Source organism: Dyadobacter frigoris, from assembly GCF_005280585.1.
GTDB classification, from domain to species: Bacteria; Bacteroidota; Bacteroidia; order Cytophagales; family Spirosomataceae; genus Dyadobacter; species Dyadobacter frigoris.
In genome coordinates, this window is record NZ_SZVO01000006.1 from 115,343 (window position 1) to 230,685 (window position 115,343).

General features: G+C 39.5%; 105 protein-coding genes (2 of these 105 running past the window's edge). 54 read left to right on the top strand and 51 right to left on the bottom strand.

Going from position 1 to position 115,343, the window contains the following annotated elements:
- A protein-coding gene (locus FDK13_RS14010) for a DUF5916 domain-containing protein (protein ID WP_137340631.1) crosses the window boundary here: on the top strand, nt 1-1,723 show its 3' portion. Its footprint begins 452 nt before the window's first position; only the last 1,723 of its 2,175 coding nucleotides appear in the window; its start codon lies beyond the left edge, outside the window; the stop codon is at nt 1,721-1,723.
- Nucleotides 1,724-1,802: 79 nt separating this feature from the next.
- Here the strand turns inward: FDK13_RS14010 and FDK13_RS14015 are convergent, their stop codons facing one another.
- The 5 genes from FDK13_RS14015 to FDK13_RS14035 form a co-directional block, all read right to left on the bottom strand.
- Nucleotides 1,803-2,024 carry a hypothetical protein gene (locus FDK13_RS14015; protein WP_137340632.1) on the bottom strand — a complete coding sequence of 74 codons (222 nt, stop codon included), beginning with the start codon at nt 2,022-2,024 and terminating at the stop codon, nt 1,803-1,805.
- Between the two features lie 26 nt (nt 2,025-2,050).
- On the bottom strand, nt 2,051-2,743 hold the full coding sequence (locus FDK13_RS14020) for an RpnC/YadD family protein (protein WP_137340633.1): 693 nt from the start codon (nt 2,741-2,743) through the stop codon (nt 2,051-2,053).
- 87 nt (nt 2,744-2,830) lie between these two features.
- Complete coding sequence (locus tag FDK13_RS14025) at nt 2,831-4,261, bottom strand: leucine-rich repeat domain-containing protein (RefSeq protein ID WP_170982800.1); 1,431 nt, start codon at nt 4,259-4,261, stop codon at nt 2,831-2,833.
- Between the two features lie 45 nt (nt 4,262-4,306).
- Entirely contained in the window at nt 4,307-5,671 is a 1,365-nt protein-coding gene (locus tag FDK13_RS14030; RefSeq protein WP_137340635.1) for a leucine-rich repeat domain-containing protein, read from the bottom strand.
- A 163-nt stretch (nt 5,672-5,834) separates the two neighbouring features.
- Nucleotides 5,835-6,809 (bottom strand): polyprenyl synthetase family protein, encoded by a 975-nt coding sequence (locus FDK13_RS14035; protein ID WP_137340636.1) that lies wholly within the window; start codon nt 6,807-6,809, stop codon nt 5,835-5,837.
- Nucleotides 6,810-7,125: 316 nt separating this feature from the next.
- Here FDK13_RS14035 and FDK13_RS14040 point away from each other — a divergent pair, with 316 nt between their 5' ends.
- Together FDK13_RS14040 and FDK13_RS14045 are read left to right on the top strand one after the other, a co-directional pair.
- Nucleotides 7,126-8,037: a patatin-like phospholipase family protein gene (locus FDK13_RS14040; protein WP_137340637.1), complete on the top strand. Its 912-nt coding sequence runs from the start codon at nt 7,126-7,128 to the stop codon at nt 8,035-8,037.
- Nucleotides 8,038-8,064: 27 nt separating this feature from the next.
- Nucleotides 8,065-8,964: a glycerophosphodiester phosphodiesterase family protein gene (locus FDK13_RS14045; protein WP_137340638.1), complete on the top strand. Its 900-nt coding sequence runs from the start codon at nt 8,065-8,067 to the stop codon at nt 8,962-8,964.
- A 91-nt stretch (nt 8,965-9,055) separates the two neighbouring features.
- Here FDK13_RS14045 and FDK13_RS14050 read toward each other — a convergent pair whose 3' ends face one another.
- Nucleotides 9,056-12,442, bottom strand: a complete 3,387-nt coding sequence (locus tag FDK13_RS14050) for a TonB-dependent receptor (protein WP_137340639.1) — start codon at nt 12,440-12,442, stop codon at nt 9,056-9,058.
- 737 nt (nt 12,443-13,179) lie between these two features.
- On the opposite strand from FDK13_RS14050, the gene FDK13_RS14055 reads away from it, so the two are divergent.
- Nucleotides 13,180-13,950 carry an alpha/beta fold hydrolase gene (locus tag FDK13_RS14055; protein WP_137340640.1) on the top strand — a complete coding sequence of 257 codons (771 nt, stop codon included), beginning with the start codon at nt 13,180-13,182 and terminating at the stop codon, nt 13,948-13,950.
- Here FDK13_RS14055 and FDK13_RS14060 read toward each other — a convergent pair whose 3' ends face one another.
- Genes FDK13_RS14060 through FDK13_RS14070 form a run of 3 tightly spaced genes read right to left on the bottom strand, consistent with a single transcriptional unit; the run spans nt 13,951 to nt 15,248 of the window.
- Nucleotides 13,951-14,343 carry a hypothetical protein gene (locus tag FDK13_RS14060; RefSeq protein ID WP_137340641.1) on the bottom strand — a complete coding sequence of 131 codons (393 nt, stop codon included), beginning with the start codon at nt 14,341-14,343 and terminating at the stop codon, nt 13,951-13,953.
- 43 nt (nt 14,344-14,386) lie between these two features.
- Nucleotides 14,387-14,812, bottom strand: a complete 426-nt coding sequence (locus FDK13_RS14065; RefSeq protein WP_137340642.1) for a hypothetical protein — start codon at nt 14,810-14,812, stop codon at nt 14,387-14,389.
- A gap of 4 nt (nt 14,813-14,816) precedes the next feature.
- Complete coding sequence (locus FDK13_RS14070) at nt 14,817-15,248, bottom strand: hypothetical protein (protein WP_137340643.1); 432 nt, start codon at nt 15,246-15,248, stop codon at nt 14,817-14,819.
- 66 nt (nt 15,249-15,314) lie between these two features.
- On the opposite strand from FDK13_RS14070, the gene FDK13_RS14075 reads away from it, so the two are divergent.
- The 7 genes from FDK13_RS14075 to FDK13_RS14105 all read left to right on the top strand — a co-directional run bounded on the left by FDK13_RS14075 (nt 15,315) and on the right by FDK13_RS14105 (nt 21,009).
- On the top strand, nt 15,315-16,019 hold the full coding sequence (locus tag FDK13_RS14075) for an SAM-dependent methyltransferase (RefSeq protein WP_137340644.1): 705 nt from the start codon (nt 15,315-15,317) through the stop codon (nt 16,017-16,019).
- A 143-nt stretch (nt 16,020-16,162) separates the two neighbouring features.
- Entirely contained in the window at nt 16,163-16,882 is a 720-nt protein-coding gene (locus FDK13_RS14080; RefSeq protein WP_137340645.1) for a hypothetical protein, read from the top strand.
- Between the two features lie 59 nt (nt 16,883-16,941).
- Nucleotides 16,942-17,637, top strand: a complete 696-nt coding sequence (locus FDK13_RS14085; RefSeq protein WP_137340646.1) for a hypothetical protein — start codon at nt 16,942-16,944, stop codon at nt 17,635-17,637.
- A 31-nt stretch (nt 17,638-17,668) separates the two neighbouring features.
- Nucleotides 17,669-18,367, top strand: a complete 699-nt coding sequence (locus FDK13_RS14090) for a hypothetical protein (RefSeq protein ID WP_137340647.1) — start codon at nt 17,669-17,671, stop codon at nt 18,365-18,367.
- 72 nt (nt 18,368-18,439) lie between these two features.
- Nucleotides 18,440-19,078, top strand: coding sequence for an MBL fold metallo-hydrolase (locus FDK13_RS14095; RefSeq protein WP_137340648.1), 639 nt, complete (start codon nt 18,440-18,442; stop codon nt 19,076-19,078).
- 95 nt (nt 19,079-19,173) lie between these two features.
- On the top strand, nt 19,174-19,875 hold the full coding sequence (gene pssA, locus FDK13_RS14100; protein WP_137340649.1) for a CDP-diacylglycerol--serine O-phosphatidyltransferase: 702 nt from the start codon (nt 19,174-19,176) through the stop codon (nt 19,873-19,875).
- 132 nt (nt 19,876-20,007) lie between these two features.
- Nucleotides 20,008-21,009 (top strand): 3-oxoacyl-ACP synthase III family protein, encoded by a 1,002-nt coding sequence (locus FDK13_RS14105; RefSeq protein WP_137340650.1) that lies wholly within the window; start codon nt 20,008-20,010, stop codon nt 21,007-21,009.
- A gap of 108 nt (nt 21,010-21,117) precedes the next feature.
- On the opposite strand, the gene FDK13_RS14110 is transcribed toward FDK13_RS14105, so the two are convergent.
- Nucleotides 21,118-21,477, bottom strand: coding sequence for a CoA-binding protein (locus FDK13_RS14110; RefSeq protein WP_137340651.1), 360 nt, complete (start codon nt 21,475-21,477; stop codon nt 21,118-21,120).
- 133 nt (nt 21,478-21,610) lie between these two features.
- Between FDK13_RS14110 and FDK13_RS14115 the strand changes: the two genes are divergently transcribed.
- Complete coding sequence (locus FDK13_RS14115) at nt 21,611-22,189, top strand: NUMOD4 domain-containing protein (RefSeq protein WP_137340652.1); 579 nt, start codon at nt 21,611-21,613, stop codon at nt 22,187-22,189.
- A 24-nt stretch (nt 22,190-22,213) separates the two neighbouring features.
- On the opposite strand, the gene FDK13_RS14120 is transcribed toward FDK13_RS14115, so the two are convergent.
- On the bottom strand, nt 22,214-22,510 hold the full coding sequence (locus FDK13_RS14120) for a HesB/IscA family protein (RefSeq protein WP_137340653.1): 297 nt from the start codon (nt 22,508-22,510) through the stop codon (nt 22,214-22,216).
- Between the two features lie 254 nt (nt 22,511-22,764).
- Here FDK13_RS14120 and FDK13_RS14125 point away from each other — a divergent pair, with 254 nt between their 5' ends.
- Both FDK13_RS14125 and FDK13_RS14130 read left to right on the top strand, forming a co-directional pair.
- On the top strand, nt 22,765-23,283 hold the full coding sequence (locus FDK13_RS14125) for a DUF7935 family protein (protein ID WP_137340654.1): 519 nt from the start codon (nt 22,765-22,767) through the stop codon (nt 23,281-23,283).
- A gap of 74 nt (nt 23,284-23,357) precedes the next feature.
- Complete coding sequence (locus FDK13_RS14130; RefSeq protein WP_137340655.1) at nt 23,358-25,766, top strand: endonuclease MutS2; 2,409 nt, start codon at nt 23,358-23,360, stop codon at nt 25,764-25,766.
- A gap of 128 nt (nt 25,767-25,894) precedes the next feature.
- Here the strand turns inward: FDK13_RS14130 and FDK13_RS14135 are convergent, their stop codons facing one another.
- Nucleotides 25,895-27,139, bottom strand: a complete 1,245-nt coding sequence (locus FDK13_RS14135; RefSeq protein WP_137340656.1) for an MFS transporter — start codon at nt 27,137-27,139, stop codon at nt 25,895-25,897.
- 257 nt (nt 27,140-27,396) lie between these two features.
- Between FDK13_RS14135 and FDK13_RS14140 the strand changes: the two genes are divergently transcribed.
- The 5 genes from FDK13_RS14140 (at nt 27,397) to FDK13_RS14160 (ending at nt 35,215) form a co-directional block, all read left to right on the top strand.
- A complete protein-coding gene (locus FDK13_RS14140; RefSeq protein WP_137340888.1) occupies nt 27,397-28,527 on the top strand; it encodes a Gfo/Idh/MocA family protein in 1,131 nt (376 codons plus the stop codon).
- A 111-nt stretch (nt 28,528-28,638) separates the two neighbouring features.
- Nucleotides 28,639-29,784: a Gfo/Idh/MocA family protein gene (locus FDK13_RS14145; protein ID WP_137340657.1), complete on the top strand. Its 1,146-nt coding sequence runs from the start codon at nt 28,639-28,641 to the stop codon at nt 29,782-29,784.
- Between the two features lie 178 nt (nt 29,785-29,962).
- Nucleotides 29,963-30,331 (top strand): four helix bundle protein, encoded by a 369-nt coding sequence (locus FDK13_RS14150; RefSeq protein WP_137340658.1) that lies wholly within the window; start codon nt 29,963-29,965, stop codon nt 30,329-30,331.
- A gap of 263 nt (nt 30,332-30,594) precedes the next feature.
- On the top strand, nt 30,595-31,647 hold the full coding sequence (locus FDK13_RS14155; protein ID WP_137340659.1) for a sugar phosphate isomerase/epimerase family protein: 1,053 nt from the start codon (nt 30,595-30,597) through the stop codon (nt 31,645-31,647).
- A 190-nt stretch (nt 31,648-31,837) separates the two neighbouring features.
- On the top strand, nt 31,838-35,215 hold the full coding sequence (locus FDK13_RS14160) for a ThuA domain-containing protein (protein ID WP_229216052.1): 3,378 nt from the start codon (nt 31,838-31,840) through the stop codon (nt 35,213-35,215).
- A gap of 1,152 nt (nt 35,216-36,367) precedes the next feature.
- On the opposite strand, the gene FDK13_RS14165 is transcribed toward FDK13_RS14160, so the two are convergent.
- The 4 genes from FDK13_RS14165 to FDK13_RS14180 all read right to left on the bottom strand — a co-directional run bounded on the left by FDK13_RS14165 (nt 36,368) and on the right by FDK13_RS14180 (nt 39,303).
- Nucleotides 36,368-37,186: a TIGR02757 family protein gene (locus tag FDK13_RS14165; protein WP_137340661.1), complete on the bottom strand. Its 819-nt coding sequence runs from the start codon at nt 37,184-37,186 to the stop codon at nt 36,368-36,370.
- Nucleotides 37,173-37,385 carry a hypothetical protein gene (locus tag FDK13_RS14170; protein WP_137340662.1) on the bottom strand — a complete coding sequence of 71 codons (213 nt, stop codon included), beginning with the start codon at nt 37,383-37,385 and terminating at the stop codon, nt 37,173-37,175. The genes FDK13_RS14165 and FDK13_RS14170 overlap by 14 nt, the downstream gene beginning before the upstream one ends.
- 94 nt (nt 37,386-37,479) lie before the next feature.
- Nucleotides 37,480-38,469 (bottom strand): LysM peptidoglycan-binding domain-containing protein, encoded by a 990-nt coding sequence (locus FDK13_RS14175; RefSeq protein ID WP_137340663.1) that lies wholly within the window; start codon nt 38,467-38,469, stop codon nt 37,480-37,482.
- Nucleotides 38,470-39,303 carry a DUF4905 domain-containing protein gene (locus FDK13_RS14180; protein WP_137340664.1) on the bottom strand — a complete coding sequence of 278 codons (834 nt, stop codon included), beginning with the start codon at nt 39,301-39,303 and terminating at the stop codon, nt 38,470-38,472.
- 15 nt (nt 39,304-39,318) lie between these two features.
- On the opposite strand from FDK13_RS14180, the gene kdsB reads away from it, so the two are divergent.
- The gene (gene kdsB, locus FDK13_RS14185) at nt 39,319-40,059 is read left to right on the top strand and encodes a 3-deoxy-manno-octulosonate cytidylyltransferase (protein WP_137340665.1); all 741 of its coding nucleotides are present in this window, start codon (nt 39,319-39,321) and stop codon (nt 40,057-40,059) included.
- A gap of 158 nt (nt 40,060-40,217) precedes the next feature.
- Entirely contained in the window at nt 40,218-41,783 is a 1,566-nt protein-coding gene (gene porX / locus FDK13_RS14190) for a T9SS response regulator signal transducer PorX (protein ID WP_137340666.1), read from the top strand.
- A 73-nt stretch (nt 41,784-41,856) separates the two neighbouring features.
- On the opposite strand, the gene FDK13_RS14195 is transcribed toward porX, so the two are convergent.
- Together FDK13_RS14195 and fsa are read right to left on the bottom strand one after the other, a co-directional pair.
- Entirely contained in the window at nt 41,857-42,534 is a 678-nt protein-coding gene (locus FDK13_RS14195) for a cell division ATP-binding protein FtsE (protein WP_137340667.1), read from the bottom strand.
- An 83-nt stretch (nt 42,535-42,617) separates the two neighbouring features.
- Entirely contained in the window at nt 42,618-43,274 is a 657-nt protein-coding gene (gene fsa / locus FDK13_RS14200) for a fructose-6-phosphate aldolase (RefSeq protein WP_137340668.1), read from the bottom strand.
- Nucleotides 43,275-43,555: 281 nt separating this feature from the next.
- Between fsa and FDK13_RS14205 the strand changes: the two genes are divergently transcribed.
- Both FDK13_RS14205 and FDK13_RS14210 read left to right on the top strand, forming a co-directional pair.
- Nucleotides 43,556-44,257, top strand: coding sequence for a tetratricopeptide repeat protein (locus FDK13_RS14205; protein ID WP_137340669.1), 702 nt, complete (start codon nt 43,556-43,558; stop codon nt 44,255-44,257).
- Between the two features lie 83 nt (nt 44,258-44,340).
- On the top strand, nt 44,341-44,688 hold the full coding sequence (locus FDK13_RS14210) for a transmembrane 220 family protein (RefSeq protein ID WP_137340670.1): 348 nt from the start codon (nt 44,341-44,343) through the stop codon (nt 44,686-44,688).
- On the opposite strand, the gene FDK13_RS14215 is transcribed toward FDK13_RS14210, so the two are convergent.
- Nucleotides 44,685-45,455: a biotin--[acetyl-CoA-carboxylase] ligase gene (locus tag FDK13_RS14215; RefSeq protein WP_137340671.1), complete on the bottom strand. Its 771-nt coding sequence runs from the start codon at nt 45,453-45,455 to the stop codon at nt 44,685-44,687. The two genes, FDK13_RS14210 and FDK13_RS14215, sit on opposite strands and share 4 nt — an antisense overlap.
- Before the next feature lie 47 nt (nt 45,456-45,502).
- On the opposite strand from FDK13_RS14215, the gene rsfS reads away from it, so the two are divergent.
- From rsfS to FDK13_RS14230, 3 genes are all read left to right on the top strand, one after another.
- On the top strand, nt 45,503-45,886 hold the full coding sequence (rsfS, locus tag FDK13_RS14220; protein WP_137340672.1) for a ribosome silencing factor: 384 nt from the start codon (nt 45,503-45,505) through the stop codon (nt 45,884-45,886).
- 72 nt (nt 45,887-45,958) lie between these two features.
- Nucleotides 45,959-48,016 (top strand): ATP-dependent zinc metalloprotease FtsH, encoded by a 2,058-nt coding sequence (gene ftsH / locus FDK13_RS14225; RefSeq protein ID WP_137340673.1) that lies wholly within the window; start codon nt 45,959-45,961, stop codon nt 48,014-48,016.
- Nucleotides 48,017-48,124: 108 nt separating this feature from the next.
- Complete coding sequence (locus FDK13_RS14230) at nt 48,125-49,069, top strand: aldose 1-epimerase (RefSeq protein WP_137340674.1); 945 nt, start codon at nt 48,125-48,127, stop codon at nt 49,067-49,069.
- Here the strand turns inward: FDK13_RS14230 and FDK13_RS14235 are convergent.
- From FDK13_RS14235 to FDK13_RS14260, 6 genes are all read right to left on the bottom strand, one after another.
- The gene (locus FDK13_RS14235) at nt 49,050-50,201 is read right to left on the bottom strand and encodes a nucleotidyltransferase domain-containing protein (RefSeq protein ID WP_137340675.1); all 1,152 of its coding nucleotides are present in this window, start codon (nt 50,199-50,201) and stop codon (nt 49,050-49,052) included. The two genes, FDK13_RS14230 and FDK13_RS14235, sit on opposite strands and share 20 nt — an antisense overlap.
- Nucleotides 50,191-51,117: a phosphoenolpyruvate carboxykinase (ATP) gene (locus FDK13_RS14240; RefSeq protein ID WP_137340676.1), complete on the bottom strand. Its 927-nt coding sequence runs from the start codon at nt 51,115-51,117 to the stop codon at nt 50,191-50,193. Before FDK13_RS14240 ends, FDK13_RS14235 begins: the two co-directional genes overlap by 11 nt.
- Before the next feature lie 15 nt (nt 51,118-51,132).
- A complete protein-coding gene (locus tag FDK13_RS14245; RefSeq protein ID WP_137340677.1) occupies nt 51,133-51,573 on the bottom strand; it encodes a lasso peptide biosynthesis B2 protein in 441 nt (146 codons plus the stop codon).
- Nucleotides 51,574-51,576: 3 nt separating this feature from the next.
- Nucleotides 51,577-51,843, bottom strand: a complete 267-nt coding sequence (locus FDK13_RS14250; RefSeq protein ID WP_137340678.1) for a PqqD family peptide modification chaperone — start codon at nt 51,841-51,843, stop codon at nt 51,577-51,579.
- 64 nt (nt 51,844-51,907) lie between these two features.
- Entirely contained in the window at nt 51,908-53,446 is a 1,539-nt protein-coding gene (amaB, locus tag FDK13_RS14255) for an L-piperidine-6-carboxylate dehydrogenase (RefSeq protein WP_137340679.1), read from the bottom strand.
- A gap of 60 nt (nt 53,447-53,506) precedes the next feature.
- On the bottom strand, nt 53,507-54,559 hold the full coding sequence (locus FDK13_RS14260) for a saccharopine dehydrogenase family protein (RefSeq protein ID WP_137340680.1): 1,053 nt from the start codon (nt 54,557-54,559) through the stop codon (nt 53,507-53,509).
- 191 nt (nt 54,560-54,750) lie between these two features.
- On the opposite strand from FDK13_RS14260, the gene FDK13_RS14265 reads away from it, so the two are divergent.
- Both FDK13_RS14265 and FDK13_RS14270 read left to right on the top strand, forming a co-directional pair.
- On the top strand, nt 54,751-55,983 hold the full coding sequence (locus tag FDK13_RS14265; RefSeq protein WP_170982801.1) for a BaiN/RdsA family NAD(P)/FAD-dependent oxidoreductase: 1,233 nt from the start codon (nt 54,751-54,753) through the stop codon (nt 55,981-55,983).
- A gap of 61 nt (nt 55,984-56,044) precedes the next feature.
- Nucleotides 56,045-56,884 (top strand): polysaccharide deacetylase family protein, encoded by an 840-nt coding sequence (locus FDK13_RS14270; RefSeq protein WP_170982802.1) that lies wholly within the window; start codon nt 56,045-56,047, stop codon nt 56,882-56,884.
- A 3-nt stretch (nt 56,885-56,887) separates the two neighbouring features.
- On the opposite strand, the gene uvrC is transcribed toward FDK13_RS14270, so the two are convergent.
- From uvrC to porW, 5 genes are all read right to left on the bottom strand, one after another.
- Complete coding sequence (gene uvrC / locus FDK13_RS14275; protein WP_137340682.1) at nt 56,888-58,696, bottom strand: excinuclease ABC subunit UvrC; 1,809 nt, start codon at nt 58,694-58,696, stop codon at nt 56,888-56,890.
- 60 nt (nt 58,697-58,756) lie between these two features.
- Nucleotides 58,757-59,896, bottom strand: coding sequence for a glycerate kinase (locus FDK13_RS14280; RefSeq protein ID WP_137340683.1), 1,140 nt, complete (start codon nt 59,894-59,896; stop codon nt 58,757-58,759).
- A 99-nt stretch (nt 59,897-59,995) separates the two neighbouring features.
- A complete protein-coding gene (locus FDK13_RS14285; protein WP_137340684.1) occupies nt 59,996-62,272 on the bottom strand; it encodes a penicillin-binding protein 1A in 2,277 nt (758 codons plus the stop codon).
- 27 nt (nt 62,273-62,299) lie between these two features.
- Nucleotides 62,300-64,597 carry a transglycosylase domain-containing protein gene (locus FDK13_RS14290; protein ID WP_137340685.1) on the bottom strand — a complete coding sequence of 766 codons (2,298 nt, stop codon included), beginning with the start codon at nt 64,595-64,597 and terminating at the stop codon, nt 62,300-62,302.
- 73 nt (nt 64,598-64,670) lie between these two features.
- Entirely contained in the window at nt 64,671-66,893 is a 2,223-nt protein-coding gene (gene porW / locus FDK13_RS14295) for a type IX secretion system periplasmic lipoprotein PorW/SprE (protein WP_229216038.1), read from the bottom strand.
- Nucleotides 66,894-66,974: 81 nt separating this feature from the next.
- Between porW and FDK13_RS14300 the strand changes: the two genes are divergently transcribed.
- The 5 genes from FDK13_RS14300 to atpH all read left to right on the top strand — a co-directional run bounded on the left by FDK13_RS14300 (nt 66,975) and on the right by atpH (nt 70,412).
- Nucleotides 66,975-67,295 carry an AtpZ/AtpI family protein gene (locus FDK13_RS14300; protein WP_229216039.1) on the top strand — a complete coding sequence of 107 codons (321 nt, stop codon included), beginning with the start codon at nt 66,975-66,977 and terminating at the stop codon, nt 67,293-67,295.
- Nucleotides 67,296-67,737: 442 nt separating this feature from the next.
- On the top strand, nt 67,738-68,832 hold the full coding sequence (gene atpB / locus FDK13_RS14310) for a F0F1 ATP synthase subunit A (RefSeq protein WP_137340687.1): 1,095 nt from the start codon (nt 67,738-67,740) through the stop codon (nt 68,830-68,832).
- 46 nt (nt 68,833-68,878) lie between these two features.
- Nucleotides 68,879-69,142: an ATP synthase F0 subunit C gene (gene atpE, locus FDK13_RS14315; protein ID WP_090335138.1), complete on the top strand. Its 264-nt coding sequence runs from the start codon at nt 68,879-68,881 to the stop codon at nt 69,140-69,142.
- Nucleotides 69,143-69,328: 186 nt separating this feature from the next.
- Nucleotides 69,329-69,823: a F0F1 ATP synthase subunit B gene (gene atpF, locus FDK13_RS14320; protein ID WP_229216040.1), complete on the top strand. Its 495-nt coding sequence runs from the start codon at nt 69,329-69,331 to the stop codon at nt 69,821-69,823.
- 52 nt (nt 69,824-69,875) lie between these two features.
- Nucleotides 69,876-70,412, top strand: coding sequence for an ATP synthase F1 subunit delta (atpH, locus tag FDK13_RS14325; RefSeq protein WP_137340688.1), 537 nt, complete (start codon nt 69,876-69,878; stop codon nt 70,410-70,412).
- 82 nt (nt 70,413-70,494) lie between these two features.
- On the opposite strand, the gene FDK13_RS14330 is transcribed toward atpH, so the two are convergent.
- From FDK13_RS14330 to FDK13_RS14380, 11 genes are all read right to left on the bottom strand, one after another.
- Nucleotides 70,495-71,385 (bottom strand): sugar phosphate isomerase/epimerase family protein, encoded by an 891-nt coding sequence (locus FDK13_RS14330; protein ID WP_137340689.1) that lies wholly within the window; start codon nt 71,383-71,385, stop codon nt 70,495-70,497.
- A gap of 36 nt (nt 71,386-71,421) precedes the next feature.
- Nucleotides 71,422-73,101 (bottom strand): carboxylesterase family protein, encoded by a 1,680-nt coding sequence (locus FDK13_RS14335; protein ID WP_137340690.1) that lies wholly within the window; start codon nt 73,099-73,101, stop codon nt 71,422-71,424.
- A 157-nt stretch (nt 73,102-73,258) separates the two neighbouring features.
- On the bottom strand, nt 73,259-74,500 hold the full coding sequence (locus FDK13_RS14340) for an OmpA family protein (protein WP_137340691.1): 1,242 nt from the start codon (nt 74,498-74,500) through the stop codon (nt 73,259-73,261).
- 307 nt (nt 74,501-74,807) lie between these two features.
- Nucleotides 74,808-77,351: an ATP-dependent Clp protease ATP-binding subunit gene (locus FDK13_RS14345; protein ID WP_137340692.1), complete on the bottom strand. Its 2,544-nt coding sequence runs from the start codon at nt 77,349-77,351 to the stop codon at nt 74,808-74,810.
- 69 nt (nt 77,352-77,420) lie between these two features.
- Nucleotides 77,421-78,080: a WbqC family protein gene (locus tag FDK13_RS14350; protein WP_229216041.1), complete on the bottom strand. Its 660-nt coding sequence runs from the start codon at nt 78,078-78,080 to the stop codon at nt 77,421-77,423.
- A gap of 101 nt (nt 78,081-78,181) precedes the next feature.
- Nucleotides 78,182-78,808 (bottom strand): L-threonylcarbamoyladenylate synthase, encoded by a 627-nt coding sequence (locus tag FDK13_RS14355; protein WP_137340694.1) that lies wholly within the window; start codon nt 78,806-78,808, stop codon nt 78,182-78,184.
- Between the two features lie 30 nt (nt 78,809-78,838).
- Nucleotides 78,839-79,834, bottom strand: coding sequence for a glycosyltransferase (locus FDK13_RS14360; RefSeq protein ID WP_137340695.1), 996 nt, complete (start codon nt 79,832-79,834; stop codon nt 78,839-78,841).
- A 120-nt stretch (nt 79,835-79,954) separates the two neighbouring features.
- Nucleotides 79,955-80,878 (bottom strand): YihY/virulence factor BrkB family protein, encoded by a 924-nt coding sequence (locus FDK13_RS14365; protein ID WP_137340696.1) that lies wholly within the window; start codon nt 80,876-80,878, stop codon nt 79,955-79,957.
- A 14-nt stretch (nt 80,879-80,892) separates the two neighbouring features.
- The gene (locus FDK13_RS14370; RefSeq protein ID WP_137340697.1) at nt 80,893-81,309 is read right to left on the bottom strand and encodes an acyl-CoA thioesterase; all 417 of its coding nucleotides are present in this window, start codon (nt 81,307-81,309) and stop codon (nt 80,893-80,895) included.
- A gap of 55 nt (nt 81,310-81,364) precedes the next feature.
- The gene (mltG, locus tag FDK13_RS14375; RefSeq protein WP_137340698.1) at nt 81,365-82,402 is read right to left on the bottom strand and encodes an endolytic transglycosylase MltG; all 1,038 of its coding nucleotides are present in this window, start codon (nt 82,400-82,402) and stop codon (nt 81,365-81,367) included.
- A 74-nt stretch (nt 82,403-82,476) separates the two neighbouring features.
- A complete protein-coding gene (locus FDK13_RS14380; protein ID WP_137340699.1) occupies nt 82,477-83,559 on the bottom strand; it encodes an Ldh family oxidoreductase in 1,083 nt (360 codons plus the stop codon).
- A gap of 271 nt (nt 83,560-83,830) precedes the next feature.
- Between FDK13_RS14380 and FDK13_RS14385 the strand changes: the two genes are divergently transcribed.
- The 6 genes from FDK13_RS14385 (at nt 83,831) to FDK13_RS14410 (ending at nt 90,499) form a co-directional block, all read left to right on the top strand.
- Nucleotides 83,831-84,457, top strand: coding sequence for a DUF502 domain-containing protein (locus FDK13_RS14385; RefSeq protein WP_137340700.1), 627 nt, complete (start codon nt 83,831-83,833; stop codon nt 84,455-84,457).
- An 86-nt stretch (nt 84,458-84,543) separates the two neighbouring features.
- The gene (locus FDK13_RS14390) at nt 84,544-85,158 is read left to right on the top strand and encodes a hypothetical protein (RefSeq protein ID WP_137340701.1); all 615 of its coding nucleotides are present in this window, start codon (nt 84,544-84,546) and stop codon (nt 85,156-85,158) included.
- 68 nt (nt 85,159-85,226) lie between these two features.
- A complete protein-coding gene (locus FDK13_RS14395; protein WP_137340702.1) occupies nt 85,227-86,471 on the top strand; it encodes a 3-phosphoshikimate 1-carboxyvinyltransferase in 1,245 nt (414 codons plus the stop codon).
- A gap of 74 nt (nt 86,472-86,545) precedes the next feature.
- Nucleotides 86,546-88,138: an FMN-binding glutamate synthase family protein gene (locus FDK13_RS14400; protein ID WP_137340703.1), complete on the top strand. Its 1,593-nt coding sequence runs from the start codon at nt 86,546-86,548 to the stop codon at nt 88,136-88,138.
- Between the two features lie 74 nt (nt 88,139-88,212).
- A complete protein-coding gene (locus tag FDK13_RS14405) occupies nt 88,213-89,886 on the top strand; it encodes a S8 family peptidase (protein ID WP_137340704.1) in 1,674 nt (557 codons plus the stop codon).
- A gap of 40 nt (nt 89,887-89,926) precedes the next feature.
- Complete coding sequence (locus FDK13_RS14410; protein WP_137340705.1) at nt 89,927-90,499, top strand: hypothetical protein; 573 nt, start codon at nt 89,927-89,929, stop codon at nt 90,497-90,499.
- A 9-nt stretch (nt 90,500-90,508) separates the two neighbouring features.
- Here FDK13_RS14410 and FDK13_RS14415 read toward each other — a convergent pair whose 3' ends face one another.
- Nucleotides 90,509-91,048 carry an NUDIX hydrolase gene (locus FDK13_RS14415; protein WP_137340706.1) on the bottom strand — a complete coding sequence of 180 codons (540 nt, stop codon included), beginning with the start codon at nt 91,046-91,048 and terminating at the stop codon, nt 90,509-90,511.
- A 76-nt stretch (nt 91,049-91,124) separates the two neighbouring features.
- On the opposite strand from FDK13_RS14415, the gene FDK13_RS14420 reads away from it, so the two are divergent.
- Complete coding sequence (locus tag FDK13_RS14420; RefSeq protein WP_137340707.1) at nt 91,125-92,024, top strand: DUF2911 domain-containing protein; 900 nt, start codon at nt 91,125-91,127, stop codon at nt 92,022-92,024.
- A 73-nt stretch (nt 92,025-92,097) separates the two neighbouring features.
- Here the strand turns inward: FDK13_RS14420 and FDK13_RS14425 are convergent, their stop codons facing one another.
- The 3 genes from FDK13_RS14425 to FDK13_RS14435 form a co-directional block, all read right to left on the bottom strand.
- Entirely contained in the window at nt 92,098-92,706 is a 609-nt protein-coding gene (locus tag FDK13_RS14425; protein WP_137340708.1) for a trimeric intracellular cation channel family protein, read from the bottom strand.
- Nucleotides 92,707-92,837: 131 nt separating this feature from the next.
- Nucleotides 92,838-93,659: a thymidylate synthase gene (locus tag FDK13_RS14430; protein ID WP_137340709.1), complete on the bottom strand. Its 822-nt coding sequence runs from the start codon at nt 93,657-93,659 to the stop codon at nt 92,838-92,840.
- A 36-nt stretch (nt 93,660-93,695) separates the two neighbouring features.
- A complete protein-coding gene (locus FDK13_RS14435) occupies nt 93,696-94,136 on the bottom strand; it encodes an OsmC family protein (protein WP_137340710.1) in 441 nt (146 codons plus the stop codon).
- Nucleotides 94,137-94,489: 353 nt separating this feature from the next.
- Between FDK13_RS14435 and FDK13_RS14440 the strand changes: the two genes are divergently transcribed.
- The 6 genes from FDK13_RS14440 (at nt 94,490) to FDK13_RS14465 (ending at nt 98,417) form a co-directional block, all read left to right on the top strand.
- Nucleotides 94,490-94,726: a 4a-hydroxytetrahydrobiopterin dehydratase gene (locus tag FDK13_RS14440; RefSeq protein ID WP_137340711.1), complete on the top strand. Its 237-nt coding sequence runs from the start codon at nt 94,490-94,492 to the stop codon at nt 94,724-94,726.
- 214 nt (nt 94,727-94,940) lie between these two features.
- On the top strand, nt 94,941-95,648 hold the full coding sequence (rsmI, locus tag FDK13_RS14445; protein WP_137340712.1) for a 16S rRNA (cytidine(1402)-2'-O)-methyltransferase: 708 nt from the start codon (nt 94,941-94,943) through the stop codon (nt 95,646-95,648).
- 1 nt (nt 95,649) lies between these two features.
- Nucleotides 95,650-96,876 (top strand): lipoprotein N-acyltransferase Lnb domain-containing protein, encoded by a 1,227-nt coding sequence (locus tag FDK13_RS14450; RefSeq protein ID WP_229216042.1) that lies wholly within the window; start codon nt 95,650-95,652, stop codon nt 96,874-96,876.
- A gap of 6 nt (nt 96,877-96,882) precedes the next feature.
- A complete protein-coding gene (locus tag FDK13_RS14455) occupies nt 96,883-97,677 on the top strand; it encodes an inositol monophosphatase family protein (RefSeq protein WP_137340713.1) in 795 nt (264 codons plus the stop codon).
- A 48-nt stretch (nt 97,678-97,725) separates the two neighbouring features.
- The gene (locus FDK13_RS14460) at nt 97,726-98,262 is read left to right on the top strand and encodes a YfiT family bacillithiol transferase (RefSeq protein WP_137340714.1); all 537 of its coding nucleotides are present in this window, start codon (nt 97,726-97,728) and stop codon (nt 98,260-98,262) included.
- Between the two features lie 17 nt (nt 98,263-98,279).
- A complete protein-coding gene (locus FDK13_RS14465) occupies nt 98,280-98,417 on the top strand; it encodes a FeoB-associated Cys-rich membrane protein (protein ID WP_137340715.1) in 138 nt (45 codons plus the stop codon).
- A 55-nt stretch (nt 98,418-98,472) separates the two neighbouring features.
- Here the strand turns inward: FDK13_RS14465 and acs are convergent, their stop codons facing one another.
- Complete coding sequence (gene acs, locus FDK13_RS14470) at nt 98,473-100,362, bottom strand: acetate--CoA ligase (RefSeq protein WP_137340716.1); 1,890 nt, start codon at nt 100,360-100,362, stop codon at nt 98,473-98,475.
- A gap of 247 nt (nt 100,363-100,609) precedes the next feature.
- Between acs and FDK13_RS14475 the strand changes: the two genes are divergently transcribed.
- Together FDK13_RS14475 and FDK13_RS14480 are read left to right on the top strand one after the other, a co-directional pair.
- Nucleotides 100,610-101,827 (top strand): THUMP-like domain-containing protein, encoded by a 1,218-nt coding sequence (locus tag FDK13_RS14475; protein WP_137340717.1) that lies wholly within the window; start codon nt 100,610-100,612, stop codon nt 101,825-101,827.
- Between the two features lie 36 nt (nt 101,828-101,863).
- Nucleotides 101,864-102,502, top strand: a complete 639-nt coding sequence (locus tag FDK13_RS14480; protein WP_137340718.1) for a hypothetical protein — start codon at nt 101,864-101,866, stop codon at nt 102,500-102,502.
- A gap of 49 nt (nt 102,503-102,551) precedes the next feature.
- On the opposite strand, the gene FDK13_RS14485 is transcribed toward FDK13_RS14480, so the two are convergent.
- The 3 genes from FDK13_RS14485 to FDK13_RS14495 all read right to left on the bottom strand — a co-directional run bounded on the left by FDK13_RS14485 (nt 102,552) and on the right by FDK13_RS14495 (nt 105,149).
- Nucleotides 102,552-103,232: a helix-turn-helix domain-containing protein gene (locus FDK13_RS14485; RefSeq protein WP_137340719.1), complete on the bottom strand. Its 681-nt coding sequence runs from the start codon at nt 103,230-103,232 to the stop codon at nt 102,552-102,554.
- 135 nt (nt 103,233-103,367) lie between these two features.
- Nucleotides 103,368-103,721, bottom strand: coding sequence for an ArsC family reductase (locus tag FDK13_RS14490; RefSeq protein ID WP_137340720.1), 354 nt, complete (start codon nt 103,719-103,721; stop codon nt 103,368-103,370).
- Nucleotides 103,722-103,751: 30 nt separating this feature from the next.
- Nucleotides 103,752-105,149, bottom strand: coding sequence for a dicarboxylate/amino acid:cation symporter (locus tag FDK13_RS14495; RefSeq protein ID WP_137340721.1), 1,398 nt, complete (start codon nt 105,147-105,149; stop codon nt 103,752-103,754).
- Between the two features lie 206 nt (nt 105,150-105,355).
- Here FDK13_RS14495 and FDK13_RS14500 point away from each other — a divergent pair, with 206 nt between their 5' ends.
- From FDK13_RS14500 to FDK13_RS14525, 6 genes are all read left to right on the top strand, one after another.
- Complete coding sequence (locus FDK13_RS14500) at nt 105,356-105,793, top strand: hypothetical protein (RefSeq protein WP_137340722.1); 438 nt, start codon at nt 105,356-105,358, stop codon at nt 105,791-105,793.
- 207 nt (nt 105,794-106,000) lie between these two features.
- A complete protein-coding gene (locus FDK13_RS14505) occupies nt 106,001-106,915 on the top strand; it encodes an ABC transporter ATP-binding protein (RefSeq protein ID WP_137340723.1) in 915 nt (304 codons plus the stop codon).
- Nucleotides 106,916-106,964: 49 nt separating this feature from the next.
- A complete protein-coding gene (locus FDK13_RS14510) occupies nt 106,965-108,293 on the top strand; it encodes an ABC transporter permease (protein ID WP_137340724.1) in 1,329 nt (442 codons plus the stop codon).
- 244 nt (nt 108,294-108,537) lie between these two features.
- Nucleotides 108,538-111,516: a glycosyltransferase family 117 protein gene (locus FDK13_RS14515; RefSeq protein WP_137340725.1), complete on the top strand. Its 2,979-nt coding sequence runs from the start codon at nt 108,538-108,540 to the stop codon at nt 111,514-111,516.
- Between the two features lie 168 nt (nt 111,517-111,684).
- Complete coding sequence (locus FDK13_RS14520) at nt 111,685-112,278, top strand: Crp/Fnr family transcriptional regulator (RefSeq protein WP_137340726.1); 594 nt, start codon at nt 111,685-111,687, stop codon at nt 112,276-112,278.
- Nucleotides 112,279-112,441: 163 nt separating this feature from the next.
- Nucleotides 112,442-112,840 carry a hypothetical protein gene (locus FDK13_RS14525; protein ID WP_137340727.1) on the top strand — a complete coding sequence of 133 codons (399 nt, stop codon included), beginning with the start codon at nt 112,442-112,444 and terminating at the stop codon, nt 112,838-112,840.
- A 25-nt stretch (nt 112,841-112,865) separates the two neighbouring features.
- Here FDK13_RS14525 and FDK13_RS14530 read toward each other — a convergent pair whose 3' ends face one another.
- Both FDK13_RS14530 and dnaJ read right to left on the bottom strand, forming a co-directional pair.
- The gene (locus FDK13_RS14530) at nt 112,866-114,059 is read right to left on the bottom strand and encodes an endonuclease/exonuclease/phosphatase family protein (protein ID WP_137340728.1); all 1,194 of its coding nucleotides are present in this window, start codon (nt 114,057-114,059) and stop codon (nt 112,866-112,868) included.
- A 145-nt stretch (nt 114,060-114,204) separates the two neighbouring features.
- On the bottom strand, nt 114,205-115,343 hold the 3' portion of the coding sequence (gene dnaJ, locus FDK13_RS14535; RefSeq protein WP_137340729.1) for a molecular chaperone DnaJ. 34 nt of this gene lie beyond the right edge of the window; the window shows 1,139 of its 1,173 coding nt (coding positions 35-1,173); its start codon lies beyond the right edge, outside the window — the gene reads right to left on this strand; it ends in the stop codon at nt 114,205-114,207.

The window sequence follows — 115,343 nt, forward strand, 5'->3', positions numbered from 1 at the left end:
TGATTTGAGCTGGGACAATCGTTGGGTTAGTCATGTAAAAAATGACGACGACAAATGGGTTTGGGAAGCGGCCATTCCGTTTAAAAGTATCCGGTACAAATCCGGAATTTCCCGTTGGGGAATTAATTTCAGCCGCCAGGATCTGACAATTTCGGAAAAATCGGCCTGGGCACCTGTGCCAAAACAATTTCCATCGGCTTCACTGGCTTACACCGGTGTACTTATATGGGATCAGCCGCCGCCAAATCCGGGAGCTAACATTTCAATTATTCCTTTTTCTGCTACGCGTTTAACACGGGATTTCCAAAACGATAAGCCAAATAAATACAAAACCAGTATTGGCGGTGATGTTAAAATTGGCCTTACCCCTTCGCTGAATCTGGATTTAACGGTCAATCCGGATTTTTCGCAGGTCGATGTGGACGTGCAGCAAACCAATTTAAACCGTTTTGAATTATTTTTTCCTGAACGAAGGCAGTTTTTCCTGGAAAACGCTGATTTATTCGCAAACTTCGGGTACGCTACCATTCGGCCTTTTTTCTCCCGGAGGATAGGTTTAGGTGTTCCAATCCAGTTTGGAGCACGGATGAGCGGGAAAATAAATAAGAAATGGCGTGTTGGCGTTCTGGATGTTCAAACCGGTGCCCAAGATACAATTCCAAGAAATAATTACGCTGTAGTCGCGTTGCAAAGACAGGTTTTTGCCAGATCCAATGTTCGTTTTATTTATATTAACCGGGATGCTGTCAATTATTCTCACGAAAGAAATGCTTCCACAAACCGGTATAACAGAAATATTGGTGCTGAGTATAACCTCGCCAGTGTAAACAATTTATGGACTGGAAAAGTGATGTTTTTAAAATCCTTCACGCCCGGAAAATCAGGTGATGATTTTGTTCATGCAGCTGATTTAAAATTCAGCAAAGCCAATTTTTTCTGGCAATGGCAGCATGAATATGTCGGAAAAAATTACAACGCAGAAGTTGGTTATGTTCCGAATGCGATCCGTAATGGTTATTACAAAATCAGCCCGACGATGGGATATTTGTTTTTCATCAAAAACCCAAAAATTATCAGCCACGGGCCAAAGGTTGTAACCAATATTTACTGGGACAAACAAATGTCGCTCAGCGATAAAGAACTGACGTTTTCTTATAATGTCAATTTTATCACAAGAGCTACCATGTCAGCTTATGTAACAAACAATTACACGCGATTACTAAGGCCATACGATCCGACTAATTTAGGGAAAGAGCAGCTTGCAACAGGCACCGAACATAAATGGACATCGGCAGGTTTTGAAATTGTGTCAGGTCCGCAGAGTCATTTCACTTATACTTTTGCAGGGATTTTCGGTGGATATTATGATAACGGTCATCGTACAAATTTGCGTACGGAACTTGGATACAGAATTCAACCCTATGTTGCGATTACTATGACAGGAAACTATAATGACATCCATTTGCCGGCACCGTGGAACCGTACACAGCTTTGGCTGGTTGGTCCGCGGGTGGATGTTACTTTCCGTAACAATTTATTCTTTACAACCTTCATGCAATACAACAATCAGGCGGATAACATCAACCTGAATGCACGTTTGCAATGGCGATATAAACCTGCTTCTGATTTATATATCGTTTATACGGACAATTATTTACCGGAAAATTTCATGGTAAAAAACCGGGCAATTGTTTTGAAGTTTACCTATTGGTGGAATTTGTAAAGACATTAGCAACAAAAAAGTCTGAAAAGTAGCTAGAAACTATTTTTCAGACTTTTTGCTGCTTAGAATTATCTATTTATTATTTTTGATCTTCCTGTACTTTCCTTACAAAATCTTCGGAAACATCAGCAAAGTTTGCAATTTCTAAAATTGAAAATTTACCGGATTCTAACATTCTGGTAACCACCTCAAAGCTTTTTTTCTCTTCACCTTTTTCAAGACCTTTCTCAATTCCTTGTTCAAAGCCTATTTCAATCCCCTCCTCCCTCGTCAGCATTTTTATAGTTTCTATAATTCCCATGGTGCTTACATTTCCGGTTAACTGACTTATTTCTCTTTATCAAAGTTAATGTTAAATTCAGGATTTTCAATATGGATAAATGTCTTCAAAAAATAGAGAAAACGTCTGATCTTTTCATTACTGTACTTTTTGCTTTGGATCAAAGCACGTGCTATATTAAGCCTGTGTTCTGCTAATTCCCATTCAGGGATTTTGTCTGCAAGCAGTGCTTTTTGCGCGGCTAACACAATTAATGCAAACGGATTATCCATAGCAAGTAATTGCTCTTCCGAATGATCCATGATGTGATAATTGTTATACTTATACTGAATTTCAGTCCCCAGAAATTTATAATTAAACGCATTAACCGGCAAATTTTTCCCTGCACCTGTAAATACAGCCAGTGCAGTAATCGGCACATCATAGCGGTCATAAATGCGGTAGAAATATTGAAACATGCGTTTTGAAAATTCCTGGTCATTTTGCGCCTGTATTTCAATATGAATCAGCATCCATTCTTCTGAACCATCCGTTCCATATATTTTGACAAGCATATCAACAAAACGACTTCCTCCATGCTTTTCCAGATCAGGAAAAAGTTCGAGAAGCTCTTTGTCCATAAATTCAAATCCCTTTTCGATATCAAAAAGAGAATCCGCCTCCGTAAAAAAGAACCGAAGTAAATCGGAAAATGCCTCCTCAAAGGCGCTTTTTAAGAGAATGTCATTTTTTCGTCTCAAAATTTATAAATCTGAATTTCACGTTTTGAGACGTAGAATTGCAGCAAATGTTACAATAGCTTATCTTAATAATTAAATTACTAGCTGTCAATAGTATACCAATGTATTATTTGTTTTCATTTTGTTTATCCATAAAATGTAAGAACTTTCCGGACTTTGTTTTATAAATGCGTTTCCATTAAAAAAGACACTTTTCAAGTTTTTATTACCTGCAATTTCTTTGGGAAAGACTGTAAGCTGGTTAAAGGAAATATCCAACTCCTCTAAATCCGGTAACCTGTAAATGAAAGCTGGTGGTTTCTCCAATTTATTATAGCCAAGATCCAGTTTTTTCAAATTTTTCATTTTTTCCATTACTGATGGTAAAGAAACCAATTCGTTATGATGTGCATAAAATGTTCGTAATCTGTGCAGTTTCGTAATTTGGGGATCAATAAACTTCAAACGATTGTGCGCAATTGCCAATGTTTGAAGTCTTTTCAGCTTTGTTAAAACCACAGGCATTTCCTTAAATTCATTGTAATAAAGATCTATAATTTTCAGACGACGAAGTTTTTTCAGACCTAGGGGAAGTTCTGTTAACCCATTATTGTACAAATTCAAATCTTCCAGATGCCTCAGCCTGCGAAAACTTTTTGTTTTAAGAGCCAAGATATTTCCTCCCAACCACAAACTTTCGAGCTTTTTGCAAAGGTGAACAGACAATGGGATGTCACTAATTGCATTTTTTTGCAGATTTAAAATTCTCAGCGATTTATTTTTATCTATACTAATATTCTTCTGATCAAGCTGATTTGAAGAAAGATCTATTTTGAAAAGTTTTGGTAACCGGTTCATTTGCAAATGAACGACAGATATTTCATTCCCCTGCAAATCCAGCTCTTCAAGATTTCGAAAACGATATATCTGATCAGGAATAACTTTTAAATCAAGTCCGCTCAGGTTAATACGTTTAACATTTAAGGAATCCGAAACATTTAGTAATTCTTCAACCGAAGTTATAGAGCTGTCTCTTTTTGAAATAATTCGTCCGAAATTTTCGGATTTAATTCTGATATAGAAGGATACCGAAATAATACAATCATTAACATTTTCAAGCTTAAAGTTATTCCGGATTAACTCTGCGGGTAATTTATCCTGCAAAACCTGATCTATATTTTTGAAAAAGAAAGGTTTAATATCAAAAAAAACATGAGAAATTTCTCCTTCTTTATTAAAACAAACCTTGGAATTGATCATAAGGTCAGGAGCGAATTTTAAATCCAACACATTCCTAACCGATTGGATCAGCATTTTCCTGATATAATCTGTTTGCTGGCCAGATAACTTTATCTCCTTTCGGGATATCAAACGAACATCTTCCAAAATTTTTACATTTTCAGGAATAGGAACATATTGTCTTTCATCACCCGTTTTTGAAACCGTAAGATCCAGTGATTTTTCCAGTGGAAGAACAATAGGCTGTGAAAAAGAATCATCGATACAACATGCTAGTAATAGAATCGCAAGTATCTTCATAATCATATATTTTCAAAGCTGAACTGACGAATTATATTCACTTACCTAATAAAAAACTTCCACATTATTCCCCTTTAAAGTCCTCAATGGACCTGCATATTTTTTCTCCACATCGCCGCCGGCAAAAGGATTTCCTCGGAGATACACTTTATCAAGTTTCTTAAATTGTACTAGTGCAGACGGGAATTCCGGAAGATTATTTCCTGATATATCAAGCTCATGCAAACTATCCAAAGCCGTGATTTCAACCGGGAAATTATAAAACCAGTTATAACCCAAATCCAGAATATTCAGTTTTTTCATTTTTGCAAAACTTTCGGGCAGCTTGCTTAATTTGTTATGATGCGCATAGAGCGTATGAACATTTGCCAGCTTGTCCATATCCTTTGGCAATTCTTTTAGCTGATTGTTACTAACCGCCAATTGTGTCAGATTTTTTAGTCTGGTTATAGTCGCCGGTAATATTTCAAGTTGATTGTAATATAAATCCAGCACTTCGAGGCTTTTCATTTTCTTTATTCCTTTTGGCAAAATTGCCAATTCAGACTTATAAAAATTCAAATCCTGAACTCTTTTCAGTTTTCGGAAACTGCGGTTTGACAAGTTGGTAAGTTTATTTCCTCCTAGTCCAAGAGAGGATAAATTTTTGCAGGCTCTTGCAGCAGCAGGAATATTTGTAAATTTATTTTCTTTGAGATTCAGCAGTTCCAGCGACTTATTCTTTGTCAAAACAAGATTATCATTTGTCAGATAATTCCTGTCCAGATGTAGTCGTTTTAGTTTTGGCAATCTTTTAAAATCGATCTTTATCTTTTTCAATTCGTTTCCATTCAGATATAATTCTTCTGTATTTGGAAAACGGTAAATGACATCCGGTACAGATTTCAATTCCAGCTGGTTAAAAAATATTCTTTTGATTTTTAATGTATCCTTAAAAGCTATTGCATTTTCAATATTCACAACAGAGCTATCTGTTTGCCTTACTTGCCGCTTGACAATTTGTTTACCAAACTTCATCAACATAATTGAACGGAACGGCTTTTGCAGTTTTTCTGCTGACTTCCATTCAGATACATTTTGCAAAAAAGACTTTTTCAAAACCTGATTTAGTGAATCAATATGATAACCCTTGGCTTCCGCATCAAAAATTATATAATCCACACCCCCATTCTGATTCACTAAAATTTGTGTAATCACCGATATTCCCGGATTCACATCCTTTGATATAACAGTATCTAATGATTTTTGAACGAAATCTACCGCATCATCAGAACTTCGTTCTTCATAAGTAATCGGTAACAGATCCACATGAAATTTGGCATTTTGAGCATCTTCAGTTGTCCAGATATGTGTTTGTGCTGTGACAAATTGAGTACAAATCGTCAGGACAAGAGATATTAAGATTTTCATAGCAGCTATAATTAAATTGAATATACAATTATAACTAAAAACAGTTTAATATAACTAATAAATTAGTCGAAAAGATTTTGGCATAAAAAAACCCTGTAAACAAGCTTAATGTTTTACAGGGTTTTTACTTATTTATTAGACGGATAATTCAGTGGAAAACAGATTACTTACTTCGTTCGATAGTATATTGTACCAGGTTTTCCAAAGCCGTGCGATGCGCAGAATCCGGGAATTCGTTTAGTAAAGTCTGAGCCTCTGCTACGTATCGCTGCATAACTTCTTCCGCATATTTTAATCCGCCAGACTCTTTTACAAAAGAAATGACCTCCAGTACTTTATTTGGTTTGTGACTTTCGTTCCGAATGATATTAATCATTTTACGTTTTTCCAGCCAGGGTGCCTTGTTGAGTGCGTAGATTAATGGAAGCGTCATTTTCTTTTCCTTGATATCAATTCCGAGCGGTTTACCAATTTCGTCTTCACCATAATCAAAAAGGTCATCTTTGATCTGAAAAGCAATTCCTACTTTTTCACCAAAAGCATGCATCCGTTCGATCACCTCGGCGCCAGCTCCAACAGAACAGGCCCCTACCGCGCAACATGAAGCAATCAGAGAAGCCGTTTTCTGCCGTATAATTTCATAATACACCGTTTCGTTAATATCAAGTCGTCGCGCTTTTTCGATCTGAAGCAATTCTCCTTCACTGATTTCACGCATGGCGGTTGAGACAATTTTCAACAATTCGAATTCATTATGCTCAACCGAAAGTAATAAACCGCGGGAAAGCAAATAGTCCCCAACCAAAACGGCAATTTTATTTTTCCATAAAGCATTGACGGAGAAAAAACCGCGACGGTAATTTGAATCGTCCACAACATCGTCATGAACGAGCGTGGCGGTATGTAAAAGTTCGATGAATGAGGCGCCCCGGTATGTTGATTCTGAAATCGGGCCGCAAACGCCGGCGGACAGAAATACAAACATAGGCCTGAGCTGTTTCCCTTTACGGCGCACGATGTAATTCATAATCTGGTCGAGCAGCATTACATCACTTTTCATAAACTGGCGAAATTTATGCTCAAAAGCCTTCATTTCATCCGCAATAGGAGCTTGAATATCCTTTATTGAAAGGGTCATATTAATTATAGGAAGTCTTAACTTACCTCCAAATGTTGAAAGGCTATACAGCGCAGTTTAGTTCAAAAATCAGCGCTTTATCTGCTGCTGTACTTTAATCCTCAAATTTGGAATAAAATCTTCTCTTTATACCTATTTTAGAATGAAAATGTTTAAAATTGGAAATATGAATATAGAAAATCAACGAATACAGTAGAACTACGCAGAAAAACCGTTATGTGAACACGGCCAGTGTAAGTCCGAAATAAAAGCGAAAAACTAAACATTTCTATAAAATAGCTGAAAGCCGATAGCTGACAGCCGAAAGCAAATAAATATGAAGGCACTCGTGCTTGGAGGTGGATCAATGAAAGGAGCTTTTCAGGTTGGCGCCATTCAATCTGTACTTGAAAATGGTTTTGAACCCGATATGGTTTATGGAATTTCTGTTGGGGCACTCAATACAACTTTTCTTGCCAATGAAACGGGACGTCAGCATGAAGAAGAAAACGGCAAATTGAACTGGCCGCTGGCAGGCAGAAAACTGCTTGAATTCTGGGTAAAGAATATTACGCAGCCTCAGGATATTTCAACCCTTCGTTCACGCGTTATGTTAGGTATGAACACGCTCATGAGCCGGTTTGATGGCTTGGTTGACCCTGCGCCCCTGCATTTGCTGATCAGGAAAAATGTGAAGGACAAGTTTTTAAAAAACAGTCCGACAATGATAAAAGTCGGTGCTGTGAATGTACAGAGCGGCGAGATCAAGTATGTGACACCACAAGAACCACATTTCCTTGATTATGTACGCGCCAGTTCGTCTATTCCTATGCTTATGCCTGCGATTGCTATCGGGAAACAAATGTATCTGGACGGCGGTTTAAGAGAAGTGGCGCCAATCCGGCAGGCCATAGCCGACGGAGCAACGGAAATCGTAGTGATTGCCTGTCATTCCCCGCATTTGTATCAGCCGGAAGGTATGAATCCGAGGAACCTGATTATGCTTGTGGAAAGAGTCCGGGATATCACTGTGAACGAATATGCCAACAGTAACATTATATGGGCAGAATCGTATGTTGACCGGTCCATTTTGCGCGGCGTACCCATGAAAATGACGGTGATCCGCCCGGTATCTCCGCTGGTACTGGACATGCAGCATTTTACATCCGAAGATATTTCGAGACTGATTATTGAAGGTTATCGAATTGGTATTGAAACTCTTAACAAAGTTTCAGAAGTAAAACAATAAAAGAAAATCTGTTAAAAAACTCAGCTAATGTTAGCAAAACGTTTGAAAGACCCTTACCCAATCCTCTTGCTGTTACTTTTAACATCTTGTGTCCCTTCACGCCAATTCGCATCGGTTACCGATAACTGCAATTTCAGCAAATCAGGAAGTTTAAGTGCTCATCTTAAACCTTCAAACCGTTTTGTGCCGCTGATCATGGCGCATCAGGGAGGAACGGAAGATGGTTATCCCGGAAATTGTATTGCAACTTTTGAAAATACCTATCAGAATGTTCCTTGTGTGATGCTTGAATTTGATATCCGGATGACTGCCGATAGTCAGCTGGTTTTGTCGCACGATAATGAACTGGAAAAGCGTACGAATGGAAATGGATTGCTTAATCAGCAGCAATGGAAAGATGTGAAGCAGCTTCGGTTAAAAGATGATAAAGGATTACTGACCAAAAATAAAATTCCTTCTTTCAAAGAAGTGCTGGATTGGAGTAAAGACAAAAATCTGATTCTGATCGTTGATAAAAAACCTGAAACGGATCTTGTAAAAACGATCCGTATGCTGAAAGAAAATAATGCTTTGCAAAAATCAGTCGTGATTTGTTATTCCCTTGAAGAAGCGAAAACAGTTTATGCTATGGAGCCAACACTGATGATCGCGGTTGGATTTAACAGCTGGGAACATATTACCAATGTTGAAAAATCAGGATTGCCTTTGGAAAACCTTGTAGCCCTAACGCCAAAAGAACTTCAGGCTGAATCATTTTACATGAAAGTCCATTCCATGAAGATCATCACTTCACTTGGAACCAATGGAAACATTGATACGCTGAACACTGAAATTTCTGCTCCGATGTATAACAAGATCTGGGAAAGTGGTGCGGATATTATCTGTACCGATCAGCCGATATTTGTGCACTCTTTGTTTCAGAAATAATGGTTTAGGTTGATCATAAAAGAAAACGGCTCAGTCAAAAATTTGACTGAGCCGTTTTCTTTTATGATTTGTCAGAACAAATCAGACCAGATTAGTTAAAGATATAACGAAGACCGATCTGAGCCTGCCAAACGCTGCTAACAGATAAGTTCGGAGTGAACGAATCTTTAAGCAATACATTTTGTCCGTTGATAACCTGCGTAGCGATTTTGTAAACCGGCTTTCCATCTGCTCCAACACTTGAAAGTGCAAGAGGGTTAAAGCTTGTAGCCTGGTTTCCAAGTCCCCATTTGTCATGAAGCAAGTTTCCTACGTTAAGGATATCACCACGAAGCTGGATAACATTTCTTTTCTTCTTTTTACCAACCGCAACATAGAATTCCTGAACAACTGTGAAGTCAAAACGAGACAACCATGGATAAGCACCACCGTTACGTTCTGCATATTTTCCACGACGGCTTTTCAGGTAGTCATTACCATTGATGAAAGCGTCAAAAGCTGCTTGCTGTTGCTCAGCAGAATAAGTAGTTACAACAACATTAGGAGCGATACCATTAGAAACCGCAAGAGGAGCAAAACTCAGTTCTGATGCAGTTTTAGGTACAAAGATCAAATCATTTGAAGTCTGTCCATCACCATTCAAATCCTGGTTAAGCGTGTAAGAAATTTTGGCACCACTTGTAGAAACCGCAGCCAATGTAAACATGGTCGATCCTCCGAAAGTACCGCCATAATTAATTTTGTAGTTTATCACTCCTACAATACGATGACGCAAATCGTTATCTGAATATGTCAACGGCAAGTAGTTCTGACCAGTTGTCGTTGGAACGTTTGCTTGTACTGTACTTCCTACGAATGCGATATCTTTCGCTTGTCCGTAAGTGTAAGAAACAAATCCGCCAAAACCTTTTGTATTTGGTTTTTCCAACTTAAATGTTGCGATGTAAGAATTTCCCTTTTTAGTGTTTTTTAACACAAATACATTAGAAACAGCAGGATTAATGAAACGAGCAACAGCCACCGTATTTGCAGCACCTGTTCCAGTACTTGCTACGCCTGATGCAGGAAAACGAGGACGACCATCATCACCAACGAAAGTACGATCCGGAGCTTTTAGGTTAGCATCAATATAACGCAGACCATTAATCGTTTTGTTGTAAATAAATTCAACAGTTCCAATTAATCCCAAAGGTAATCTTTGGTCAATGGCAATATTTGACTTCCAGATTTGTGGGTATTTTAGATTTTGATCCGAAGCATTAACGGCATAAGGAAGCAGTTTTGAAATGTCAGGATCTACCGTCGATGGCAGGTAACGAGTCGGATCTGTTGTAAATGCGTAATCTTTGGTATTCGTTACGTTGATCACACCAGTATTCACACCATTGTTACCCAACTGATTCGAAATCAACACTTCCGGAATACGAGATACAAAAATACCTGATCCGCCGCGAAGCTGTGTCGTTTTATCACCTTTTACATCCCAGTTAAAACCGATACGTGGAGAGATCAATAAACGTGTTTTAGGGAAAGTTCCGGTAGTTACTTTGTAATCTGATCCGTTTTCATCCTTAAAAGTTAACCCGGCAACAACAGTATTATTAAAATCTTTTGCTGTTGAATTATCATAAGCAAAAACATCACCACGGATACCAGCGGTAATTTTCAAATTAGGAGTAGCCTGGAATTCATCCTGAACATAAGCACTGTAAAGATTTCTATTCAGAGTTTGAAGAGGCTCACCACCACCCGGTATGCGGGAATAACGCAAGTTATAACGTGCAACAGTGACTGGGGAAGTATTAGAAGTAGGATTGGCAATAGATGCCAAAGCAGCAGTTTTGAAATCAGCAATCGAATTATAAACATAAACTCCGTTCGAAGAAGGGAAGAAAACGTTGTTTGAAGTAAAATGTTCAAATACTAAACCTGCTGTGAAAGTATGCCTTCCGGCATAATAACTGAAATTGTTCGTTACATTGAAGGTCGAATAATTCAGTTTGTTGTCAGGTGTAAAAGGATCAAAACCGATGGTAGTATAAGTACTTCCGTCTTTCAGGATATCAATTGTCGGGAAAAGAGCGGTTTTATATGTTCTGTCTTCAATTTGCTTGTTGTAAGTTACAATAAGATCATTGGCAAATTTACCTCCAAAGTTTGAAGTCAATTCAGCTGCAACCGAACGTGTGTTATCTGCGATCAAATAACCTGTATTTTGTGATGACATAGCCAATGCACTATTGGTACGGTTACCATTACCAGCTGTATTGCTGCTATTACTACTGCTGATAACCTGATCCGACTGAGAATCATGCTGAGAGTAACGTACTGATAATTTATGTTTGTCATTAATGTTGTAATCAAGACGGATAAGTCCTTTTGTACTCTTGATTTTGTTGTTAAATCCGTCCAGCGCGCCCATGTCATAATTGAATTTTTCTTTCATAAATGAACTCAAATCTTCAAGATCCGAAGCAAGAACACGTGAAACGTTCGTTCCTGATTGTCCGCGGTTCAATGAATATGTCAACGCAGGAGTGCTGCTTGTAAATCTTTCAGCATTGATAAAGAAAAACAATTTATTCTTGATCAACGGACCACCCAAACGGAAACCCCAGGTTTTTTCGCTAAGATTTGGTTTTGGTTTAATTTCCTGATCACCGTTACCTTTTTTAGCAACCATGTCACTTCCACGGAAAAGGTGATAAGCAGAACCTGACAATTCGTTTGTTCCTGAACGCGTAACAGCATTGATACCCGCACCCGTAAAACCAGATTGACGAACGTCAAAAGGCGCAACGTTTACCTGAACCTGATCAAGAGCATCCAGAGAAACAGCACTTGTACCTGTACGTCCACCCGCCTGCGCAGAAGAACCTAAACCAAAACCATTGTTGAATACCGATCCGTCAATCGTAATGTTGTTAAAACGAGCATCCTGACCGGCAAATGATTGTCCGTTACCGTAAGGATTGTATTTCGTGATATCATTGATGGAACGACCGATTGTTGGCGTAGAGTTAATTGCGTTACGGTCAAAAGAAGTAGAAGCACCGTTACGGTCAGAGCTGAAAATGTCACTGCGGCCAGTTGTAATCACAACTTCCTGTAATGAAGTTCCTTCGTCAGCCAGTTTGAAGCTCACATCAGCACTTGAACCAAGGTCAGCAGAAACGTTTTCTGTAACCTGATCTTTAAAACCTACAAAGGTAACTGTTACCGTGTAAGGACCTCCTACACGAACACCCGGAAGTGTGTAAAAACCTTTTTCATTTGTGATGGTACCATAACGGCTTCCTGAAGGCGTATGTACGGCCACAACAGTAGCACCAGGAAGTTCTGCCCCTTTGCTGTCTGTAACTCTACCGGTGATGGTTGAGGATGTAACCTGAGCGTGCACTTGTCCGCTCATAAATGATAATGCAAAAACGAACAGCGCGCAACACGCTGATCTGAAAAGTAGACTTTTCCAGTTCATAAATTTTTGGGGATTTGAGTAATTGAGTTAGTAGGGTCATTCAATTTATGAATGATAATTTTCTGTAAAATAAAAGTTTTTTTTGCTCTTAAACAATTACCCGTTTCCTACTAAAATACTATACTACACTTTGCAACTCATTGATTTATTGGAATAATACAGATTTAAAAATCAATAATTCAATATTTACATTCCAATGTTTTATTAATGTTAAATGTGCTCCAAAGCCTGTATTTTATCGAAAAATTTCATTATACTTTAAAAATTACAGGCGCAGTTCAAATTGCATTTACTCAGCTATTTGATCATACTTTGAAATTATTTCAACAAAGGGCAGGTTAACACCATAAGAAAGTCATTAAAACTTGTTTTTTATTTAATGAAAAAATTTAAAAATAATGATTGTGTTCAGGCTCTGAACTTTGAAATTTTACATTCCAAAATCGAAATAGCCTAAATTGTAAGCGATTATCAAAATCATCCAATAATACTATAAACGTTTAATTAAAACACTAATAAACAGATAGTTAAATAAACAAAGCTAGAAATTAGCCTATTCCAATATTAAGAATTTGTTAAGTTTCATTCAAAATGTCTTTTTTATCTAAAAGAAATCGTCACAATCTTTGTTCAAATATTTTAAAAAATAAAATAAACACGAAATAAGTATCCGAAGGATACTTTTAGAAGAGGTTTCCATACCTTTTCAGATTTCAAACGCATGAATTTTTAACAAAATGAATTTAAATTTCAAAAAAATAGGTGAAACAGGCCCAGCCCTGATCATACTCCACGGTGTTTTCGGTTTTCTGGATAACTGGCTTACCATTGGAAAGACAATTTCTGAACAGGGTTTTGTGGTATATCTTGTCGATCAAAGGCATCACGGCCGGTCGCCGCATGAAGGCTCACTTGACTTCCCGACACTGGCAGAAGATCTTAAAGAATTCCTGGAACAGCAGAATCTGACTTCGGCTATCTTACTTGGACATTCTATGGGCGGTAAAACAGTAATGGAATATGCCGTACGTTATCCGGATACATTTGAAAAACTCGTTATCGTTGACATTGGACCAAAACAATATCCGATTCACCATACAAAACTTTTACAGGGGCTAAATGCATTACCTGTTTCAAAAATCGAAAACCGTCAGCAGGCTGATGATTTTTTGAGCAAATACGAGCCGATTTTGGCAGTTAGACAATTCCTTTTGAAAAATCTTTACAGAAAAGAAGACGGCACTTTTGACTGGCGTTTCAATTTGCCGGTATTGACAACGGATATGGCAAAAGTGGGATCACCGATAACAGCTAAAAAACCGGTTGAAACCCCTACCCTGTTTATACGTGGTGAAAAATCAAATTATATTCTGGATGAAGACTGGGACGATATCCTGAAAATTTTCCCAAATGCAAAACTGGATACCATAGCTGATGCAGGTCACTGGGTTCAGGCGGAGCAGCCGAAGGTTTTTGTAGAACATTTGTTAACGTTTTTGAAATCCTGATTATTCAGCCCTTAAATATTTAGATCTTGCTGAGGAACAACGGGCAATCATCATCTGATTCCCGTTGACCTCAATAGTATAAGACGGGCAGGGCATACAGTCTACCAAAGAGCAGTCGAATGAATAAGACACTTCCTTTTTTGGCACAACTTCATACCTTGTATTGTTGATGTAATATGTTTTCGGCGCGCAGCAACTTGCCTTTCCATTTTCGTAAAGTTCAACACCATCAAACCGAAAATTCGTATAAATCGCCTCATACCCGGCAAATGGCACCCAAACCTTTTCTCCGTTGACAATTTGTTCCACTTCTGTAAGATACCATTTCCCAACCAACGGCTTCATAATTTCATCAGGCTGGGCATCGATTTTATCTTTTTTACAATTAATCATAAAAAGGAATAATAACAGAGTATAGAAAACTCCTTTCATAAGCTCAGTTTTTAATATATTTAAACCTCACCGGGTTACAATTGGTTATAATCATCTGATCCCCGGAATACTCGATATCCATAACCGCACAATATGCGCAATTTGCAGCAGCACAATGGTCGTAATTTACCTTTGTTTTAGGCTTTATTCTAAAAGAGGCACCATTAATTGACAATTCCTTTGGACCACAACAATTCGCAATCCCGTTTTTGTCAAACATCACACCATCAGAGCGAAAAACAAGATATTGGGAGGTTATTGAATCAACGGGCTGCCAGATTTTTTTGTCTTTCACCTCTTGCTCTATTTCGGTTAAGCGCCATTGGCCAACAATGGGCTTAATAATTTCGTCCTGTCGAGCATCTATCTTATCATTCTTACAATTAAACAGAAAAATGAATAAAAGCGGGATGTAAAAAAGTCTTTTCATAACCTCAGTTTTTAATATATTTCACTCTTCCACCGATACAATAAGTAATGATCATTTGATTTCCGGAATATTCAATATCCAAAACCGGGCAGGCCAAACAGTCGACAGCGGCACAATCCAGGCTGTATGTAACTTCCGACTGAGGTTCAATTTTAAAAAAGTTGCCGTTAATACTTAGTGCGTTTGGTCCGCAGCAGCTGGCTTTCCCGTCACCATCCAGCATAACACCATCCGAACGAAAAATCAGGTAAACGGGAGTCAATGTATTCACAACCTGCCAGACTTTTTTACCGTTGACAGTAACTTCCGTTTCGGTCATCAGCCATTTACCAGATAGAGAAGTCACAAGACTTTGAGGCGTCGCACTATCATTTTCATTACTTTTGCACCCAAGTAACAAAATCAATAAAAGTGGAATGTATAATAAACGTTTCATATAGTATCTTTTCATAATAGATTCACTTTCACCCGTAAAGGTTGGAAATGAGTAAAAATTAAATACATGAATCAATCCCCAATAAACCTGTACCTGATACCAACCGTTCTCGCAGAAGGAACAAATGATCAGGTACTTAGCCCTCAGATTAAAGACGTTATTGTTAACGTTGATGTCTTTTTTGTTGAAAATGTAAGAACAGCCAGACGTTTTATAAGCAGCCTGAAACTTGGTAAAGTCATAGATAACATCACATTTTTTGAATTAAATAAAGACACACCCCGTTCAGTAACCATGGCTCAGGTTAAAAGCCTGACGCAAAATGCCGGCATATTATCAGAAGCTGGTTGCCCGGGCGTTGCAGATCCGGGAGCAGTTGCCGTAGATTTTGCGCACCAGATCGGAATTCGGGTTGTACCGTTGGTTGGGCCTTCTTCCATTTTACTGGCCTTGATGGCATCCGGTATGAGTGGCCAGTCTTTTACTTTTCATGGTTATTTGCCGATTGATAAAATGGAAAGAAGAAAAGCGATCCAGCAATTGGAACGGGACGTTAAGCAAAAGGATCAGACACAGATTTTCATGGAAACACCGTTCCGGAACAGCTCATTTCTTGAAGCGATTCTTGAAGCGGCCCAGCCGGAAACTTTGCTCTGTGTTGCTGCCAACATTACCTCTCCCGAAGAGTTTATTGAGACACATCCTGTAAAATACTGGAAGAAAAATTTCCCGGACGTACAAAAGCAACCGACTATATTTTTGATCGGATAATTTTCGTTCAGAAAATGTTAACAGTCAGCAACAAAACAGATTTCACATGCGAATCTGATTTTGACATTCCAACCAACAGCAACAATTCAGACTCCTGGGTTATAGTTGTTGATCAATTTTTATTTAATTAAAGGAATGTAGCGATGAAAAAATGGATGGTTTTGAGTGGTTTCATCCTGATGCTGGGTTTGGCAGGATGTGATGATTCGAATAATGGAAGCGATTTTGTGCTCGAAAAAGTGGTAACCTCAGATTTTGAATTAAATGCTGATGACTGGACTGGTGATCTTTCTGAATATAGCACCGCAACAGACACTTCGTCGATAGAATTCCGCTCTGGCCGCGCGACTTTACCCAATCCGCTGAATACGAAAACATATGGTTTTATGCTGCAAAGTCACAACCGCAGCGATGATATGTTTATGTTTTTGAAAAAGAAAATTGGTGGTTTGAAAGCAAATTTCACTTACAACGTGACTTTTGAAATTGATCTGGGTACAAATTATTCCTCAGGTGGATTAGGTGCAGGTGGATCTCCGGGAAGTTCGGTATATGTGAAAGCCGGTGCTTCTGTAACTGAACCTGCCAAAAAACTTGTAAGCGGTTTTTACACTTTCAATCTGGACAAAGGAAACCAGGCAGAAGACGGAAAGGATTTGATTAACATTGGTAATGTTTCCAACGGTTTGGAAACCGAAACTTATGCCATTGTAAAACGTGATAATCTGACAAAACCGGTTACTGTAACGACTGACGCAAGCGGAGCAATCTGGGTTTGTATAGGAACTGATTCGGGTTTTGAAGGATTGACAAAACTTTATTACGATAAAATTAAGGTATCAATTACCGAAAAGGCAAACTGATTCGTTAGTCATCTGCATATTTTCGACTAGTTTTGTCTACCCAAAGCGATTTAAAATTGATGAAGAAATATTTGACGTGGGCAAAACTAGTCCTTTTAATAAGTCTGTACGGATGCAGCGGTGAAAAACGGAATGACGTAAATCCGGTCAGAACCATGACTTCCGAATTTGAAGAAGATACTGAAGGCTGGATCGGAGATTATGCATTATACAATCGTATCGATACTACCAAAATTGCTTTCCTGATGGAACGGGATTCTTTACCAGCAGCCATAGATTCACTGAAATTTAGTTTGAGAATGGAGGCCACGAATTCTGGTGACAGTATTTTTTTGTTTATCAAAAAGAAGATCGTCGGACTGAATCCTGAAAAAACATACAACGTTTCCTTTGATATAAACATTGGGACAGACTACCCTGACCTGGCTAAGGCTACCGGTACAATAATCAGTCTGAAAGCCGGTGCTTCTTCCACTGAGCCTGTAAAAATCCTGAATGGAGGTTATTATAATGTATCAATAAAAAAAGGGCTCTGGAATGTGGATGGATCAGAAATGGCCATTCTGGGAGATATTACCAATGGCATAGGAAGGACAACTTACCAGCTTGTTAACCGCAATAGTTCTTCCAAAAATATTTCTGTAAAACCGGATGCAAACGGAGTGATATGGGTTTGTGTCGGAGAGGATACACGTTACGACAAAAAAACGGTTCTTTATTTTGACAATATAAAAGTCGTATTGACCGAGCAGTAATTTTTTAATTGGCCTGATAGCATTGAAGCGCATGAAGAAGTTGATGATTTTGGGAAGTTTGATCTTGTCGGTATTTTTAGTTGCCTGCAAAGGCGGGAATGATACCTTGCCCATCAAATTTTTCGAAAGTACTTTTCAGCAAAATACCGAAGACTGGACGGGAGATGCTGCATTATTTAAAAACGGACAGCAGGATACCATTGCGTTCAGTATAAAACAGGGAAAAATTCCGGGAGCAACAGACAGCACTTCGAGAGGATTGGGCGTATCCGGGAAAAATACAGGCGACAGTCTTTTTTTGTTTATCAAGAAGAAGATAACAGGTCTGGATCCTGCGCTAACTTATAAAGTGGCCTATGAAATTAACATCGGAACCAGTTATCCTGATACAGTAGGTTCTGCCGGACGGCTCATTTTTATCAAAGCCGGAGCTTCCCCGAACGAACCTGTAAAAGAGCTGGCTAATAATTATTACAATGTTTCCATAGAAAAGGGTTCTCTTTCCAAAAGCGGAACTGAAATGTTTTATCTCGGCACGGCAGGAAACGGCCTGGATTCTGTGGCTTACAGAAGTATTGTCAGAACAAATGCAAATCTCGCGGTGGAGGTAAAACCAAATGCCGCCGGAGAAATCTGGCTTTGCGTGGGTGCAGAAACCAGTTACAAAGGATTAATTCAGCTTTATTACGACCGCATTTATACAGCCGTGGGCGAAAAACCGGTTGAATAAGTTCCGTTTGCGATCCGTTTTTGTAACTTCGCGATTATCCGGGACTGGCTCCTAAACCTTACGATTGAAAAAATGATACAAATAAAATCTTTTGTTTTCAACCCATTTTCTGAGAATACTTACGTGCTGCATGATGAAACAGGCGAGGCAGTAATTGTCGATCCGGGTTGTTACGACAAAGCAGAATATAAAGAACTCTACGATTATATTGAAACCAATTCGCTGAAACCAGTCCGCATAATCAACACACACGCGCACATTGATCATGTTTTGGGAGTAGCCGCTGTGAAAGCAAAATATAACATTCCATTTTCGCTGCACCGTATCGACGAACCTTTGTTGAAAGCGGTTAAAACCTACGCGTCCAATTATGGTTTCAATCAATTTGACGAACCTGAAATAGATTCTTATTTTGATGAAGGCGATACGGTAACTTTTGGAAATTCTTCTTTACGGATCCTTTTTGTTCCTGGTCATGCGCCGGGTCATGTTGCTTTTGTAAATGATGGACAGCAATTTGTAATTGGCGGAGACGTGCTGTTTCGGCAAAGTATTGGCCGGACTGATCTTCCGGGCGGCAGTTTGGAAATTTTACTGGATAGCATCCGTACCAAACTTTTTACGCTTGCAGATGGTTACACTGTCTATGCGGGACATATGCAGCCGACAACAATCGGTTTCGAAAAGAAGAATAACCCCTTTTTGAATTAGAATGATATTATAAAATCAAACCGATACAGATTACTTCTGATTTTATAATTTTCTTTGTCATCCCGCACCTCTAACTTTTGTATTGAAATTTAAAAATGTTTAACAGACATATTCCAAACGTACTAACCTGCCTGAATCTGCTATGCGGATGTGTGGGCGTGGTAGAGGCGTTTCATAATAATATCGTTATTTCCTGTTGGCTTATTGGTATCGCACTGATCTTTGATTTTTTTGACGGTTTTGCTGCGAGATTATTGAAAGTAAGTTCTCCAATCGGGAGAGACCTCGATTCTCTGGCTGATATGGTAACTTTTGGATTGTTGCCATCCATTATTATCTATCAATTATTGATGCAGAGCATTCCTGATCTTATGGGAATATGGAAGGCCTACCCGGCTTTTCTAATCGCCATATTTTCAGCGATCCGGTTGGCCAAATTTAATAATGATCCCAGACAAAGTGATTCTTTTATTGGTGTTCCAACACCAGCCGTAGCGTTGCTTATTGCTTCTTTACCTCTTATTATTTTTAGTGATGATTCATGGAAAGCACTGATTGTCAATACCAATAATCTGTTAATTCTGACAGTGGTAATGTGTTATCTGCTTGTTTCTGAAATTAAATTGCTCGCATTGAAATTCAGATCATTTGGCTGGAAAGGAAATGAAGCACGTTATTCGCTGATGATTTTGACCGTAGTTTTGCTTTTGCTATTTAAAATTCTGGCGGTTCCAATTATTTTTGTTGCTTATCTATTACTCTCTGTCACCGCTAATATGGTGGAAAAGAGGTCATAAATTGGTAACAATGACATTTTGTTGCAAATTTGCAAATTCGGGAAGAATCAAATTTTCAGGTTTCAATATAAGTAAAATGAAATCCGCTGAACAATTCTTCCAAGTCGCTTAAAATACCAAATCAAATTCTGCATGACATTTTCGCGTATCACCGGCCTTGGCTACTACGTTCCTGACAATATTATCACCAACAATGATCTTACCCAATGGATGGAAACATCCGATGAATGGATTCAGGAAAGAACCGGGATTAAGGAACGCCGTTATTTTGAACACGGAAAAGACACTAATTACAGCATGGCAACCGCTGCTTCAAGGCAGGCGCTGGAACGTGCGGGATTAACACCCGATGCTGTGGATGTTATTGTATATGCCACAATCACACCTGATTACTTTTTCCCCGGTTCTGCGTTTTTGATGCAGCGGGAATTGGGAATGGATGGAAAACCAGTTATAGATATCCGTCAGCAATGTTCAGGTTTTGTATATGCGCTTTCTATTGCCGACCAGTTTATAAAATCCGGCATGTATAAAACTGCTCTTGTGGTAGGCTCCGAGATTCAGTCGTCCTGGATTGACAAAAGTACCGCAGGGCGAAATACCGCCGTGATTTTTGGAGACGGCGCCGGTGCTGCCGTTTTGCAGGCTACCGAAGATCCTAACCATCGCGTTTTGTCAACCCATTTACATGCAGACGGTAGATTTGCCGAAGACCTTTACGTGAAAGAACCAGGAAGCAGCAGGCCAGGCAGAACGGCAACCGCGGAAATGATTGAAGAAGGCGGTTTCAATGTTTTTATGAATGGGAATACTGTTTTTAAACATGCCATTGTCCGTTTTGGAGAAGTTATCAATGAAGCATTAGAAGCGAACGGATATACTTCGGGCGATGTGAACGTGCTTGTGCCACATCAGGCCAATATCAGAATAAGTGATTATGTACGCCAGCAAATGGGCTTGTCCGAAGAGCAGGTGATCAACAATATCCAGCGTTTTGGAAATACGACCGCTGCCTCCATTCCTATCGCTATGGCAGAAGCCTGGGAACAAGGCAGAATTAAAGAAGGAGATCTTGTTTGTCTGGCTGCATTTGGAAGCGGGTTTACATGGGCTTCGGCATTAATCAGATGGTAAAAAAAAACAGGTTGATTTTATTAAAATAATAAAATAGAAAACTAAATTTGCAAAAAGGAAAAAAGACATAAAAACATGTCTTTTTATCCATACTCCCCTCTTTAATTACTAATACTGACCGGTTGATAGCATCACTAAAGTGCATGCTTCCACTGGTACGATATTTTTAGCAACTAAAATGTTCTCAAATTCCGGGTTTTCTGTACCAGGGTTAAAAATAACACGTTTTGGATTTAATGAAATTATATAATCGTAGTAAGAAGGTTGAATACTTGGGTTGATATACAAGGTAACTGTGTCGATATCTTCAAAGATTATCGGCTCAACATAGATTTCCTTATCAGCAATAAGTCCCTTTCTTCTGCCAAGAAGTAAAACAGGATGCCCCATAGCATTTAGTTTTTGGGCAGCCAGAAATGAATATCTGGAAGGATTAGCGGAAGCACCAATAACAAGCGTACGTTTCATTTCTTTCAATTGAAAAAATTGTTAAAACACTTTGATTCAAAACATTCATTCCTGGCATTAAGTTTTCTTAATCCGGATATTACTTGCTAACAAAAAAATTAAAAAATTATAATTAATAATCGAAGGTCAAACAATGAATGAGCCAACGCCAACTATAAGCCGGAGTTTTTGGAATGAGAAATGGGCTTTAATTAAATTCCAAGAAGTCGAAAATGCACCGCACTATGAGGTTTCCAATTATGGAAGACTTAAGAGTTTTCAAAATAACCCAAAGGACGGAGCGATCATTAAAGGATCTGTAATTCAGGGCTATCGCTCCTTAAATATCCGTGTCACAGGCGGGAAAACGATTAATCGTTATGTGCATAAATTGGTAGCAGAAAACTTTGTTGAGAAAGCAAGCGATGACCACGGCTTTGTAATCCATAATGATTACGAAAAACAGAACAATTATTACGAAAACCTTAGATGGGTTACAAAAACGGAAATGATTGATCATAACCGTGAAAATCCCGCTTTTATAAATCGTGTAATTCCTCGTCGGACTAAAAATTACAAACTAACAGAAAGCAAAGTAAGAATTATCAAAAAGTTGCTTAAAAACGATAATAACCGCTTGAAAATGATCGCCAAGCAGTTTGGAATTACGCATACTCAGTTGAACAGGATACGTTCCGGGGAAAACTGGAAACATGTTACGATTGAAGATTAGGACAGATTTGAAAAAGTGGGGATTTTATTTCTTATCGAGAGAAGAAACCGTATAACCGCTCCCGTTCATTCCTTCTTCATAATCAACCAAAACACCAAGAACGTACATTAAATGCCGCTTGTCAATAATCACTTTAACACCGTCAATTTTGTAAATCTGGTCAAATTCTGAGGCTGTATCAAAACCAAGTAAAAATGTTCCACTGCATCCGCCACCACGCAGTCCCACCCGCAAACCGTAGGTGTCAGGTATTTTATTCGCTTCCAGCGTGGTGACAATTTCAAGCTTGGCCTTGTCTGTAATTTGAATTGGGTTCTCCATGAAATCACTCAATAATAATTACCTTTCAAAAATGAAATTGCTCAGTAAACAATTTCAGATCTTAAAAGGATCAAATAAACTGCGGCAAACCTTTGTATCATCCCGGTAAATGACCGGCTCATACTGAGGTTTGCTACAAGTTAACAGCAATTATGTTTTTTGAATTCGTATTTAATTCACTTTCTTCCTTCTAATTTTCAGTTATCTTGTAATTTCGCACTTTGATGCGTTACAAAATACTATTAAATAAACCTATGGAGTATTACTCACTCATTACCGTTCTGATACTTGGGGCCATCGTAACTTATGGTATGTATCTGACAATTATCACAGTTGCAGAAAAAGTTTTTGATAAACAAAAAAATGATATCCGCAGTAAAAATATTGAAATCACGTTACCGCTGCGTTTGCAGGCTTACGAACGGATGTGTTTATTTTTAGAACGAATTACACCAAATAATCTGTTATTAAGACTGGTGGCTTCTGCCGCCAATGCACTTGAATTGCAGCAAATCCTGTTATATGAGATCCGGGAGGAATATAATCATAACCTGGCTCAGCAGATATATATCAGCATTGATGCCTGGGGACAAGTTTCCAATGCGATGAATGAAATTGTTTCTGTGATCAACCAGGCCGCTGTTGAAGTTAATGCAGAAGCACCTGCTTCGGAGCTTGCTAAAAAGATATTTGCACAGGTAATCCAGCAGGAAATACAACCTACAACACACGCTTTAAAGTTTGTGAAAGAGGAAATCCAGAGATTATTTTAAAAGAATGAACGACGGTCTGCCTGAATTCAGGTTAAAAAACTTAAAACAGACCTTTCAAAATCAGAAATATCAGAATGTTATACCCCAATACAATTGAACAAAAATTAGGTTTTGACAAACTGCGCGAATTGTTGAAAGAAGCGTGTATAAGTCCCTTGGGGCGTAGTTTTGTTGAAAAAATCCGCTTCTCAGACAATTTTGGCATGGTTGAAAAACTGGTTAGCCAAACAGCCGAGATGAAACGGGTCATGGAAATCGGAGAAGATTTTCCATCTCAAAATTATCTTGATGCAACGCCTTATTTAAAACGCGCTGCTATTGAAGGTATGCTTTTGACACTGGAAGAATTTTCCGATCTAAAAGCATCGCTTCAAACCATCCGTCTTTGTCTTCGTTTTTTTGCCAATCAGGAACCTGAATCATTTCCGCTTTTGGGTGAATATGCCAAAACGGTTCGTGTCGATAAAGCGATTACAGATTCGATTGATAAAATCATTGACGACCGGGGACAGATTCGGGATACTGCTTCGCCGGAATTATCTCGTATAAGAAAGAAATTAATCTCGGAGCAGGCGGGAATACGGAAAAAACTTGATACCATGCTGCGAACCGCCAAAAGCAGCGGCTGGATCAGCGAAGACGTGTCGTTGACGGTAAGAAATGGCAGAATGGTTATTCCTCTGGCGGCAGAGCATAAAAGAAAATTGAAAGGATTTATTCATGATGAATCCTCAACAGGACAAACGGTTTTTATAGAACCCACAGACGTTTTTGAATCCAACAATGAAATCCGCGAACTGGAATACGAGGAACGTCGGGAAATAAACCGGATTCTTATGCATTTGACGGATCAACTGAGGCCGTTCGTGCCAGATCTTCAAAAGGCATATTCATTTTTAGGTCTGATGGATTTTCTGCGGGCAAAAGCAAAGATTGCGATTCAGATGAATGCAACGAATCCGACTTTTGTAAACAAGCAATTCATTGACTGGAAGGACGCGAGGCATCCATTACTGCACTTATCCTTCCAAAAGCAAGGAAAAAAAGTTGTTCCGTTAAATATTGAATTGCAGGATAAACAGAGAATCCTGATCGTTTCCGGTCCTAATGCCGGTGGTAAATCAGTTTCACTAAAAACAGTTGGATTGATCCAGTACATGCATCAATGCGGACTTCTCGTTCCGATGGCGGACGGATCTTCCATGGGCTTTTTCCAGAATATTTTTATTGATATTGGTGATGAACAGTCGCTGGAAAATGATTTGAGTACGTATAGCTCACATCTTACCAACATGCGTCATTTCCTTACATTAGCCAACAAAAGAACGCTTTTCCTGATTGATGAATTTGGAACAGGAACAGAGCCAGGACTTGGTGGTGCCATTGCAGAAGCAATCCTTGAAGATCTGACGAAATCGGGCGCTTATGGTGTAATCAATACGCATTATACCAATTTGAAGGTATTAGCAGATAAAACAGAAGGTTTGGTTAACGGTGCGATGCGCTTTGACGGAGAACATTTGGAACCCATTTATCAACTGGAAATCGGAAGACCCGGAAGTTCTTTTGCCTTTGAAATTGCTTCAAAAATCGGTTTACCAAATACAGTGATTAATCGCGCCAAAGAAAAACTTGGAACGCAACAGGTCAATTTTGAAAAACTACTAAAAGAACTGGATATTGAGCGTAAAGTTTTTGCAGAAAAAAATATTGAGCTGGGTATCAAAGAAAGAAAAGCTGCACAGCAACTTTCTGAATATACCAAATTGAAATCCAATCTGGAAAACAATGAGAAAAAGCTGGTAAATGATGCAAAGCAAAAAGCGAAAAATTTGTTATCAGATGCTAACCAGCTGATTGAAAATACGATCCGTGAAATAAAGGAAAATAAAGCCGAAAAAGAAAAGACAAAAACGGTACGGACCAATCTCGAAAATTTTGGCAAAAAGAATTTAAAACTGGAAGAAGTTGAAGAACTTCCATCAGAAGACAATGTTTTTGAGCCGGAAGACGGTGCGATTGTGATTGGAAGTTATGTACGCGTCATCGGACAAACCGCCATTGGAGAAATACTTTCTTTGAAAGGAAAAGATGCTGAAATCCGGATTGGTGATTTGAAATCCAATATCAAATTAAACCGCCTGGAAAAGGTTTCAAACAGAACTTACAAGGAAGCTACCGGTGAAAAGAAACTAAAAACAGTTTCGAAAGGTGTTGATTTGAACGAACGGATGATGAATTTCAGTTTCAACCTGGACATTCGCGGAAAACGTGGAGAAGAAGCTTTGGGTGTACTTGATTCCTTCATGGACAATGCCATTATGCTCGGCTACGACGAGCTGCGTGTTGTCCACGGTAAAGGTGACGGCATTCTACGAACGCTTGTCAGAAATCATTTGCGGGGCTATTCTCACGTTGCTGGAATGCAGGATGAACATGCAGATCGCGGGGGAGCGGGGGTGACAATCGTAAAATTGAAATAGTTTTTAGGTTACACAGAGAACCAGAGAGAAAATAAAGAGAGCCACAGAGTTAATTTTTCAATTTTCTCTGTGGCTCTCTTTTTACCCGCGCGGCGTCCGCTCTGTGGTTCTCTGTGTAACCTAAAAAATTACAATTGCGGCGATTTCAATATTTCTGTTTGATCAACAAATACCGGTCTTTTATTTCCAATCCAGAAATAAAGCACAATAAACATTACCAAAGCCACCAGCGGGAACATAATCATGTTTTGTAAAGTCGCCTGACCAGCAGCCAATTCAGCAGCATCGCCAGTCACACCAGCAGCAGCCTGAACAGCTTTTTCATTATCAAGCCATTTTCCAATAACAGGCTGGAATATCGAAGTTGAGAACATTCCCATTCCACCTACAATCGAAAGACCAAATGCACCTGTTTGCGGCATATATTCTGCCACAAATCCAAGCATTGTTGGCCAGAAATAACATACACCCACAGCAAACAACATTGCAGCAAAATAAACCAATCCACCTGTTGCAATACTCATCAGGTAAATTCCGATGGCAGCCATAACCGTTGAACTCAATAGAATTGTAATTGGATTTAGACGGTGAACAATCGGTCCGGCAAAGAAACGGCCAACAGCCATTAAACCTGTTACGCAAACCAGGATAATCATCGGACTTGCACCCACTTTTCCAAGAATTGGACCAACCCATTGTTCAGGACCGAATTCAGAAATAGCAGTAAATGCCATCGCAATCATGATAAAGATATAAAGCGGAGAAAGCATTGCTTTGAAGTTTCCGGCCGTATTTGCTTCCACTTTGCTGACAGGGAAAGTTTGTCCCCAAAAAAGAAATGCATAAATAACAGCAGGAATGGCAATGACCCACATTTGAGCCTGCCAGTTGAAGCCATAATCCGTCATGAATTTAGAGATAAGACTGCCTACTACAATCCCACCAGGGAACCACATGTGAAAGCGGTTCATCATTTTATTCAAAGTACTTCCTGAATAAGTATCGGCGATCATCGGGTTACAGGCAGCTTCCGTACATCCGTTTCCAAAACCGATGAAAAAAGTAGAGATCAATAATCCCCAGAAACCCTGTGCATAAATAGTCAAAATAATACCTAACGCATGGCTTATAAAAGTTACATAAATAATTCTTTTAGGCCCAACAACATTGTACAAAGCTCCAAACACGATCATGGCAATTGGAAAACCAAAAAATGCCATGGAATTAATAAAGCCCAGCTGCTCGCCGGACAGACTGAATTTTTCGCCTAATTCGGTAAGAATACCCGCGCGGATACCAAATGAAAAAGCGGTTGTAATAAGTGCAAAACAGCTTGCATTGAAAAGCCGTGAGCTATTTACTGGTTGAGCCATGCGTAGAAAAATTAAATAAGTTAAAGGTTAAAATATAAGAGAGTGACTAATTACGAACATTATGACAACGAAATTGTTTAATATTTTCACAAAAAAAACAAATAGTCATCAATTCTACTACTCTATCTTCGTTTGGTGACACATTTTTTATATGTTAAATATATCTTTGTAAGAAGTAAGAGTAACAGATACTACTCTTTATAAGTATAAAATCTTTTTGAAACTTTAAACCCAGAGGAATGTCACGAAAGATAAGGATGGGTATGGTGGGAGGAACACTTGATGCTTTTATCGGAGGAGTTCACCGCCGTGCGGCTATCATGGATGGAGAAATTGAACTGGTTTGCGGTGCTTTCAGCTCGTCTCCCGAAAAATCAAAAGAGACCGGAAAAGCCCTTTATTTGCCCGAGGACCGCGTTTATGCCAACTTTGAGGAAATGATTCTTAAAGAAAAGCAGCTTCCTGAAGGAGAACGGATGGACTTCATTTCTGTTGTTACCCCGAATCACGTACACGCTGCACCTACGAAACTTGCACTTGAAAACGGTTTCCATGTTGTATGCGACAAACCAATAACACTGAATGTAAAAGAAGCAGAAGAAATTGTTGAGCTGGTTGAAAAAACCGGGCTGGTTTTCTGTCTGACACATAATTACACGGGTTATCCGATGGTGAAAGAAGCAAAAGAAATGATTGCATCGGGCGCGATAGGAAAAATTCGGAAAGTAATTGTGGAATATCCACAAGGCTGGCTTTCCACAATGGTTGAAGTTACGGGCAACAAACAGGCTGCCTGGCGTACAGATCCAAGCAAATCCGGAGCAGGCGGAAGCCTTGGCGATATCGGGACTCATGCTGAAAACCTGGCTGAATATATCACCGGACTAAAAATTACGCAACTTTGTGCCGATCTTACGATTTTTGTTGAAGGCCGCCAGCTTGATGATGATGCTAATATTTTATTACGTTTCAACAACGGAGCAAAAGGTATTTTACAAGATAGCCAGATTGCAAACGGAGAAGAAAACGATTTGAATATCCGTGTTTATGGAGAAACCGGCGGGTTGCAATGGAGACAAATGGAACCTAACACATTAATCCATAAAACGCAGCAAGGTGTGAGACATATCCGTACCGGTGTTGGCAATTTATCAAAAGCAGCGCAGGTCCATACGCGTATTCCGGCCGGACATCCGGAAGGATATTTTGAAGCCTTTGCCAATCTTTACCGGAATTTTGCCATTCACGTTCGTGCCCATCAGGAAGGCAGAAAAGCAGATCCTGTTTACGATTTCCCGACGGCACAAGATGGTTTACGCGGAATGAAGTTCGTTGACACCGTTCTCGCGTCAGATAAGTCTGACATAAAATGGACAACTTTTGAGTAGATAATAATCAGATTCGTATTTGAAGATCGGAAACCGTTCCGGTCTTCTTTTATATAATAAGCTTATCCACATTTTTGACATAATTTTCACCTTTCACTTTTTACCAGGTTTATGAATAAAATAAAAGTTGGTGTAGTTGGAACCGGTTTTATTGGTCCTGCCCATATCGAAGCTTTAAGACGCTTGCCAAATGTCGAAGTAGCCGCTCTTTGCGAAGTAACCGCAGAAATTGCAAAACAAAAAGCTGACGGATTAGGCATTCCACGTTCTTACACGTTCGATGAATTATTGAAGCAGGATGATATTTCGGTTATCCATATCTGTACGCCTAACTTCCTTCACTATAATCAGTCGAAAGCCGCTTTGTTGGCTGGAAAACATGTTATTTGTGAAAAACCACTTGCAAAAGATTTAGTTGAAGCCGAAGAACTGGTTGAACTTGCTGCAAAAACCGGTCTGGTTAATGCTGTACATTTCAACTTGCGCTATTACCCATTGGCTCGTCAGATGAAGTCGATGCGTGAGCGCGGAGAATTGGGAGAAATTTATTCTTTCATCGGTTCTTATCTGCAAGACTGGCTGTTTTACGAAACAGATTACAACTGGCGTCTTGAACCGGACAAATCCGGAGATTCCCGCGCCATTGCCGATATCGGTTCTCACTTGATGGATATCCTGGAATACATTACGGGCTTGAAAACAGTTGAAGTTCTTGCCGATTTCAACACAATTCACAAAACACGTAAAAAACCTTTGAAACCGGTAGAAACCTATTCAGGAAAAATGCTTCAGCCGGAAGATTATGCTGATGTGCCTATAACAACAGAAGATCACGCCAACGTACTTCTTCGTTTTGACAATGGAAGCAAAGGTGTGATTACCGTTTCCCAGGTTTCTGCGGGTCGTAAAAACCGTATGACATTGGAAATTTCGGGTTCGAAGAAAACTTTCAACTGGACGTCCGAAGCACCAAATGAAATGTGGATCGGTAACCGCGATAAAAGCAATGAAATATTAATGCGTGATCCTTCACTTGTTAATGATGATGTTCGCTCATTAATCACTTTCCCAGGCGGGCATAACGAAGGTTTCCCGGATACATCAAAACAAATGTTCAAGGAAGTTTACGCTGCTATCGCAGAAGGAAAACAACCAGAAAACCCAACTTTCCCAACCTTCGCTGACGGATACCGTGAGCTTTTGATCTGTGAAAGAATTTTGGAAAGTAACAAGAAACAGGCTTGGGTAACCGTTTAATTTTGAATGAGTGAATGATAGAATGAGTGAATGTCTTGCTCATTCGGTCTTCATTGATATAAGAACATGGTAGAATAAATTTTAAACATTCTATCCAAGACCAGGAGCAATTCAAGCCATTAAATTTGTTCCCCGCCATTCTATCATTCACTCAATCTACCATTCAAAATTCATTAAGATGACACACACTAAAGAAGAATTTATTGATGCTTTAAAAGACAGAACAAAGCAATTTGTTTTACGAAGTATAAAGTTATTTAAAGCTTTGCCTTCCTCGGAAGAAGCCCGAATTATTGGAAAACAATTTCTAAGATCGGCATCTTCGGTAGGAGCAAATTATAGAGCGGTATGTAGGGCCAGAAGTAACAGAGAGTTCTTCGCCAAACTCAGCATAACAGTTGAAGAAGCGGACGAGTCTTTATTTTGGCTTGAAATAATTTCAGAATCAGGAATTTTACCGATGGAAAAGATTACTAGTTTAATGAATGAAGCAGAAGAAATCTTAAAAATTCTATCCAAAGCCAGAAGCAATTCTAGCCATAATTAAAAATGATAGAATGAGTGAATGATAGAATGAGTGAATATTTGGCTCGTTCGATTTTCTTTGATTTGAATGACCTGGTTTGGGAAATTTTAAAAAATTACCCCAAATTAAGTACCGGTTCAAGCCTTTAAGTTTGTTCCGCCCATTCTATCATTCACTAATTCTATCATTCAACATTAAAGTGGGATGCCAGAAGCAGTTCAAGCCATTAAGTTTGTTCCCGCCATTCTATCATTCACTCAATCTATCATTCAAAATTAAAAATCATGAAAACTATAAAAGGACCTGGAATCTTTCTTGCTCAATTTTTGGGTGATGAGGCACCATTTAATACCCTTGACGGTATTACAACTTATATGGCTGATCTTGGCTATAAAGGTGTTCAGTTGCCGATCTGGGATCCAAGAGTTATTGACATTAAGCTTGCTGCCGAATCTCAGACTTATGCTGACGAATTAAAAGGAAAGCTGAAAGACAAAGGTTTGGAAATTACTGAACTTGCTTCGCATATTATCGGTCAGCTGGTTGCATCGCATCCGGTTTATGATGAAATGTATGACGGTTTTGCAGCTCCCGAAGTTCGCAATAACCCGAAAGCAAGAGCGGAATGGGCTACGCAGCAATTGAAATACACGGCTGTTGCCAGTAAAAATCTTGGCTTAAAAGCAAGTGCAACTTTTTCTGGTGCATTGGCTTGGCCGTTCCTATACCCATGGCCACAACGTCCTGCGGGTCTTGTTGAAACTGCGTTCAAAGAATTAGCAGCGCGGTGGAAACCAATTCTGGATGTTTACGACGAAAACGGCGTGGATGTTTGTTACGAACTTCACCCGGGTGAAGATCTTTTTGACGGATCCACTTTTGAAATGTTTGTTGATTACCTTGACGGACATACAAGAGCTAACATCAATTATGACCCAAGCCATTTTGTTTTACAACAGCTGGATTATCTTCAATTCATCGATTTGTACCACGACCGCATCAAAGCGTTTCACGTAAAAGATGCCGAGTTTAATCCAACAGGAAAACAAGGTGTTTACAGCGGATTTGCCGGATGGGCTGACCGGGCCGGACGTTTCCGTTCCTTAGGTGACGGTCAGGTTGATTTCAAAGGTATTTTCTCAAAACTTTCCCAGTACAATTATGACAGCTGGGCGGTTTTGGAATGGGAATGCTGCATAAAATCACCGGTACAGGGTGCGGCAGAAGGCGCTCCGTTTATCGCTAACCAGATTATTGAGGTTACTACCAAAGCTTTTGATGATTTTGCAGGAACTGGTGCAGACGAAGCATTTAACCGCAGAGCATTGGGACTATAATTAAATAATTGTCTTTATAACAAGTATAATAAAAACCTATCGTTCTTATGACTGATAGGTTTTTTTATATATTTAATTGTAACTTTTATGTGAAAAATAGTAGAAAATCCAAGTTTGCAAGTAAGTAAACCATGACCTTTTAACAAATCCAATTAGCATAATAATGAAGGATCAAGTCCGCAAAAAAACAATGAATTATCTGAATGCATTTTGTCTCGCACTATGCATTTGTTTTTCGATTAATGTTACTGCACAATCTGTTACACCTGAAAAACGTGTCCTGATATTTTCAAAAACTGCTGGTTTCCGTCACGGTTCCATAGGCGCAGGAAAAACTGCTATTACGAAACTGGGAACAGAAAACGGTTTTAGCGTTGATACAACAGAAAATGCAGCACTTTTCACAGAAAAAAATCTTAGAAAATACAGTGCCGTAGTTTTCCTTAACACAACAGGAAATGTACTAAATGACAATCAGCAGGAAGCTTTTGAACACTACATTCAAGCAGGCGGCGGATATCTTGGTATTCATGCCGCGACGGATACTGAATATGACTGGCAATGGTATAACAAACTTGCAGGTGCCTATTTCGCAAGCCATCCTGGAAATCCAAATGTTCAGAATGGGGAAGCTTATGTTGTAAACCGTGAGCATCCATCGATGGAAGGTTTTCCGGATCGCTGGAAAATCAAGGATGAATTTTATGATTTCAAGACCTTCAATCCGCAGGTAACTGTTCTTGTCAAGATTGATGAAAAATCTTATAAAGATGGTAAAATGGGCAATGATCACCCGATGTCATGGTATCACGAATTTGATGGTGGAAAAGCTTTTTATACCAATTTCGGACACGAAGACGCCACTTTTGTCAATCCTGTATTTTTGAAACATTTGACAGGTGGGTTAAACTATGTAATGGCTGCAAAGCTTGATTATTCAAAATCGCGCCCGGAAGAAAACCGATTTACGAAAAAAGTACTGGCAACAAAACTTGACGAACCAACAGAACTGGTAGTTCTTGACGATCAGCGTGTTTTGTTTGCTGAAAGAAAAGGAAAACTAAAACTATATAGTCCTAAAACGGGCAAAGTAAAAATAGTAGCAGAAGTTCCGGTTTATACCAAACAGGAATATGGATTAATGGGACTAAATATTGATCCGAATTTCAAAACTAATAAACTGGTTTATCTGTATTATTCCCCTCCTTCGACAGAAGCTGACACGGCTCAACATTTGTCACGTTTTAAATATGATGACATTAAGGACACGCTTTTACTGTCAACCGAAGAAAACTTGCTAAAAGTACCAGTAAAAAGAACGGATTGCTGTCATACAGGTGGCTCGATTGCCTGGGATGCAAAAGGAAATTTATATTTATCAACTGGTGATGATGTAAATCCTTTTCAATCGGACGGATATGGACCGATTGACGGTCGCCCGGGACGTGAAGGCTGGGATGGTCGTCATTCTTCTTCCAATACAAATTCCTTTCGCGGAAAAATTCTTCGCATAAAACCACGCTACGGAGATCGCCGTGCCAATATGCCTGGCGGCACTAATCTTTATGATATTCCGGAAGGCAATTTATTTCCTGTTGGAACTGAAAAAACAAGACCTGAAATTTATGTAATGGGAACGCGTAATCCATACCGTATTTCTGTGGATCAGCATACGGGTTATGTTTATTGGGGAGATGTGGGACCGGATGCATCAAACGATAATCCTAAACGTGGACCACGCGGATATGATGAAGTAAACCAGGCAAGAAAAGCCGGATATTTTGGTTATCCCCTATTTATCGGAGATAACAAACCATATATCAGTTTCAATTTTGCTGACAGTACTTCTGGTAAGCCATTTGATCCGGCTGCCCCGATCAATGATTCTCCGCACAACACAGGTATCACAAAATTACCTCCTGCACAACCCGCATTTATATGGTATCCTTACGCAGATTCTCCTGAATTCGGTCCGATTGTGGGCAAAGGCGGCAGAAATGCCATGGCTGGCCCGGTGTATTATGCCAATGATTTTAAAGCAGGAAAAGACAAATTCCCAAATTATTACAATGGTAAATTTTTCGCATACGACTGGATCCGTGATTATATCAACATTGTGACGATGAATGAAAAAGGCGATCTGATCAATATCGAACGCTTTATGCCGAATGGTAAATTCAGCCATCCGATGGATATGCAGTTTGCCAGCGATGGTTCATTATACACTTTGGAATACGGCCCCAACTGGTTTGCACAAAATGACGAAGCCAGCCTTTCACATATTACTTTTAATGCCGGAAACCGTGTTCCTGTTGCTGCTGCAAAAGCAACTAATACAACCGGAGCCATTCCTTTGAAAGTAGCATTTTCATCAAAAGGATCTCTGGATTATGATGGCGACGTAATTAAATATGACTGGTCATTTGGAAAAGGTTTAGGAAAAAGTGCTTTGCCAAACCCAACTTTCACCTACACAAAACCAGGAGAATATACTGCGGTTTTAAAAGTAACTGACAGTGCCGGAAACAGTAATACTTCGGAAGTAACGATCAAGGCAGGAAATGCAATCCCACAGGTTGACGTTGCAATAAAAGGAAACAAAACTTTTTACTGGAATGACAAACCGGTTAAATATGAAGTTGCGGTTTCTGATAAAGAAGATGGAAGTCTGGTAAAGAAAACCATCCCGGAAGACGAAGTAACGTTGACGATTAATTATCTGGAAGGTTTTGATAAAACAGTTCTCGCACAAGGTCATCAGGCGAATACCGGATTTGATACCGGCAAACGTCTGATCGAATTAAGTGATTGTAAAGCCTGTCATTCGGTTGACAAAAAATCAATCGGGCCAACTTATATTGAAGTTGCAAAAAGATATGAGAATGAACGTAATTCATTGAAAACGCTTACGGACAAAGTCATCAAAGGTGGCGGTGGTGTTTGGGGAGAGCAGGCTATGGCGGCGCACCCTCAACACAAACCGGAAGAAGTCGAAGAAATGGTTAAATACATTTTATCGCTTGCGAAAAAACAGGTTGTTGATAAAAAGCCTTTGAAAAGCGCTTATGTAACAGAAGCCAAGAAAAAAGATGGTTCTTATATTTTCACTGCAAGTTATACTGACAAAGGAAATGGGACAATGGGGCCTTTGACAGGTTCAAAAACAATCGCTTTGCGTCCGGCCAAATTGCAGGCAAATACTTTGGATGAAGGGAAAAATTACATGAAATACAAACTTCCATCCGGCCCGGAAGTTGTTTTGGGCTCTGCAAACGGAAGTTACATTGCTTTTGATGATATTGACCTGACAGACATTTCAACGCTCACAGTTGCGGTAATCAGCAGTGATAAAACTGCGGGAGGAGTACTGGAAGCTCATTTGGACTCCCCAGCCGGACTTAAAATCGGTGAAGCAAATGTATCGTCTTCCGAAACGTTGAATATTCCTGTAAAAGCGCCAGCAGATAATAAAAAACACAAAGTTGTATTTGTGTTCAAAAATCCGTCAGCTAATGGTAAACCCCTTTTTGCTATTGATACGATTGATTTTAAAGAAAGTGCGATGTAGTTTATTGCGTTAGATATTTAAATCAAAAATCCCGGCCGTTTAATCATCAGCCGGGATTTTTGATTTCTAGCAGTATTACTATTTGCAAATGGTTTGTGTCATATTAATAGTTCACAGCAATTCATATGTCACCCTTTCAGGGTTATTGCCAGTCAGTGAATCTGGCGCTCTATAATAATGCCATCCCTTCGGGATTGTGGTTATAGAAATTTTCGAATTAAAATATACTGGTTAGATTCTGCATTTTAAAAGTCAAAATTTTAATGATACAGTTAGGAATAACAAAATCCCGAAGGGATGACATTATTATAGCAAAAGTAATTTGAGCCCAGTAATAAAACCCTGAAAGGGTGGCATAAAAAAGCGACTAACCCCTTAATAAAGTTCGATGCAATTATATATTAGATATTATTTAAATCAAAGAATCCCGACTCGTTGTTATCGACCGGGATTTCCATTTTTAGTGGTATTGGTAATTGGTTCGTAATAGTTCACAGCAATTCATATGTCACCCTTTCAGGGTTATTGCCAGTTAGTGAATCTGGCGCTCTATAATAATGCCATCCCTTCGGGATTGTGGTTATAGAAATTTTCGAATTAAAATATACTGGTTAGATTCTGCATTTTAAAAGTCAAAATTTTAATGATACAGTTAGGAATAACAAAATCCCGAAGGGATGACATTATTATAGCAAAAGTAATTTGAGCCCAGTAATAAAACCCTGAAAGGGTGGCATAAAAAAGCGACCAACCCCTTAATAAAGTTCGATGCAATTATATATTAGATATTATTTAAATCAAAGAATCCCGACTCGTTGTTATCGACCGGGATTTCCATTTTTAGTGGTATTGATAATTGGTTCGTAATAGTTCACAGCAATTCATATGTCACCCTTCCAGGGTTATTGCCAGTTAGTGAATCTGGCGCTCTATAATAATGCCATCCCTTCGGGATTGTGGTTATAGAAATTTTCGAATTAAAATATACTGGTTAGATTCTGCATTTTAAAAGTCAAAATTTTAATGATACAGTTAGGAATAACAAAATCCCGAAGGGATGACATTATTATAGGAAAGCAATAAGTGGTACGAAACCAAAACCCTGAAAGGGTGGCATAAGAAATGTCAAAAACACCTAAACTATTTACAAATTCAAATCAAAAACTCCTCTTTCGCAAATCCTTCAATTCCTAAGCCAAATAATGCAAAATCATACAAAACCGGATCATTTGGATTTAACATACGTAATGCGGCGGTCAATTCCACAGCTGTCCGCCAATCAGTTACCGGCCTTTGAATTAATCCTAATTTTCTTGCAATCCGATCCACATGCACATCACATGGACAAACAAGCTGAGAAGGTTTTATTTTATCCCAAATACCAAAATCAACTCCTTTATCATCTTTCCTCACCATCCACCTCAAAAACATATTCAGTCGCTTACACGACGATTTACGCACCGGCGTAGCGATATGTTTGCGGGTTCTTAAAGGGAAATTTTCAGAGTCGCTAAACAAATCATGAAAACCGATTAATCCGTTTTCAATTGTAATATCAGATTCAGTTATATAATTACTGAAAGCATTTTCCAACGAGTCATATTTGTTGTAATAATTTCGAAAAAAGTAGAGAAAATAAAGCGTGTCCGTCGCGTTGAAAGTACGGTGTTTGAAATCAAGAAATCTTTTCAGATCACTATCCTGATGATTTTTTATAAAGTCATAAGGAGCGTCATCCATCAATGCCGACAATTCCAGACATTTATTTATGATTGTTTTCCGTTGGCCCCAGGCCAGAACAGCAGCCCAGAAACCCATGATCTCAATATCTTGTTTTTTAGAAAAACGATGTGGAATACTGATTGGATCAAAAGGAATAAAATCCTGCTGGTTGTATTGTGCAGCTTTGGCTTCCAGTAAATCAGTAATGGATTGGGAAATTGGAATTAGTTCAATCTCAGTTTCCGGCATGACCTCTTCCTAACACGTACGCCAAAACTCTTGATATTCCGGAAAAGAACATCACAATGCAAGAAAACACGAAAGTGAAAACGGCTATAAAAGGATACATGATCGTAAACATAACACTCCAGATTTTGTAGCCTGTCGTATTTTTTGCAGCTGCTCTTTCTTCTTCTCTTTTAGATCGGAACTGAGGTGAATGCTTCATTATTTATTATTCAGAATTTGTGTATGCCAGGTTAAATCTTCATCTATACTATTGATAAAACTAATCCTGGTTCATTTAAATTTCAAAACAAGTTCTAATTATTATCAAGATAACTGATAACCGCCCTGAATCTCTTGCTGTTAGGCGAAACTTTTTCAAAAGCACGGGATGATAATTTGATCACAATATCATCATTCACACTCGTATCCGGAATCCTTCCGATAACCCTTACAATAATTTTTTCCTGATTGTATTCATTCAAAACTTCTACCAATGCCCCAATTGGTGCAGTGCGGTGCAAAGCTAAAAACTTGCTGGTGCTCTCATCTGTTTCAATTACCTCAGCCAAACCTGACTCAGATTTACGTTTTCCGGTAACAACTTTTGGCGGCGCAACTTCTTCTACCGGTTTCATTATTTTTTCAGCAACGGCCGCTTTGGCTCTCACAGAATCTTTCACCACATTGGTTACCACTTTTTTCGGTTCAGGCGCTGCTGGCTGCTTACTTTTTTCTGCCGCCTTTTCGCTGACAATTAATTCCTCTCCGTCGGTAAGGTTATCGTCCTTCAAATTATTCCATTTACGAATATCTGCCATTAAAACACCATATTTAACAGCGACGCGATAAAGCGTTTGTCCTGCTTCTACTTTATGAACTCCATTAGGTGCAACAGAAACTTTTGAGTCTGCCGTTGGAGTTGGCGAAGATATTGTTGGTGAAGGAGGCGGAGGCAAAGGAGCTGAATCTTTTACAGGAGCTTTTGCAACTTCTTTTTTAGGCTCTTCCTTTTTTGGTTCCTCTTTTTTCTTTGCTTTTGGAGTATAAGGAACCCGAAGTGTTTGTCCTAACTGAACATTATCGCTGATTCCGGGATTTGCTTCCCGAAGTGATTGAATCGTAGTTCCATACTGTCTTACGACAGCGAACATTGTTTGTCCTTGATTAACCTTATGCAAAACATAAATCTTACCGCCTACTTTTTCATACCCGATAGAATCTACAACACTCACTCCATTCGCACGGGCATTTGCCACTCCTGTTAAAAAACCTGCCAAAATGGCTAGGTATACTATGTATTTCATTCAGTATAAAAATGTTAAACTCGAAAACTCGTTGTTATTTTTAAGATAAACCAATACTTTGTTTTTCAGCATCATGGTCGACTGGCCAACGCCATCCCGGCCTTCCGAAAGTTTTTCCTGAAAAACGATTTCTTTTTGATCTGTAACGATAAGAAGATATTGTGCTACCTTTTCCTGCTCGTAAATATAATAAGAAAACATCATATAGGGTCTTTCATCCAAATAATCAATACAAATGGGTTTTGAAATACCATTTATATCGGTTAAAAAAGATGCCAATCTGTCAAAATATACATTTCTTTCCTTGTAACGAACAGGTTGTTTTAAAATTATTTCCGTAGTCGGCAGATTAATTTCTTCTGAAACCGGACTTAGTATTTCTGTTCTGATATCAAAAAATCCTTTTTGAAACTGATCGCCTTTGAAAGTTGCAACTTCCACCAAATCATGGTCTAACGTCCGGACTAATACGTAGTTAGGCAATGCCCAAAGCAAATTTCCTGTATTTACAGAAATCGCCAGTAAATCAGTTGGTTGCGGCAAATCCGGGTACCGGTAGTTATGCAGAAATATATGATCACCAGAAAATGCAGTCAAAGAAGTCCACCAATCTGCTCCTTCCGGCGTAACTTGCCAGCGCAATTCGGGAACGGATAAATCAATTATGGCAAACGATACATTCTTTTGCGAACTTTCCCGTAATTCAACAGCCCATTCATTTCTGTCAGGATCGGGATGCGGAAGTATTCGCCAGATATTTTGTGAAAACGTATTTGAAAACAGTTTTTGCAAAATTTTAGCTTTATTTTGAAACAAAATTAGAAATGACATCATTCAAACTTTAAATACGTGCAGATACTAGGAATAATACCGGCGCGCTATGCATCAACCCGTTTCCCGGCCAAAGCTCTTGTAGATATTGGCGGAAAATCCATGATCCAGCGTGTATATGAACAATCCTCCAAAGCTACGCATCTCAGTCAGATTATTGTAGCAACCGACGATGAAAGAATATTGGACCACGTACATCAGTTTGGCGGAAAGGCAGTTATGACTTCGGAAAATCATCAGAGCGGTACCGATAGATGTTTTGAAGCGTTACAAAAAACCGAAGGAAATTATGACTACGTAATTAATATTCAGGGCGACGAACCTTTTATCAGCCCCGAACCGATTAACAGTCTGGCGAAAGTACTTGACGGAACAATCGAATTGGCTACTTTGGTCAAAATTATCGACAGTCAGGATATTCTTTGCAACGTTAACGTACCGAAAGCCGTACTGAACAAACGGCAGGAAGTTCTTTATTTCAGCAGACAGACAATTCCCTACCTCCGAGGCGTAGAGCCGGAAAATTGGCTAGACGCTCATACCTTTTACAAACATATCGGAATTTATGCTTACCGGGTTGATGTGCTTGAAGAAATTACAAAACTTGAAGTTTCGTCACTCGAAAAAGCAGAGTCGCTCGAACAGTTACGCTGGTTGGAAAACGGATATTCAATAAAAGCAGTAATCACTTCAGACGATTCACACGGGGTGGATACGCCGGATGATCTGGACAGGGTAACACGGAAATTTTTATCCTGAAATTTGCGATTATAAAGTAGTAAATTACAGAATCAAATATGACTTTGGAGTGTGCGAAAACCCTTAAATTTTGTTAAAAACACAATTTTTCAATACCATTCACCCCATTGGCACGTTAATTTTCTTTGTTTTAAACAGTACTAATTGAAATAACACATATGCAAAATAAAATTCTTTGGGCAGATGATGAAATAGATCTTCTTAAACCTCATATCATGTTTTTGACCAATAAGGGTTATAATGTAACACCGGTTAACAGTGGAGCAGATGCCTTGGACCGAATTGAAAATGAGCGATTTGATATTGTCTTTTTAGATGAAATGATGCCGGGGATGACCGGTCTTGAAACTCTTGCGCAGATTAAACAGTTGCAGCCGACACTACCGGTTGTGATGATCACCAAAAGCGAGGAAGAACATATAATGGAAGATGCCATTGGTTCCAAAATCGATGATTATCTTATAAAGCCTCTTAATCCAAACCAGATTTTACTTTCTGTTAAAAAAATACTTGATAATAAAAGGCTTGTTACTGAAAAAACCACGCTGAGCTATCAGCAGGAATTCAGAAATCTGGCGATGCAGTATCAGGACAGAATCGGTCATGAGGAATGGGCTGATATATATAAAAAATTGATTTACTGGGAGTTGGAACTTGAAAATTCGGATGACCAGGGAATGTCAGAAGTGTTCAGTATGCAGAAAAGTGATGCGAATGCTAACTTCTGTAAATTCATTGAGCAGGAATATGAAGGCTGGCTTAACGATCCAAAAGCAGACCGCCCGGTACTTTCGCATCAGTTGATGAAGCAGAAAGTATTCCCTCATCTAAAAAAATCCACTGAACCGGTTTTCTTTTTATTGATTGATAATTTCCGTTATGATCAGTGGAAAGTGATCCAGCCGATCATTCAGGAGTATTTTAATATCGAAGAAGAAACTTCTTATTACTCGATTCTTCCAACTACAACTGGTTATGCGCGTAACGCCATTTTCTCAGGTATGATGCCGAGTGAGATGGAACGGAAACATCCGCAGTGGTGGGTAAGTGATGAAAATACGCCGGACGGTGAAGAAGGTCTGAATAACCATGAATATGATTTCTTGCAAAAACAGCTGGAAACGAATCATTTCAACATCAAATCATCCTATAACAAAATCCTGAATACCAACCAGGGGAAATCACTGATCGACAATTTCAACAATCTGTTAAACAACCAGTTAAACGTAGTTGTTTACAATTTTGTTGACATGTTGTCACACGCCCGTACGGACGTTCAGATGATCAAGGAACTGGCGCCTGATGAAGCCGCTTACCGTTCCATTACAAAATCATGGTTGCTGCATTCTCCACTTTTGGAATTTATCAAAAAGGTGGCTGAGAAAAAATGCCGCTTGATTCTGACGACAGATCATGGTATGATTCGTGTTCAGAAACCGGTAAAAATCATCGGATATCGTGAAACGAATACAAACCTGCGATACAAACATGGAAAAAATCTGGGTTTTGATGACAATCATTTAATGGTTTGTCGTAAACCTGAACGTATATTTTTGCCAAAACCGCATGTTTCAACTTCGTACGTATTTACAAAAGAAGATTATTTCTTTGCTTATCCGAACAACTACAATCAATATGTAAATCTTTATCGGGATACTTTCCAGCATGGAGGCGTTTCTCTTGAGGAAGTTATTATTCCGTTTATTGATTTAACAGCGAAATAATTACCGCTTTGGGTTATATAAAATGAGGGCTGAGAAATAAAACTTCTCAGCCCTCATTTTATATCTAATATTCTTATCCTTCGGTTACATTTCCATTTTCACACTTCAGGGTCCGTGCCGGAAATTTTTTCAGGAATTCATAATTATGGGTCGCCATTAAAATGGCTGTTCCTGCGTTGTTGATCGTCTTGAAAACCTGCATGATCTGGTCTCCTACTTCCGGGTCAAGATTTCCTGTTGGTTCATCCGCAATCAGAATTCTTGGTTCATTCAGCATTGCACGGGCAATTACTACACGCTGCTGCTCTCCACCCGAAAGCTGATGGGGCATTTTCTTCTGGGAAGTTCCCAATCCTACCTGCATCAAAACTTCTGCGATACGTTTTGAAATTTTCGATTGCTGTTCCCAACCCGTTGCCCTCAATACAAAAGAAAGATTGTCTTCCACCGAACGGTCCGAAAGCAATTGAAAATCCTGGAATACGATTCCGATTTTACGCCGGAGAAAAGGAATATCTGCTCTTTTTATGTTATGCAACTCATAACCAACCACTTTGGCAGAACCTGTGTGCAGCCACAAATCGCCATATAGCGTTTTCATGAGTGAACTTTTTCCGCTTCCCGTACGGCCGATCAGATACACAAATTCTCCATTTTTTATCTCAAAATGGACGTCATTCAAAACCGGCCGGTCGCCCTGATAAATATCAGCCCGTTCCAGTATTACAATAGGCTCTCTGGTTTCAGTCATAATGGCAAAAGGAGACAATCATATGTGGGAAAAGGTCAAATACTTAGAAATCTAAATATCTGACCTTTTTTACTAATTTCTTATTACGCGTTTCCTTTGTTGTAATCAGCAAGGAATTTTTCAAGTCCGATATCTGTAAGCGGATGTTTCATTAATGCTTCCATCGCGCTCAAAGGCCCTGTCATTACATCTGCTCCAACTTCTGCACACTGGATAATGTGCATCGGGTGACGAACTGACGCTGCCAAAACCTGAGTTTCATAACCGTAATTACGATAGATTGTAAGGATTTGCTCAATTAAACCAATTCCGTCTGTTGAAATATCGTCCAGACGGCCAATAAACGGAGATACATAGGTTGCACCCGCTTTTGCAGCGATCAACGCCTGTCCTGCCGAGAAAATAAGTGTACAGTTAGTACGGATACCTTTGCTTGAAAAATATTTCAAAGCCTTTACACCTTCTTTGATCATTGGGATTTTCACGACAATTTTATCATCAATCTCGATCAATTCTTCACCTTCACGAATCATACCCTCCAAATCAACAGAAATAACTTCCGCACTTACATCTCCGTCAACAATATCACAGATCGCTTTGTAGTGTCTCATGATATTATCCTTACCTGTAATTCCTTCTTTTGCCATAAGTGACGGGTTTGTAGTAACACCATCAAGTATGCCCAAAGCATGAGCTTCTTTAATTTCTTTTAGATTGGCAGTATCAATAAAAAATTTCATATCAAAAATTAAATAGTTTAATTGTCCCACAAAAGTAGGAAACCATTACTAAAAGCAAAAAAAAGTTGTGGAATCGAGGCGAAAGGGCATAAAAAAAGGCAAACCGAGAATCTCACCGCATCAACCACCTACCCTTGCTTCCGTCAGGACCTGGGGGATTCGGAAGGAGCTGGTAGTTCCGATTTGCCATTGCAAAGATAAAGACATTTTATTGACAAAAAGAAAACATTCATTTAACGTTTCGTCTTACTTTTGTGCGAACCAACTATAAATGAGTGATTATGTACCGAATATTTTTTTTATTTTTTTTAGTTTTCCTTAATTCCTGCTCCAATTCTTCTGATGCTTTCCTGCAAAAAGGCAAAGATTTGATGAAAGAAGGCAAAAACAAAGAAGCCATTGAATACCTCAACAAAGCCATTGAAAAAAATACTTCCAACGCCGAAGCTTTGAATACCCGCGGGGTTGCTTATTATGAAATGAAAGATTACCAGAGTGCACTTATGGATTTCAACCAGGCGATAAAATTACAGCCTGCATCCTATCGTCCATACTTCAACCGCGCGCTTCTATATACCAATGATAATCATCTTGATTCTGCCTTGACAGATTATAATAAAGCAGCATCACTTGCGCCGGATACTTCCGATGTATTTTTAAACAGGGGCCAGCTTTATGTAATTCTTGACAAACTGGAGCCTGCCATTCATGATTTTGAAAAAGCAACAGAACTTAATCAGGAAAATAAAATGGCCTGGTATAATTTAGGTAATACGTATTATCGTCAGAATGATTTCAAAAAAGCAACGCTTGCTTTTCGCCAGACTGTAAAACTAGACTCCCAATATGGAAAAGCATTTTACGGACTGGGTTTGGCTGAATGGTACGACGGTGAAAAAGATTTGGGATGCAGCAGCCTGAAACAGGCACAGAATTTGGGATATGAAGATGCAACACCTGCGATCAGTCAGTTTTGTAAATGATAAAAATCTTATTGCTGAAAAAGTAATAAAATCGTTATTTCATCTTTATCATAAACCGGTAAAACCCACTAACCATATAAATCATGAAATTTTTCAAAATCATATTCGGATTGCTTTTTATGCTTTTCGCATATTTCCAGTTTAATGATCCTGATGCTACAATCTGGATCTTCACATACAGCGCAGCCGCCCTGGCTTGCTATATGAGTTTTAACAATCTTTGGCCTTCCTGGGTTTTTTATGGCCTGGCAGCAGGATATCTGGTAGCATCCATTTTTCAATGGCCACCTCACTTTGAAGGGATTTTCTGGGGAGAAGCCAAAATGAGAAGCATCAACATCGAAGAAGCCCGTGAATCTCTTGGTTTATTGATTTGCTGTCTTGCTATGGTTGTTTTAGGAAAATGGGGTAAACCAACAGTTACCGATTAGTTTTCCCATACCCATTCCACTTCTTTGAGATCCAGTTCTTTTATTTCGGACTGATTTTCAAATTTGACACATAGTTTTCCATAATCAGTTATGCCTGTTACCGTGCCGGATACGACCTCGTTCCGGTATCGAAACAGGCATACTTGGTTATAACCGTATAAATTTTCCAGATACGCCTGACGGATTTCATGATTATTTTTCGTCGATTTTAATTTTAAATACCACGCATCGAGATGATGAATTAATTGATAAAACTCATCAGCCAGTATAAAATCCTGCCCACTTTCCTTAGCCAGTGAGGTCGCCCGGGGATTTGAGAAATCAATTTGATTTATATTGATGCCCATTCCTACTACCGAACTTGCCAGACGCGTCCCCTGAATACCGTTTTCAATTAACGTCCCGCAGATTTTTTTGTCACCCAGATATATGTCATTCGGCCACTTTATCTTAACTTTATCAGAATAGTTGCTCAGGTATGATGAAATACCAAGTGCCATTGCCTGGCTGATCAGAAATTGTTCCTGTATTGGTAAGAATATCGGGGTAAGAATGACAGACATGGTAAGGTTCATCCGAGGCTGGGTTACCCAGGTTGTACCTCTTTGTCCACGGCCTTTTGTCTGGTCGTCAGTAATGACAATAGCTCCTTCCATACTTGCATCATTACGTACTAATTCAGCCGCTATGTCGTTTGTAGAATGACAACTTGGCAGATAAATAACTTTTTTGCCTATAATTAGGGTATCGTATATAGAGTTGTACAATTTTTTTACTTTACTTTAGGGTTTATAGAAATGGGAATCAACTACGCATGAAACAACGCAAAAATACAGAACTATCATCAAAAGATTTATCCGAGCTTATTGCTAAGGGGATGTCAGAAAAGAAAGGTGAGGATATCACTATCCTTGATCTAAGAAAAGTAAAAAATTCAATAACAGATTTTTTTGTAATTTGCTCGGGAAATTCCGACACTCAAATAGATGCTTTGGCCAACTCGGTGGAAGACGAAGTTTACAAAATATCAAAAACCGACCCCTGGCAAAAAGAAGGAAAGGCCAATGGAGAGTGGATATTAATTGACTATGTGGATGTAGTGGCTCACATTTTTAATAAAGAACGTCGTAAACACTATGATTTGGAAGAGCTTTGGGGTGATGCGGTTGTAACGCACTTTGAAGATTCCGTCCTGTAAATATCGTAGCAGATGAACATTCATCAGATGCGAAATGTTGTTTATTAAATTTCCTCTTAATTATTATAAAGAATGTCTGATAACGATAACAAAAGAGGTCCACTAAATCCTAAAAGTCCGCAGAAAGGATATCAGGGATGGATCATAGCTGCTTTGATTGCTACTATTTTGGGGATTACTTACCTTAACAGAACATCAACAATTCGTGAAACGACTCAAAAACGTTTTGAGAAAATGGTTGCTGATAAGGAAGTGCAACGTGTCACTATAGTAAATGATAAGTCTGTTGAAGTAACATTGAAGCCAGAAGCGCTAAAGCTTGATAAATATAAAGTGCTTACTACTGAAAACGGTGGTAATTATTTCGGAGGAGAGGCAGTTTCTCATTATCAATTCCAGGTGACTTCGGCAGAAACATTTAAAAAGGATCTTGACAAGATTCAGGAAAAGGTACCTGATGATGACAAGATTGAGCTTGTTGTAGACACACGGAATGACTGGACAAGTTTTCTCGGAACCTGGGGCTTTTTCATTATCATGATTTTGGTGATGTATTTCATCCTTGGCAGAATGTCTGGTGGTGTTGGTCCTGGTGGTCAGATATTTAATATCGGCCGTTCCCGTGCCACATTATTTGATGCTGAAAACAAAGTTAAGATCACTTTTAACGATGTTGCAGGTTTGGATGAAGCAAAAGAAGAAATCAAGGAAATTGTTGAGTACCTTCAGTTCCCTGACAAATTCAAAAAACTGGGCGCTAAAATTCCAAAAGGCGCGCTTCTTGTAGGCCCTCCGGGTACCGGTAAAACTTTGCTTGCGAAAGCAGTTGCCGGTGAAGCTGGTGTTCCTTTCTTCTCTCTCTCAGGCTCTGACTTTGTTGAAATGTTTGTTGGTGTGGGTGCGGCTCGTGTTCGTGACCTTTTCAAACAAGCAAAAGAAAAAGCGCCTTGTATCATCTTTATTGATGAGATTGATGCTGTTGGTCGTTCTCGTGGACGTGGTGCAATGCCAGGTTCAAATGACGAACGTGAAAATACACTGAACTCACTGCTTGTTGAAATGGACGGTTTTGCTACCGATTCAGGAATTATTATCGTAGCTGCTACGAACCGTCCGGACGTTTTGGATCCGGCTTTGCTTCGTCCGGGACGTTTTGACAGACAAATTTCGATTGACAAACCAGATGTTATCGGCCGTGAAGCGATCTTCAAAGTGCATTTGAAACCTTTGAAACTTTCGGTTGATGTTGATATTCAAAAACTGGCGGCTCAGACTCCCGGTTTTGCAGGTGCTGAAATTGCTAACGTTTGTAACGAAGCTGCGCTTATCGCTGCCCGTCGTGACAGAGAAGAAGTGACCATGCAGGATTTCCAGGATGCGATGGACCGTGTAATTGGTGGTTTGGAAAAGAAAAACAAATTGATTTCTCCTGAAGAAAAACAAATTGTAGCTTACCATGAAGCTGGTCACGCAGTAGCAGGCTGGTTCCTGGAACACGCTGATCCATTGGTTAAGGTATCCATTGTACCTCGTGGTGTTGCTGCATTAGGTTACGCACAGTATTTGCCAAGAGAACAGTATTTGTATCGTACAGAGCAGTTGTTTGACGAAATGTGTATGACATTGGGCGGACGTGCTGCGGAAGATGTTATTTTTGGTAAGATTTCAACCGGTGCATTGAGTGATCTTGAACGTGTAACGAAAGTTGCATACAGCATGGTTACGATGTACGGAATGAATGATCGTATCGGAAATGTATCTTACTACGATTCAAAACAAAGCGATTACGCTTTCACAAAACCTTATTCTGAATCAACTTCACAGGCGATTGACGAAGAAGTGCGCAAGCTGATTGAACAGGCTTACCAGTTTGTTAAAAACTTGTTGAGCGAAAAACGTGAAGCATTGGAAGTGATCGCTCAGGAATTGTTAGAAAAAGAGATTTTGTTCCAAAGTGATCTTGAAAAACTGATTGGCAAACGTCCATACGAAAAGGAAACTAGTTATCAGGCTTATATCAACCGTCGCTCGAATGAAGAAGCTGCAATTCATGAAGAAGCAGTAAAACAAACGCTTGAAAAAGACAAAGGCGAAATGGTAGCAGCAGATAAAGATTCTTCGGCTGTGTAAATTTCGAATAGATAAAAGAGTAAAAACCGGGCAGCAAAACTGTCCGGTTTTTATTTTTAAAGTACATTTGCCCAATCTAAAAATCAAATCCTAAAACTAGTACCTGCTATGGCATTCGAAATATTAAAAGAGCAATATGGTGAGTTAACCGAATATGTGATTCAGGAAACTGCTACAAATAACCGTTGTGTTGTGGTTCCTGAACTTGGCGGAATAGCCCGTCAGTTGTCATTAAGAAAAGGGACAACGTTATTCTCACTGTTAAAAACACCGGGAACTCCAAGTGAACTTTTGGAAGATACAAAAAGTGCAGGTGAACTACTTTTTCCCTTTGCCAGCCGTATCCCGGACGGAAAGTATAAATTCCTGGGAAAAGAATATCAGCTTGCTCCAAATGACAACGAAAACGCTATTCATGGATTAGTTCGTAAACATGCCTTTAAATTGGAGGAGCAGGTTGTCGGATCTGATCATGCTTATATAAAATTGTCCTATACGCTGAGAGAAAAAGAAGGTTATCCATTTTCTGTTGATTTTTCAGTAAAGTATAAACTTGATAATGCAGGAGTATTTTCTCTTACCTATGAAGCAAAAAATGCAGGCACCGAGCTATGCCCTGTAATGTTTGGATGGCATCCTTATTTCGTATTAGGTAATGAAGATGTGGATGCATGGAAAATAAATATTCCATCTGATACCATTGTGGTTTTTGACAATCGCATGAGCCCAATTGATACTGCACCTTTTCCGATTGAAGGTTCTATGCCATTATTTAAAAAAGCCCTTGATAACGCTTTTATTGTAAAGAATAATGGTGACGACAAAGCAGTAACACAATTGATATCTGAAAAACAACATGTGACTTTGCAGATTGAACAGGAAGCCGGAGAAGGTAAATTTAATTATCTGGTTGTATACACACCGCCTGCAAGAGATTGCGTGGCGATAGAACCATTAACAGCTAACGTCAATGCTTTTAATAATGGAGAAGGATTGAACGTTTTGGCCCCGGGAAATACAATTTCAGGAACGATTAATCTGAAACTGGTTTAGGCTGACGCCAATACCAACGTGCTTTTGGGATGATTAATCTCCATTCCAAAAGATAGGCTAAGTGGCTGAACAAAATAGAAAGTTTGTCACTTAGCCTGTCTCTGTAAATCATATTGAAATAAAAGATCTGCCAGGATTTTGTTATCGGTTTTTCTCTTTTATTTTCCCAGTGAATCAAAACACTATCTAAAAATCTTTGTGTTGGATAGCGCTTTTCAAGACTATCTCCACAAAAACGAAGATAATTTTCTCCCGTAAAAACATACACAAGCCCGAGCGACTCAAGGAATAGTTTGTAAAAACCTTTTTCTTTGGTAACCTTAACTACATACGACCAATCCAATTCCTGACCAAACTTCCTTAGCAGTCGTACAAAATCTGCCATGAATTTCAATTTATCCCATTGTTCAACACCGGCATGATGAACAATCATCATCAATAATTGATTTTCAATATTCGGTACCAGAAGCGTATCATCTAAAATTTTGAATGACATCATTTTATCCGTCAATTCTTCCCATTTAAATGAATAGCGATATCTTGGGTAAGTTGTGTTCCATTGCACTTCCAGCGACCGGAGCATATTGCTTCCAACTGGAGTCAGCGGTAATTGATAGTCAGTTTCAAAATATAATTTCGCTACACTATCTTTCTCTAATAAATATTCCCTGTAATTATCTGGTTCAAAACCATGTCTGGCCATCACTTTCAGGCCATTTTTGATTTGATTTTCGGGCATAAAAAAATCAATATCACCAAACTCGCGTAAACCAGGGTTTTCATAAAACATCCAGGCCCATAACGCGCCCTTCATTAAAAAAGCATTTACCTGATCAGCTGCCAAAGCATCATTTAGTTCCACAGACTTTTTCAGAAAAAGCATGTTGTATACCGCGTGGGTAGTACTTTGCTTTTTCAGATTCTCTAAACAGTCAGCTGGAATTTCTTTGTTTCCGTTTGCTTCGAGATGGTTATAAAGCAGAGCACTAATCTGATGCCATTGAGAAAGTTCAATAAGTTTTTCCCAGTCAAAAATTGTATCAGAATCTGATAACAAGGAGTTATCCATTCGCCCATTCAGGCACGCTTTTATCAAAAATGAAAGTTTGGCAGAAATTAAGTTATGAGACATGAAGCACTTCTGTATTTAGAGAAATACTTTCCTGCACCCACTTTTCAAGCAATTCAAATCCTGCCGGTCTTCTCTTCTTCCATATTTTTGCAGATTTGGCACATTGAAAACTTTGAAGAAAATGAGTTTTCAATGATTCACCCGACAATAATGCAACAGGTAGAGGGAAGTTCTTCAATGTTTCCAAAGGAATTGCTGAGGAATTAAGTAATTTTAAAGCCGCCTGGTTATTTGCTTTGTGTAGAAAAAAAACATTGGCCAACCTAAGTGGTTCATGATCAAAAATACCCTCGGGCTTATACGAAAACTTATTGACACCTTCACTTACCGGCGACAATATTGATCTTTCATAAGATAAACCATTAACCGCATTTTCCCATATTTTTAATTGCGGATAAGCAGGAACAACAAAAGCTTTTCCATGATCATCAAATTGAATTGCAGTCAAATCATCGCTTAACAAAGGACATCCTGCTTTCACAAATGCAGCGGCCGTAGTAGACTTCCCGGCACCCGGATTTCCCATAAAACACCAGGCCTCATCCCCTACTTTCACGGCACTTGCATGTAGTAAAAAATATCCTCTTTGAAATAAAATCAAACCTAACGCCTCACTAACCGTGAAAAGGCTTAGCAGGTTAACATCGTCAGTTAAGGGCGAAATCACAAGCTCCTTGCCGTCAATAGCTTTATAAGAAGCTACCCCATCCCAGTGCAGAACTAGATTACCGCTTTCATCCTTGCCAAAAAGTGCACGGATACCTCGTCTGTAAATAGGTGTTTTTTTGACTTTGGGAAGAATTATTTCTCCCCTTTTTATTAGTATATCCCAGGTAGTTGCCGGTTCGGCAATACTTAGTTCAGGTAATTCGATTTCAGATTGGATAGTTAATCCGTAGGCTTTATAAAAAAACATGTGTGTGATTGTAAATTATTCCCAAACCCATAAACGTTGATATGAAACAGAATCCGACCAGTCTCCAATAATTATTTCTCCTTCTTTTTCAATCCAGGCATGTGCCTCGAACACTTTGGCTGGATTAATTTCAATACCAATTTCCAAACTCAATGCAGGAACCCTGCGTAATAAAAATTTAGTTGCCAGTGCTCTTGGCAGGCAAAGAAGCTCAACCGGCAAAACGTTTGCAGCGGTATTCACTGCCCAAACCGTTTCTTCTATATCTTTAGCTGTTGTTTCCTGATGCGTTTGCGATTTGGAAATCCAGTGAAATAAACGGCGAAAACCAGAAAATGGTAAAATTGTCAAACCTGTTTTAAGTAAAAGAAGTGTTGCTCCTGCCTGCAAGATTTTAATCTTGACACTGCCGGAAAGATTGCTCCATTTTACAATATAGTTTGAAATTTTAGACATTCATTATTCTGTTACCTCAACCAGTTTTTCCGAAATAAGATCTTTCAAAAGCAATTCAACGTCTTCCTGACAGGTTTCTTTATCAACATCATACTCATTAGTAACCGCCTCACAAAGTGCCTCCAATGTTTTGGGTTCTGCTTCCAGATTATTCCAAACCAAAGCTCCTACCTCATCCAAACCATAATAAGCTCCTTTGTTATGATTAAGAATAACGATTTCTCCTCCCACCTGTGATGCAATTTGCTGGGATGTTAATTTGTATTTCATATTAATAGTGTATTTGGGCAAAAAATTAAAGTTTGCCATTAGATTACAAAGTTAGAAATAATAATTATTCGATCTCAAATTTTATTCCCTGAGCCAAAGGAAGCGTCGCACTATAATTAATTGTTGTTGTCTGCCTTCTCATATAAGCCTTCCAGGCGTCTGAACCGGACTCACGGCCTCCGCCTGTTTCTTTTTCTCCGCCAAAAGCTCCTCCAATTTCAGCCCCGGAAGTTCCGATATTAACATTGGCAATCCCGCAGTCTGAACCCGTCTGTGATAAAAACTGTTCGGACTCACGAATATTAAGTGTAAAAATGGACGAAGAAAGTCCTTGCGGCACAGCATTCTGCAATTCAATGGCTTTGTCCAGATTGTCATATTTTATTAGATACAAAATTGGCGCAAAAGTCTCGGTCTGGACAATAAAATAATCATTTTCAACTTCTGCCACACATGGAGCGACATAACATCCTGAATCATATTTATCACCTTTCAGGACTTTCGGATCAATAATGAAATGTCCGCCCTCTTTTCTTATTTTCTCAATCGCATCCTCATAATGATCAACCGCAATTGTATCAATAAGAGGCCCAACGTGATTATTTTCATCCAATGGATTTCCAATCCTTAATTGAGCATAAGCCTTAATCAGACGGTTTTTCACTTCTTCATAAATATCAACATGAACAATTAATCTTCTTGTAGATGTACAACGCTGTCCGGCCGTACCTACTGCACCAAAAACAATTCCCGGAATAGCAACATTTAAATCTGCCGATGGCGTTACAATGATCGCATTGTTCCCCCCAAGTTCCAACAAACTTTTACCAAGCCTTCTTGCTACGGCTTCTCCAACAGCTTTCCCCATTCTGGTACTTCCAGTTGCAGATACCAACGCGATTCTGCTATCATCCGCCAGATATTCTCCGACGGCCTGCCCTCCCGTTACAATGCCGGAAATACCTTCCGGAAGCTGATTGTTTTTGAGAACGATCTGAATAATATTCTGGCAGGCGATTGCTGTAAGCGGCGTTTTTTCAGAAGGCTTCCAAATACACACATCGCCGCAAACCCAGGCAAGCATAGCATTCCATGACCAGACTGCAACCGGGAAATTAAATGCAGAGATAATTCCGACAATACCCAGCGGCTGCCATTGTTCGTACATCCGGTGCTGCGCCCTTTCACTATGCATACTCAATCCATACAACTGACGGGAGAGTCCAACAGCAAAATCACAGATATCAATCATTTCCTGTACTTCACCAAGTCCTTCCTGCAAGCTTTTGCCCATTTCATAACTTACAAGTGTTCCCAATTCCTGCTTATTTCCACGCAATTGTTCACCAATCTGACGTACAATTTCTCCGCGTTTCGGCGCAGGAACCAATCTCCAAATTTTGAAAGCCTGACTTGCCGATTCCACAACCTCTTCAAAATCTTCCGGATTGGCTGAATGGACTTCTGCAATCAGTTTACCATCCACCGGAGAATAAGATTCCAGGATTTCTCCACTTCCATTCCAGGATTTCAGTCCTGTGCTGACGCCGGGATTATTTGGATTTATATTTAATTTGGTAAGGATTTGTTGTATATCAATCATGGTATTATTCATTCAATGTAAAGTGAACCTGAGTTCTAAAATTTGACTTCTCCAAATTTGTCAATAAAACAAATTGCCATTTGTTGTCTTCATAAAATCATCCAGTAAGATATCTTCCTGTTTGATAAAACCTTTGTCAGGCAAACTTCCATCCGCAACCATTTCCACTACCGAGGCAATCGAAGCCGCCGTAGTCCATGAAATGGCACGCCAATGCTGACCGTCGATTTTAATCGGATGATAGGCCCGATAAAATTCTTCCCGTTCCAGGAATTCGCCTTTCCAGCCTTCCACGACCGCATAAACGTATACAACATCCTGCTGAACGGGCGGTTTTGCTTCGGTTAATATTTGTTCAACCAGTTCACGTTTTTCTTTTAGAATTAATTCATAAAGCAAAAATCGCATCAGACTGCAATGACCGGGATAACGGATTGTTTTGTAATTTAAAGTATCGAGTTTTCCTTCAAAAGTTTCACACATTGTACCCAACCCTCCGGATGTGCTGAAAGCTTCAAACTCCTGTCCTTCAATATTGATCATTTCAATGCCTTCCAGTGACGGCACCATTTTCCTTACGCCATTGTGAATTACCTCGGCATCATTGATATATTCGTTCACAACACCTGCCGGCGACCAGGTAAAAGAATAGCCCATCAATCCGTTTGGATAACGAGGCAAAGCGCCAACACGCAATTCGATATCACGGATTTTGGTAAAACGCTTTGCCAGGTCCATACCTACGATTCCGATAAAACCGGGCGCCAATCCGCATTGCGGCACCATCACGCCTCTACTGTCCTTCGCCAGTTCCCGAATGGCGGAAGTTGTGTAAACATCTTCCGTTAAATCGAAATAATGAATTCCCTTTTGATAAGCCATGACAGCTATCGGCAGATTTAAATTGTAAGGCATGCAGGAAACCACAGCATCAGCTCCTGTCAGAATTTCATCCAGAAAAGCATTTTCAGAAATATCTCCTGCTTTAAATAAAAAGGGAATTTCAACCGGAGGCCTTGTTTTGTCGATACCTGTCACCTGAAACCGCTTGCTGAGCAGCGTAGCGACCAATGAACCAACCTTTCCTAATCCTATGACAACAATGTTTTTCATAATGATCTAAGATGAAGTGTGAATTTCTATCAGAAAAGTATGTTGACTACTATTTATTTACAGCGATTGCTATAATTTAAAACGTACCAAGTGCCATCTCCCGTTAAAGAATTTAATGAAAGATAGGGAAAGAAATTGCAGTTTTATAAAACTTAGTGGTCATTTTTGTAAGTTTTACATCAATTCGTACTATGCAGATTGTGATTATTGGAGGCGGTGCTTCGGGATTTATGGCGGCAATAACGGCGGCAGAAACTTATCCTGATGCACGCGTTGTAATTTTGGAAAAAAATAAAACGGTTTTAAATAAAGTCCGCGTTTCGGGAGGCGGCAGATGCAACGTCACACACCAACCTTCGGACCTTCGTTTTTTCATTAAAAATTATCCAAGAGGAGAAAAATTTCTACGAAAACTTTTATCCCGTTTTGATGCACAGGATACAGTCAACTGGTTTGAGAACCGCGGAGTCAAATTAAAAACGGAAGCTGATGGCAGAATGTTTCCAGTCACAGATTCTTCCCAAACCATTATTGAATGTCTTTTAAGAACGGCAAAAGTTTTAAATATTGATATAAAAACCAGTACCGGCGTTAAGTCATTTGCCTGGACTGACATGGAAAATGTTCCTAAATTTTCTATTCAAATGGATTCAGAAGAATCCATAACGGCCGATAAAATTTTGATTGCTTCCGGCGGGCATCCAAAATCCAGCGGTTTTAACTGGATTAGCGAACACGATCATACCATTGTTGAACCTTATCCGTCTTTGTTTACTTTCAACGTACCAAACGGATATTTACTTCCACTTTCAGGGGTTGCAGTTCAGGATGCTTACGTTAAAATTATCGGAACAAAACATGAATGGCGCGGGCCTGTTTTGCTGACACACTGGGGATTCAGCGGACCAGCGATTTTAAAATTATCTGCCTGGGGCGCTCGCAATCTGGCTGCGCTGAATTATCACTTTACTTTTAAAATTAACTGGCTTCCCGAAATGAACGAGCAGCAGGTACGGGAATTTTTGATCGCTGAAAAAACTAATACACCCAAACAGCAAATCACTTCTCATGCCCGTTTTGGATTACCAATCAGATTGTGGAAAGCATTTACAGAGAAAGCGGAAATTGCCGAGAATTTACGCTGGTCCGATGCTACCAATAAAGTGCTGAACCGTATGGCTGAACTCTTGACAAACAGCCAGTTTGATGTAAAAGGAAAAAGTACTTATAAGGAGGAATTTGTAACCTGCGGCGGTATTGCACTTACTGATATCAATCAGGAAACACTGGAAAGTAGAAAAGTACCTGGCTTATTTTTCGCGGGTGAGGTACTCGATGTTGACGGTATCACAGGCGGTTTCAATTTTCAAAATGCCTGGACAACCGGTTTTGTTGCAGGAAAAGAAATTGGGCGATTTTCTTAACTTTAATAGAAATATTTCGATAGCCGATTCATTAAATTTTTCAAAACAGGATACAACTTCCATGAGATCCCTAGTCATTTTCACTCTTCTTTTCCTGACCGGAAACTTAATTCTGGCACAGCCCGCTGATTTGAAAAACGATTATTTCCTTCGTCAGCTTTATAAAGATCAATCTTATAACACACAAAAAGATCTGGTACTTAAAGAATTTGCACATGTTGTTCCGGGCAGTTGGGGAGAATTTGTAAAAGGCGTTGATGAGGATATTGTCACAAATAAAAAACTTCTTGCGCTTACTTTCGACGCTTGCGGTGGTCCGAGAGGAAGTGGTTATGACGCAGAACTGATCAATTATTTGAGAAAAGAAAAAATACCCGCAACGTTATTTGTTACCGGAAAATGGATTGATGCCAACTATAATACTTTCCTTGAACTAAGTAAAGACACACTTTTTGAAATCGAAAATCACGGCCTGAATCACCAACCCTGTTCCGTAGATGGAGAAAGCGAATATGGTATAAAAGGTACGCCGGACGTTCCGGATGCTTTTGATGAAATTGAAGCCAATGAGAGAAAAATTCAGTTTATCACCGGAAGACGTCCGAAATTTTATCGTTCAGCAACAGCTTATACCGATGAAGCCTGTGCAAAGATCGCCAGACAACTTGATGTTACCGTCATAAGCTTTGATGTGCTTTCGGGAGATGCCGTACCTTTCACAAAAATTCCGGTCATAGAAAAAAGTGTACTTTCAAATGTGAAACCCGGAGCATTGATCATCATGCATTTTAATCATCCGGAATGGAATACTTTTGAATCATTAGAAAAAATAATTCCAGTTTTAAAAAAGCAAGGTTACTCTTTTTCAAAACTGGAAACGTATCCTTTGAAAGGAAAATGATTTTTAATGCGCCATGGCATCAAAATAAGCCCTCACTTTTGTCGCCCGGTCGAATCCAATTAAAGATGTCAAATCTTCAACCGAACTTTCACGTATTGCCCGGATCGAACCAAAATGTTTTAACAATTTTGTAGCCGTAACTTTTCCTACACCAACTACGCCATCCAGCTCACTTACCAGACTTCCTTTGCTCCGTTTATCCCTATGGAAAGTAATGGCAAACCGGTGTGCTTCATCGCGTATTTGCTGAATAAGTTTTAAAGATTCCGATCTTTTGTCGATATATAATGGAAGCGAATCTTCCGGAAAATATATCTCTTCCAAACGTTTAGCAATACCGATAATAGGCACCTGACCGTAAATTCCTAAACTTTTCAGTGCATCGCAAGCGGCACTCAACTGACCTTTTCCACCATCAACGATTATAAGATCAGGAAGCGCCTCGTTTTCTGCTATTACCCTCAAATATCTCCGGCCAACAATTTCGTTCATGGAAGCAAAGTCATTGGGGCCTATTACTGTTTTTATATTGAAATGGCGATAATCCTTTTTGGACGCCTTTCCTTCCTTAAAACACACCATAGAAGCCACCGGATTTGTCCCCTGAATGTTTGAGTTATCAAAACATTCAATATGACGTGGTAATGTTTTTATTTGAAGATCCGTTTTTAGTTTAATTAAAACACGATCTTTTTTTGAAGAACTTGCTGAATTTTCAACTTCTCTGCGTTCGGCTTTTTCCCGGCGGAAATACATCACATTTTTCATGGACATATCCAGCAGCTTTTTCTTATCGCCAATTTGCGGGATAACCAGATCGAGTTTTAATTCCAGATCCGGTTTCAGGTTCGAGATTAATTCTTTTGCAGCCGTTCCGTATTTTTCACGCATTTCCACAATCATCAACGCCAGAATATCTTCATCGCTTTCGTCGAGCTTTTTCTTAATCTCAAAAGTCTGCGTGGCAATCATATAACCTTCTGTAATTTTCATAAAGTTCAGATAAGCCGATTCCTCATCCGAAACAATGGTAAGCACATCCACATTACCAATTTTAGGATTGATAACCGTGGCCTTACTTTGAAAATTAGATAAATGCTCAATTTTGGTTTTCCAGGAATGCGCCTGTTCAAAAGCCATTAGCTCCGCCGCCGCCAGCATTTTTTCTTTAAAATACTGCTGCGGTAATGTCAGATTTCCTTTAAGCATATGATGAATCTGCTCAATCTCAACATTATAATCCGACTCTGATTGCAGAGCTTCGCAAGGACCTTTACAGTTACCGATATGATATTCCAGACAAACCTTAAACTTTCCTGCCTCCACATTTTCTCTTGACAAATGTAAATGGCAGGAACGGATCGTATAAAGCGCCTTGAACATATCCAGCAGCGTATGCATGGATCGCAAATTGGCGAACGGACCATAAAAAGTCCCGCGCTTTTTATCCAGTTCACGGGTTACAAACACACGTGGAAAACGCTCATCTGTAATACAAATGAACGGATATGTTTTATCGTCTTTTAATAGGATATTGAATTTGGGTTGAAATTGCTTGATCAACTGATTTTCAAGCAATAAAGCATCCCATTCAGTATGCACAATGGTATATTCAATACGACGAATCTGGCTTACGAGCCGTTTTGTTTTTCTATCGTGCTGATTTGATTTTAAGAAATAACTTGAAACCCTGTTTCTCAGACTTTTTGCTTTTCCAACATAAATTACCTCCCCGGTATCGTCGAAATAACGGTAAACACCGGGATCAAAAGGAATTTTAGAAAGCTCCTCTTTGTAATTAAATTCGGGCATGTATTATGGACTTGTTTAAGCGAATGCGAAGTTTACTATAATCCAGAGCGAATTATGAAATCAATTCCGGCTCTTGTTGAAAAACAACCGGACCAAATGAAAAGTTGCGTCGCGTACCAGTGAAAAAGCTTCGGTCTCGGCTTGTTGTAAATTCATCGGACGATTTAGAACAGAAACGGCGTAAGTTATTCCGGCTTTTTGGGTCTCTTCCGGCGATATCATCAGAGTACCGCAAACAACGGCAAGCGGCACATTATTTTTCTGACAAAGATCCGCTAATCCTTTTACCACTTTTCCCTGTAACGTCTGTTCATCCACTTTACCTTCTCCGGTGATAACCAGATCAGCTTTTTGAATATGTTCAGCGATATTGGTTTGCTCCATGACGATACTGACACCTTCCCGAAGTTCTGCATTGAGAAACCAAAGTGCACCAGCTCCTAAGCCACCTGCTGCACCAGCACCAGGATTATCACTGATATCTTCGCCAAATGTTTCAGAAGCTACTTTTGCTATATTTTTCAAACCGTTATCCAATTGAAAAACCATCGATTTGTCAGCTCCTTTTTGCGGCCCATAAATATAGGCCGCGCCCGATTTCCCATAAAGCGGATTGGTTACATCACAGGCAACGATAAATTCAACAGATTTTAAAAGCGGATTAACATTTTCTGTTTTGATAAATTTGATTGAGGAGATATTTTCTCCGTTAGCCATCACTTCCTTCTCATTTTCGTCTAAAAACTTATACCCCAGCGCAGAGGCCATTCCAATTCCGGCCTCTGTTGTTGCACTTCCCCCAATGCCAAGAATTATCTTTTTAACTCCGGAATTGATCGCATATAAAATCAATTCTCCCGTTCCGTAGGTATTGGTAAGCAATGGATTTCTTTCTTCCGGCTTTAAAAGATTTAATCCGGACGCGGCAGCCATTTCAATAAATGCAGTATTACCATCACCCGACAAACCATATTCCGCTTCAATATATCTTCCCAATGGGTCATGAACAACGGTAGTTACAAATTTCCCTTTCGATTGTTCTGTCAAAATCCGCATAGTTCCTTCGCCCCCGTCAGCCAATGGAACAGAAATAATTTCAGCATCAGGATAAGCCAGACGTATTCCTTCTGCAACAGATTGACAAACCTCTGATGCTTCCAGAGAGCCGCGGAATTTGTCAGGAGCAATAAGAATATACACGGGTTTTAATTTTGAATGGGTGAATGATAGAATGAGTGAATGGGGATTTCCATCACTACTGATTTAAAGGATTTCTCGGCTTTGCCTTACTGTTATTTTTTAAAATGAGGTTCCTTCGTCGTCTGATGTTGATGGCGGGATATAAGTGTCGGTACTATCAGATGCTACGTTACCACAATCAAGAACGAAGTTTTCCGGCTTAATAAACGGACCTCTCCGGTACTGGATCAGGGTTTGATCGTCGTATACCTTTTTCATATATAAACCCCAGGCCGGCATGGCTGCGCGTCCACCTTGTCCTAATTCTATTGTCCGGAAATGTATTTGCATGTCTTCTCCCCCAACCCAGATTCCCGACACCAGATTTTGTGTCATTCCCATGAACCAGCTATCGGAATGATTGTTGGTTGTTCCGGTTTTTGCTGCAATTTCATTTCCACTTGTTACACCGTAAGAATGCAAACGCCCGGCCGTCCCTCCCCTATCTTCCACAGCTCCACGCATCAGATAGAGCATATCATAGGCAATGGAAGCCTGTAATTCCTGATTTTGTTTTTGGTGAAATTCCTGCAAAACATTTCCGTTGCGATCTTCAATTCTTAAAATAGTCATCGCTTCCGAACGATAGCCACCATTGGCAAAAGCACAGTAGGCATTCACCATTTCAAAAACAGAAACAGAACTGACACCCAAAGCCAATGAAGGATATGGATCCAGTTTACTCGTTATACCCAATTTATGAGCATATTCAACCACCGTTTCTGGCTTTTCCATTTGTATAATGGCAGCACTGACAGAATTGACAGATTGTCCCAATGCCTGTCTAAGCGTTAATGACTGATTGGTATATTTTCCATTCGAATTTTGCGGATTATATTCATTTTCAGGAACCGGTGCATCCACTATTTTGTCACAAGGTGTCAGGAAATTTTTGTCCAGGGCTGCAACATATACAAAGGGTTTGAAGGTTGAACCCGGCTGACGTGTCCCCTGTTTTACATGATCGTATTTGAAATATTTGAAATTTACACCACCAACCCAAGCCTTGATTTCTCCGCTTCTCGGATCCATCGATATCATTCCGGCATGTAAAAATCTTTTATAATAACGAATGGAATCCATCGGACTCATCGTCACTTCCTTTTCACCATCGTAAGAAAAAACCTTCATTTTATAAGGTCTCTGCATTACTTTCCACGCCTCGTCTTCTCCAACTTCCGCTTTTAAAACCTTGAAATAAGCCAAAGACCGAACTGCCTTTTCTATAAATCCCGGGATTTCTTTTCCATTCTCGTCAGCCCAGGGATTTCTGCCTTTCCAATGTGCGTCAAAAAGTTTCTGCTGGGTTTTCATATGCTCGTTCATCGCCTCTTCCTGGTATTGCTGCAAACGGGAATCTATGGTTGTATAAATGCGTAAACCGCTTGTATACAAATCATAATCTGTCCCGTTGTCGTCATTATATTGTTTCACCCAGGCCCTCATATAACCGCGCATGGATTCCCTAAAATAAGGAGCCGGGCCGGTATTATGCCCGTCGACGGTAAATCTCAGTGCAAGTGGTTTTTCTTTTAAACTTTCAAACTCCTCATCCGGCAAATAGTCATATTTTGCCATTTGCGCCAAAACGGTATTCCGGCGGTTTGTCGCATTAACCGGAAATCTTAAAGGATTGTATAAGGTAGGATTTTGCAGCATACCTACAAGCAATGCCGCTTCACTCACTTCGAGATCCGACGGTTCTTTGTCAAAATATGTTTTTGAAGCGACTTTTATACCGAAAGTATTATTTCCAAATGAAACCGTATTCAGGTACATCATCATGATTTCCCGTTTGGTATATTTCCTTTCCAGGGTCACCGACAGAATCCATTCCTTGGTTTTGGCGATAACTGTGCGAACAAAAGGAATTTTACCAAGCAAACCTTCAAACTTTTCCGAACGTGTTTCAAAAAGATTTTTGGCAACTTGCTGCGTCAGTGTACTTCCTCCGCCCGAACTCGCATTTCCCAACAGAACACCTTTGGCAACCCGCAGCATACTTCTTGGATCAATACCTGAATGGTTTAGAAAACGAGCGTCTTCTGTCGCTACCAATGCATCAGTAACATTTTTAGAAACCTGTTCAAATTCAACCGGCGTACGGTTTTCAAAGAAATATTTACCCAATGATTTACCATCCTCCGACATTAATTCAGAGGCAAGTTCACTTTTCGGATTTTCAAGGGTAACAAGATCCGGCATTCCACCGAAAAGCCATAAAAAATTAAAACTGACGGCAACGACATAAAGTATAAAAAGCCCCAGGCCTAAAGCTGTAAACAACCAGACGCGTATAATGCTGCGACGGTATTTTCCTGGCTGCAACTCAATCATAAAATAAGATTTCCTAAGTGATTATTTTTAAAACAATGCTCCTTCGTCGTCGGAGCGGGAAGGTGGAATATAGGTATCTGTGCTATCAGAAGCAACATTACCACAATTTAAAACAAAATTCTCCGGTTTATTAAAAGCTCCTTTTTTATATTGAACCAATGTCGGATCGTCATATACCTTTTTCATATACAAACCCCATGCCGGCATCGCAACGTGGCCGCCCTGTCCAAGCTGCATTGTTCTGAAGTGTATAGACATATCTTCACCGCCGACCCAGATTCCGGAAACAAGGTGCTGCGTCATTCCCATAAACCATCCATCTGAATAATTTTGAGAAGTTCCGGTTTTTGCTGCAATTTCATTTCCTTCCGTTACGCCATAAGTTCTTAGACGACTGGCCGTTCCACCCGGATCTTCCACGGCTCCACGCATCAAATACAACATACTATATGCCATATTTTCGCTTAATTCCTGATTTTGCTTTTGGTAAAATTGTTGTAAAACATTCCCGTTTCTATCTTCAATTCTCAAAATCGACATAGCTTCCGTTCTATGTCCGCCATTTGCAAAGGCACAATAAGCGTTCACCATTTCAAAAACAGTAACGGAACTGATACCGAGACAAAGGGAAGGTTTTGGATTTAATTTGCTTGTAATACCCAGTTTGTGTGCATATTCAACAACAGTATTGGGCTTAACCATTTTTATAATATTGGCACTCACCGAATTCACAGATTTCCCAAGGGCCTGTCTCAATGACAAAGGACGATAAGAAAATTTGTTACCTGAATTATGCGGTGTCCATCCACCGGGAACGCCATCTGACAAACCGAAATGAACGGGTGCGTCCATAATACGATCACAGGGTGTCAAAAAGTTTTTATCCAGAGCAGAAACATAAACGAAAGGCTTGAAGGTAGAACCAGGTTGGCGAGCCCCCTGTTTTACGTGGTCATATTTGAAATATTTAAAATTGACACCGCCAACCCAGGCTTTTATTTGTCCATTCCGCGGATCCATCGACATCATTCCCGCGTGCAAAAATCTTTTGTAATACCGCAAAGAATCAATCGGACTCATGGTCATTTCTTTTTCGCCATCATAAGAAAAAACTTTCATCTTGTACGGACGGCGCATTACTTTCCATGCCTCTTTTTCCCCTACTTCTTTTTTCAAAACATTAAAATAAGGTAAAGCCCGAACAGCCTTTTCAATAAATCCGGGTATTTCTTTCCCTTCCGGATTTGCCCAGGGATTTCTGTCTTTCCAATGTGCGTCAAAAAGTTTTTGCTGCGTTCGCATATGCTCATTCAGTGCGTCTTCCTGATATTTTTGCATTCTGGAATCGATGGTTGTATAAATCCGAAGTCCGCTGGTATACAAATCCAGATCAGTTCCGTTTTCTTCATTGAATTGTTTTACCCACGCTTTCATATATCCACGCATGGATTCGCGGAAATAAGGTGCTAAACCTGTATTATGTCCATCGACCGTGAATTTCATACCCAAAGACTTTTCTTTTAAAGTCTCTAATTTCTCTTCGGGCAGGTAATTATATTTTACCATTTGAGCCAAAACAGTATTTCTACGATTCAACGCATTGGTAGGAAATCTAAGCGGATTATATAAGGTAGGATTTTGTAGCATTCCGACAAGAAGTGCGGCTTCATTTACATTAAGATCCCAGGCGTCTTTATCAAAATAAGTTTTGGCAGCAACTTTAATTCCGTAAGTATTATTTCCAAAAGATACGGTATTCAGGTACATCATCATGATTTCCCTCTTAGTATATTTTCTTTCCAAAACCACGGAAAGAATCCATTCCTTGGTCTTTGCGATAACGGTACGGATCAAAGGAATTTTACCCAAAATGCCTTCATACTTCTCGGAGCGGGTCTGGAAAAGATTTTTTGCAACCTGTTGCGTAAGCGTACTACCACCACCAGAACTGGAATTCCCTGAAACTACACCTTTAAATACACGGGCCAAACTTCGCGGGTCTATACCCGAGTGATTTACAAAACGCGCATCTTCCGTAGCAACCAATGCTTCAATAAGATTTGGGGAAATCTGGTCAAATTCAATGGGCGTGCGGTTTTCAAAGAAGTATTTCCCCAGCGATTTCCCGTCTTCCGAAATCAGTTCGGAAGCAAGTTCACTTTTAGGATTTTCGAGCGTTTTAAGGTCTGGCATTCCACCGAAAAGCCATAACAAATTTACGCTTACGGAGAAAATGTAAAATATAAAAAGACCCAGGCCAATTGCTGCAAATTCCCAAAGGCGGATAATGCTGCGACGATATTTTCCTGGCTGCAATTCAATCATATGTGGGGATAATTTATTAGTGAATCGTATTTAAACGGATCAATCAAGTCAACAAAGATACAATTTCCGTAAATTATCTCTTTCCAACTGAAATTTCCCTTGATTCCTGCATTTCTTTAAGTCTTGGCAAATAAATGCTGCCGGGATATAAACGAACAAACTCGTTAATAGCTTGCAGATAAGATTCCCGTCCTCTGACTTTCCCCACTAAAAATACTCTGAGCAGTGCAAACTTGTCTTCCAGCATACTTCCTTTATATGCCGGCAAATCTGCTTCAATTTCTTCAAGGGCTTTGGTAAAATTCCCATCAGCATACAATTGATAAGCACTTTCATAAGCTTTCACAGGATTATTTCTATTCTTATCATCACCAATTCCACTACCAACAGACTTATTAATTAACCTTGCATAGGTTGAATTTGGGAATTCCGATGTCAGTTTATCTTTCCATACGATACGATTTTTGTCCTCTTCCGCCAGCGTCAGATACATCAGATAATAGATTTCTTCCCTGTATTGTGTTTTTGGATATTCCGTTAAAACCCTGTTAAAAGTTGCTACGGCTCTATCCGGTTCCTTAAGATCGAAGCGATAAATTTTTCCAAGATTATATAACGCGTCCTCTTTTCTTTTCTGTGAAACTGTAAAACTAGAATCGGTCAAAGGAATTTTCTTTTTAAGATTGTCGTGCCTTGCCTGCCAAAGCGCAGATCCCTTTGCCATAACAGGTTCAGCTGCAACTACCGGAAGTCCCTTACCATTTGACGCGCTGTCGGCAGGATTATTGCCTCGGGAAGCCACTGATGTTATTTGTTTGGTACTTCTCCGCCAATCATCTTCAAGTACCCGGTTTCCCCAAAGTCTGCGAAATTCTATTTTTCCCTGATTAATCATAGCCGGGTCATATAATTCCCAGCGACGGTCAGTACTGTTAGGAATGGATCCGCCGGGACTTAAATTAATCTGGTTATTCGCTGCGAGCTGCGCTGATTTAAGGCGTTTCTCATCTTCAATTCTCGCCTTTTCCAGTTCTTCAATTATATTATCTATTTTGTCATCCAAAGCTTTTGGATTCATATGGGACAGAATCTGCAAACTGTCTTCCGTTTTTACAATGGTCAGCTGTGTAACAAAATTATCCAACGCAAGTTTACGGTCAGAAACCACACGATATTCCTGTGCATCTTTTGGCAGGATTGTCAGAGCGCTGTCATAGTAAGCTTTTGCGAGTTCATACCTTTCAAGGGCATCATAATGAATTCTTGCAAGTTGTAGATAAGTATAAGCTTTCTGGACATTATTTTTTCCGGAGGCCAGCGAAGCTGATTTTTGCAAATATTTTACCGCTTCCGGCAATTGCTTTCTATGTTCGGCAAGAAGTCCCATGGTAAAGTAAATCCGATCCCGAAGATCGTTGTTCTTTCTGTCACGCAGCATTCTGTCAAAACCCACAGAAGAAACATCGGTTTTAGGATCAATAATAACCTGGTTTTGTAATGAATTCATGGAAGAATAAAATCCAAGATCATAATCCGGGCGATTTTTACTAACACTTTTGTAATGTTTGTTAGCAAGTGCAAATTGGCCCAGACGATCGTACATCTGAGCGGCAGCAAAATGTAATCTTGCTGTTTCAATAGATTTACTTAACAACGGAAATGTTTCCTCCAAAATCGCAACAGAGGTAAGATATTCACCATTTTGCTGGTGCAAATATGCTTTTGTCAGATAAAAATCTTTGGTAGCATCTTTGGTTAAAGTTTGCTGGCTCAGATATTCCGCAACGCCAAGCGCATTTGAATAGTCCTTGCGACTGATGTAAGCACGCATCAAAACGATCAATGCATTATTTTTATCATTTTCATCCTTACCATTGGCATAAACATAACGTAAGGCTTCCAGGCCATCGGCCCATTGACCAAGGTATAAGCGGGCTTTCCCAAGAATAATATAGCTGTTATCAACCCACTTGCTGTTCTGATGTTTTTCAGCAACAATGGAAGTTTTCTTAACTGCATCCAGCAACTGAGGTTTTACCGGAATCGCAAGAATCGAATCCAGAGGCATCAAAATAGGCAATAGCTGATTGTAATCTTCCTTGAAAGCTGCACGCATCGCAAATTCAGCATCAAGCATATCCTGCTCAGCAATGAAATAGGCATTATAATGAGAGGAAACATTATGGAAATTCACAGCCGCTGGTCGCGAACTGTATTGGGAGCACCCGATCAGTAGACATACAAACAACAGACAGAACGCTGATGTTTGAATAAAACGGGCTAGTGTATGAGTCACAAATAAAGACTTTAGGGATGATATTTTATCTTTTCCTGGCAAAGCTAAAACGGTATTTTACTTAATAACGTATCGAAGATAATGCCATTTACAAAATTTGAAGCAACTTTACCTATAAATTCTACAAAAACGCAGATGAAAGAGGATAAAAATGGATGGAAAAATCAGGAAAATAAACCTTTTTCCAGCAAGGGGACTTCCCGAAATACGCCCTCAAACTTCATCAGATACTCCGGAATGGCCATGCAAATGCTGGGCACTATATTGATTTTCACCTATGCTGGTTACAAACTGGATCACTGGCGAATGAATAAAACACCGGTTTGGACTCTGATTTTATCGCTTACTTCCATTGCTGCGTCTTTGTACTTATTAATACGCAGCATGCCAAAAGCAAAATGATTTTTGTCACCCTTTGCTTACAAATTACTTACATTTCAAATTACCACTTTTAGTTCACATGTTACGAAGCATTATTGCCTCCATTATTTTAGCAATTGCATTATTTCTAGTACAGCGTTTTGTCAATGCTGCCTGGATACATCCTTATATATGGTACATCCTGGCCTTCTTTGTGATGCTGTCATTTCTCATTCACCGGTTGATGGAATACGGGTTAAAAAACAATCGTGAAAAATTTGTAACGTTTTACCTTTCTACCATAGTCGGGCGCTTTATATTGAGTATAATCTTTATTGCCATATTTTTATATTCAGGGTTAACTGATTCATTTACATTTGTTCTCAACTTTTTTGCACTGTATTTATTTTATACATGCTTTGAAATATATGGTTTGTATTGTAACTTGCGCCGCGATTGACAAAGCATAGTATTTCAAGCATTTATGTATACGCCTTTAAGACTCTTTATAACTACTGCCCTTGTTGCGGCAACCTGCTTTTTTAACCTTCCGGCGCAAGCTCAGGAATCAGGTCAGCATGACCAGAATCCGATAGCTGATACGGTCAACAAAGAAGAGCGCGAAATAGAACATAATCTGGAAGAGTCCGAACAGAAATTTAACATCGGACAGATGATCATGCACCACATTGCCGATTCTCACGAGTGGGAATTCTCTCATGGTGTTGCTATTCCACTTCCTGTAATTCTTTATTCTGCTGACCGCGGAATTGAATTATTCTCATCTTCCAATTTTCACAATGAGCACCATGAATACAATGGTTATCATTTAGTACACGGAGATTCTGAAACGGTTGAACCTGTTGATCATGAGCGCAAGATCTACGACTTTTCAATTACGAAAAACGTAGCTTCCATGATGCTTAGTGCAGTGATCCTTATCCTTATTTTTACTAGCATTGGTAAAGCTTACCAACGCAACGTGGGAAAAGCACCGAAAGGATTCCAGTCAGCTATGGAAATCGTTATTCTTTTCATTCGTGACGATGTGGTTAAACCAAATGTTGGCCCTAACTACGAAAAATACCTTCCATACCTTTTGACATTGTTTTTCTTTATACTTGTCAATAACATTTTAGGTCTTCTTCCAGGTGCTGCGAACGTGACGGGTAACATCGCCATCACGATGACACTTGCCGTGATCACTTTTATCATTGTTCACATCAATGCAAACAAAAATTATTACAAACACCTTGTAAGTCCTCCGGGTGTTCCTGCTCCATTATTGCTTATCATGATACCTGTTGAAGTTGTTGGTGTATTCATGAAGCCGTTCTCTCTTATGGTTCGTCTTTTTGCAAACATGACAGCTGGTCACATTATTCTTTTAAGTCTTTTTGGATTGATCTTTATTTTCCAGAGCATGTTCATCGCTCCGGTGATATCGTTATTTGCCTTGTTCCTTAACTTCATCGAAATCATGGTGGCGTTTATCCAGGCATTTATTTTTACCCTGTTATCGTCCATGTACATCGGCAGTGCTATTGAAGAGCATGGCCATGCCGATCACGGACATTGATTTTTAATCTCTTTTTTTATTAATTATATTTAAAACAAACACAATTATGTTGCTTCAAATTTTGCTTCAGGCTACAGAACAAGGTGGTGCAGGTCTAGCTGTTTTCGGTGCTGCTATCGGTGCTGGTCTTGCTGCTATCGGTGCTGGTCTTGGTATCGGTAAAATTGGTGGTTCTGCAATGGAAGGTATCGCTCGTCAGCCAGAAGCTGCCGGTGCTATCCAAACTGCAATGCTTATCATTGCTGCTCTTATCGAAGCGGTAGCGTTGTTCGCGGCGGTTATCTGTCTGCTTATCTCGTTCAAGCTTTAGTAACGAATTTGGGATTCAGGTCCCGGCTGTATCTTCTTTCGCATTAGGCCTGGAAGTTGGCAAAAAAATTACCGTGGAAGCAATAGGCTTCCACGGATTTTAATAAAAAAGAGTGCTTTGAAGGAATTGTTACAATAACCTGAACTTCGCATTTCAAGATTTTACAACTCACAAAACTCAGATATTATGTCATTGCTTACTCCAAACCCAGGTCTTATTTTCTGGATGCTGGTGGTATTTTTACTGGTAGTTTTCATTCTTGCCAAGTTTGCATGGAAACCAATCATTAAAGGCTTAAAAGATCGTGAAAACGAAATTCAGGGTGCTTTGGATCTTGCAGAAAGAACCAAATCTGAAATGGTTAAACTGAAAGCAGATAACGAAAAACTGATCATTGAAGCGAACGCGGTTCGTGACCGTATTCTTCGTGACGCCAAAGAAGCTTCGGACCGTATGATTGCTGAGTCGAAAGACAGAGCAATTATTGAAGGACAGAAAATGATTGATAGCGCACGCGATACGATCCGTAACGAACAACAGGCTGCAATCGCTAAAATGCGTAAAGAAGTTGCCGTTTTATCTCTTGAAATTGCTGAGCAGGTATTGCACCGCGAATTGAAAGATAAAGAATCTCAGGAAAAACTGATTTCAGATCTTGCGTCTTCAGCTCGCATGAACTAATTCGTTACCGAAGTAGTAACGTCCATTTCATTCAAAAATTAATTGATTCCCTATGTCAGTAGGTATAGTTGCTGCCAGATACGCTAAATCACTTATCGAGCTGGCAAAAGAACAAAATGTTGTTGAGGCTGTATACGCGGATATGAAATTATTCCTTGATACTGCTCATCAAAACCGTGGTTTGATGCTGGCGCTTAAAAGCCCGGTAGTACGCCACGAAAAGAAACTGGCTATTTTGAAAGCGATATTTTTCGAAAGAGTAAATCCTGTTTCTTATTCGATTTTTACGATCATTACAAAAAAGAACCGGGAATCAATTCTTGATGCGATTGCCGAAGAATTTATAACTGCATACGACGAATACCGCGGTATTCAAAAAGCAACTGTGATCACGACAACTCCTTTAACTGAAGAATTGCGTAAACAGTTTAATAAAATTGTAGCAGACGCTACGGGCAAAACAGTTGAGCTGGAAGAAAAAGTAGATCCTTCACTAATCGGTGGCTATTTGCTTCGTGTAAATGACCGTCAGATTGATGCTTCTATTAAAAGCCGTTTGAATGAACTGAAATTACAATTTGCCAATTAAAAATTTTTATCTGTATAATTAGAAAGACCCGGTTGCTATGCGGCCGGGTCTTCTTTTTTAATATGTAATTCAGTCCTAAAAACTAAACTTTCATCTTGACTAAATTGCCATAACTGATTGCAATGGCTTCAAGCGGCGGTCTTTTACAAACATCCTGTTCTACGAAGAAATGTGTCATTCCTGCTGTTTTTCTTGCTGCAAAGATTTTCGCAAAATCAATTGATCCTGTTCCAACTTCTGCAAAAGCTTTATCCGGCCCTTTTTCCATGTCTTTTACATGCCATAAAGGAAAACGTCCGGGATGTTGCTTAAATAGCTCAACAGGATCCAATCCGGCTCTTACAGCCCAGTATAGATCAAGTTCCAGTTTTACAAGGGAAGCATCAGTATCTTTTGTGATAATGTCATAAGGCAACTGTCCGTCCAGTTTCTGAAATTCAAAATCATGGTTATGGTAACCAAACTGAATTCCTGCCGCTTTACAAATTTCACCCGACTTATTGAAAAGAACTGCATACTTTTTGTAATCGTCGATCGATTTACGCTCATCAGGAGTCAGATATGCACACATCATGTATTTCTGGCCCAATTCTGCTGAATCATCAACAGCACGCTTCCAGTCGTTGGATAATGTACCTTTTCTGTCAGGCGCTGCAATACCTGCACCATAGTGACCGCTTACTGCGCTAAGTCCAAGGCCGCTTAATAACGATTTAAATTCCTTCGGCGTTTTACCAAAGAATTTTCCATCAGAATAACCAAAGGTTTCAACTTCTTTATAGCCAATCTCAGAAACCTTTTTTAGTGTTCCTTCCAGATCTTTGCTCAAAGCATCTCTTAATGTATAAAGCTGTAAACCTATTTTGGATGAAGCCTTTGCCATCGAAGGCAGCTGCGAAATCAAAGGAAGTGAAAGTGCCAGTGCACCAGTCCGCAGAAATGATTTCCGGGAAATTTTTTGGTTAAAATCCATGGTAGTGGAAAACAAAAGATAAATTAAAACTAAGTACTATTTTGAAAATGTAATAACGCCAGACTTTGTCAAAGGCGTCAGCAATGATTCCGGTAATTTCCACTCTTGTGTGAAATAACCATCTGTCACTATATTTTTTGATGAATCCTTAAAGAACAACAAATCCTTAAATTCAGATAAACCTCTGTGTGTTGCCGGAACAAAAGGAAATCCCTGATCCACGACCCCAGTCCACCACGGCAAGCCCGAACTTATGGTAACATAATGTTTGTCGACAGAAAATACATAAAGCAAACCATAATCCTTTGTTGCAGGATTCAGGTGAACAGGTAACTTGTCAGCGTATTTACTGATTACTGCATTCGTTTCTTTTGTACCAAACAGAATAAGATTGCAAGTTTCAAAATCACTTGCTCTCACCTCTTTATCGGAAAGCACACGTGGAAAAAACATTACTCTTCCCAAAAAAGGACCGCGATAAACTGACCAGCTTGCGGCTTCGTTTGCTATATCCAGACGTTTTTTCAATTCCTCGGCAGAAGGATTGTCGGCAGTCCCGTAAACATAAATATGACGGCTTGAAAAAGCATCAAAAATTGGTCCCTCTGCACCTTTTTTCTTTTCAACAATATTAGTTGCCGCTTCTTTATTTATAATCCAGGAAGCTCCTTTTTTCACAAATGAAATGGTACTGTCAACTTTGTTCGATAACGCTGCACCATCAATCGTAAATATGACGGGCTGATTACTAATAAACTTGGCATGACCTTTTAGAATCAAAGTAAATCCGTCAAGATTTTTCGTCTTGATTTCTAAGGTATTCGATCTTTTGAAACTTGCAGTTATGTCTGATAAAACACCGCTTTTCATTTTATCAAACTGAACCCAGTACGCTTTATTGTATTTATAAAACTTACTCGAAAATTTAACTTCATTAGGAAACGGATTTCTAACCTGATTAAACCAGCCAAAAATAAATTCGTCATCATAAGCATTAACCCAGCTATCATGTTTGACATCGACAAATTCCTTATAGGTAACTTCTACACCAAGATCCTGCATTTTGGCGACCCAGTTTCTCGTACTTTCAACCGGGACAACAGGATCTTTATCGCCATGGAAAAAATGAACGGGATAATTACTCGAGTTTCCTGCCAGGTCAATCGTACCTGCCGGAGGTGCTGCACAAACCGGTGCAATGGCTGCCCAAATGTCAGGCCTCGTTAAACCTATCCATAAAGTTCCTCCGCCTCCCATCGATAACCCTGTAAGATAAGTCCGGTTTTCATCTATATTAAACCGTTTTTTAACATCAGCTAAAACATCGTAAACATCCTGCTCCGGTATTCCCTGATATCCGGCTGTTCCCCTTGCCAAAGGTGTAGCTACAATAAAATCCACATTCTCCCATTCCGGAAAATAACGGCTGGCTTCCACGTCCGTCTCATCTCCTGCATTACTTTTTCCAAAAACACGTCTTAGTTCAAGTCTGTGATTTGAACCCGCACCGTGCAGCATCATAACTAAAGGGTATTTTTTGACCGGATCATAATTCTTTGGAATATAAAGTCCATAAGGCTGCTCAGTGTCATCAGCCGATGAAAAAAATGTGAGAACCTGCGGCCCGGAAGCCAGTTTTTGAGCAATGCAAATATTATGGCTCATTACAATAAAGAAAACTAAACTAAAAACGGATGGCAAATTATTTATTTTCATATAAAATTGAATCTAACAATGCTTAAATATAAACTAAATCATAATTTTCTTTCCTTCTTTTGAAAATTGATTTAAACAATCGCCATTTGTTACAAAAAAGGCATAAAAAAGAGGTCAAATTAAATAATAATCTGACCTCTTCTTCAATTAGATTTTTTTATTTTCTTGTTATATTTATCGAAATTCTCCGATTTTGGGCTCTTCCTTCTTCCGTATCATTACCTGCTACCGGATGTTCGATCCCATAACCTTCCGAAGAAATTCTGGTTGCCTTTATCCCTTTATTTACGATCCCACGCTTTACTGCATCTGCCCTGCTTTTTGATAAGCTCAAATTTGTAGCAGCGTCACCGCTATTATCTGTATATCCTCCAATTTTTACGTTAACATTTGGATAAGCTCTCATGATTTTCGAAATATTGTCAATCTGTTCCAGAGATTCCTTACTCAGGTTTGCAACATTAGGTTCGAATATTATTCTGTCGAAATCAAACCAGACGTTTTTGTCAATGGCCTGACTGCTATCTTGTACAAAAGATACCAATTTGGATTCGATTCCGTTTTCAGGAATATTAAGCCTGATATCCTTAGGAAGTTGCTTTGTCACAAAATTTCCAAGACTATTGGGTGTCCTTCCTTTTGAATGACCAACGCTGTCAGCGCCAACAGGAAAATCTTCCACCACTACCGTTTCCTCTTCTTTCGTTAATCTTTTATATCCCCAAAAGGCAACTCCAAGAATTAAAAGGGCTAAGATCCAGTAAACAATTTTTGCCCGGACTGAAACAGGCTTCCCCTCCAACTCACTTTCACTTAAAGGTTTTCGGATCAAATTTTTATTAAGATCTTCAAGATCTTTAAAATTCCAAAGCGTATTAAGATCTTTCGGCAAGAATTTAAACATAAACTCTTTTTGCTCAACCAAAAGACTGGTTAACCTTACTGGTTCAACTGATTTAACACCTTTGACTTTGGCATATTTTGCGACTACACTAAGCACGATCGGTGCACAAATACTCAATATTGTAGAAACAGAATAACTCTTTATCCCACTTGAAGAAGAAATAGAATCGGTAACCGTTTTAAGATCCAGATCCAAAAGGATAGGAAGTAGCGAAAGTCCATTAGAAATAAATTCTTTAGATCTTGATTCATCACCAAGAATTCCTCCCAAGCCATTTAGAACATAATCCTCGTTGTTAAGGTTGATAAGTCCTATAAGTTCATGAACCCCGCCTGATGTAGAGGCCTTATTCATAATTCCTCCGATAAGCCCGGGGAGAGCGCCTAACATTGCGACCTGCACATCGCCGGTACTTTCTTGGGTCAAATCAGATATTTTAAGACCAACCTCTTTTGTAATACATACCTTGGTTAACTCCAGTAAATTGACAGCCATAATGGATGATTATTCTTTGTCTTGTTTAGGTTTTACTATAATATTCATAATTTATCTGGAGGTTATGCAAAGTAATGATTTTCCTATCATTTATTCCTAATTCTAATGCCACAAAATTAAGAATAAACATTTTAAACAATGAGTAGAATAAGTAAATATAAAAGGGTCACATGATATTCTACCACCTTAAATTGAATTTTTGAAATATAATAAATTAACATACAACCGTATACATAAAAAGAGAGGCAAATCTGAAAGACCTGCCTCTCTTTTATATATTCAATTAGTCAACTTAAGAATCCGTCAATTAATTTGCAACTTCTTCTTCTTTTTTTCTAACCGATATCGTCAGCTCTTCACTATTTTCAACGTGATTTGCTACCAAAACATCTCCTTCTCTCAAATCACCTTTAAGAATTTCTTCGGCAACCGGATCTTCAAGATATTTCTGGATCGCTCTGTTTAGAGGACGGGCTCCGTATTGAGGATCATATCCTTTTTCAGAAAGAAAATCTTTCGCAGGAACAGTAAGCTCAATTTCATAACCCAAACCTTTCACGCGGTTAAACAATTTGCCAAGTGAAATATCAATGATACGGTGTAAATCTTCACGTTGAAGTGAATTAAACACAATCACATCATCCAAACGGTTAAGGAACTCAGGTGAGAATGCTTTACGAAGCGCACTTTGAATGGTGCCTTTCATAATTTCATCCTGGTTGTCATTTTTGGCTTTTGTTGAAAAACCAATTCCTGAACCAAAATCTTTCAAGTCACGTGCTCCGATGTTTGAAGTCATGATGATGATCGTATTACGGAAATCAACACGACGGCCAAGACCGTCTGTCAAAATTCCATCGTCAAGCACTTGCAGCAAGATGTTGAAAACATCAGGGTGTGCTTTTTCAATTTCATCAAGCAAGACTACGCTGTACGGTTTACGACGGATTTTTTCAGTTAACTGACCACCTTCTTCGTAACCAACATAACCCGGAGGCGCTCCAACCAAACGAGATACGCTGAATTTCTCCATGTACTCACTCATGTCGATACGCACAAGGGCATCATCTTTATCAAACAAATAAGTTGCAAGAACTTTCGCTAATTCCGTTTTACCTACACCCGTTGGTCCAAGGAAGATAAAAGAACCAATTGGTTTCTTAGGATCTTTCAAACCTACACGTGTACGCTGGATTGCTTTTACCAATTTTTCAATCGGTGGGTTCTGGCCAATTACTTTTGCTTTCAGTTCGTCGGCCATGTTAAGCAATTTCTTACCCTCATCCATAGAAACGTTAGTCACAGGAATTCCGGTCATCATTGCAACTACCTCGGCAACATTATGCTCAGTAACAGTATATCTTTTTTGCTTGGTTTCTTCTTCCCAGGCAAGTTTAGCACGGTCAAGCTGATCGATCAATTTCTTTTCACGATCACGTAACTGAGCTGCTTCTTCGTATTTCTGACTTTTAACTACTCTGTTTTTTTCCTGTTTGATATTTTCAATCTGTTCTTCCAGATGAAGAATATCCTCAGGGACAGTGATGTTGCTGATATGAACTCTCGCACCAACTTCATCCAAAACATCAATCGCTTTGTCAGGAAGGAAACGGTCAGTAATGTAACGCTCAGACAATTTCACAGCAGTACTGATCGATTCCGGCGTGTAACTTACATGGTGATGATCTTCATATTTGTCCTTAATATTTTCAAGGATCTGAATTGTCTCTTCGATTGAAGTAGCATCAACCATTACCATTTGGAAACGACGGGCAAGTGCACCATCTTTTTCAATGTATTGACGATACTCATCAAGCGTTGTCGCTCCGATACACTGGATTTCTCCGCGTGATAGCGCAGGTTTGAACATATTCGAAGCATCCAAAGAACCAGAAGCGCCACCGGCACCAACGATTGTATGAAGCTCATCAATGAAAAGGATCACATCCGGAGATTTTTCCAGTTCATTCATTACCGCTTTCATTCTTTCCTCAAACTGACCGCGATATTTTGTTCCTGCTACCAGAGAAGCAAGGTCAAGTGTTACAACTCTTTTACCGAAAAGAACACGTGAAACTTTTTTCTGAACAATTCTTAAAGCAAGACCTTCTGCGATGGCTGTTTTACCAACACCCGGCTCACCGATAAGAATCGGGTTATTCTTTTTACGACGGCTAAGAATTTGGGCTACACGCTCAATTTCCTTTTCACGCCCAACGATTGGATCAAGTTTTCCAACTTCGGCCATTTTCGTTAGATCACGTCCGAAATTATCTAATACAGGAGTACGCGATTTTTCTGCACCTTTTGATTCTTTTCCTGAAGCGGCACCTCCGCCTCCACCGCCAAACATGCCGCCTCTCGCTTCATCGTCACCGTCTTCGGTTTCCGGACCCATATGGGGTTTTGTTCCTGATGATTGATATTCTAACATCTCTTTAATGACTTCGTAGTTAACATTAAATTTATGCAGGATCTGGGTGCCAACATTGTCTTCGTCACGTAAAATTGACAGAAGCAAATGTTCAGTTCCAATCAAGGGGCTTTTGAAAATCTTGGCCTCAAGATATGTTATTTTCAACACCTTTTCAGATTGTCTTGTAAGAGGGATATTCTGCAGATTTTTAACATTATTAGTTGCCGCACCCTTAGTTGCCTGTTCGATCGTCTGTCGAACATCATCAAGGGACACGCCCAGCTTTTTCAGTAAACCAATAGCAACTCCATCGCCCTCACGAATCATTCCAAGTAACAGATGTTCGGCACCGATATAATCGTGACCAAGTCGCAAAGCTTCTTCCCGACTCAGAGAGATTACTTCTTTTACTCTATTTGAAAATTTTGCTTCCATGTGTAGCAATAAAAATGTGTCTTAATATTCTAAACGCTACTTTTTAAATCTTTGTTCAAAGTAGCAGATTTATTGTTGCTTACAAGATCTCAGCAAAATACTTCTCGCTTCGGGCCCCATATTAAATAATAAATCGACGATACTTAAATTACTTACAAAATCATTCCCGAACGTCTGATAGTATGAAATTGGCTGATAATATTTACAAATATTTTTATTTTTTTTATCATTAATCAATGATAAGTCGTCAATTACGCTTGAATCGCCATTTATTGGCACTGACAAATTGTACCGAACCTCTTTCCTAATCCCCAACAATCTAAGACAAATTGTCAATAATTCATAATTTAACTCTACAAGAAATTCAGGTTTCTTAGAAAAAACGTTATGGAGCTCGTCTGAGTAAAATTCAAAATAGGGAGATTTTCCGTACGCTGATCTCAAACATCCCCAATGCCGCCTTATCCAGTCCTGGCTATAATCGATTCTTATATCCTTTGTCGGGGCGTATTGATCATATCCCTTTACGGGAACGGTCAAAGTATCTGTTTTATTAGTCGTTAAAACGCTGCAACGATTCCTGAAAGTCTGTTTAATATATCTTTCATTTATGTCAATCCAGGTTACATCATTACTTAAAATGCAAGTAAAATATTCCAGACACGGGAGGTATTGCAATTCAATCCTTACTATTTTTTCAGGTTGATTATTGGTAACAATTTCAGGCACTATCAAATATGGTAAAGCAGAATGATATTATCAAAAAAATGATAACAATTATTTAACGGGATTTATTTAGTTCTATATTAACTCAATAAATTATAATTTATTTATAGAAATATGCTTGTATCTCCTAATCCTTCCCGAATTACTTCAAATTGATCATTGGTAGCAAGCACAATAGTAGAAGCTATATTACCACCGTAGCCGCCATCTATGACAATATCAACCTGGTGTTGAAATTTTTCATAAATCAATTCAGGATCAGTGGAATACTCTATAATTTCATCATCATCTTTAATGGAAGTCGTCACGATCGGATTACCAAGTTCTTTCACAATAAGACGGGGGATCAAGTTGTCCGGCACGCGGATACCGACCGTTTTTTTGTTAGTATTCAACAATTTGGGAACCTGATTGTTAGCATCAAGAATAAAGGTGTAAGGTCCGGGAAGAACTCTTTTCATTATTTTGAAGGCTGAATTCCCAACCCTGGCATAATCAGCAATATGGCTCAAATCATAACAAATGAATGAAAAATCATTTTTCTGGGCTTTAATTCCTTTGATGCGTGCGATTTTCTCTACGGCTCTCGTATTAAAAATATCGCATCCTAAACCATAAATTGTATCTGTGGGATAAATAACAAGACCGCCATCACGAAGGCAATCAACTACCTGACGTATCTTTCTTTCGTCAGGATTTTCAGGGTATATACGAATTAATTCAGCTGGCATAGTATGTACTATTTTTACCAAATTAACAATTCAAAATGCTAAAACCTCTCTGCTTTGGGCTTTTTTTTGTAAATAATTCAAATAAAACAAATACAAACCGTTTACAGGAAGATGTAAACGGCACAGCATCACGATCATTTCCGTAAAGATCCCAGGGTTTTCGATGTAGTTCAGCAGTGTTCGAAATTTTAATGCTAATTCAAATTCCTGGGCATAAAAACACTTTCTGATAAAAGTTCTTATCCTTGCTGCGAGCAAATCAAATTCTTCCTGATCACGGTTTAATTCATATGCTTTATTGCAAACGATATAGCATGTTTCAAGCAGACTATTCCCTTTTTTATAAATCTGTGTACTTAGTGAGCCAGGAACATTTCTTTTTCTGGTAAGCACCTGGTCCTGATAAAAATATTTGTAACGAACCGCTGATCTTACCCACAGGTCAAAATCTTCAAAATCCAGTGTTTCGTCATAACCGCCCATTTCAATCAGCATTCTGGTGCGCATCATCATGGTAGGCGTACAAATAAAATATTTTTCTAAAATGCTTTTATAAACATCTCCCGAAGGAACTGGTTTATCTGCTTTTAGATTGGTATCCACAGGATAATGGAAATTGAGGACCTCTCCCTGGGCGTCAATATATTGGGCATTAGAAAAAACAACGCCGTAATCCTCACCCAGTTTTTCCAGTGCCTGAACCTGGTGCCCAATTCGTCCCGGCAACATAATATCATCAGCAGCAAGATCAATAATATATTTTCCTCTTGCCAAAGCCAGGCCCTGATTAAAAGCGCGGCATAATCCGAGATTTTCCGGATTTTTAATGATAGTAAATTCCGGAAAGTCGGATACAATATTTTCTATTAAAGATATCGTTCCGTCTGTACTGGCATTGTCAATCACGACAATCTGAAGATTTGGATAAGTCTGGGCGAAAATTGAACCCAACGTTTCTCCAATATATTTCCCCTGATTAAAGGCGGTCAAAACCACAGTTACCAAAGGCTTGTCAATTTCGCTCATCTATACCTTTTTTGTATCACCTGTCCAGACTGCTTTGATCTTATACGAACGAAGGCACCAAAAGTCACAAACTTATGAGAGATAAAAAAAGAGAAAGTTGAGTACTTATTTAACGGTATGTCAAGACTTTGTATTTAGAGCATTATTCCGTGCGGAAGCAATTCCGGCATTGATTTCAAAACCAAAAATAAGAAGCAGAGCCAGCAGATAAAACCAGATCATCAACGCGATCATGGTTCCGATAGAACCATACAATTTGTTGTATGAACTAAACCTTGACAGATAAAATGAAAAACCATAAGTAGCGACCAAAATTAATACAGAAGCAATCACAGATCCAATGTTGACAAAAGCATACTTCCTGCCCTGCGACGGAGCAAAACGGTAAATAATTGATATCGCCAACATCAAAGCTGCAAAACTGACAAAATATCGCGTAAGGTTAAGCGAAGAGACAATCCAGATATCCTGTATAATATGCCAGTTACTGACAATTCCTTTGACAGCATCGCCGACGATAAGTAATACGATCAGTAAAAACATAACCGCAACAAGAATCACGGTTAACAACAGAGCAACACCTCTTTGGGCAAGAAATCCTCTGGTTTCGAGGTCTTCATAAACCATATCAAATGAACGCATTAAAGACATCATACCATTTGTAGATGCCACAAGAGCAAGAATAAAACCAAATGACAACACACTGTTTCTCGGTCTGCTGATGATATCTGTAATCGTCTGGCGGGCGTCCTGATAAATTCCCCTGGGCAAAACTTCCTTTAAAATTTCAAGAATCTGGTCGTCAAGATTTTCAATAGGAATGTAGGGAACAAGTGTAAAAAGAAAAATAATTCCCGGAAAACAGGCAAGGGTTAAACTATAAGCAACCGCCGAAGCTCGCTGATCAATGTCATAACGGTGATTATTTTTTCTAATATTGGCAAGAATGTCGTACAGGGAAATGGTTCCACGAAAAAGCATCGTCATTCGCAGCCATTCAATGAGCAGCTTGATTTGCCGGTTTTGCAACAGTTTGTCAAGCATAAAGTATTTTTTAATTACGAAGTCTGAAAATAAGGGCTGAGTTTTTCTAAAAGTTTTTCCGGAGCGATACAAAGTTTAGCATTATCCATCCTCTGGAACACCAGCGTTGTTTCCCCAACATTCAACAAAACATCTTGCTGGTTTCTGATCTCATATTCAAAAACAACCCTTGTGCCCGGTAATTTTTGCATCAAAACTTTTATCGTAAGCTCATCGTCATAACGTGCCGGTTTTATATAGCGTGACCGGTTTTCATAAACGGGCATCATAACACCCGTTTCTTCCATTTCCTTATAACTAAATCCGACGCTGCGTAAAGCTTCAACGCGCCCGATTTCATAATATCTCGCATAATTTCCGTAATATACATAACCCATTTGATCTGTGTCAGCATAACGTACTCTTATCCCTTTGACTTCGTAAGCGAACATTTTTATTTGATTATAAGACGTTTAGCTTCAAAATATAAAACCGCCGCCTGGAAACTTACTTCATTATTTTAAGCCTGTTCAATTCTGCCTGGTACATACGGGCATTGTTCAGGTGATCTTCATAGGTTTTTGCAAAAGCGTGATAACCCGAAAGATCTGCTTTCGCGCACATGTAAAGGAAATCGTGTTTGCTGTAATTCAAAACCGCATCCAGAGAATTAAAATCCGCAACACGGATAGGGCCCGGAGGCAAGCCGATATTTACATAGGTATTATAAGGAGATTTTACACGAAGCTGCTCATTCAAAATACGTTTGATCGCAAAATCCTGTAAGGCATATTTAATCGTCGGATCTGCTTGTAATGGCATTGCAGCATTCAAACGGTTGATATACAAACCTGCTACCATCGGTCTTTCATCTACTTTTCTTGCCTGCTCTTCTTCAACAATTGAGGCAAGAATTGAGACCTGAACAGGCGTTAAACCAATCGTTTTTGCTTTTGAAACACGTTCAGCATTCCAGTATTTTTTGTACTCGCTATGCATTCTGTCAAGGAATTTTTCCGTTCCGGTAGTCCAGAAAATGTCATAGGTATTTGGTAAAAACATGGAAACAATTGTAGCGGTATCCAATCCGTATTTTTTGCAGACTTCCTCGCTGTCCATTGCCTTGCGAAATTTATCTTCGCCAAACTCAAAACGGTTACCAATTCTTTTGATCAGGTCTTCTTTCAGTCTGATGTTATTGAAAGTAAGTTTTACAGGATCCTGAACGCCGGAAAGAAGCTTTTTAACACCTCTGTAATTGCTCGTTTCCGGTTTGATCACATACCTTCCGGGTTTTACATTTTCGGTATATTTCAAAAGCTTGGCAACAAAGCGGAATGAAATATTATCATTGATCACTTTATGTTTGTCCAAAGAATCCAGAACAGTCTGATAAGTAGCTCCTTCAGGAATTAATAAAGCGAAACTTTCCTTGGTATCCACCTGCAAATTTGGTGTTCTGAAAATCTGCCAAAAGTAAAAAGTGAAAGTTGTTGTAAGAATTGCAATGACTAAAAACAATCCTACTTTGAAATTACGAGACATATATTGAATACGAAGTTTTTAAAAACAACAAACCAAATCGGCAGTTGTAACAATTGACGGTAATTATTTTTATGTTAATCAATTCTGTTTTCAAACGCGATATTGAAACGTTTGGCCAATTCTGACAGCGATTCTACAACAGGCGGCAAAAGTGAAATTCCTTCAACACTTCTGATGGCTTCCATTTCGCGTTCAGGATCTCCCGGAATAATAACCGATTTCCCTTCAACCGCCCTGGCTCCTCTGAAAGCGCGGATCCATTTATCCATATCATGTTTGAACTCATCAGCCGGCCGAAAACCATCAACACGCATAGCACCTAAAAAGTGTCCGGTACCCAAGCCAACTCCTTCATTTGCAGACATAAAACCCGCCGTTGCAAAAGGCGGAACCCACGGCCCGAAATTAGCACCCGAAAGTACACCCGAAAAAATATCAACAATCGCACCCAGGCCGTATCCTTTATGACTACCATGTTCACGATCTGAACCCAAAGGCAACAATCCTCCCCCGCTTTTCACTGCATTGGAATCTGTTGTAGGATTTCCTTCGGAATCCTGAGCCCAGCCTAACGGAGCCGGCAAACCTTTTCTTTGCAAAATTTCAAACTTACCATAAGCAACAGCTGTTGAAGCAAAATCAGCAACAAAAGCAGGTTCCTCAAAAGCCGGAACTGCAACGGCTAACGGATTTGTACCTAATAATTTATCCAAAGAAAAAGTAGGCGTTACCAGTGGAGCAGCATTTGTCATTGTCCATCCGATCATATCTTTTTGCAGAGCCAACATCGCGTGATAACCAGCAATACCAAAATGATTTGAATTTCTGACAGAAACCCATCCAGAGCCAACCTTCTCCGCTTTTTCCATCGCAATTTCCATTGCTTTTGGTGCTACTACCAATCCCAAACCCCGGTCGCCATCCACAACAGCAGTACTTGGCGTTTCATAAACCACTTTTACATCGGGCGTCGGATTTAATCTCCCGTTGTCATACAAACGGACATAACCGGCCAGGCGCGCGATTCCATGCGAATCTACTCCTCTTAAATCTGCACTAATTAATACAGTGGAAGCCAAAGCTGCTTCCTCGGCCGAACATCCGATGGCCAGAAAAACTTCCTCAATGAAATGTTTTAAGTATTCAGCCTGATACATATACGTTTACTAAATGAATTGCCAATAACTTCTAAAACTCCTGCAAAATTTCGAATTTTGCGTCTTAGCGGATGCAAATATCTGCATTCATCGTCCAGCTTACAATACTTATGTATAGTGATAAGGGTTTTACTTTCCTGATCAGAATAAAAAAGCTTTTTACAATGGTCCAAATTTGAACTTAAAACCATCAAAAACCGTACTTTAAACAGGTATTAGCGGAGATTTCTACTTCCGCAAAAAATAATACGGAATGTTAGAATAAATTTTAATGGAAATTAAAAATACTTTCCTCAAACGCATACTAAGCTACTTTATACGTGGCCTGGTTCTGGTAGCTCCACTTTATGTTACCGTTATCATTATTGGAAGCGCTGTTGAGTTCCTTGATAATATTATCCCGATCAATATTCCAATTTCCGGAAACCAGACCGTTTATCTTCCGGGCCTTGGTGTACTGATTATCCTGACCAGTATTATTCTGCTGGGTTTTGTTTTTTCAACGATTATCCCTCAGTCGTTTTTTAAATTTACCGAAAGCATCATGCGGCGCATACCGCTGGTGAGCCTGATCTATTATTCGATCAAAGATCTGGTGATGGCTTTTGTCGGGGACAAGAAAAAATTTAATCAGCCGGTTTTGGTTACGATGTATAAAGAAACCGGAATAAAGAAAATCGGTTTTATCACGCAAACCGATCTGAGCCATTTGCATATTCATGATCATGTGGCGGTTTACATGCCGCTTTCCTATGCGCTTTCCGGGGAATTATTTATTGTACCAACCGAAAATGTTTCCATACTGGACGCCAAGTCTACCGATGTGATGAAAATGCTGGTATCCGGCGGGGTTTCATTGAAGGTTCCTCCACATGAAGAAGTGACAGAGGAAGAGTAATCCGGCACAGGAATCCCTAACAACAATGTAATCCGATTACCCGTTTAAAGAATGATTCCTTATCTTTGAGCCTTTCTATTTTCTTTATGAGATCAGTTCTGACATTACTAATTTTATTCATCCTGGGTAGTATCCCGGTTTGGGCACAGGATAATTACGACCCTAAAAAAGCGCTTTCAAGTGAAGAACTCTTTCTTAAACAAAGTGGCGACAGTCGTGTAATTGGCGCTCCCGGGCAAAAATACATGGCTTTGGATGCTTCTCCGGTTCTTGGGGGCTTTCACCGTTACCGTTTTTTTCCAGGTGATAATATCAAATTCCGGATGAAAAACGAGTCCATCAAATTTAATGAAACCATCGCCAATGTAACCGATTCTGCTTTTAGCATTGCTGTAATTAACGAAGCATTGGGACAAATGACGTATCAGTCTATTCCTTTGAAAGAAATCAAGCTGGTAAAAACACACCGCCGTATTCCTTTCATTTCTCAGGCGGCAACTTTGCTTCCATTGGCAGGATTAATTTACATAGGTGCTGATTTTTTCAACAAAGGCATTGATAACAAGCGATATACAACCGACGCTTCCACTATAATTGTTGGAGGAGCTATTATGGCTACCGGATTTATCTGTTATAAAATGACTTTTTCGACCTTAAAAATCAATGGCAGAAATAAGTTGAAAATATTAGAAACTTATTAAATTTTAAGGCTAAAAATCTTCTGCAACACGCTGCTCACCAATAATTTTGAATCTGAAATAATACTATTGTGAAATCCATTCTTGTACATCCACCGCAAAAACCAATTCGCGCCGAAATCAAACTGGCAGCATCTAAAAGTGAATGCAACCGTGCTTTAATTATCAATGCATTAACTGATTTTCAATGCGAGCTTTCCAACATTTCGGAAGCACGCGATTCTCAGACGATGTTAAGGTTGCTGAAATCTGATGATGCCGTAGCTGATGTGATCGATGCAGGTACAACAATGCGTTTCCTGACTGCTTATTTCACCGTAACAAATCAGAAAAAACGCATGACGGGAACGCCTCGTATGTGTGAGCGTCCAATTGGAATTCTGGTTGATGCACTTAGAACATTAGGAGCTGATATTCAGTATGAAAATGTTCCCGGTTATCCGCCGACGCAGATAAATGGATTTGTTTATTCGGGTCAGAATGAATTGAAAATCCGGGGTGATGTGAGCAGCCAATATATTTCTGCATTGCTTTTAATTGCTCCTTCTTTGCCGGATGGTTTGACAATACTTCTTGAAGGAGAAGTGGGTTCGCGTCCTTATATTGAAATGACATTGAAACAAATGGAATATTTCGGTATCATTTATGAAGCAGATTGGGAAGCGAATCGTATCCAGGTAAAACCATCAAAATACGAGCCGAAAAATTACGCGATCGAATCGGATTGGTCCGGTGCCAGTTATTGGTACAGCATTGTTGCTTTGGCGGAAGATGCGGAAGTTGAGCTACTTGGCTTAAAGGAAAATTCACTGCAAGGCGATAGCGATATCGTAAATATCATGGCGCAACTTGGTGTTCAAAGCACGTTCACAGAACGTGGTGTGCTTTTGAAAAAAATCCCTGCTTCTGATTCAATCGCCTGGGATTTTACAAACTGCCCCGATCTCGCACAAACCGTAGCGGTTTGTTGTGCAATGAAAAATATTCACCTGACGCTTACAGGTATCGAGAGTTTAAAAATTAAAGAAACGGATCGCGTTTTCGCTCTTCAGGAAGAACTCAAAAAACTGGGTGCCGAACTGAATGAAGTTGAAACGAATCTGAAATACGAAGTTGTAAGAAAATCTGACTGGGCTGCCACTGCTGTTCCTTCTATTTTTACTTATGATGACCACCGTATGGCGCTTGCTTTTGCGCCTGTTGGTATGATTCACGACATTATCATTGAAGAACCTGGCGTTGTTGTAAAATCTTATCCGGGCTACTGGAATGACCTGGCAAAAGTGACAACCTGGGAAGAATTGCAGTTGTCCTAATATAAGTGAGGCCGTTATGTTATTCTGAAAATTGTAACTAGCTTAACGGCCTCGCACACCACATTTAAAAATTTATGACTGCTTTTTTTGACTTTTTTGCCTCTGTGCCAATCTGGGCATATATTCTTATTATCCTTGTCGTTTTCGCCCTTCGGGATATCCTTCAAAAGAAACACACCATTCAGCATAATTTTCCTCTTCTGGGTCACTTTCGGTATATGATCGAGCAGATCGGACCGGAGTTGAGACAATATATTGTTGCCAACAACAGAGAAGAATTACCTTTCAATCGTCGCCAGCGCTCCTGGATTTATGCGTCTTCCAAAAAGGAAAACAACTATCAGGGCTTCGGTTCGGATCAGGATATGAATGAGGCTGGTTTTGTATTTATTAAACCGGCGATGTTACCTTATAAATTGCCGCTGACTCATCCGCATCACGCGGCAAACGGAAAAGATCCCAATCATTATACAATTCCTTCGGCAAAAGTGATCGGCGCTTATCATAAACGCAGACGTCCTTACCGGCCACATTCGGTTGTTAACGTCAGTGCGATGAGTTACGGTTCTTTGTCGGCAAGAGCGATTGAATCGCTGAATAAAGGTTCGCTGCAATTCGGGAACTATCATAATACAGGCGAAGGCGGACTTTCTCCATATCACCGTTTTGGTGCTGATGTGGTCTTCAATATGGGTACTTCTTACTTTGGGGTGCGTGATCATGAAGGAAATTTTGTAATGGAAAAACTGGTCAGAATGACACAAACAAATCCGTTTGTCAGATTGATCGAACTAAAACTTTCGCAAGGTGCAAAACCTGGAAAAGGCGGTGTATTACCCGGAAGTAAAATAACCGCGGAAATTGCAGAAATCCGTCAGGTTCCGATGGGAAAAGATGTGGTTTCTCCACCTTACCACAGTACTTTTTCTGATGTGCATGGCATGGTTGATTTTATCGAACAAATGGCCGAAAAAACCGGTTTACCCGTTGGAATAAAGGCAGCCATAGGAAAAATAGATATGTGGGAACAGCTGGCAGATCTGATGGTAGCAACCGGAAAAGGTCCCGATTTCATTACGATTGATGGTGGTGAAGGCGGAACCGGAGCAGCACCTCCTTCTTTTGCTGACCATGTGGCTTTGCCATTTGTCTACGGATTCAGCACGATTTACAAAATTTTCCAGGCAAGGAATCTTACTGATAAAATCACTTTTATCGCTTCCGGAAAACTCGGACTTCCTGCGCAAGCGATCATGGCTTTTTGTATGGGTGCTGATATTGTGAATGTTGCGAGAGAAGCAATGATGTCGATCGGCTGTATCCAGGCGCAGGCTTGTCATACAAACCGCTGTCCAACCGGGATAACAACCAATAATAAATGGCTGGAAGCCGGCCTTGATCCTACGTTAAAAAGCGAACGTTTCCATAATTATATGAAAACGCTGGCAAAAGAAATTATCGAAATCACCAATGCCGCCGGCTATGAACATCCTTGTCAGCTGGGTATGGACGACATTGATATTTCCATGGGCGACAATAATGTTACCCGTTCACTCGCGCAAAATTACGGTTATTTGAAAACGCCGGTTCCATATAAAAATATTCAGGAACTGCTTGATTGTTCAAATTTGGGAGGAAAAAATGCACCGGTAGAAAGTATTGCTTAAATTGGGCAACACTTCGGGATATTCAGGCGTATGATTTGATAAAAAGAAGTGATTCTCAACAAATGCTGTGAAAAATGAAAATCAAACTTTTACTTGTTGCTTCTTGCATTTTATCCTTTTTATCAAATTTCAGTCAGGCTCAAACCAATCCCAGATATTTAATTCTGTTCAAGGATAAAGCCGGTTCGCCGTATTCTGTCAGCCGGCCAACGGAATTTTTGTCAGCCAAAGCTATTTCCCGCAGAACCAATCAAAATATTGCTATTACACAGCATGATTTTCCTGTTAATCCTACTTATGTCGCCGCAATAAAACAAACCGGTGCCTCGGTAATTTATTCTTCACGCTGGTTCAATGCGTCATTAGTAGAAGCTTCTGCATCGCAGCTGGCGGCTATAAAAAATCTCGCTTTTTATAAAGGAATCGAACAAAATCACGCGTTGGCTAACCTGACAACGCCTTCGCCAGGCTTATCAAGAACCGCAAAAATAGCTGATACCCAGGCTGTCACAGAAGATCTGAATTATGGCCTTATGCAGCAGCAACTTGCATTAATTGGCGTTGACAAATTGCATCAGGAAGGTTTTCATGGCGAAAATATGCTCATCGGAGTTTTGGATGCCGGTTTTAACCGTGCCAACGAACTCAATTATATGAAGCCCGTTTTTGATGAAAATCGGATCATTGACACCCACGATTTTATAACAAGAGAAAGCAATGTTTATGACGATGATTCGCATGGCATAAACGCATTATCGACGATCGCGGCATACCAGCCGGGTAGCATGATCGGTGCTGCATTTAAAGCTTCGTTTGCTTTATATCGTACAGAAAATGTATTCATGGAATCTCCGTATGAAGAAGTTACCTGGCTGATGGGAGCCGAACGTGCCGACAGCGTGGGCGTTGATGTGATCAGTTCTTCTTTGGGATATAATACTTTTGACGATGAATTTAATTCTGCGGAGTACAATTATACCTACAAAAGTATGGATGGGAAAACAACTATCATTTCCCGGGCGGCCAGGTTCGCCACAAGAAAGGGAATTTTGGTTGTAAACTCCGCCGGAAATGAAGGAAACAAGGCATGGCATTATATCACCGCTCCTGCTGATGTGGATTCCGTTGCCAGTATTGGTGCGACTACTTTGGACAGAAGCTACGCTGCGTTCAGCTCCGTGGGACCTAATGCTATAGGACAGCTAAAACCTGATATTTCTGCGGTTGGCTCTGGTGCAGTTGTGGGCAATAGTACCGGAACCGGTTCTGCCACAACAAGCAGCGGAACTTCTTTTTCAGCTCCTCAAATAGCAGGACTGGCTACAATACTTTGGCAAGCTTTTCCAAAACTTACTGCCCAGCAAATTATAACAGCTTTGAAGAAATCCGGAAATCAGGCTTCAAATCCTGATAATTTATTGGGTTTTGGTGTGCCAAATGGTGCTTTGGCCGAAGCGATTATTAAAAATGATTTTATTCTTTTGGGTACTGAGCCGGATGTTTTAAATGATATTATTCTTTCCCCAAATCCTGTTCAACAGGATCTGACCTTAACTTTTCCAGTTTCATTAATTGGCAAAAAATCAACATTAAGTCTGATTTCACAAAACGGAAAGACAATTTGGCAAAATCAACACGTCTTAAATTCCACCATACCACTTCCGACCAATTCACTCAGCGCCGGTTTGTATCTTATAAAAGTTGATGTATTAAACCGGACCCGCACTTTGAAATTTGTAAAGCAGTAGTAACTGGGTAATGATTTACTTTATTTAGAAAAGCCACACTATGAAAAATGTCTTTGTTGTTATTCTGCTTTTTATTGCTGTTAAATCTCAAGGCCAAATCTATAAGCCTGAAAACTTCCGTCCTGAAATTTATCTGGATTCCGTTAAATATGGATCATTTCCAAATTTCGACATCCATCAAATTGATTCAATATCTATTTCAAAAGAAAACAAAAAGGTACCTGAAGGACAAATATTTATCAAATCTAAAAATCCTAAAAACCTTCATCTTTTATCCATTCTGGACATTACTGCCAGATATAAAAAGAATGCACTCACACCAACCATTTATATGCTGGATAATGAAATATTGAAAGAAGTTTCAACTTTCAGAATTGATTCATCATATATCCTAAAAGTTGAAGTCTTAAAAGGATCAGAAACGGATTACCTGAATACGCAATTTCCTGATTTGACTATTTTAAATATAGTTACCAGGACAGAAAAAAATATTGCCAAAGAAAACGAAATAAGAATTCGGGGAATAGAAAAGAGATCAGTTCCGCAACCTAACACAGATGCTCAAGGGAATACAATTTTCAGGATTCGCGGCGTTTCCACCGCTTCAATGTGAAACAGTTTCTTAAATCAATGCCGTTTTCCCGACCATCCTCATTAACGATTCTGAATTGTTATACAGATGAATGTTTTCAACTGCTATCCATTGAACATCTTTTGATTCAATATTGATAATCAGCTCATCCATCGGATTTCCTTCAAATACGAAACGAATATCGTAATGATAGTGCGCAGGGTCTTTGCTATTGGCAGGAATCAAATGCACATCAACGTCAAATATTCCGTCCTTTGCCAGTTTAAGATTTGACGCACCAGTTTCTTCCTCCACTTCTTTTTCGGCAACGTGAAGTACATCAGGGTCTCCGTCAGCATGCCCGCCAGGTTGAAACCAACGATCCAGTTTCCGGTGATGCATCAGTAAAACTTTATCCCGGTTTGGCGAAACAACCCAGCCGGAAGCCGTTATATGGCCGATTTGTAATGTCCGTTCAAAACATTCAGGATTGTCATTTATAAATTGTTTTGTTTCAAGGTACATTTCCGTTTCAAGCCCCTCGGTTGGAATGTAGGAATCAAGTAAAGAAAGTAAGCTGCTTCTTTTCATTTAATAGGCTATGTAATTATTTCATTCTAATTTCACCACAAGTTTAACAGATCAAAAAACAAACATCATTACCCAAATGAAAAAGTATTTATTATCCCTCACTTTTGCTATCGCCGTTGCATCAGCCTCACTTGCACAGCGCACACCACAGGCAAGTCCGGGAGCAACAATAATCCAGACAGTAGGAATTACTGATTTTACCGTAAAATATTCTCGCCCAGCTATAAAAGGCCGTGCGGTTTTCGCGGACAAGTCTCCAATTGCTCCGACTGGGCAACTTTGGCGCACTGGCGCTAATCAGCCAACTATTTTTGAATCGACAACAGATTTCACTTTTGGTGATAAAAAAGTACCCGCCGGGAAATATGTGCTTTTTTCTATTCCTGAAAAAGCAAAATGGACGGTTATTCTGAATAAAAATCTGAACGCTAATACGGACGTTTATAAAGAAACAGAAGACGTTGCACGTATTGATGCCATACCTGTTTCAGGAGAATCAACAGAATCGTTTGAAATCAGTTTTTCTGATATTACAGATTCTACAACATTGATGAATATTGCGTGGGGAACTGTAAAAGTACCTGTAAAACTTTTCCTGGCCACACAGGAATTAACCATTGCATCGCTTGACAGGGCAGTTCAGGACAAACCAGAGGATGTTGCTACTTTACAAAGTGCAGCTGGTTACTTCTTATCAAAAAATATTGATTTGAGAAAAGCATTGTCATTGGCTGATAAGGCAATTGGCTTGAAAGAAGGCTGGTCAAATCTTTGGATTAAGGCACAAATCCTTGACAAAATGGGTAAAGCTTCGGAAGCTTTGCCAATAGCTCAAAAAGCATTGACCGTTGGTGCGGCATCTCCTGATGGTGCATATGATTTTTATAAAACACAAATAGCAAAAGGAATTACAGATATGCAGGCAAAAGCTCCTGCCAAAGAAGTTAACTCAAAAAGTAAAAAGAAAAAGAAGTAATATTTAAATGACATACAAAACGACCGGCTCAATGACTGAACCGGTCGTTTTGTATTTACATGCAATAATGATCTTATCTAAAAAATTTCGGAACGCTCCATTCATAGCGAACTGCAAGAATCCGGATCGTAATAATAACCAGTGAAGCAACGATAAAAGCAACATTCCGCTCCGCTCCTGCCCTATCCAAAACCAGATAAGAAACTGCACCTGCCAGACAGGCCGTTGCATACACTTCTTTTCGGTAAATAATCGGAATTTCGTTATTCATCATATCCCGGACAACGCCGCCCATGATCGCAGTAAAAACGCCCATAATGGCTGCAATTTCTGGCCGCACTCCCAAGTGAAGCGCCTTCTCTGTTCCAACAATAGTGAAAAGTGCGATTCCAAAAGTGTCGAACAAAAATAATGTTCTTCTTAAACCAATCAGATATTTGTAAAAAATGAAGGTTGTTAAAATTCCGGCTATGATCGCGTAGAGAATTGTAATATCACTTATCCAGACCAAAGGATAACTATCTAACAGTACATCGCGCATCGTTCCTCCGCCGATTGAACAAAGAAAAGCAGTAAAACTTGCCCCAAACCAGTCCTGATGTTTCTGGTCTTTCACAGAAAGAGCACCTGAAATTGCAAATGCAAAAGTCCCGATGATCTCTAAAATATATTGGATACTCATTTTTGTATTTCTAATGCAGAACTCAATGTCCGGCACAGCTTATTAAGCAAAAAAATTGGATAAAAGACTAAACATTAGCTGATTAACAACATTAGTCTTTTATCCGTTTTATATATTATTAAAAGGAAAAATCAAACCGCTACCGGTGCTTTAATTCCTGGCCATGGATTGTAATTTTCCAAAGAAAAGTCCTCAAACTCAAAGTCAAAAACACTTTTAACTTCCGGATTTAATACCATTTGGGGCAAAGGACGGAATGTCCGGCTCAATTGCAATTCCACTTGTTCAAGGTGATTGCTGTAAATATGAGTATCACCGCCTGTCCATACAAAATCGCCAAGATCAAGATCACATTCCTGAGCGATCATCATCGTCAACAATGCATAACTGGCAATGTTAAACGGAACGCCCAAAAACACATCAGCACTTCTTTGATAAAGCTGACAAGACAATTTCCCTTTCGTTTCACCTTTATCAGTATCAGGAGGCGCTACGTAAAATTGAAACAGCGCATGACAAGGTTGAAGTTTCATTTGTGAAAGTTCGGAAGGATTCCAGGCTGAAACCAGAATCCGTCTTGAATCCGGACTATTTTTCAACAAATTTAGGATTTCCTGCAACTGATCAAATGACTTTCCATTCGTTCCTTCCCAGCTTCGCCATTGTTTACCATAAACCGGTCCAAGATCGCCGCGTTCATCTGCCCATTCGTCCCAGATTGAAACTCCATTATCTTTTAGATATTTGATATTGGTATCACCTTTCAAAAACCAAAGCAGCTCATAAATAATGGATTTGGTATGTACCTTTTTGGTTGTCACAAGCGGAAAACCTTCTTTCAAATTAAAGCGCATCTGGTAACCAAAAACACTAATTGTTCCCGTTCCCGTACGATCCGTTTTACGAACTCCGTTATCTAAAATATGGCGAAGTAAATCGTGGTATTGCTGCATTCTTATATATTTTACTGGAAATAAATTTCCTTATTATTAGCTTTTTAACATTGCCGCTTCAATTTCTACACTATGCGTAATGGTCGCAAGCGCTTCTAGCTGAGCAGTAGCAGAGCAATATTTTTCCATTGAAAGAGCAATGGCCCGATCAATTTTTTTCTCGTCCAGATCGTTTCCTGTAAATTTATATGTCAAATGAATATTACGGAACGGACTACGTTTTGTACCTTCTTCTTCCTCACGGTCGCCATCAGCAGTTACCCGGAAATCAGTAATATCCTGTTTCTGTTTTTTCAAAATGAGTACAACGTCGATAGCACTGCAACTTGCCAGCCCCATTAATAACAATTCCATTGGTCTTACACCAGCACCAATACCACCGATTTCAGGAGACCCGTCGGTATGTACTTTTACTTCCGATGACCCTGTTCCTTCAAAATGAAATGCGTCATTTACACGCACTAGTTCTACTTTCATAATTATTTCCTGATTTTTCCGGTTTGCCGGAATATGACAACCTGACGGATTCTACCTCACTAAAATGCAAATATACTTCATCCAAAGGGAATCGGCTATTTACTCTAAAAATTTATAAATGAGCTTTTATCCTAGTATATTCGGTCAAATAATGTTTTTTATACACTTCCTGGCAATAGAACATATTTCGATATACTTTTCGTTTACTATTAATGATTTCACTGAAAATTTATAATCATGGAAGCTTTATGTAAAATATAACATATTGAAAAACAAATATTTACATTAATTTATATCATTTTCAGTTTGTGCAAAAGTAGAAAATTCATCAGGAAAACTAAATTATTCAAACGATGTGGAAGGAAGAAGATGACAAACTAAAACGTACTTTCGTTTTTAAGGATTTCAAAAGTGCTTTTGCCTTTATGACGAAAGTAGCCGCAGTTGCTGATGAAATGGATCATCATCCATGGTGGTCAAATGCCTACAACAAAGTTAACATCGAATTAAGCACCCATGACGCCGGTGATAAAGTAACCGAAAAAGACAAAATCCTGGCCAATCGAATTGATATGATTTTGGCATCGTAGGGGCAAACCCTTGTGGTTGCCCGGAAATCCCGACCAAAACCTAAAACGGAATAAAAACCCAAACGAAAATTAAATAAAGGAAAATAAAAATAGCCCGGAGAAAGTTCATGGATGGGAACGGGTAACCACGAGGGTTACCCCAACGGTTACCCAACGGTTACCCCAACGATGCCCTAACCAATATTCCGAAACGTTACCGAATTAAATTTACCAAATGAAGCTTTACATAGTACCAACGCCAATCGGCAACCTTGAAGATATTACCCTGCGTGCCATCAACGTATTAAAAAGCGTGGACGTAGTTTTAGCAGAAGACACAAGAACTTCCGGTCAGTTGCTGAAACATCTGGGCATCAGCAAACCCATGCACAGCTATCACATCCACAATGAGCACCAAAGTATAACCCGGATTATAGAGCGCATTTTAAAAGGTGAAACCATGGCACTGGTTTCCGACGCTGGCACGCCCGCCGTTTCCGATCCAGGATTTCTTCTGGTAAGAGAATGTATAAAATATGGTATAACAATAGAATGTCTTCCCGGCCCGACAGCCTTTGTCCCGGCCCTTGTCAATTCCGGATTACCAAGTGACAGGTTCACTTTCGAAGGATTTTTGCCACATAAAAAGGGCAGACAAACGAGAATGCAAAATCTGGTAAACGAGGACAGAACGATGATTTTCTATGAATCACCGCATCGTTTGATCAAAGCTTTGCAGCAATTTGCAGAATATTTCGGAGCCGACAGACAGGCCTGTGTTTCCCGGGAGCTGACTAAAATTTACGAAGAAAACGTTAGAGGTACGATACAAGAAATCATAACCTATTTTTCAGAAAAAACAATCAAAGGCGAAATCGTAATTATTGTTGCGGGCAAAGCTGACGAAAAGAAAAAATCCTCCGATTACAGCGACCAGAATTAACATGATAAAATATTTGAAACCCAAAAGCAACCACCAGATCCAAAGAACTTTAACCGGCACTTTCTTTGCATTACTTTTCCTGACCACTTTTTTCAGCAAACCTGCAAATGCTCAATTTGGCACTTTAAGTCCCCAAGCAAAAGTAAGCCTCGTAACTATTGGGCCGGGACAAGAATTATATTCAGGTTTTGGGCACAGCGTTTTGTGGATTTATGATCCGATCACCGGTTTGGATAATGCTTACAGCTATGGTTCATTCAGTTTTCAGACTGGAAACTTTTACGTCAAATTTTTGCGCGGAACACTACCTTATACGATTTCAGTAGCGCCATTGGCATTGGAGGCTCCTTACTGGCAGGCCGAAAACCGCTTCATTAAGGAACAGGTTTTAAATCTTTCACCAACCCAAAAGCAGAAACTTTACAATTATCTCGAAACAAACCACCTACCCCAAAACCGGGAATATCAGTATAAATTCTTTTACGACAATTGCTCAACCCGTCTTTCAGATGCATTAAAAGCGGCAGCGGGTGATAGTTTGACATTCCCTGGTTATACAAAGGATACACTAAGTTTCCGTCAATGGATTGACAAATACGCTTACAAACAAAAACCATGGTCGGATTTCGGAATGGATCTGGCTATCGGCGCACCATCTGATGAAATTGCAACACCGGCTCAGGCGACCTTTTTACCTGATAATTTGAGCAGTGCTTTTGCTGATTCTAAAATAAAACTGAACGGTCAAACAACGCCATTGGTAGCAGTTACAAGAGATCTTTTCGTAGCAGCTCCGGTTGAAAAAGGCTTTGAAATTACGCCCATGATCTTCTTCTGGACACTTGCCGCGCTTGTCTTGGCATACACTTTTTATCAATCCAAAAAAGAGACCGTCAATTTTACATTCGATAAAATTCTTTTTACTATTGTTGGGTTAATTGGGTGGTTAATTCTGCTTTTATGGTTTGGGACCAATCATGGCGTAACAACCTGGAATTACGATATTCTTTGGGCATTTCCGCTTTGGCTGCCTTTAATTTGGTATATTTCAAAAGACAAAAAACCGGCCTGGTTTCAGTTTGTGCTGATTTTCTATGCAATACTTTTAATGGCATCAACTGCAAACCTGGTAAAACATAATTTTGTAGTAATACCGATTCTGGTTATGTTGATCACAAGGGTTTATTACATTAATAATTCACTTTCTAAAATCCCGCAAAAAGGATAGAAAAGCATGGATCTGGAATTGCTGACTAAACAAACGATAGAAATTGTAAAACAAGCTTCTGCCTTTATTCAGCGGGAAGCAAAATCTTTTTCAAGAGATAAAATTGAATATAAAGACCTCAATAATCTCGTTTCTTACGTGGACAAAGAGGCAGAAAAAATGCTGGTTGCGGGTTTGAGTAAAATTCTTCCGGAAGCAAGTTATATTACAGAGGAAGGTACAACCGGACAAGAACCGGATCCAGAAGCGCTAAACTGGATTATCGATCCATTGGATGGCACTACAAATTTCATTCATGGAATTCCTGTGTATTGCGTTAGTGTTGGTCTGGCGAGAGGTAAAGAATTGCTGCTGGGCGTAATTCACGAGCCAAGTCTTGATGAAGTTTTCTTTGGCTGGAAAAACGGCGGAGCCTGGTGCAATGAAAAGAAAATGTCTGTTTCAAAGGTTAAAACTTTACAGGAAAGTTTAATCGCAACGGGTTTTCCGTATTATAAATTTGAAAAACAAAAGCGATACATGTACATTCTGGAATTGCTTATGCAAAAAACGCATGGCATCAGGAGAATGGGAGCAGCAGCTGTTGATTTAGCCTATGTGGCTGCCGGACGTTTTGACGGATTTTATGAGTACAATCTCAATTCCTGGGATATGGCTGCTGGTGTACTTTTGATAAAAGAAGCCGGCGGAACGGTTACCGATTTTAACGGAGGAGACAATTATCTTTTTGGCGGTGATATTATAGCTGGTTCGGGCGGACATGCGGAACTGGTGGCTGCAATCAAGGATAATTTCAATTAAAATACATTAACAAATAAACCGGTATTAATTATTAACCTCAATCTCATCATGGAACTGGAACAGCTTCGTTTTCCTATTGGAAGATTTGTTCCGCAGGATCAATACACACCTGCTGAAATAAAAACAAATATTCAGATTATCAGCGCGTTACCTTCTAAATTTATCAATTTATTAGGTGGCTGGGATAACGAAAAATTAAACACGACTTATCGTCCTGAAGGCTGGACAGTCAGACAACTGGTACATCATGTAGCCGACAGCCACATGAACGCTTATATACGTTTCCGCCTTGCGTTGACGGAAGATAATCCAACGATAAAACCTTACGAGGAGCAGCTTTGGGCGGAATTGCCGGATGCAAAAGAAGCTCAGGTTGAATTATCGTTACAACTGATACGATACATTCACTTACGCTGGGTTTTACTTTTGAATTCCCTGGGAGAAAAGGAATTGGCTCGCACGTATGTGCATCCCGCCAATAACAGTACAAACCGTCTGGATATGGTTATAGCAAATTATGCGTGGCATAGCGAACATCATTATCAACAGGCATTTCAGTTGGCCGCCAGGAACAATTGGGCCTAAAAATCTGTTTAGAAAACATGATACAGCAAGTAATAATATTCGCTCTTTTTATAGGCGCCGCAAGTTATATTGGTTGGAAGATATATAAATCTTTTGACAGCAGCGGCGGATGCGGAAAGGGCTGCGGTTGCAGTTCTGATAAAAAATTAGCTTAAATAAAGAATGGCAGATTAATTGAAAGTTTCAATCAATCTGCCATTTATACTTTTCTTACAATGCTCCTGCCTTAATGTCTTCCACAACAGCCGGATCAAGTAAAGTTGAAATATCTCCCAAACTATCCATTTCTCCCTCAGCTACCTTACGCAAAATGCGTCGCATAATTTTCCCTGAACGGGTTTTTGGTAATCCTGAAACAAACTGAATTTTATCCGGTTTGGCAATCGGGCCGATTAATCTGGAAACTGTGGCTGCAATATCCTTGCGCATCATTTCGGGATCATCCGGTTTATTTTCCGTGATTATGTAGGCATAAATACCTTGTCCTTTGATCTCATGCGGATAACCAACCACAGCAGATTCAACGACACCCAAGTGCATGTTAATCGCATTTTCTACCTCCGCAGTACCAATCCTGTGTCCGGATACATTCATTACATCATCAACACGGCCTGTAATTCTGTAATTCCCATCTTCATCACGAAGACATCCGTCACCTGTGAAATACATACCCGGATAGGTTGAGAAATAGGTTTGTTTGCACCGCTCATGATCTCCATAAGTGGTACGGATAATGCCCGGCCATGGGAATTTGATACAAAGATTTCCACTTACGCCATTTCCTTCAATAATTTCACCTTTTTCATCAACCAAAACAGGCTGAATTCCGGGTAAAGGTAAAGTCGCATAAGTTGGCTTTTCAGGCGTGACACCAGCAAGGGAAGAAATCATAATACCGCCGGTTTCGGTCTGCCACCAGGTATCCACGAGCGGACAATTTCCCTTTCCGATATTTTGCTTAAACCATTGCCAGGCTTCCTCGTTAATCGGCTCACCTACTGAACCTAGTTTTGTTAAAGACGACAAGTCATTATCTTTTACAAAAGATAATCCAAAACTCATCAGCGAGCGAATTGCCGTTGGTGCCGTATAAAGAATATTTACTTTATGTTTCGCCACAATCTGCCAGAAACGGCCAGCATCAGGATAGGTTGGAATTCCTTCAAAAATCAGGGAAGTTGCACCGTAACAGAGCGGTCCGTAAACGATGTAACTATGACCGGTGATCCAGCCAATATCAGCCGTACAGAAATGAATTTCGCCTGGCTCGTATTGAAAAACATTAGCAAAAGTATAGGTCGCAAAGACCATATAACCCGCTATTGTATGTACAACACCCTTTGGTTTCCCGGTTGAGCCCGATGTGTATAAAATAAAAAGTGTATCCTCTGCATCCATCGGTTCAGCCGGACAAACAGAATCCACTGATTTCTCTTCTTCTTCCCACCACAGATCTCTTCCTTTCAACATGGAAACAGGCGTGCGGGTACGTGTCATTACGATTACGTTTTTAACCGTTTTGCACAAATCAAGTGCATTGTCAACCGTTTCTTTCATTGGAATTACCTTTTGCCCCCGGAATGATCCGTCGGAAGTAATTACCATGGTACATTCCGCATCATTAATCCTGTCGGCAATTGATTTAGCAGAGAACCCCCCAAAAACAACAGAATGAACCGCGCCTATTCTGGCACATGCGAGTACTGCAATCGTAAGCTCCGGAACCATAGGCAGATAGATACAAATTCTATCTCCTTTTTTTACACCATGTTTTTTCAAAACATTGGCAAAACGACACACACGATCGTATAAAACGCGATACGTAATTGTCACAGACTGATCATCCGGATCATTTGGTTCCCAGATAATCGCAGGCTGGTCACCTTTGTCTGCAAGATGCCTGTCAAGTGCATTTTCGGTGATATTTAAAACGCCGCCTTCATACCATTTTATGGTTGCTTCTGCGAAATCACCGCTTAAAACTTTTTTCCATGGTTTACGCCATTGAAACTGTTGGCCAACTTCGGCCCAATAACCTTCGGGATCGTCCACACTTTGCTGGTAGGCAACCTGATACTCTTCAAAGGTTTTAATTCTCATGATTAAAAAAGGTTAACTTAGGAAATTACTATAATAACCGACAATTTATAATTTTCATTTGGTTCGTCCAACTTAAACTAAAACAGATTACCGAAGCTTAATAAGAGGAAATTGCCCTTTGTGGCGGTATATCACTCTGATTCAAAGGAATCTAGCTTCGGATGTCGTTAACAGGAATTTTTATAAATAAAAAAACTGTAATTTCGGGCTTGAAAACAGGAATAAAAACCTGTCCAAACAGGACATAATGAGCGATTTTTTGACAAATAAAAATGTACCGGAAACTGGTTTTACAGAAGCTGAACTTGCTTTTATACAAAAACATAGCGATGAGGATGTAACCAGACTGATATTGAAATCCGGTCAGTTTAAGGATCTTGATGTCAAAAAACTTGCTGCCCAGATTTTGTCAAGACAAAAAGCTTCAAAAAAATTACCTGAATGGGCGTCGATTGAAAAACTGATTTTCCCGCCATCACTTTCTGTTGAACAAAGCTCATCCGAAGCAACTGCGAAATACAAATCTTCATTAATTAAAGGAAAAACGCTGATTGATATTACCGGCGGTATGGGTGTTGATTCGTTTTATCTGAGTAAAAATTTTGAGAAAACCCATTATTTCGAACAACAGGAAGAAGTTGCCAAAACAGCTGAATATAATTTCGGATTACTGTCCGCAAGGAACATCGAAGTACATAACGCCGATTCTATTGAAGGCATAGAGAAAAACAACATGCAGGCAAACTGGATTTATGCTGATCCGGCCCGGAGGGATGCCAACAAACAAAAAGTTGTGCTATTATCGGATTGTGCACCTGATGTAAAATTTCATCTTCCGGAGCTTTTCAAACACGCTCCGAATATACTTTTAAAAACTTCTCCCTTACTGGATATTGACCTTGCGGTGCAGGAATTAAAATTGGTCAGAGAAGTTCATGTGATTGGTTATGAACAGGAATGTAAAGAATTACTTTTTAATATAAATGAAACATATAACGATGAATTTCTGATTAAAGCCCGGGTAATTAATACGGCTGGCGAAACAATTCATGAACTGGATTTTTCCCGGAATCAGGAACGGGATGCCGTAATTGAATTCAGCGAACCAATTTCTTATCTTTATGAACCTCATCCTGCAATATTAAAAGCAGGTGCATTTAAATATTTGTGTACAGCATTTGAAGTCAAAAAACTGGCTGCTCACAGTCATTTGTATACTTCCAAAAATCTGGTCTCAGATTTCCCAGGACGTACTTTTGAAGTTACCGCAGTTTGTAAACCCGATGCAAAAGGAATAGGACAATTTGTACCAGACAATAAGGCAAATCTGACGATCAGAAATTTTCCTGCAAAAATTGATGACCTGAGAAAAAAATGGCGTCTTAAAGAAGGTGGTGATATCTACCTTTTTGCTACGACACTTTTTAACCAGAAAAGGGCGGTAGTTGTAACAAAAAAATTATAACTGTCTAATCAATTTTTGACCAAAAAAATTAAGAAAATGAAACTTCAGATTCGTTCAGTCGTTCTTGCTGCTGCTTTATTCGTAACAGCTACTTTACACGCCCAAACAATTTCTCCGGGAAAAGCTACCATTGACAAACAGGAATATTTAGGTTTAAACCTGAACCAGAATATCTCGGAAAAATATCTGAGCAAATACTGGGAATCCTACCTGGAAAAATTCGGAAAAGTTAAAAGTAAACGCAGTGTTTATACAATAGAGAAAGCTGCAATAACTTCCATTTCCACCAGCCCGGTTTTGGTTACAAGCCAGATCACATCAGGAAAAGACCTTTCACAGGTTTTTCTTGCGCTAAATATTAATGGCCAGTATATCACAGCGTCAACTGATGATGGATATAAAAGTGCAGAAGCTCTTTTGAAAGATTTTGCTGATTATGCTCTGGTTCGTGAAGATGCACGTGTGGCTGATGAAGTTTTTACCACATCGACAAAAACCTACCAGAAATTACAGAAGGATAACGACAATACTGCCAAAGACATTGAAAAAACTGAAAAGAAACTGACAGAATTAAAAGCTGAGCTGGAAAAGAAAAAACTGGAAGCCGATAACTCTCTGGTCGATTTGCAGAACAAACAGAAATCATTGGAAGCTGCGAAAAGTAAGGTTAAATAAAGTTTGATATTAAACAACAAAAAGAGTCGGACCGGACTCTTTTTGTTGTTTAAATAAGGTCAAAAGCCCTGGCGTACTGAGCGAAATCATAGTAAGAACTTATCGATAATTTCTTCTTGATATTTTTACGATGTGCATCCACAGTTGCCGATGCAATTCCTAATTCTTCTGATATTTCCGGTGAACTTTTGCCATAGGAAACCCATTTCAAAATCTCCTTTTCCCGTTTTCCAAGTGTTGAAAATCTCTGATAATTCTCTCGTAGAAAAGTATTTTCTTCTAACAAACGTTCAGCTTTTGCCGGCATATGTTTCATTTCGTCAAGGGCAGTGGCTGTCGTAATGCACAGAAAGGCATTTCCCGCCTCATCCTGCATAAAAAGCCTGGTAGCACTAATATACCAGGCCCAGTTTTCACTCTTAGCCAATTTTACCTGCTGAAAATACGATATGCTGCCGTCCATATCATTGTTTGAAAGAAGCACTTTGAACTTTGGCCAATAGTCATCCGAATCTTCAATATTAAAAAACCGGTGCTGATATTCTGCCTTCATCTGCTTTAATTCTTCCAGGCTTACCCCCAATAAAGACAATCCTTTTGGCGACATATACACCACCGAAAAATCTTCAATTCTATGTATGATAACAATAGCGGGAAGTTGATCAGCAATTATTTCAATTGCCTTAATATTTTCATTAATAAGACTTTCCGTGTGTTCGTTGATTAACATTTTGTCAGGATGTGTAGTTTGTGCAGGTTATTATGTCAAAATCATATCAAGGTAAAGGAGTGGTTAAAATAATCTCTAAATGATAAAAAAAAGAGAGCATAAACTATTGCTCTCTTTTTTTTATCAAAAAGTTTCTTACAAAAATGCTTTTTCGTATTCAGATTCGGAGAAACCAATTGCGATGGCTTTCCCTGATGCATCCTCAATTAATGGTCTTTTTATAACTGAGTTTTTTGAAATCATCAATTCAGTTGCGGATTTTTCGTCTGTAACTGCTGCTTTTTCTTCCTCTGACAACTGTTTCCAGGTTGTTCCGGCCTTATTGACCAGTTTCTCCCATGGAAAATATTGAAACCAGCCTGTTATCTTTTCCGCTGTAATGCCTTTTTTCTTGTAGTCATGAAAAGTATATGCGATACCTTTCTCATCAAGCCACGTTCTGGCCTTTTTTACTGTGTTGCAATTTGGAATTCCGTATACTGTAAACATTATTGTAGCTTTCTCGGCTGTTAAAAATAATTAAGCTGAAACAACTTCCTGTTCCAGAACCTGATCGGATAAACGCATTTTTTCGTCATCCAATTCTCCCTCCCAACGAGCGATTACTGCGGTGGCAAGGCAATTTCCTGTCACATTGACAGAAGTACGGGCCATATCCATAAGCTCGTCAATTCCCATCAAAAGAAGCACCGGCCATTCAGGCATATTGAAGTTGGCAATAGCACCTAACAAAATAACAAGTGTCGCTCTTGGAATCCCGGCAACACCTTTACTCGTCAACATAAGTAAAAACACCATGGAAAGCTGCTGCCCGATGGACATTTCTGTCCCCGTAGCCTGCGCAACAAAAACGGTGGCAAGTGCAAGATATAGCGTAGAACCATCCAGATTAAAACTATAACCCGTTGGCATAACGAAGGAAACAATCTGGCGCGGAACACCAAACTTTTCCATTTTCTCCATTGCTTTCGGCAAAGCTGATTCTGAACTTGTAGTAGCAAAAGCGATAGAAACCGGTTCGAAAATATTCTTGACAAATTTGATGATTGGAATACGTGCGATCAGCATGATTGGTACAAACACCAATAAAATGAAAGCCGCAAGTGCGCAATACAAAGTGGCAAGCATTAACGCAAGGTTTTTCAAAACGTCGATTCCCATATGTCCAACCGTTTCGGCAATAGCAGCACCTACACCAATCGGAGCAAAAAGCATGATGATTTTAGTGAATTTAAACATCACCTCTGCCAGCGTTTCAATTCCGGCTACAAATTTTTCTTTTTTAGCAGCCGGAATCAATGCAAGACTAATACCAAAAAGAACGCTAAAAACCACGATCTGAAGAACTTCTCCGTGATAAATTGATTTGGCAATATTTTCAGGGAACGAATGAAGTATAATTTCCTGCCAGGTTTGCTCAACAACTTTTGGTAATGTAGCACTGAAATTCGCAGGAATATCTATACCGTCGCCCGGGCGGATCCAGTTGGCAAAAAATAAACCAATTACAAGTGCAAAAGTTGTTACTACTTCAAAATAAAGCAGCGATTTCCAGCCCATACGCCCAACCTGTTTCAAATCAGAATGTCCGGCAATACCCGTAACCAATGTTGCAAAAAGCAACGGAGCAATTACCGTTTTGATCATTTGAAGGAAAATCTGCCTTAAAAAGTGAAGTCCTGTTCCAAGTTCCGGGAAATCATATCCAATCTCGGTACCAACCAGCATCGAAATCAAAATAGATGTTGTAAGGTTCCTCTTTACTATCGCGAAAATGATCAGTCCGGCCAACGCAGTCCAGCGCAAACCGACCAAAACATCCGTCGAAATCGTAATGATATTGTAAGCGTTAAGTACTGTGGCAAGCGCAGCGATTGTAATAAGAGCCAGGTTAACAATAGTAATTTTCTTCTTCATAAAAGAATTTTGGAGATGAGATACCACTTTGGATTGGTAAACTTAGCTAAAATCGGGTAAAGCCGTGCATGATTAGGCTCTCCTTATTTATGAAACAGCAAAATAAATACTATACATTGGACGATTTTATTGAATATTAGTACTATTTTTCCTAGCTTTCTAAAAATAATCAATTGTTTATCAACTTTTCCAAACTTCTCCCCTGAATGAAACCCGGACTTATCCTTGAAAACGAATTGGAACCAATCTTTTTGGGCAAATTTCCTCCCTTCCCAGAAAACGTAAAAGAATTTCTTGTAAAATACGGCCCGTATTTTCTTTTGGTCGGTGCTATTTTAACGCTGTTTGGTTTGCTTGCTGCGTTTGGTATTGGCACCGCGGCGCTTGGTATCGGTGCGGTAGCTTATGGCTCTGGTTTTTATATGTATGTAAGTTTAATCATCGCAACCATCATAATGGTTATGTACCTGATGGCGTTTTCACCGCTTCGTGCACGTAAAAGAGCCGGATGGAATTTGCTGTATTATGCTCTAATATTAAGCCTGATCAGTAATCTGCTTCAATTGGCTATATTCGCTTTTATTGTTGGCGGCGTACTTGGCTTCTGGGTTCTTTTCCAGATCCGTGAAAAATATATTTTATAACTGATAAGTTAAATTCCAAGAATATTGAAAGAGCAGGCAGAAATTCTGTCGGCTCTTTTGTTTTTTACCACTAATCCGACTATTTGAGCATTTATCAGTTTTCGTCTTTGTAAAGCATCTTATACTTTGCATCTTTGGAATACCGATTTTATAACATCTTAATTTCTTGCATCAATAAGGCACACAGAAAATTACTTAACACAAAAGATGAATATTATAGAAGTTCAAAATATTACGAAAGATTATTCCAATCATCGTGCGCTGGATGACGTTAGTCTCAACATTCCCAAAGGCTGTATTTTTGGACTTTTAGGCCCGAATGGTGCCGGAAAAACTTCACTGATACGTATTATTAATCAAATTACCGGTCCTGATTCCGGACAGGTTTTGTTTGATGGGCAGCCGCTTGGTCAGCAGCATATTTCAAAAATTGGCTATTTACCGGAAGAACGCGGTTTATACAAAAAAATGAAAGTAGGCGAGCAGCTGCTTTATCTTGCCCAATTGAAAGGTTTATCCCAAAAGGAAGCCATGGAAAAACTAAAGACCTGGTTTATAAAATTTGATATAAAAACCTGGTGGGATAAAAGTGTCTCCGATCTATCCAAAGGAATGCAGCAAAAAGTGCAGTTTGTCTCAACTGTTTTGCACGAACCGGCACTGATTATTCTCGACGAACCTTTTTCCGGTTTTGATCCTATCAACGCTAATCTGATACGTGATGAAATTCTGGAACTGAAACAAAAAGGCAGTACGATCATTTTTTCAACCCACCGCATGGAAACCGTTGAAGAACTTTGTGATAACATTGCTCTGATTCATCGTGCCAAAAAAGTATTGGACGGGCCGAAATCCGTGATAAAAGAACAGTTTAAAACCAATACCTTTTATGTTGAATATCGTGGAAATCTGAACGGATTGGAACATAAATATAAACTGGAAAATACTACGTTTGGTGAAAACGATTTTCTGCGTACCAATATTCATCTGCCGGCTTTTGTTACATCCAACGAACTTTTGAGTGATCTTCTTCCCCAGGTTGAAATTCGTGCTTTTGGAGAAAATATTCCTACCATGAGTGATATTTTCATGCGGGCGGTCAACGAGGTTCCCGAAGCATAGCCACTAATCTTCATCGATATTAAAACTACTCTCTAACTAAATTAAGATAATGCGAAATATATTTCTGGTCATAAAAAGGGAATACATGGTCCGGGTTAAGAAAAAGTCATTTTTGATCATGACAATTCTTGCACCAGTACTTTTTGTAGGAGGATACGCTCTGGTGATCTGGATGGCGATCAGCTCGGTGGATAGCAAAACGGTTCAGGTTGTTGATGAAAGCGGACTTTTTACAAATGAGTTTAAAGATTCCGAATCAATCAAATTTTCATACCTGAAATCCTCAATCGATTCCGCAAAAAGCCATTTTACAGGAAGTGAAGCCAATGCACTGGTTTACATTCCAAAAAATGTAATCACCTCACCTAAAAGCGTACGGATCTATGCCGCTAAAAATGTGAGTATGGAGCTTAAATCTGAAATTGAGGACGTTATTGAAAAACAGATTGAAAATATCAAACTTTCAGAAGCTGGCATTACACATAAAATTTTAGAAGATTCCCGTGTTAATGTTCATTCCGAAACAATAAGTCTTAGCGAAGAAGGAGAAAAAACGAGTAGTTCAGGTGCTGCCACGATCATTGGCGGAATTTGTGCATTTCTGATCTACATGTCGGTTTTCATATACGGAACGCAGGTGATGCGTGGCGTAACGGAAGAAAAAACAAGCCGGATTGTTGAAGTTATTATTTCTTCTGTAAAACCTTATCAGCTGATGATGGGTAAAATTATCGGTGTGGCATTGGTTGGGCTTACTCAGTTTGTATTATGGATTTTCCTGACAATTTCACTCACAACCGTTGCGTCCAGTGTTTTGAGTTCCAAAATGCCAAAAGATTCCAGGCAAATTCAGCAGGAAATGCAAAAAATGCAGAAAGGAATGCCAGCTTCTCAAATGGCAGCTTCGGGCGTTGACAATCCGGTTGCAGAGGTCTTGGGTGCGGTTAACAGTTTGAATATTCCTCTGATCGTTTCCTGTTTTTTGTTTTATTACCTGGGTGGTTATTTGTTTTACAGCGCTCTCTTTGGAGCCGTAGGTGCTGCCGTGGACAATGACGCGGATACACAGCAGTTCATGCTCCCAATTACTTTACCCATTATTTTCTCCTTTGTTTTTGCCCAGTTTGTACTTAGGGATCCTGATGGAACTTTAGCGTTCTGGACTTCCATGATTCCCTTTACCTCGCCTATTATCATGATGGTTCGTATACCTTTTGGTGTGCCTGCCTGGCAAATTGCGCTTTCAATGATTTTTCTGGTTTTAGGTTTTATCGGCACCATCTGGATTGCCTCGCGGATTTACCGGGTCGGGATACTGATGTATGGCAAAAAAGTAACCTACAAAGAGCTCGCCAAGTGGATTTTTTATAAAGTTTAATAAAAATCTAATGCACGATTCAGCGGTCTTATGGTACATTTAGGATAAGATTTTATTCTTAAAAATAGTCATAACCAAATCCTTTAACACTTTTTAAGAACTCTTAACCCTTGCCGTTGAGGTTATTTTGCTAATTTTGAGGCACCGATTAAATATGCAGTTATTTTTTGGAGAAATGCGGCTGGATAAAACTGCCTTAAAAATTCCTCAATTACCTGTAAACTCATAACCATAAACTATTATAATGACCCGTTTCAACCGTTCCAACAACCTTACGGGTTGGATTGTTTTCGCCATTGCATTTCTTACATACGCACTTACCGTTGAACGAACGGCCAGTTTTTGGGATTGCGGCGAATTTATTGCCTGTGCATTTAAGTTACAGGTTCCTCACCCACCGGGAGCACCTTTTTTCCTTTTGATAGGAAGAATTTTTTCCATGTTTGCTTTCGGTGATCTTTCCAACGTTGCTTACTGGGTCAATATGGTTTCAGTACTCAGCAGTGCTTTCACAATCCTTTTCCTTTTCTGGACTATCACACTTTTAGCCCGTAAAATAATTGGAAAAACTGACGATGAATTGACCCAGGGAGATATTTTGCTTTTGATGGGTGCAGGAGTTGTTGGTGCATTGGCTTATACCTGGTCTGATTCATTCTGGTTTTCTGCTGTTGAAGCGGAAGTTTACGGGATGTCATCATTCTTTACAGCAATCGTAATCTGGGCAGTTTTCAAATGGGAACGCATTGAAGATCCTGCCGCTGAAAACCGCTGGTTGATTTTTACGGCTTATCTTGTTGGTCTTTCCATCGGCGTCCATTTGCTGAATCTTGTTACAATTCCTGCACTTGCACTGGTTTATTATTTCAAAAAATATCCTAAACCAGGTATTTTTGGAGGCATTGTAGCATTTGTTGGCGGTCTTGTTATCCTTGCTATTATTAACTCAGGCATTATTCCGGGACTGCCAAGTATTGCCGGAAAATTTGAGATATTTTTCGTTAACTCACTGGGTCTTCCATTTAAATCGGGGGTAATATTCTTCATCATTATTTTCCTTGGCTCTCTGGTTTGGGGGATTATTTATTCCCAGAAAAAAGCAAAGGTCTTATTGAATACAGGTCTTTTGTCACTGGCATTTATTTTGGTTGGTTATGCATGTTACCTGATGGTTCTGGTACGTGCAGAATACAATCCGCCAATCAATGAAAATAACCCTAATGACGTTCTTAGTTTCGTTTCTTATTTGAAAAGAGAGCAATACGGCAGCCGTCCTTTATTGTACGGGCCATCTTTTGTTTCGCGCCCGACAAACCAGAAACGTGGTGCACCTATGTACCGTAAAGAAGCTGGGAAATATACGATCTACGATTACCGTCCGGAATATGAATATGAACCGGGCAGCAGCATGCTTTTACCTCGTATGTATAGCACGCAGGCAGGTCATCCGCAGCTTTATCAGCAAATGACAGGACTTGCGGAAGGGCAAAAACCTACCATGGCGCATAACCTTTCGTTCATGTTTTCATACCAGATCGGGCATATGTACTGGCGTTATTTCCTTTGGAATTTCGTTGGACGCGAAAGTGATGAAGAAGGAGCGGGAAATCTTTTACCATGGGATGCATTCAAAAAATTTCCGTCGATTATTGAGAACAACAAGGCGCATGATAACTTCTTTATGCTGCCATTTATTCTTGGTTTATTTGGTGTTGTGATTATGTATTTCCGCCGTCAGCGTGATCTTCTTGTTCTTGGTTTATTGTTTTTGCTGACAGGTATTGCGCTTGTAGTTTATCTGAATTCCCCTCCTACCGAGCCTCGTGAACGGGATTATATTTACGTTGGTTCATTCTACATTTTCTGTATGTGGATTGGTATGGGCGTAATTGCCCTGGCAGACGGGTTGAATAAAATTGTCAAAAATTCATTGACACGTGCAGGCGTTGCAACCGGAATAAGTCTGATCGTTCCTGTTATTATGGGCGCAAAAGGATGGGATAATCATAACCGTGACCATCGTTACCACTCAGTTGATTTTGCCAAAAACCTTCTGAATTCCTGTGCACCAAATGCTATTTTGTTTACAGGCGGTGATAACGATACTTTCCCGCTCTGGTATGTTCAGGAAGTGGAAGGATTCAGAACCGATGTGCGTGTTTGTAACCTGAGTTTATTAGGTACAGACTGGTATATTGATCAGATGAGACGTAAAACGTATCTGTCCGATGCACTTCCGATTTCTCTGGATAAAAACAATTATGCTTTTGGTAAAAACGACATCGTTCCTTTTTATGAAATACCAAGTGTAAAAAATGGTATCAATCTGAAGGAATACATGGGGTTGGTAAAACAGGAAAATAAAGCCATTCAGGTACCGCTAACAAGTGGAGATATGACTTCTATTTTGCCTTCTTCAATTCTTTTCCTACCTGTGGATGTTGAAGCTGTTAAGAAAATGAATATCATCAAAAGTGATCTTTTACCTTACCTGAGCGATTCTATCAGCTGGACGGTTGGTAAAGGTGATTTGTATAAATCGGATTTGATGATGCTTGACATGATCGCTACCAACGACTGGAAAAGACCAATTTATTTCTCTTCAACATTGGGCGGATCAAGCTATCTGAACTTGAAAGAATATATGCAGCTTGAAGGTTATGCTTACCGTCTTTTGCCTGTGAAAGTTCCGGGGGCTTCTGACGGTTACGTAAATTCAGATATCATGTACAAGAATCTGATGACCAAAATGTTCTGGAGAGATCTTGACAATCCAAAAACATATTACGACAATACGTATCTTGGTTCACCAATTTTTACCGCTCGTATTGCTTTCCTAAGACTTGCCGGACAGCTTATCGCAGATGGCAAAACCGGCGAAGCAAAAAAGGCAATGGATAAGGCATTGACGGTAATGCCGGACAAAAGTATACCTTACGATCAGATTTCTTCAAATTTCATCGGTACACTTTTTGACCTGGGAGAAACTAAAAAAGCACTTGAAATTGCTGACGTCATGGCAAATCGTTCGGATGAAAACCTGACCTGGTCAAAAGAAAACCCTACTACAAAACGTCGGGACAGCCAGGTGGATTTATATATTCTCCAAACCATTGTTCACGAATGCAAGGAAGCAAAACAGGAAGCAGCTGCCAAAAAATATGAAGCCATTTTCCAGAAACATCTGGCGGCTTTTAATATGTACGGAAATCCGGCTCAGTAAGATAATCTGGTTAAAGACGGGAGCTATACAGATAGTTCCCGTCCTTTTTTTAAAAAACCGGAATAAGAAATACTATTTCTTTTCTGTAAAAATTAGTAATTTTAAAATCAACGGTATGAAAATCAGCAGCGGGTATTTCTTGAAAAGTATTATTTTTCATGCCAACGTATGCACAAAATTTTCGCGTTACTCTGTAACTACAACATTATAAGTGAAAGAACTTACAATGCAGTTCTTCAAAAACTTATTATAGCTGAAATCAAACAGGGCACCATTTTGATTTCTCCTGATCGCCCGCAGGAAATGGTTTATTTCATCTCAGAAGGTATCACCCGTAATTTTTATAGCCATCATGGCCAGGAATGGACGCATGGTTTCGATATTGCAGGTGATTGTATTATGACCTCTGCAAATTTTGTTGATGATGAATTGTCAATGGATTATGTAGAAACCTGCACGGATGTTAAGCTGTACGGTATCACTAAAAAGGATTTCCAGGGACTGATCCTTCTGAATCCTGATCTTGAAAAGGTATCGGGTAAAATTCTTGAAAGAAGGCTAACCCGTTTTGAAAAAAGAATGCAGGATTTGTACACACTGACGGAAGAAGATCTTTTTTTGAAATTTGGCAAGGATTTTCCAACCATTTTTTCACAGGTTGAAGACAGACAAATTGCAAGTTATCTGCGTATGAGTACGAGCATGTTTTCAAGGTTGAAGAAAAAAACACTTACGGAGAAAAAATCAGGCATTACGATTTAAATATTTATTCAAATGGCGCTTAAATGTTAAACGTTATTCGAATAAATATTCGATATTGTGTCATCAATTAAACGCCCCCTCTTTTAGTTCTTAATGCTTGTGAATAATTCCGGATGCATTTTTTTGTTTCCTGATTATCTATGAATTATTGTTAAAACAGAGTATGCGTCCCTTTCTGATTTTTGGTTTTAGTATCTTTTTTGTTTATGGGCTGTCGGCATGCAGCGATTCAGCCCCTTCCTCTTCTATGGTCCAGTTTCTGGTAACCAATAAATCCACGAAAAAAATAAACCGGTTGACAATATTTCTGGAAGAAAAAGACACAACCAAAACCCGGCTTGTTGACTCCGTTTTCATCACTAATATCCCCGACAATCTTCCGATCAGGCTTACATACGACATCAATAAAAATTCCTCAACAGGAAATTATAAACTGGTAGCGTTAGGCACTGTAAAGAAGTGGAATATTGATTTCGGAAAGTTTTCAGAAAAAACCGACACTGACTCCGATCATCTCTATAATTTAGAAATACTCGAAGATTCGGTTTCGGTTATTCCATAAAAAAAGGAGCCGAAGCTCCATTTCCCTAATCCAGTTTTACCTTAACCCAAACCAGCCTGTGATCTGAGCTTGATTCTCTTTTTTCGACGAGATCAAACATTGGTTCGCCTTTGGCTGGCCAGAAAACACCGCTGTCAATTATTTTAAATCCTGCTTTTGATGGCAAAACATAGTCCGCACGCATACGCCAGAAGGCTGTATGATTTTTCGCAAATGGATTATTTGCAGAATGTTCAGTTCCTCCCTTACTTTGAGGTGCGTTTTCATTGATAAGTTTAGGATGGGCCAACAAAGATCTGATACCCTCACCTATTGCATTTCCTTCATCAGGCGAAGCGTTTTGATCTCCCAAAATAACAAAAGAAGAATTTGGTGCTAACCCGCCATGAATACCTTTATCATCGTAAATATATTGATTGTTACTATCGCTGATATAATCTTTCCAAAACCTGATCTCATCGTGATTTCTTTTACCATTTCTATCCTCTGCTCCGTCAAATGAAGGTGGCGTCGGATGGCTTGCTAGAAAATGAATCGTTTTATTCCCCACTTTCACCGGTACATCCCAATGAGATTTTGAGGATAAAGGAAAACTTGCCCAGGCTTCCGAAGCATACCAGTCGCTACCATCTGCTTTCACCGTTTTCAAAGCACCCGGCATATCTTTCCATTTGAAATTCTGGAAAGTTCTCACTTTCGAAAGATCGATAGGATATCTTGAAATCAACATCATCGCATACTGGCCCGGATATAAACCAAAACCCCAGGCATCAGCACCAAATTTTCCGGCAACTCCATTATTATCCAGATCATATGGACTTGGCTGGCCTGTATTTACCGTTCCATAATAGTAATATGGGTAATCAATACTTTTTGCACCATCCTGATCTTTTCCCAGATATCCTTTAATAAATTGCAAAATGCCCTGATTCGGATCTTTGATATAATCGAATTCATTCAGCAAAATCACATCCGGGCGAACCGTCTGGATTATTTTCGCAATGTTTTTTATCTGTTGATTATTCCCGGAAGCCAGTTCATTGATCAGCACTTTCTCCGAAAGATCAGGCGTTCCTTTTTTAACATAATTTTCAGACTCCATACTTACGTTGTAAGTCGCAAAAGTTAATTCCTTCGGAGTCGTTTGTGCTCCAAGCTGCATTCCTGAACAAAACATAGTGAGGCCAAGCACGGATGCTTTTAAGATATTATAATTCATAAATTTTCTGTTTTACTCCGGCAAAGTTAATTCTCATCAATCAGTATAAATACTTATTGGCATTACATTTACATTAATCAATCGAAAACAAAGCGAGCCAACTCATTGCTGAATCGGCTCGTTTTTATATTTTATTCAAAATTGATCAATGAAAGAAATCTTTCATTTTATCAAAAAATCCTTTTTCATTTTTACCTGGTTTCGGCTGGAAATTTGGGGAATTTCTTAACGATTCCAAAGTTTCACGCTCGTCAGATGATAGTTGCTGCGGCGTCCAGACACTGATATGTACCAGCTGATCTCCTTTTCCATAACCATTCAAATCCTTAATTCCTTTTCCTTTCAGACGAAGAATTTTGCCGGCCTGTGTTCCCGGTTCGATTGTAATACGCGCTTTTCCGTCAATTGTAGGAATTTCAGTTGAAGTCCCCAAAGCTGCATCAACGAAACTCATATGCATATCAAAAACGATATTATTTCCGTCACGTTTAAGATTAGGATCTTCTTCCTCCTCAATGACGATAAGCAAGTCGCCCGCTACACCGCCCCTTGAAGGAACATTTCCTTTTCCCGACATGGAAAGCTGCATACCTTCTGCAACACCACCAGGAATATTCAGCGTGATCAGATCATCCTGCAATAATCTTCCTTCACCGGCACAAGTATCGCAGCGTTCGCTGATAATTTTTCCGTCACCGTTACACTGTGGACAAGTACTGGTCGAAACCATTTGTCCAAGCATGGTACTAACTACTTTACGAACCTGGCCTGTACCATTACAACCTGTACAAGTTGTCAGGGAAGTTCCGTTTTTCGCGCCATTCCCGCCGCAAGTGTTACAACTAACGTGGCGTTTTACTTTAATTTTTTTCTCAACACCGTTGGCAACTTCTTCAAGATTAAGTTTCAGCTTAATTCTTAAATCAGAACCACGACGAACTCTGCGTCCGCCACCTCCGCCGCCACGACCGAAAATATCTCCGAAAGGACTTTCGCCGCCGCCGAAAATATCACCGAACTGAGAGAATATGTCGTCCATGGAAAATCCACCGCCGCCAAATCCGCCTGCACCAGCTCCTGCTCCTCCATTACCTACACCTGCATGTCCGTACTGATCGTAACGCGCACGTTTGTTATCGTCGCTCAGGATACTGTAAGCTTCGGCAGCTTCTTTAAATTTATCTTCCGCCGTAGGATCTTCCGGGTTTTTATCCGGGTGAAATTTAATTGCCAGCTTACGGTAAGCCTTCTTGATCTCATCCGCAGCCGAGCCACGATCCACCC

Excerpts from the sequence above, each read along its gene's own strand:
- FDK13_RS14015 (WP_137340632.1), bottom strand. The coding sequence starts at position 2,024 with ATGGGAATTATAGAAACTATAAAAATGCTGACGAGGGAGGAGGGGATT.
- FDK13_RS14025 (WP_170982800.1), bottom strand. The coding sequence starts at position 4,261 with ATGAAGATACTTGCGATTCTATTACTAGCATGTTGTATCGATGATTCT.
- FDK13_RS14030 (WP_137340635.1), bottom strand. The coding sequence starts at position 5,671 with ATGAAAATCTTAATATCTCTTGTCCTGACGATTTGTACTCAATTTGTC.
- FDK13_RS14035 (WP_137340636.1), bottom strand. The coding sequence starts at position 6,809 with ATGACCCTTTCAATAAAGGATATTCAAGCTCCTATTGCGGATGAAATG.
- FDK13_RS14040 (WP_137340637.1), top strand. The coding sequence starts at position 7,126 with ATGAAGGCACTCGTGCTTGGAGGTGGATCAATGAAAGGAGCTTTTCAG.
- FDK13_RS14045 (WP_137340638.1), top strand. The coding sequence starts at position 8,065 with ATGTTAGCAAAACGTTTGAAAGACCCTTACCCAATCCTCTTGCTGTTA.
- FDK13_RS14050 (WP_137340639.1), bottom strand. The coding sequence starts at position 12,442 with ATGAACTGGAAAAGTCTACTTTTCAGATCAGCGTGTTGCGCGCTGTTC.
- FDK13_RS14055 (WP_137340640.1), top strand. The coding sequence starts at position 13,180 with ATGAATTTAAATTTCAAAAAAATAGGTGAAACAGGCCCAGCCCTGATC.
- FDK13_RS14060 (WP_137340641.1), bottom strand. The coding sequence starts at position 14,343 with ATGATTAATTGTAAAAAAGATAAAATCGATGCCCAGCCTGATGAAATT.
- FDK13_RS14065 (WP_137340642.1), bottom strand. The coding sequence starts at position 14,812 with ATGAAAAGACTTTTTTACATCCCGCTTTTATTCATTTTTCTGTTTAAT.
- FDK13_RS14070 (WP_137340643.1), bottom strand. The coding sequence starts at position 15,248 with ATGAAACGTTTATTATACATTCCACTTTTATTGATTTTGTTACTTGGG.
- FDK13_RS14075 (WP_137340644.1), top strand. The coding sequence starts at position 15,315 with ATGAATCAATCCCCAATAAACCTGTACCTGATACCAACCGTTCTCGCA.
- FDK13_RS14080 (WP_137340645.1), top strand. The coding sequence starts at position 16,163 with ATGAAAAAATGGATGGTTTTGAGTGGTTTCATCCTGATGCTGGGTTTG.
- FDK13_RS14085 (WP_137340646.1), top strand. The coding sequence starts at position 16,942 with ATGAAGAAATATTTGACGTGGGCAAAACTAGTCCTTTTAATAAGTCTG.
- FDK13_RS14090 (WP_137340647.1), top strand. The coding sequence starts at position 17,669 with ATGAAGAAGTTGATGATTTTGGGAAGTTTGATCTTGTCGGTATTTTTA.
- FDK13_RS14095 (WP_137340648.1), top strand. The coding sequence starts at position 18,440 with ATGATACAAATAAAATCTTTTGTTTTCAACCCATTTTCTGAGAATACT.
- pssA (WP_137340649.1), top strand. The coding sequence starts at position 19,174 with ATGTTTAACAGACATATTCCAAACGTACTAACCTGCCTGAATCTGCTA.
- FDK13_RS14105 (WP_137340650.1), top strand. The coding sequence starts at position 20,008 with ATGACATTTTCGCGTATCACCGGCCTTGGCTACTACGTTCCTGACAAT.
- FDK13_RS14110 (WP_137340651.1), bottom strand. The coding sequence starts at position 21,477 with ATGAAACGTACGCTTGTTATTGGTGCTTCCGCTAATCCTTCCAGATAT.
- FDK13_RS14115 (WP_137340652.1), top strand. The coding sequence starts at position 21,611 with ATGAATGAGCCAACGCCAACTATAAGCCGGAGTTTTTGGAATGAGAAA.
- FDK13_RS14120 (WP_137340653.1), bottom strand. The coding sequence starts at position 22,510 with ATGGAGAACCCAATTCAAATTACAGACAAGGCCAAGCTTGAAATTGTC.
- FDK13_RS14125 (WP_137340654.1), top strand. The coding sequence starts at position 22,765 with ATGGAGTATTACTCACTCATTACCGTTCTGATACTTGGGGCCATCGTA.
- FDK13_RS14130 (WP_137340655.1), top strand. The coding sequence starts at position 23,358 with ATGTTATACCCCAATACAATTGAACAAAAATTAGGTTTTGACAAACTG.
- FDK13_RS14135 (WP_137340656.1), bottom strand. The coding sequence starts at position 27,139 with ATGGCTCAACCAGTAAATAGCTCACGGCTTTTCAATGCAAGCTGTTTT.
- FDK13_RS14140 (WP_137340888.1), top strand. The coding sequence starts at position 27,397 with ATGGGTATGGTGGGAGGAACACTTGATGCTTTTATCGGAGGAGTTCAC.
- FDK13_RS14145 (WP_137340657.1), top strand. The coding sequence starts at position 28,639 with ATGAATAAAATAAAAGTTGGTGTAGTTGGAACCGGTTTTATTGGTCCT.
- FDK13_RS14150 (WP_137340658.1), top strand. The coding sequence starts at position 29,963 with ATGACACACACTAAAGAAGAATTTATTGATGCTTTAAAAGACAGAACA.
- FDK13_RS14155 (WP_137340659.1), top strand. The coding sequence starts at position 30,595 with ATGAAAACTATAAAAGGACCTGGAATCTTTCTTGCTCAATTTTTGGGT.
- FDK13_RS14160 (WP_229216052.1), top strand. The coding sequence starts at position 31,838 with ATGAATTATCTGAATGCATTTTGTCTCGCACTATGCATTTGTTTTTCG.
- FDK13_RS14165 (WP_137340661.1), bottom strand. The coding sequence starts at position 37,186 with ATGCCGGAAACTGAGATTGAACTAATTCCAATTTCCCAATCCATTACT.
- FDK13_RS14170 (WP_137340662.1), bottom strand. The coding sequence starts at position 37,385 with ATGAAGCATTCACCTCAGTTCCGATCTAAAAGAGAAGAAGAAAGAGCA.
- FDK13_RS14175 (WP_137340663.1), bottom strand. The coding sequence starts at position 38,469 with ATGAAATACATAGTATACCTAGCCATTTTGGCAGGTTTTTTAACAGGA.
- FDK13_RS14180 (WP_137340664.1), bottom strand. The coding sequence starts at position 39,303 with ATGATGTCATTTCTAATTTTGTTTCAAAATAAAGCTAAAATTTTGCAA.
- porX (WP_137340666.1), top strand. The coding sequence starts at position 40,218 with ATGCAAAATAAAATTCTTTGGGCAGATGATGAAATAGATCTTCTTAAA.
- FDK13_RS14195 (WP_137340667.1), bottom strand. The coding sequence starts at position 42,534 with ATGACTGAAACCAGAGAGCCTATTGTAATACTGGAACGGGCTGATATT.
- fsa (WP_137340668.1), bottom strand. The coding sequence starts at position 43,274 with ATGAAATTTTTTATTGATACTGCCAATCTAAAAGAAATTAAAGAAGCT.
- FDK13_RS14205 (WP_137340669.1), top strand. The coding sequence starts at position 43,556 with ATGTACCGAATATTTTTTTTATTTTTTTTAGTTTTCCTTAATTCCTGC.
- FDK13_RS14210 (WP_137340670.1), top strand. The coding sequence starts at position 44,341 with ATGAAATTTTTCAAAATCATATTCGGATTGCTTTTTATGCTTTTCGCA.
- rsfS (WP_137340672.1), top strand. The coding sequence starts at position 45,503 with ATGAAACAACGCAAAAATACAGAACTATCATCAAAAGATTTATCCGAG.
- ftsH (WP_137340673.1), top strand. The coding sequence starts at position 45,959 with ATGTCTGATAACGATAACAAAAGAGGTCCACTAAATCCTAAAAGTCCG.
- FDK13_RS14230 (WP_137340674.1), top strand. The coding sequence starts at position 48,125 with ATGGCATTCGAAATATTAAAAGAGCAATATGGTGAGTTAACCGAATAT.
- FDK13_RS14235 (WP_137340675.1), bottom strand. The coding sequence starts at position 50,201 with ATGTCTCATAACTTAATTTCTGCCAAACTTTCATTTTTGATAAAAGCG.
- FDK13_RS14240 (WP_137340676.1), bottom strand. The coding sequence starts at position 51,117 with ATGTTTTTTTATAAAGCCTACGGATTAACTATCCAATCTGAAATCGAA.
- FDK13_RS14245 (WP_137340677.1), bottom strand. The coding sequence starts at position 51,573 with ATGTCTAAAATTTCAAACTATATTGTAAAATGGAGCAATCTTTCCGGC.
- FDK13_RS14250 (WP_137340678.1), bottom strand. The coding sequence starts at position 51,843 with ATGAAATACAAATTAACATCCCAGCAAATTGCATCACAGGTGGGAGGA.
- amaB (WP_137340679.1), bottom strand. The coding sequence starts at position 53,446 with ATGATTGATATACAACAAATCCTTACCAAATTAAATATAAATCCAAAT.
- FDK13_RS14260 (WP_137340680.1), bottom strand. The coding sequence starts at position 54,559 with ATGAAAAACATTGTTGTCATAGGATTAGGAAAGGTTGGTTCATTGGTC.
- FDK13_RS14265 (WP_170982801.1), top strand. The coding sequence starts at position 54,751 with ATGCAGATTGTGATTATTGGAGGCGGTGCTTCGGGATTTATGGCGGCA.
- FDK13_RS14270 (WP_170982802.1), top strand. The coding sequence starts at position 56,045 with ATGAGATCCCTAGTCATTTTCACTCTTCTTTTCCTGACCGGAAACTTA.
- uvrC (WP_137340682.1), bottom strand. The coding sequence starts at position 58,696 with ATGCCCGAATTTAATTACAAAGAGGAGCTTTCTAAAATTCCTTTTGAT.
- FDK13_RS14285 (WP_137340684.1), bottom strand. The coding sequence starts at position 62,272 with ATGATTGAGTTGCAGCCAGGAAAATACCGTCGCAGCATTATACGCGTC.
- FDK13_RS14290 (WP_137340685.1), bottom strand. The coding sequence starts at position 64,597 with ATGATTGAATTGCAGCCAGGAAAATATCGTCGCAGCATTATCCGCCTT.
- FDK13_RS14300 (WP_229216039.1), top strand. The coding sequence starts at position 66,975 with ATGCCATTTACAAAATTTGAAGCAACTTTACCTATAAATTCTACAAAA.
- atpB (WP_137340687.1), top strand. The coding sequence starts at position 67,738 with ATGTATACGCCTTTAAGACTCTTTATAACTACTGCCCTTGTTGCGGCA.
- atpE (WP_090335138.1), top strand. The coding sequence starts at position 68,879 with ATGTTGCTTCAAATTTTGCTTCAGGCTACAGAACAAGGTGGTGCAGGT.
- atpF (WP_229216040.1), top strand. The coding sequence starts at position 69,329 with ATGTCATTGCTTACTCCAAACCCAGGTCTTATTTTCTGGATGCTGGTG.
- atpH (WP_137340688.1), top strand. The coding sequence starts at position 69,876 with ATGTCAGTAGGTATAGTTGCTGCCAGATACGCTAAATCACTTATCGAG.
- FDK13_RS14330 (WP_137340689.1), bottom strand. The coding sequence starts at position 71,385 with ATGGATTTTAACCAAAAAATTTCCCGGAAATCATTTCTGCGGACTGGT.
- FDK13_RS14335 (WP_137340690.1), bottom strand. The coding sequence starts at position 73,101 with ATGAAAATAAATAATTTGCCATCCGTTTTTAGTTTAGTTTTCTTTATT.
- FDK13_RS14340 (WP_137340691.1), bottom strand. The coding sequence starts at position 74,500 with ATGGCTGTCAATTTACTGGAGTTAACCAAGGTATGTATTACAAAAGAG.
- FDK13_RS14345 (WP_137340692.1), bottom strand. The coding sequence starts at position 77,351 with ATGGAAGCAAAATTTTCAAATAGAGTAAAAGAAGTAATCTCTCTGAGT.
- FDK13_RS14355 (WP_137340694.1), bottom strand. The coding sequence starts at position 78,808 with ATGCCAGCTGAATTAATTCGTATATACCCTGAAAATCCTGACGAAAGA.
- FDK13_RS14360 (WP_137340695.1), bottom strand. The coding sequence starts at position 79,834 with ATGAGCGAAATTGACAAGCCTTTGGTAACTGTGGTTTTGACCGCCTTT.
- FDK13_RS14365 (WP_137340696.1), bottom strand. The coding sequence starts at position 80,878 with ATGCTTGACAAACTGTTGCAAAACCGGCAAATCAAGCTGCTCATTGAA.
- FDK13_RS14370 (WP_137340697.1), bottom strand. The coding sequence starts at position 81,309 with ATGTTCGCTTACGAAGTCAAAGGGATAAGAGTACGTTATGCTGACACA.
- mltG (WP_137340698.1), bottom strand. The coding sequence starts at position 82,402 with ATGTCTCGTAATTTCAAAGTAGGATTGTTTTTAGTCATTGCAATTCTT.
- FDK13_RS14380 (WP_137340699.1), bottom strand. The coding sequence starts at position 83,559 with ATGTATCAGGCTGAATACTTAAAACATTTCATTGAGGAAGTTTTTCTG.
- FDK13_RS14385 (WP_137340700.1), top strand. The coding sequence starts at position 83,831 with ATGGAAATTAAAAATACTTTCCTCAAACGCATACTAAGCTACTTTATA.
- FDK13_RS14390 (WP_137340701.1), top strand. The coding sequence starts at position 84,544 with ATGAGATCAGTTCTGACATTACTAATTTTATTCATCCTGGGTAGTATC.
- FDK13_RS14400 (WP_137340703.1), top strand. The coding sequence starts at position 86,546 with ATGACTGCTTTTTTTGACTTTTTTGCCTCTGTGCCAATCTGGGCATAT.
- FDK13_RS14405 (WP_137340704.1), top strand. The coding sequence starts at position 88,213 with ATGAAAATCAAACTTTTACTTGTTGCTTCTTGCATTTTATCCTTTTTA.
- FDK13_RS14410 (WP_137340705.1), top strand. The coding sequence starts at position 89,927 with ATGAAAAATGTCTTTGTTGTTATTCTGCTTTTTATTGCTGTTAAATCT.
- FDK13_RS14415 (WP_137340706.1), bottom strand. The coding sequence starts at position 91,048 with ATGAAAAGAAGCAGCTTACTTTCTTTACTTGATTCCTACATTCCAACC.
- FDK13_RS14420 (WP_137340707.1), top strand. The coding sequence starts at position 91,125 with ATGAAAAAGTATTTATTATCCCTCACTTTTGCTATCGCCGTTGCATCA.
- FDK13_RS14425 (WP_137340708.1), bottom strand. The coding sequence starts at position 92,706 with ATGAGTATCCAATATATTTTAGAGATCATCGGGACTTTTGCATTTGCA.
- FDK13_RS14430 (WP_137340709.1), bottom strand. The coding sequence starts at position 93,659 with ATGCAGCAATACCACGATTTACTTCGCCATATTTTAGATAACGGAGTT.
- FDK13_RS14435 (WP_137340710.1), bottom strand. The coding sequence starts at position 94,136 with ATGAAAGTAGAACTAGTGCGTGTAAATGACGCATTTCATTTTGAAGGA.
- FDK13_RS14440 (WP_137340711.1), top strand. The coding sequence starts at position 94,490 with ATGTGGAAGGAAGAAGATGACAAACTAAAACGTACTTTCGTTTTTAAG.
- rsmI (WP_137340712.1), top strand. The coding sequence starts at position 94,941 with ATGAAGCTTTACATAGTACCAACGCCAATCGGCAACCTTGAAGATATT.
- FDK13_RS14450 (WP_229216042.1), top strand. The coding sequence starts at position 95,650 with ATGATAAAATATTTGAAACCCAAAAGCAACCACCAGATCCAAAGAACT.
- FDK13_RS14455 (WP_137340713.1), top strand. The coding sequence starts at position 96,883 with ATGGATCTGGAATTGCTGACTAAACAAACGATAGAAATTGTAAAACAA.
- FDK13_RS14460 (WP_137340714.1), top strand. The coding sequence starts at position 97,726 with ATGGAACTGGAACAGCTTCGTTTTCCTATTGGAAGATTTGTTCCGCAG.
- FDK13_RS14465 (WP_137340715.1), top strand. The coding sequence starts at position 98,280 with ATGATACAGCAAGTAATAATATTCGCTCTTTTTATAGGCGCCGCAAGT.
- acs (WP_137340716.1), bottom strand. The coding sequence starts at position 100,362 with ATGAGAATTAAAACCTTTGAAGAGTATCAGGTTGCCTACCAGCAAAGT.
- FDK13_RS14475 (WP_137340717.1), top strand. The coding sequence starts at position 100,610 with ATGAGCGATTTTTTGACAAATAAAAATGTACCGGAAACTGGTTTTACA.
- FDK13_RS14480 (WP_137340718.1), top strand. The coding sequence starts at position 101,864 with ATGAAACTTCAGATTCGTTCAGTCGTTCTTGCTGCTGCTTTATTCGTA.
- FDK13_RS14485 (WP_137340719.1), bottom strand. The coding sequence starts at position 103,232 with ATGTTAATCAACGAACACACGGAAAGTCTTATTAATGAAAATATTAAG.
- FDK13_RS14490 (WP_137340720.1), bottom strand. The coding sequence starts at position 103,721 with ATGTTTACAGTATACGGAATTCCAAATTGCAACACAGTAAAAAAGGCC.
- FDK13_RS14495 (WP_137340721.1), bottom strand. The coding sequence starts at position 105,149 with ATGAAGAAGAAAATTACTATTGTTAACCTGGCTCTTATTACAATCGCT.
- FDK13_RS14500 (WP_137340722.1), top strand. The coding sequence starts at position 105,356 with ATGAAACCCGGACTTATCCTTGAAAACGAATTGGAACCAATCTTTTTG.
- FDK13_RS14505 (WP_137340723.1), top strand. The coding sequence starts at position 106,001 with ATGAATATTATAGAAGTTCAAAATATTACGAAAGATTATTCCAATCAT.
- FDK13_RS14510 (WP_137340724.1), top strand. The coding sequence starts at position 106,965 with ATGCGAAATATATTTCTGGTCATAAAAAGGGAATACATGGTCCGGGTT.
- FDK13_RS14515 (WP_137340725.1), top strand. The coding sequence starts at position 108,538 with ATGACCCGTTTCAACCGTTCCAACAACCTTACGGGTTGGATTGTTTTC.
- FDK13_RS14520 (WP_137340726.1), top strand. The coding sequence starts at position 111,685 with ATGCACAAAATTTTCGCGTTACTCTGTAACTACAACATTATAAGTGAA.
- FDK13_RS14525 (WP_137340727.1), top strand. The coding sequence starts at position 112,442 with ATGCGTCCCTTTCTGATTTTTGGTTTTAGTATCTTTTTTGTTTATGGG.
- FDK13_RS14530 (WP_137340728.1), bottom strand. The coding sequence starts at position 114,059 with ATGAATTATAATATCTTAAAAGCATCCGTGCTTGGCCTCACTATGTTT.